The organism is Synechococcus sp. A15-62 (assembly GCF_014280075.1).
Lineage (GTDB): Bacteria > Cyanobacteriota > Cyanobacteriia > PCC-6307 > Cyanobiaceae > Parasynechococcus.
In genome coordinates, this window is the sequence record NZ_CP047950.1 from 2014912 (window position 1) to 2125953 (window position 111042).

Below are 111042 nucleotides of genomic sequence, written 5' to 3' on the forward strand. Positions count from 1 at the left end.
CGGGGCGATGGACCCTGGCCGACTGTCGGTAGCCTGAGCCCGACTGGAGCGCACTGTGTCGTCCACCGCGGAACGTGAAGGACCGACAAGCCACAGCGGCCTGTCCATCGTGCTGCCCACATTCAATGAAGGTGGTTCCATCCGCCAGGTGATCGAATCCCTGCTGCACCTGGGGACGGATCATCCGCTCGAAATCCTGATCGTCGATGACGATTCCCGCGATGGCACCCCCGATCTGGTTCGCGCCCTGGCCCGCCAGGACCCCAGGATCCGGATCATCCAACGCGTGGGACGCTCCGGACTGGCCAGCGCCATCAAAGAAGGCCTGATCGCAGCCCTCTATCCCATCGCCGTGGTGATGGACAGCGACGGTCAGCACGAACCGGCCTCCGTTGGCGAGGCCGTGCAGCTCCTGGATCAAAAAGGACTAGACCTTGTGGCCGGGAGCCGCTTCCTCGATCACTCCGAAATCCGAGGCCTCAGCGATCGACGCACCGACGGTTCCACCCTCGCCAACCGTCTGGCCCGTTGGAGCCTGCCCAGGTCCTACCGGCACCTGAGCGATTGCATGAGCGGCTTCATCGTGCTGCGCCTCGACCGCTGCCTGCCGCTGGTGCGTCAGGTGGACGTGAACGGTTTCAAGTTTTTCTACGAACTCCTTGCCATAAGCCGCGGCCGCTTGCAGGTGGGAGAAATTCCGCTGCGCTTTCAGCCGCGGCTGCATGGCAGCTCCAAGCTCGATCTCGCCGTCCTCTGGGACTTCGTCGTCTCCCTGATTCACACCGCAACCCTGCGGCTGCTGCCGCGCAGGGCCATCAGCTTCGGGCTTGTGGGCGCCTCCGGCGTGGTGGTGCAGTTGCTGTCCACAGCACTGCTGATGGGACTGTTCAACCTGGCGTTTCAACAGGCGCTTCCGGTGGCGGTGATCACCGCCGCAAGCTCGAACTATCTGGTGAACAACGCTCTCACCTTCCGCGACCGACGCCAGAGCGGACGGCAATTGATCCAGGGGTTGCTGAAATTCCTGCTGGTGGCCTCCCTGCCGGCACTTGCCAACGTTGGCCTGGCCACCAGCTTCTACACCCTCATCCAGGCCCATGCGCTCTGGGCCCAACTGGCGGGCATTGTTGTCGTCTACGTCTGGAACTATGCGGCCTCATCCCGCTTTGTCTGGAACAGCCCCTAGGCGGGCCTGGCTGCCCATCGCCCTGGGAAGCCTGCTGCGGCTGGTGCAGATCTGGATGCCGGTGTTGGGTGTTCACAGCTGGCGGCAGGCCGATACCGCTGCCATGGCCAGGCATTTCAGCCTGGCGGGCACACCGATCTGGCTGCCGCAGGTCGACTGGGGGGGTGCGAGTGCCGGTTTTGTGGAATCGGAATTTCCCCTCTACCCCTTTCTGGTGAGCCGCCTCTACGGCCTGGTCGGCCTGCACGAGTGGCTTGGCCGCGGTTTATCGGTGTTCTGCAGCGCCTTGACCATCTGGCTGGTGATGCGTCTGGGCCGGCGTTGGTTCAATCCCGAAGCCGGTTGGTGGGCGGGCCTGGCCTTTGCCATCGCACCGTTGGGGGTGTATTTCGGGCGCGCCTTTCAGGCCGAAGCCCTGTTGCTGCTTTGTGCCGCAGGGGCCCTGGAGAGCCTGAGCCTCTGGCGTGAGCGACGCTTGCCCTGGGCCCTGGCCCTGAGCTGGGTGTGCTTCACCAGTGCTGGCCTGATCAAGGTGATTCCACTGCTCTGGTTGGGGCTGCCCCTGCTGATGGTGCAGCTCAGCTCCAACCCTCAAGGCCAGGCCCCACCCCAGCAGACCCTGCCGAGCCGCGTGCTTCGTCTGCTGGGGCGACCGGGCTTCTGGCTTTACAGCGGCACCAGCCTGATGGCGATCGCCGGCTGGTACTGGCATGCCCATCAACTGGGACAGGCCAGTGGGCTGAGCTTCGGGTTCTGGGGATCGGGCGCCGATCGCAGCAGCATCAGTCTCCTGCTGGACCTCAACGGCTGGATCAACCTGCTGCTGCGGGTGAGTCTGCGGCTCCTGGCCCTGGTGGGACTGCCGTTCCTGCTGATCGGCCTCAGGGCGTGCTGGAGCAGCGGCAGCGGGCAGATTGCGATCAGCGGCTTGGTGGGGGTGCTGCTCTGCACGATCGCCACCATGCGCTCGAGCACGATTCACGAGTACTACCAGCTGCCGCTGCTTCTGTTCAGTTCCCCCTTGATCGGCTTGGGCTGGCAGACCTGGCGCCAGCGGCGGCCCCGCTGGCAGCCTCGGCTGTTGATCGGCCTTGCCCTGGTTGTGAGCCTCACGGTGCTCTCCCTGGATTACTGGGCGGTGGAGCATCGCCAGCGAGAGGCATGGATGCCATTGGCCCTCACCATCCGCAGGGATCTGCCCAGCGATGCTCGGATTGTGAGTGTCACCAGCACCGACCCAACCCTGCTCAACCTGGCCCGCCGTCAGGGCTGGCTGATCTCCAGCAAACAACTGACGCCGGAGCGACTGCAGCGCTGGAAACGGGCTGGAGCCAGCCATCTGGCCGGCAGCTTCCTATGGGACAAGACCTACCGGCCAATGCCGAAGCGGCGGCAACAGCGTCTGCGGGAGATGGTGGAGGAAAGCCCCCGCGCCTGGGTAGACGCTGGCAGCCAGACCTATCTGATTCCGATCGATGACCTCCAGCCCGAGCGCTGACTCCAGGCCATCGCAGCCGCGGAGCTTTCCCCCGCAGCTGCTGGCGCTGTGCGCATGGCTGGGCCTGCTGCTCTGGGGCGTTGCGGCGACACGCCATGGCCTGCTCCAGAGCAATGCCTACGACCTGGGACTGTTCGATCAATGGGCCTGGCTGATCGGTTCGGGAGCGGCACCGATCTCCTCAATGGAACAGGTGCATGTGCTGGCCGACCATGGGGCCTGGATGCTTTATCTGGCCGGTGCGGCCTATCGGATCCTGCCCAGCATCCATTGGCTCCTGGCCAGTCAGGCCCTGGCCCTGAGTTGCACCGCACTGCCGATCTGGTGGCTGGCGGAGCAGGCGGGACTGACCCGACGACGCTGCTGGCTGGTCTGCGCGCTGTGGTGGCTGCAGCCAGTGGTGTTCAACGCCGCACTGTTTGATTTCCACCCTGAAACCTGGGTAATGCCGGCCTTCGCCCTGGCACTCTGGGCCGAGCGCGAAGGCCGCCCCCGGCTCTGGTTTGGCTTGCTGCTGCTGATGCTGGGCTGCCGCGACGGCCTGGTGCTGGCTACAGCAGGCATGGCCATCGATCTTGCGTGCCGGCGACGTTGGCGGTGGAGCCTGGCGGCGGGAGGCCTCAGCATCGGCTGGCTGCTCCTGCTCAGCCGTTGGCTGTACCCGCTGCTCCGGGATGGCGAAGGCCCCAAGGCTGCAGCGCGGATGTTCAGCCACTTAAACGGCGGGCCGATCAGCGTTCTCAGTGGCCTGGATTGGAGCGGCGGTGCTGAGTATCTGCTTCTGCTTTGTCTGCCCTGCATCGCCCTTTGGCGGCGGGCTTCCCTCAGCACGTTGCTGATCGGACTGCCGTTGGTGCTGGTGAATCTGCTCTCGGCATCCGCCAGCTACCGCACCCTGGTGCATCACTACAGCCTGCCTCTAGCGGTGGTGGCCGTTGTGGCCTGCATCGATGGCCTGCGGTGGCAGCCCCAACCCCAGCGGGGCTTTCCCTGGATGCTGTGCTGGGCCATGGCCTGTTGGCTGGCGCTGGCCAAGCCCTGGTTCTTTTCCGGGCCCTACCTGGCTCGAATACCCCAACTCAAAGCCGTCGAGGAGGCCCAGGCTCTGATCCAACCGCAGGATGCCGTGCTCACCACCAGCTATCTGGTGCCGCAACTGAGCCAGCGAACCACCGTTGGTTTCCCCAAGAACAAGCAGAGCACGCTCGTCGATACTGGCTCCTGGAACGTGCTGCTGCTCAATCCCCCGGACCCCGGCTGGGGATCAAGCCGCAAGGTGCAGGAACGGTTGCTCACTCAAGCCAGGGACAGGAATTGGAGCTGCCGGAGCTGGCCAACGGGCCTGGAACTGTGTCGGGCGCCTGCCGCTGCAATACAACAGCCCCGCCCTGGCAATGCAGCAAGCGGTAATCGCCCGCTGCCGTGAGTTTCCGCAGTTCCCGCTGAATGCGCTGCTGTTTGTTGCGCGACCCCTTGAACACTGGAGCCAATGGCGTGTGATAGCCGGGCAGGGCCACTACCCAATCCACGGGTTGGATACGTCCGTCGCGATCGCGGTACTCAACATGCCGAGGGAAACGAATCGCCGCCTCCCGTTGGGCCAACAACGGCAGCAAAGGCGTATCGGCAGCAACGCTGGCATCCGCTGGTATCAGCGCCACGGCCTGTAAAGCGGCCTGGCGGCGGTGCAGCATTTGCTGAGGAGACACGTAAGCCCACGGGGAAAAGCTGTCGGGAATGACAGCCGAAAGGGTGCGGTGAGGGTTCCCCACCAGCGTGAGCACAAGGCCAAGCGACAGGGCCGCGGTCCAACAACGACGCAGCCAGGGCTTCGACCAGGCCTCCGGGTGACGTTGCCACCAGAGCACAGCACCGAGATAAAGGCCGGGCACCAGAGCCAGCACATAGCGCAGGGTCACCGACAAGGCCGATCGCCCCTGGGAGAGCAAAGCAATCAACAGCGGAGCCAGCATCAGCAGAACGGCATCCACCGAAAGCAGGGGCACCAGCACCAGCGGCAAACTCAAGGCCAGCACAAAGCCGAGGGTTGCCCCCGGCGGCGACACCAAGGATTCGAGCAACGCCAAAGGCTGGCGCAGCATGGCCCAAAGCACAGCAACCGTTCCCCCCGACGGGTCATCCACCAGATGGCCGAACTTCTCCTTGAGGAAGCGATCCGACAACGAGGAGTCCACCATCGGCTGAATCCAGCCGGTGACCAACACGACCCAGGCGAAGGACACGAGCATCAATAAGGCTCCGGTGATGCGTTGGTCGGGACGACGCACCAGGGCCCAGAGCCCAAGCGAAAACAACAGCAAGCCACTGTCTTCCCGCACCAACAGCAACAGGGCGCCAAACAGGCACACCCGCCAACGGCAGCCGTCGAGGAGACCTCCCACCACCAGAAAGGCCAACAAGGGCAGCCAAACCAGATCGTGAAAGTTCTCCAAGGCCGGGCCAATCACCGCACCACTGAGGAAGTAGGCGAGGGTGATCCGCTCAGCCAGGGGCCGCGGAAGTCGAGCGTCGGCCAGTCTCCACAGCACCAGACCTGCGCCAGCGAGCAGCCCCACCTGAAGCAACGGCAGCGCCCACATCCCGAACACAGCCACGAGGGGGGCCATCAGCACGGTCAAGACGTTGGCGTGCTGCCCCAGGTGCAAGTAATCGATGGACGGGAGACCATCGCCGACCACCACCGCCCCTGACAAGACCGATGAGAGGCTGCTTTCAAAGGGTCGACCCTGCGCGGTCGCCCAGAGCTCCTGCAGAAACAGGGCTTGGTCATAGGTTGCGCTGAGGCTGAACAGCCGCCAGGCCTGCAGCGCAAAACAGATCAGGGCAAACAGACCCGCCATCGCCAACACCTTGCGTGGCCACCGGGTTGGGGAGGGCGCATCAATGCCGCTGGGTCGACGCATGCAGCCGTCCTTGAAGGATTTTGGGCAGGTTACGGAGCGTCCTGCACGGGGCCAAGCAGCACGCGCGTGCGCAACAACAACAGATAAATCGAGGCATACAGCACCAGCTCACCCCACTCCTGATCCCGATTGAGGATCAGCTCGGAGAAGGTGCGCGTCGCAATACAGAACGCCAGTGCAGAAACCGCCAGAAACAGCGGCCAGCTGTAGACAGCGGGAGTGAGGGCCCGGGTCAAGGCCGCCATCGATTCAGAACAGTGTTTTGTGAGCGCTTGCATCCAGCGCGGCGCCAGAACCACAACAGCCAAAACCCCAAGGGTCGCTAGGAAGGTGCCCAGATCCAATCGATCCTGAAACCAACCGATGTTGTGCAGGGTCGTCTCGTTCTGCGCGTTGATCTCGTTCAACAAGGGCGGGGTCCGCCAACTGAAGATCACCTGCCCCCAGGCGAGCTCCTCCATCAAGACCAGGGCAAGACATGCTGCGCCGAACTGGAACAGCCGCCCGGGACGGCGTTCCTGCAAACGGGCATTTAAGTCGGAGCCAATCAACCAGGCCGCCCGAGTGGCGAGCACCAGCACTAGCACTTGGCTCCACTCCACAAGGCCACCCTCGCCAAACACCAGATTTTTGTAGACGTCGCGGTCCGGCGAGCCGGTCTTCAAGCCCACAACCAGCAGAAGAACAAACAACAGCAGACCCCACACCGCACGGGTACGGCCCTGATGGGCCCATGGATCGGCAACCGACAGCAAACGCAACAGCCCCTGGGAACGGGTCGCCCAGGCCGCCAGTCCCGTGCTCACCCCCGCCACAACACCCCAACCAAGATCAGGGTTGGAACCGCCAGAGGCAGACATCACCAGCTGCACGGCCACCGTCAACAGCGATGCAGCCGCCACCACCAGGAACAATGAAGCGATGGCTGTTTTGAGGGCGCGACCCCGTGTGTAGATCACAGCCACCAACCCGTCCCTTGCGCGAAGCGCAGGTTAAGCAGAGGTTTAGAACCGGAATCTGAGACCGGGGTTCATCCTCCGCACAAGCCAACCGTGATTCAGCAACCCACTGCAGCGAATCCAAGCCAGATCGGAATCATCCCGCTCACGCCACGGTCGATCCGAAAGCTGCTGATGGCCATCACAGCGGGTTTTTTGGTGGCCCACAGCGTCGTGCAAGTGGGCATTTACGGCTTCGGGGCGGAGAAACATTGGCTCGACAGCCTCAACATGGACCGCGAACTCAACCTGCCCACCCTGTTCAGCAGCGCGCTGTTGCTGATGGCGGCCCTGTTGATGAAACGACTGGGGCAGAGCAGCGATCGCATCGCTTCCCAGGACTGGCGTTTGCTGTCGAAGATTTTCATCTTTCTGGCCCTCGACGAAGCCCTCCAGATCCACGAGATCCTGATCATTCCAGGGCTTAGGCGCCAGGTGCACCCTGCTCTGGCATCCACCTGGGTGGTGCCCTACGCCGTTCTCGCCCTCATCCTGCTGTGGCGCTTTCGCCGCTTCCTCGGATCAATCTCCCGACCAACAGCATCACGGTTGCTGCGAGCAGGTGCCGTTTACATCGGCGGTGCCATCGGCATGGAAATGATCGGCAGCTTCGCCGTTCGATCCAGCCTGATCCGCCTGCATAGCCCCTGGTATGGCGCCATCACAGGATTGGAGGAAGCCTTGGAGTTGCTCGGCATCATTTTGCTCATCGATGCACTGTTGCGAGCGCTCCTCGATCAACGCAACAGCATTGATCTCATCCTGCGTCTGGACACGGATTCAGACGACAGCTGAACAAAAAAAAACCGCCCAATTGGGCGGTTGAAGGAAACATCGAACTTTCGATCAGAGGGCGTTACCGCGGGGCAGAACCTCTTCAGGGAAGACGAAGTTTTCGTGCGGCTGGTCAGCCGGTGCCATCCAGGCACGCAGACCTTCATTCAGAAGGATGTTCTTGGTGTAGAAGGTCTCGAATTCGGGATCTTCTGCAGCGCGGATTTCCTGGGACACGAAGTCATAGGCGCGCAGGTTGAGGGCCAGACCGATGATGCCGATGGAGCTGGTCCACAGGCCCATCACAGGCACGAACAGCATGAAGAAGTGCAGCCAGCGCTTGTTGGAGAAGGCGATACCGAAGATCTGGCTCCAGAAGCGGTTGGCGGTGACCATGGAATAGGTCTCTTCTTCCTGAGTGGGCTCGAACGCCTTGAAGGTGTTGGCCTGCTCACCGTCCTCAAACAGGGTGTTTTCCACAGTGGCGCCGTGAATGGCGCAGAGCAGTGCACCGCCGAGGATGCCGGCGACGCCCATCATGTGGAAGGGGTTCAGGGTCCAGTTGTGGAAGCCCTGGAGGAAGAGAAGGAAGCGGAAGATCGCAGCCACACCGAAGGAGGGCGCGAAGAACCAGCTGCTCTGGCCGAGGGGGTACATCAGGAAGACGCTGACGAACACCGCGATCGGACCGGAGAAGGCGATGGCGTTGTAGGGGCGGATGCCGACCAGACGAGCGATCTCGAACTGACGGAGCATGAAGCCAATCAGTGCGAAGGCGCCGTGCAGGGCCACGAAGGCCCAGAGGCCGCCGAGCTGACACCAGCGAACGAAGTCGCCCTGGGCCTCAGGGCCCCAGAGCAGCAGCAGGCTGTGACCCATCGCATCAGCGGGGGTGGACACAGCAGCGGTAAGGAAGTTGCAACCTTCCAGGTACGAGGAGGCAATGCCGTGGGTGTACCAGGAGGTGACAAAGGTGGTGCCTGTCAGCCAGCCACCTATGGCCAGGTAGGCCGTTGGAAGGAGAAGAATGCCGGACCAGCCGACAAAAACGAAGCGGTCGCGCTTGAGCCAGTCATCGAGGACGTCAAACCATCCCCGCTGTGGCGCGCGTCCTACAGCGATCGTCATGAGAGGTGCTTCATGATCCGTTACATGGCCGAGCCTAGGGGGTGATCACCGAAATGGGGCGGCTCCCCGCACCCATTTCGAGGGGATGAGTAGAAATGCGCATTTTTGGACCGACAGGATGCCGGTCCCTCCGCGAAGATGACACATCGCTTCTTTCCAACGCTGTGTACGTCATCGAACTGGCCCTGCGCATGAGTCCTGTCCCGGTGTCTGTTCAGCGCAAGGAGCATGCAGATGCCGATGCGCTTTACCAGCAGATACGCCAAGCCCTCGAGAGCGGCCAGCCGCGTCTTCTCGAGCTCACCTGCGAGAAAGTGGAAGGCAAGAAAGTGACGTTGCTGGTCAGTGAGGTTCTCGCCGTTCAGCTTTATGAAAAGGCTGCGGCGGCGGGTGGCAGCAAGCGTCCCGGCTTTTCCTTTGATTCCTGACACCTCGACCGCCGCATTGAGGGTTAAAGCCGTCAGCCATCGCTGGCCCAACGGCCAACAGGCCCTCAACCGCTGCAACCTGGTCATCCCTGGCCCAGGCCTGTGGATGCTGGTGGGCAGCAATGGAAGCGGCAAAAGCACCCTGTTCCGCCTGATTTCCGGCCTTCTGGAACCCCAGAGCGGACACATCGCCTGCCGCTGCAAAACAGCCCTGGTGTTTCAAAACCCAGACCATCAGCTTTTGCTCCCCAGTTGCGGCAGCGATCTGATGCTGGGCATGGACCCTGAGGGGCCGCAACAGCATCGCCAGAGCACCGTGCGCGAGCTACTGGGCCAGCTCGGCCTCGCCCAGCTGGAGAAGAGGCCGATTCACAGCCTCAGCGGCGGCCAGAAACAACGCCTGGCGATTGCCGGAGCCCTGGCGAGTGACGCCGGGCTCTTGCTGCTCGATGAACCGACCGCCCTGCTGGATCCCAGCAGCCAAACAACGGTGCTGACCACCGTGCAACGGCTTTGCAAAGACCCCGTCAACCCGATCACGGCGCTGTGGATTACCCACAGGCTTGGTGAATTGGCCTTCGCTGATGGCGCCGCCCGCATGCAGGACGGTCGGATTGGTCCATGGACCCGGGGAACAGAACTGCAACGGCGCTTGCAGGGCGGCACATTCGAGGGGTAAGGTCTTCGGGTCTCATTCCTCGGTAGCTCAGCGGTAGAGCGGTCGACTGTTAATCGATTGGTCGCAGGTTCGAATCCCGCCCGGGGAGCTTCAAAGCCACAGTTCACGCTGTGGCTTTTTTATTGACGAAAAAAGGAATTTCGTGACGGGGGATTGCCGGAAGCGGAAGACTTCCTAAACAGCCGCCGGCGAAAGACAAGCAAAAAAACCGCCAGATCGCTGTTCCTGAATGCGATTTGCGACAAGCAAGTCCCTTACGGTCCCTTTGCTGAAAATCTGCAGACAGTTGAAAAGCTTGAGAGAATCCGTTCAGCGTTAATCCCTACAGACAAGCGCTCGTTAATTCTCCAGCCGAATTGCCGCCGAACCGATGAAGCCCTGCATCCTGCTAATCGAAGATGACCAGGACATGCGCGACCTGGTCAGCGGCCATCTGGAGCACAGCGGCTTCGATGTGCAGCGCGCCGACGATGGCATCAAGGGTCAGGCTCTTGCTCTCCAGTACACCCCTGATCTGATCCTGCTGGATCTGATGCTGCCCAAGGTGGACGGCCTCACCCTGTGTCAGCGCCTGCGGCGCGACGATCGCACCGCTGGGATTCCGATCCTGATGCTCACGGCTCTTGGCGGCACCAAGGACAAGGTGAGCGGTTTCAACTCAGGAGCCGACGATTACCTGACCAAACCCTTCGACCTGGAAGAGCTTCAGGCGAGGGTCAAAGCTCTGCTTCGTCGCAGTGACCGGGCGCCCGTTGGATCCACCAACCACAACGAAATCCTCAGCTACGGGCCACTCACCCTGGTGCCCGAGCGCTTTGAAGCCATCTGGTTCGATCAACCTGTACGGCTCACCCACCTGGAGTTCGAGCTGCTCCATTGCCTGCTTCAGCGTCACGGTCAGACCGTTGCCCCCTCGTTGATCCTCAAAGAGGTGTGGGGCTACGAGCCCGATGACGACATCGAGACCATTCGTGTGCACGTGAGGCACCTGCGCACCAAGCTGGAGCCCGATCCCCGCAAGCCGCGCTTCATCAAGACGGTGTATGGAGCGGGCTACTGCTTGGAACTTCCGACCAATGCCCAGATGGACGGCCTGGAGGACGTGGTGGCCATGGCCCGCGAAGAGCGCAAGCAGCAGGGCGATCGAGCCTCGGCTTGATCACCCTTAGGCGCCCTAGGAAACGGATGGTGTGAGGTCGAGCAGCGCCACCTCCCAGGCCAAGCGCGGCTGAACGAACGAAAGCAGCTGAGCCCGGAGTGTGTCCAAGCGCTTCAGCCTCGACGCGGAACTGCCGGAACGCCAGAGCCGGTGCTGCCACCAGCCGATCAACCACAGCTGCTGCTCCCCATCAAGGGCTTCGCAGAGATCTCGCGCCAACGCCAGCGCCTCCATTGGGGTTGCGGGAAGCGAATCGAGGCGCTGAACCAACTCCTCGGGCAGACCATCAAGGCTGCGCCGATGGTCGATCAAAGCCCCTGGAGACCCGGCAGCGAGGGCCAGAAGTTCGGGAGCATCGTGAGCCATGGCACCGGTGCGCTCAAGCACCTGTGCCATGGCCTCTTGGTTGAGCCGGAGGAACCGAATCAACTGACACCGGGATCGAATCGTGCTGAGCAGCCGCTCGGGTGCTGACGTCAACAGAATCAGCACCCCATGGCCGGGTTCCTCCAGCGTTTTCAGCAGGGCATTGGCCGCCGCTTCCGCCATCGCCTCGGCGGCCTCAATCACGACCATGCCGCGCTTCGCCTCCACCGGCTGCCGGGCCAGACAGCGACCGATGTCGCGGATCTGCTCCAATCGCAACTGGGGCGGGGTGCGGCGGCTGAGCCCCGCTTCCTCGGCTTCGGCGCGGGTCAGCAAACGGCCCTGATGCTGATACGTGGGTTCGACCCAAAGCAGGTCAGGGTGATTGCGCTCCAACAGGCGTCGGCGTTCCCGCACCGAGGGCTGACCATCGGCCAGCAGTCCCTCAAGAAAACGCACCGCCGCCAACTGGCGTCCCACCCCTTCAGGGCCGGCAAAGAGGTAGGCCGGGGCCACGCGTCCCTGGGCCAAGGCTGCAGAGAGCAGATCAACGGCAAGGGGCTGGCCGATCAGATCCTCAAAAAGCGCGCTCAAGCCAGATGCTCCTGAAGCTGATGTTCCAAAGCAGCACGCACAGCACTGGCTGACTGATCTGCAGCGATTGCGCACCAGTAGCGCTGCTCAGCCAACTGGGCAAAACCCTGCGCAACCCGCTCCAGGAATGCGGCTCCCTCGGCTTCGATGCGGTCCTCCTTGTCCCCGAGACGACGCTGCAGGCTCTCTTGAACGGAAAGGCGCAGCCACAGGGTGAGATCGGGCTGCAGCCCCGCGGTGGCGATCTGTTCGAGCCGCTGAATCAAGTCCCGATCCAAACCACGGCCATAGCCTTGATAGGCAAGGGTCGATCCAGAAAAACGATCGCTGATCACCCAATCACCACGCTCCAGAGCAGGACGGATCAACGTTTCAACATGCTGCGCCCGATCGGCGGCATACAGCAAAAGTTCAGCGGTGGGAGCTGGTGCCTCCTGGTCTGACGTGTGCAGCAGCAGCTCCCGGATCGAGCGCCCCAGGGGAGTGCCTCCCGGCTCACGGGTGCAGACCACAGCAGCGCTCTTCGGCATCAGACCGCTGTTGGGCAACCACTCAACCAGATGCTGGATCTGCGTGGTCTTGCCGCAGCCGTCGATGCCCTCCAGAACGATGAAGCGACCGGTCATGGCAAGCGAAGAGCCAGTGCGTTGAGCACCACAGTGATCGAACTCAGGGCCATCAGCAGCGCCGCCAGCGGGGGCGACAACAGCACCCCATGGCTGGGGAGCAGAGCACCGGCGGCGACCGGGAGAACAATGAGGTTGTAACCGAAGGCCCAGAACAGGTTCTGCCGCACCTTCACAAGGGTGCGGCGCGCCAGGCTGAGGGCCTCAGGCAGATTGTCGAGGCGATCGCCAAGCAACACCAGGCCAGCCGAGTCCTGAGCGATCTGGGTGCCGGTGCCGATGGCAATCCCAAGATCAGCCGCGGCCAGCGCCGGAGCATCGTTGATGCCGTCGCCCACCATCGCCACCCGCTCCGCCTGCCGCAGCTGCTCGAGGCGTTGCAGCTTCTGCTCCGGCAGCATCTGCCAGCCCAGATCCTGGGCAGCAAAGCCCAGCTGCTGACCAAGGCGCTGAACAGCGGCCTGCCGATCACCACTGAACACCGAAAGCGCCAGACCGTGAGAGCGCAGGCGTTGCAGTGCCGGAGCCACATCCGGACGCAGCTGATCCTCGATCTGCACCAGGCCCATCAGGGCATCTCCCACCGCCACAGCCACCACCGAGCCTTCAGCGGCGGCAAGCCAGTCCTGGGCTGCGGGGACGATGGCAACACCCTTCTCCACCAACCAGTCGGGCTTGCCCACAAGAACCCGAGAGGAGGCACCATCCACGTGGCCCTCCAGACCCTGGCCGGAAACGGTGCGAACGTCGTCGCAGTCCAGCAGAGCCAGCTTCCGGCCCTGGGCCTCCTGCAGCAGGGCATAGGCCAAGGGATGTCGGCTGCTTTGCTCCAGGCTGGCCGCGAGCTGCAACAAATGATCCGGGTCGTCCCCGTAAACATCGGTCACCAGGGGGCGACCCAAGGTGAGGGTGCCGGTCTTGTCGAAGACCACATGCTCCAAAGCGGCGGCGGTTTCGATCACATCTCCACCGCGGAACAGCCAGCCGCGCCGTGCCGCCAGGCCGGTAGCCACGGTGATCACGGTGGGGGTCGCCAGACCGAGGGCACAGGGGCAGGCGACCACCAGAACCGCGATCGACAGTTGCAGGGCCAGACCCATCGGGGTGCTGGCTCCACTGCCCAAGCCACTGTGATGCATGCCATGGCCATGGTCCACTCCATGGGACATCTCATGGGTCATGGGCATCCCAGGTGCTGAAGCCTGCAGAACCTCAGGCCAGTGCTGGGCCCCGAACAACCACCAGAACAGAAAGGTGGCGACGGCCAAGGCGATCACGCCGTAGCAGAAGCGCCCTGCCACACGATCGGCCAGGCCCTGGATGGGCGCCCGACGGGCCTGGGCCTGCTCCACCAGACGAATGATCCGGGCCAGGGCGGTTTCAGCACCGACACGGGTGACCTGCAGCACCAGAGTTGCCTCCAAATTGAGGCTTCCGGAGGACAACTCCGTGCCAGGCTCCGCCTGCATCGGGAGGGGCTCACCGGTGAGGCTGGACACATCAACGGCCGAGGCCCCCTCCAGCACCTCTCCATCCACCGGGATGCGGTCACCGGCCAGGAGCTGGACGGTTTCACCAGGCCTGAGAGCGCCCACGCGCACCTCACGGATCGTCCCGTCGCTCAACAGCAACCGCGCGGTGTCCGGCTGGAGCTGGGCTAGTTGCTGCAGGGCCTGACCGGTCCGAAAACGGGCCCGTTCCTCCAGGAAACGCCCCAGCAGGACGAACCCCAGCAACATCACCGGTTCATTGAAAAAGCAGGGCCAACCCACCTGGGGCCAGACCAAGGCCACGAGGCTGGCCACATAGGCACTGCTTACCCCCAGGCCCACAAGGGAATCCATGCTGGGAGTTCCTACTCGAGCGGCCGCAACTCCACCCACCAGGATTGGACGGCCCGGTCCGAGGAGCGCCACCGTGGCCAGCGTGGCGTGGAAAGGCAGGGTGCCGATCAGAGGCAGCGACAGATGCCCTGCCTCGCTGACATGTCCCAGAACCGACAGCAACAGCAGCACCAAGGCCACCATCAGCTGTCGCCATTGCTGCCACCAGCCCGGCAGCACCTGCCCGGCAGCCATCCCTCCAATCGGCGCATCCAGGGAACGCTCCTTGGCTGGAAAGCCCCTGTCTGCAAGGGCTTTCAAGACACCATCGACATCGCTCTCACCGGCGGTGAGATCGAGCCAGGCCGAGCGGCTGACCAGATTCACATCGGCGCGCTGGACACCGGGCTGATCTAAGAGGGTGGTTTCCACGGCGCGGACGCAACCGCCGCACTTCATCCCTTCCACATCCAGGACGACGGTCTGAACCGCAGGGCTCACAGGTGTTTACGCAACAGGGATCTTTACGAGCAGGCTAGGTCGGGCTCGGGTCCCGTCAGGATGGGTGTCCGTCCGCCGGAGCGCCGTGCCCCGCAGCAACCGCAACGACAACTTCATTGACAAGAGCTTCACGGTGATGGCGGACCTGATCGTCAAGCTGTTGCCGATCAATGCCCGCTCCAAGGAGGCCTACGTCTATTACCGGGATGGCCTCTCGGCCCAGAACGATGGTGACTACGCCGAAGCGCTGGAGAACTACGAGGAAGCCCTGAAGCTTGAGGAGAACTCCACCGACCGGAGCGAAACCCTCAAAAACATGGCCATCATTTACATGTCCAACGGCGAGGAGGAGCGGGCGATCGAGACGTACCGCAAGGCTCTCGAGGAAAACCCGAACCAGCCCTCCTGCCTGAAGAACATGGGGCTGATCTACGAAAAGTGGGGCCGCATCGCCGAGGAGGGCGGTGAGCAGGACTCAGCGGATCGCTGGTTTGACCAGGCCGCTGATGTCTGGACCCAGGCCGTGCGCCTCAATCCCGGCGGTTACCTCGATATCGAGAACTGGCTGAAGTCCACGGGCCGCAGCAACGTCGACGTTTACTTCTGAATCAGTCCTGGTCAGGCTGCACGGCCTGACCGAGTGCCAGCACCAGGGCCTCGGTGACGCTGTCGGCCTCCAGCAGAGCCAGATCCAAACCCGAAGCCAGATCGCTCAGGCCACTGCCCCGGGGAACGACGGCCCGCTGGAACCCCAGCCGGGCCGCTTCCTGGATCCGAAGCTCCAGCTGCCCCACAGGGCGCAACTGCCCCCCCAAACCAAGCTCGCCGATTAACACCGTGCCCGCAGGCAGGGTGAGATCCCTGAAGCTGGCCACCACCGCTGCCGCCACCCCCAGATCCGCCGCAGGTTCCTCCACCTCCAGGCCACCGGCGACGGCGAGGTAGCAGTCGAAGCGGGAGAGCGGCAGCCCCATGTGCTTCTCCAGCACCGCCAGGATCTGGTGCAGACGGTTGGTGCCGATCCCTGTCGCCGTGCGGCGCGGACTGGCATAGCTGGTGACGTTCACCAAGGCCTGCAGATCCACCACCAACGAGCGCGTGCCTTCACAGGCCACGATCGTGGCGACACCGGAGGCGCGGGCATCGCTGAGGAACAGCTCACTAGGGTTGCCCACCTCGGCCAGGCCACCGCTCTGCATCTCAAACAAACCCAACTCATGGGTGGCACCGAAGCGGTTCTTGACGGCCCGCAGCAGACGATGACTGGCGAAGCGATCCCCCTCAAAGGTGAGCACCGCATCCACGAGGTGTTCCAACACCTTCGGGCCGGCCAACATGCCTTCCTTGGTGACATGGCCCACCAACAACAACGAAATGTTCTGGCGTTTCGCCAGCCGTTGCAGAGCAGCCGCACATTCACGCACCTGACCGACCGACCCCGGCGCACTGGTGAGATTGGCGTCATGCAACGCCTGAATGCTGTCGATGATCGCCACAGCGGGGCGCAGGGCCTCCAGCTCCTCCAGCACCAGTTCCAGATCGGTTTCGGCCAGCAACTGCAGCTCCGACGCCCCCCCGGCAAGCCGCTGCCAGCGCAGCTTCACCTGCTGGGCTGATTCCTCAGCACTCACATAGAGCACGGATGCACCGGCCGCCATCGCTGAGGCGCTCTGCAGCAGCAATGTGCTCTTGCCAATGCCCGGATCGCCCCCCACGAGCACCAGCGAACCGGGGACCAGACCACCACCCAGAACGCGGTCAAATTCTGCCGACCCGGTGGCCAGCCGCTGCAGCGGCTGATCCTCCAGCGAAGCCATGGCCGTGGACCGTCGCGGCGCAGCCGCCACCTCCGGATCCGGGGCACTGCGGCGGCGACGGCCATCGTCGGCGGGCTGGGATTGCTCCACCAGCGAATTCCAGCTGCCGCACTCCGGGCAACGGCCGAAAAACTGTCGGGCACGGGCTCCACAGACCTGACAGACGAAAACAGCGGTGGATTTGGGCACTGCGAACTGTGAAGAAAGTTGCCGTTGAATGAACGAAGCAGGGGGCTGCCCTTTTATTTGTGGCGAGAAGTGACTAACGCCTCGGTGCCCATGACGGCCACGGCTCCCACCAAGGAAACGATCCTCGTGGTCGACGACGAGGCATCGATACGCCGGATCCTGGAAACCCGTTTATCCATGATCGGGTACAACGTCGTGACCGCCTGCGACGGCACCGAAGCTCTGGAATTGTTCCCTACCTGCACGCCCGACCTGGTGGTGCTGGACGTGATGATGCCAAAGCTTGACGGCTATGGCGTCTGCCAGGAGCTGCGCAAGGAATCAGATGTTCCCATCGTGATGCTGACGGCCCTCGGCGACGTTGCCGACCGGATCACCGGACTTGAGCTCGGCGCCGATGACTACGTGGTGAAGCCCTTCAGCCCAAAGGAGCTGGAGGCCCGCATCCGCTGCGTGTTGCGCCGGGTCGAGAAGGAGCAGGTGGCGGGCATTCCCAACTCCGGCGTCATCCAGGTCAGCGACCTGCGCATCGACACCAACAAACGCCAGGTGTTCCGTGGCGATGAACGCATCCGCTTAACGGGGATGGAATTCAGCCTGTTGGAACTGCTAGTGAGCCGCTCCGGTGAACCGTTCAACCGCGGCGAGATCCTCAAGGAGGTTTGGGGCTACACCCCGGAACGCCACGTGGACACCCGGGTGGTGGATGTTCATATCTCTCGCCTGCGTTCCAAATTGGAGGATGATCCTGCCAATCCCGAGTTGATCCTCACGGCTCGGGGCACCGGCTATCTGTTCCAGCGCATCGTCGATTCCGTTGCCTCCGAAGGTCCCTGATCCCACCCCGGCACCTCAGCCGCGGCACAAGACCAACCGTCCTCGGGCGATCCGTCGCCTGGTGATTTGGTATCGGCGCAACGCCGCCGTCACAACCATCGTTGATGGTGCTGCCAACTCAGCGACGGCGGCGAGTTCGATGGCGGGAAATGTGGCGGAGACCGTGGTCTCCGGAGCCGGGACGGTGGCCAGCAGCGTGCTCCAACCGCTGGGGTTCGATCCCCTGCGCTGGCTGCAGGGGGGCAGCGATACCGATGAGATCGACGATGCGAAGCGTCTCTGGGTGGCCGTCGATGGCATGGGCGGGGACCATGCGCCGGGGCCGATCCTGGAGGGATGCCTGGACGCCATTGACCGGCTGCCACTGAAGATCCGCTTCGTGGGGGAAATCGACCGGGTGATGGCCGCCGCCAACAGCCTCGGCCTGCGCGAAGCCTTGGAGAGTGCACAGGCCTCCGGACATCTGGACCTGGTGGCCAGTGGCCCCTCCATCGGCATGGATGACGAAGCCACGGCGGTGCGGCGCAAACGGGACGCCAGCATCAACGTGGCCATGGACCTCGTGAAGAAGGGCGAGGCCCTGGCGGTGTACTCCGCCGGCAACTCCGGTGCGGTGATGGCTTCGGCGATTTTTCGGCTAGGACGGCTGAAGGGCATCGATCGACCTGCCATCGGCGCCCTGTTCCCAACCAAAGATCCAGGCAAGCCGGTGTTGGTGCTCGATGTGGGCGCCAACATGGACTGCAAACCCACCTATCTGCACCAGTTCGCCCTGCTGGGGAACATCTACAGCCGGGACGTGCTGCAGGTGAAACGCCCACGCATCGGGCTGCTGAACATTGGTGAGGAGGAGTGCAAAGGGAACGATCTCTCCCTGAAGACCCACGAATTGCTGCAGGACGAATCCAGGCTCCATTTCGCCGGCAACTGCGAGGGCCGGGATGTGCTGTCGGGCGACTTCGATGTAGTGGTCTGCGATGGATTCACCGGCAACGTGCTGCTGAAGTTCCTGGAGTCCGTCGGCAGTGTTCTGCTGGGGGTGCTGCGGGCGGAGTTGCCCCGGGGGCGTCGCGGCAAGGTTGGATCAGCGTTTTTACGCAGCAACCTCAAACGCATCAAAAAGCGGCTCGACCATGCCGAGCACGGTGGTGCTCTGTTGCTGGGCGTGAACGGCATTTCCGTGATCGGTCACGGCAGCAGCAAGGCCCTCTCGGTGGTCAGTGCCCTGCGCATTGCCCACTCCGCAGCCAGCCATGGGGTGATGGAGGATCTCGCCACGCTGCAACAGGGTTGTGATTGACTGACGCGACGTCAATCAACCTCCGTCTTGGTCGAGCCGCTCAGCACAACCAGCGGGGTGTTGTTCCGAGGGTCTGGCAGCGCGACGCCCAGCCGCTCGATCAGCAACGCTGAGCTTGGCCAGCGGGTTGAGACGAGTGACGAATGGATCCGCAGTCGCACCGGTATTGCGGCGCGGCGGGTGGTTAACAGTGACGAATCCCTTGCGGAACTGAGCGGAGTGGCGGCGGAACGGGCTTTGGAGATGGCCGGTTGGTCGCCCGACAGCCTCGATCTGATCCTGTTGGCCACCTCCACCCCAGACGACCTGTTCGGTTCAGCGCCACGGCTGCAGGCTCGCCTCGGCGCCACCAATGCCGCGGCGTTTGATCTCACCGCAGCCTGCAGCGGCTTTCTTTTCGCCGTTGTCACCGCCGCCCAGTACCTGCGCAGTGGAGCGATGCGCCGCATCCTCGTGGTGGGGGCCGATCAACTCAGCCGCTGGGTGAACTGGGACGATCGACGCTCCTGCGTTCTCTTCGGTGATGCGGCCGGTGCCGTGGTGCTGGAAGCGTCAGAGAACGGCCAGGATGATCTCGACGGATTCCTGCTCCGCTCCGATGGCAGTCGCGGCGAGGTGCTCCAGCTCCCCCAGGTGAGCCAGCGCCAGCCCCTGGTGGGAGACGCCAGCCATCAGTGCGGCGGCTTCGATCCCATTCAGATGAACGGGCAGGAGGTTTACAAATTCGCGGTGCGTGAGGTGCCGGCGATTCTCGAGAAGTTGCTTGCGCAGGGTGTTGTTACCGCTGATTCCCTCGATTGGCTGCTGCTGCATCAGGCCAACCAGCGCATCCTTGATGCCGTAGCCGATCGCTTCTCGGTGCCCTCAGAAAAGGTGCTCAGCAACCTGGCCCACTACGGCAACACCTCGGCAGCCACCATTCCTCTAATGCTTGATGAAGCCGTGCGCGATGGACGCATCCAACCCGGCCACCGCATCGCCAGCAGTGGATTCGGCGCAGGATTGAGCTGGGGTGCAGCCCTCTTCCGCTGGAGCGGGCCCGCCTAATCTCCGGCACGGTCTGCAGAACACAGCAATGGCGATCGCCTGGGTCTTTCCCGGTCAGGGCTCTCAAAAAGTGGGCATGGCAGAAGCGCTGCTCAGCATCGATGGCAGCCGCGAGCGTTTCGCCATGGCCTCCGAGCTGCTGGGGCGCGACCTGCTGGCGATCTGCCAGGGGGAAAGCGGCGGTGGTGATGGGCCGGATGACCTCAACGACACCCGCAACACCCAGCCCGCCCTGTTCGTGATCGAATCGTTGCTGGCCGACAACCTTCAGCAGCAGGGGCGCAAGCCTGCGCTGGTGGCCGGCCACAGCCTGGGGGAGCTGGTTGCTCTGCACAGCGCAGGGGTGTTTGAGCTGGAGACCGGTCTGCAGCTGATGAAAACCCGCTCAGAACTGATGGCGAGCGCCGGGGGCGGCGCCATGACGGCCGTGATCGGCTTCGATCGTGCTCAGCTGGACGACCTGGTGGCCGCCACGGACGGCGTCAGCATCGCCAACGACAACAGCGATGTCCAGGTGGTGATCTCGGGCTCTCCAGAGGCCGTAGAACACGTGAGTGGAGCCCTGAAATGCAAGCGCGCCATCCCTCTGGCCGTCTCCGGAGCCTTCCACTCCCCGTTCATGGCGGAGGCGGCTGAGCGCTTCGCCGCCGAACTGGACAACGTGCCCTTCCTCGATGCCCGCGTTCCAGTGCTCAGCAACAGCGCCGCCAGCGCAAGCACCAGTGCAGACGAGCTCAAACAGCGCCTGAAGCAGCAAATGACCACCGGCGTGCGCTGGCGCGAAACCATGGCAGCCATGACCGAAAGCGGCGTGGACACCCTGGTGGAAATCGGTCCGGGCAACGTGCTCAGCGGCCTGGCCAAACGCAGCATGAGCGGGGTCACCACCGCCCAGATCTCCGGGGCGGGAGACCTCGGACAGTGAGTCACTCCAGCCTCGTCCGCACCCCCAAGCCAAGCCTCACCTACCGGCTGGTCAGCAGCCTGCTGGTGTTCCCGGTCTTCCGCTTGCTGTTCCGCGGATCGACCGCCGGCAACAACCGAGTGCCCAGGCAAGGGCCCCTCGTGGTGGTGGCCAACCATGGCTCACACCTGGACCCGCCCCTGCTGGGTCATGCCCTGGGGCGCCCCGTGGCCTTCATGGCCAAGGCGGAATTGTTCAGCATCCCGTTGCTGGGACGCGTGATCCGGGCCTGTGGTGCCTACCCCGTGCGACGGGGTGCCAGCGATCGCGAAGCGATCCGCACAGCCACGGCTCGCCTCGAAGAAGGCTGGGCCACTGGTGTGTTTCTGGACGGCACCCGACAGAACGATGGCCGGATCAACAACCCACTCCCCGGAGCGGCCCTGCTAGCGGCTCGCACGGGAGCCCCGCTACTGCCGGTGGCCATCTGCAACAGCCACCGCGCCTTGGGCAGCGGGCGCAGCTGGCCGCGCCTGGTGCCGATTCAGCTGCGCATCGGCGACCCCATCCCAGCCCCGGCCAGTCGCCGCAGGCCTGATCTGGATGCCACCACCGCTCTGCTGCAGGAACGCATCAACGCCCTGCTGGATCAGAGTCCGCAGCATCCCTGAGGTCGCGACCGGTCATCACCCACGCCACCGCGCGAAGCCAATCACTCCATTGCTTGAGGCGCCCCTCCTGGGCGCAGTCTTCGCGGCAGACCACGGGAACGCCGGTGAGCTGAATTCCGCGGCTGCCGGCCACCACCTGGCCCACCGCCATGGAGCGGGGCAGGTGGTCTTCGCTGGTCACCAGCAGCACGTGGCGAACGCCATCCGCCTGCAGCTCATCCACCACCGACGTGAAGTTGCTGAGGGTGTCACGGGCCCGGTAATCCAGGGTGACGCGGTCGGGATTGAAGCGCTCCTCACTGAGCATCCATTCGGCGTACTCACGGTTGCTGCCGCCGCTCACCAGCAGGGGCAGGTCGAGCTGACGGGCCAACCGGGCACCCAGTCGTTCCCGGTCCACATCCCCACCGAGCACCAGCACCAGCTGCGGCGGGCTGCGATCCAACAGAGCCCGCCGATAGGGCGACAACGGGCCAGGCCCCAACAGCCAGACCATCAGACCAGCTCCCAGTAGCAGCCCGGTACGCACACCCGCCATCAGACCTGTCCAACAGGGGAGGTGGGGTAGATCGGCAGAACCTCAGCCCAGGGCATCGCTGCCCCGGCAGCATGGCTGCACTGCAGCAGCTTCAGCAACTGCGCCACATCCGCCTCCATATCAAGCTGCACCTCAACAGTGGGCTGGGGTGATGCCCCCTGCGGCAGCAGGGTCGGCAGGCTGAGTTCATGCACCTGCCCAGCCGTGATCTGGTATTCGCCACCCACCACCCCCCGCCGGGGCAACTCCTGGGTGATCCAGAACGGTTCCCCCTGCATGGCTTTGGGCAATTGCCCCTCCAGACGTGGGGCCATCAGGGCATAACTGCTCACCCCCAGCAGGGGGCAATCCAGCTGTTGCGCCAGGGTACGGGCCATCACCACCGTGAGGCGGGTGCCGGTGAAGCCACCGGGTCCCGTCGCCACAGCAAGGCCCTGCAAGTGGGGCCAACGCTCAGGCGGGAGGAGCTCCTGAACCCGCGAAATCAAGCTGTTGGACAGGCCCCGGCCATCAGGATGGACCTGCACCAGAGGCTCTGCCCCGGGCTGCTGGGGATCCAGCAGTGCCATGCCGAAGCAGTCAGAACAGCTGTGCAGGGCGAGCAACAGCGGCAGAGCCGTCATCGGGGCAGCTCCTGTCCAGGACGGCAACGCTGCCATCGTCCTGGATCCGCCTTGAAGCTGGAGCAGGACCGCACATCCCACTCAATCCCGGCCTGGCCATTGGGGAGATCCATCACCGAAACGTGAATGCGAGGCGCGTCTGGCTCAAAATCCGGGGTCTGGGCCAGATGCGGAACACCATGCTGACGCTCAACTGCGTGATAGGCCTGACAACGGTCGACCCAACTGCAATCCACGCAGATGCACATGCCTCCCCAGGCCGTTCATTCCCTCCATTCTGATGGCCCAAGGCTCCGGCGACGCGTTGCTTGACCAGCTGCGAGAGCGACTGGCGCCAGCCCAGTGGCCTCTCCCCTTGGCACGGCTGCCGGAGGGCACGGCACTGGTGGGTGGCGCCGTGCGGGATGGCTTGCTGAACCGTCTCCAGGAGCAGCCGGATCTGGACCTGGTGGTCCCATCGGATGCCATCGCCCTGACCAAGGGCTTGGCCAAGGAGCTCAATGGCACTTGTGTGGTGCTGGACGCAGAACGGAGCATTGCTCGGCTGGTGCTTGGGGGCTGGACGGTTGACATCGCCCGACAGGGCGGAGACCACATCGAAGACGACCTCTGGCGGCGCGACTACCGGCTCAATGCCATCGCCGTGTCGCTCCAACCCTGGGGAGAGCTGTGGGATCCCACAGGGGGACTGAATGACCTCCAGCAGGGGTGCCTGACCGCCGTCTCGGAAGCCAACCTCGTGGACGATCCTCTGCGGCTGCTGCGGGGATTGCGGCTAATGGCGGAAATCCCGCTCACCATCTCCAGCCAGACCATGGGCTGGATAGAGCGCCACGCCGCACGGCTTCCGGAAGCAGCACCGGAGCGGATCCTGGCGGAACTGCAGCGCCTGGTGCGGGGCGACCATGCTGACGCCGCGATTGCAGCCCTCAGGAGCCTGCCGTTGCTGCATCCCTGGGCGGCCGCAGGGCAACCTCCCACGCCCGGCAACACCGCAGGCCTGAGCAGCGAGGAAGCCGCAGCAGCAGTGCCCTTGGCGCGGCTGACGGCCCTGGTGAGCGATGAGGGCCTCAACCAACTCCGGGCCAGCCGCGCCCTGCGCCAACGCTGCAAACGGCTGCGGAGCTGGCAGCAACGCACCGGTCAGGCACCGGAGTCGCTATCCGAGAACGATCGACTGCAATTGCACGAGGAGCTGGAGGGGGATCTCCCCGCCTTGGCCCTGCAACTACCCATGCCCGAGAAAGGGATCTGGCTGCGGCGATGGCGCGACGCTGAGGACCCTCTGTTCCACCCCAGAACTCCAATCGACGGCAACGGCCTGCTCACGGCCCTGAAGGTCGAACCCGGGCCCCGTCTCGGACGCCTGCTGCATCATCTGAAGCTTGAACATGCCTTTGGGCGCATCCAAACCCCAAGCGAGGCGCTGAAGGAGGCCCAACATTTCTTGACCCGTGAAAGCGAGGCTCTGTGATTAACTTTCCAGGTGTCAATGATGACGGTCAGACACCGACAGATCGCATTTTCTTTCCTTCATGAGCATCCGCCTGTACATCGGCAACCTGCCGCAGACCTTTGAAGAACAGGAGCTGGTGGCTCTGCTCAAGTCGGTGGGAGAAGGGATCCGGTTCAAGTCGGTTCTCGACCGGGAAACCGGGGCATGCCGCGGTTTCGGCTTCGCCAACGTGGACGATCCGAAGCTGGCTGACGCCGTGATCGAAGCGCTGAATGGCAAGGAGTTCGGCGGCAGCGCTCTGCGCGTCGAGCGCTCCGAGCGTCGCGACAACAATGCTGGTGGCAACCGTCGTGGGGCACCCAACGCAGCCGGTCAGCCTCAAGTGGCCCGCAAGGCGGTGAACAAAGTGGTTCACTCCGATGCGAAGAACGAGGGCGCTCCCGACCCCCGCTGGGCCGGCGAGCTGTCCAAGCTCAAGGATCTCTTGGCCAACCAGAAGACGGCGGTTTGATCCGTCGCCGATCTGATTGAGGGAAACAGCCGATCAACACCAGCCCCTGCCGGTCTGACCGGCGGGGGTTTTTAGCGTGACTGAGCCAACAGGAATGAACGAGGCAGATCAAGCAGCTTGTTGACCTTGGCCACGTAGGCACGGTGATTGAACACGTCGTAATCGACCCGCTCGATTTCATCCAGGATGCCGCGGTAGAGCCGAAGCGACGTCCACACCGGCCAGCGCGCATCGGCAGACAGCCAACGGACTCCTGCTTCGGAGCGAGCAAACCAATCGCGGGCCCGCTCCAGCTGGAAGCGCATCAACGCACGCCAGGCATTGTTGAGGGTTCCAGCCATCAACTCCTCCTCGGAATAGCCGAAACGCTCGAGATCTTCCTGCGGCAGATAGATACGACCACGGCCCCGGTCTTCCCCCACATCCCGGAGGATGTTGGTGAGTTGGTTGGCGATCCCCAGAGCGACGGCGGCATCGGAGGTGTCGGGACAGTCGCTCCAGGGGGCTGAGGTGTAGGCCTGGTCGACACCCATCACCCCCTGGGTCATCAAGCCAACAGTGCCTGCCACGCGATAGCAATAGAGCTTGAGGTCTTCAAAGCGGGGGTAGCGGGTCCAGGTGAGGTCCATCCGCTGGCCCTCAATCATGTCGAGGTAAGGCTGAATGCCCTGGGGAAAGCGCTCCAGGGTGTCCACCATCACCGCATCCAGGTCGTCCTCCACCCGGCCATCAAAGAGAGCACGGGTCTTCTCCTCCCAGCGGTCGAGCCGCTCTGCAAGTTCTTCGACCGGACGCGCCTGGGCCTCCGGGCTGTCCATCAATTCATCGGTGCGCCGGCACCACACATAAATCGCCCAGATGGCACGCCGCTTCTCCGGAGGGAGAAGCAAGGTGCCGATATAGAACGTCTTGGCCCACTCGGCGGTCTCCCGACGGCAGGCCTCAAAGGCTGCGTCGAGATCCGGGGAGGCGAGGGGCATGGCTCAGGCCGTCACAGGCTCACTGGAAGAGGTCGATGATGCCAGCTGGCCTGTCTTGCGGTCCACCGCACCGGCACAGAGCTTGCCACTGAGCACAGCACCCTCCATCGAGGCGAGATAGCGCTGCATGGTGTAGTCGCCCGCAAGGAAAAAGTTCTTGATCGGGGTGGTTTGATCCGGGCGCAGCTCCTGGCAACCGGGAGTCGTCTTGTAAACGGACAACGGCGTCTTCACGACCTTGTATTTGCGCAGGGTGGCGGGGTTATCGCCACTGAAGTGCATTGGGAACAGCTTCTTGAGCTCACCCATGGTGGCCTCGATGATCTCCTCGTCGGGACGGCCGATCCAGTCTTTGGCGGGAGCAAAGACCAGCTCAAGCATCGACTTATCGGGGTCTTCGTACTCCCGGCAGGTGATGCTCATGTCGGCATACACGCTGAGCAGGGGAGAACGGCTGAACAGCAGATGGTCGATGTCGGTGAGCTTGCGATCGAACCAGAGGTGCAAGTTGATCACGGGGACACCCCGGAGGCCATCCAACTTCTGGAACACCTCCATCTGCTTCCAGGGCTCAGGCAGCAGCAGCTTGAAAGGATCCACCGGCAAGGCACTGACATAGGCATCAGCGGTGAGATCGAAGCTCTCCTTGCCCTTCACGCCACCGATGTGGAAGGCCGCCACCGAACCGTCGGCATTGAGCTTGATCTCACGCAGGGGGCTGTCAAGGTGCACTTCACCACCCAGTGACTCGATGTGCTCGACCACCGGCTGGCAGAGGCGCTCCGGCGGTGCGCCATCCAGGAACGCCATCTTGGAGCCGTTCTTCTCCTGCAGGAAGCGATTGAGCGCTGTGAGCACAACCGTGGCAGAAATTTCATCGGGATCGATGAAATTCAGGGCCTTGCTCATGGCCAAGAACACCTCATCGTTCACCCGCTCTGGGATGTTGTGGACCCGCAGCCACTCGGTCCAGGAGTATTTGTCGCACTCCTCGACGTACCCCTGACCCCGGAGCATCGCAGGCACAAGGCCCAGGCCGAAGCTGATTTTCTCAGGCCAGCTCAGCATGTCGTTGTTGCCCAGGATCGCCGCCACACCATTAACCGGTGCCGGCAGATCGGGGAAATCAAAGCGGCTGTAGGTGCCGGGTTCGTCCTGCTGGTTGAAGATCATCGAATGGCTCTTCCACTGCAGCCGGTCTTCGATGTTCAGCTCCTTGAACAGCTGCAGCATGTTCGGGTAGGCCCCGAAGAAGATGTGCAGGCCGGTCTCGTACCAGTCGCCTTCCTCGTCTTTCCAGGCCGCCACCTTGCCGCCCAGCACATCACGGGCTTCAACCACGATGGGGGTGTGGCCGGCATCTGCCAGGTATTTGGCACAGGAGAGTCCAGCAAGACCAGCTCCGGCAATAGCGACGCGCATGCGGCCGTCTCGAAAGTGAAACCAACCTTAAAAGGGCTTGACCCCCGTTCGCTTCTTAAAGTCGTGTCAGCTTTCCCGTGGGCGCGTCTTGGCTGACACCCTTCTCAAGTGCACCACCCGCCACGTGCGCCTGTTCACAGCAGCACTTCAAGAGGAGGATCTGGTTCCTTCGGATGACCAGCTGACCTTGGATCTGGATCCCGACAACGAATTTCTCTGGGATGCCGCCAGCCTCGCCAAGGTGCAGGGACGCTTCAAGGAACTAGTGGATGCCGCAGCCGGCGGCGAACTGAGTGACTACACCCTGCGCCGCATCGGCACAGACCTGGAGGGATTCATCCGGCAACTGCTCCAGGCCGGAGAACTCAGCTACAACCCAGATGGCCGCGTGCAGAACTTCTCCATGGGCCTGCCCCGCACCCCTGAACTGTTGTGACCGACTCGCGCTACGACCGCGGCGGCCGCCGACCGCGGGACGGCCGCTACGACCGCGTTGAGCGTGACCGCTATGACGCTCCGTCCAGGGGCGGATACGGCCGTCCTCCCGGCCCCCCACCAGGGGGTGGAGGCGGCCAGGGAGGCTTTCAATTCAGCACCCTCACCGTGGCCGTCCTGGCAGGGGTTCTCGTGGTGGGGATCGGCATCGGCAGCGCTGTCACCAGCACCACCACGGGCGACCAGGGAAACATTGCCAGCTCCCAGCAACTGGACATGGCCGTTCCCGACCCGGAGTTCTGCCGCCAGTGGGGGGCGAGCGCCTTCGTCATGGACATCGAGATGTACACGACGCTCAACCCCTCCAGCAGCTTTGTGACCCAGCCGACCCTGCAACCGGGTTGCGTGATCCGTCGGGAGAACTGGTCGGTGCTGCGCAAAGAGGGAGCCATCACCGCCGAGCAGGAGCGTGAGTGCAAGCAGCGGATGAACACCTTTGCCTACATCGGCTCCGTTCGGGACAAGCCCGTGGTGCGCTGCGTCTACCAAACCGACATCAGTGAGAACAAATTCCTCACCCGAGGTGTGGCAGATGACGCTGTGGGCGTCACACCAGAGGCCGATCAGTTCTGAACCAGTTGCTCCCCGATCGCTTCAGGCACGACCTTCGCTGCCTGGCGAATCGGGCTGTCAGCACTGGCAAAGACGGGCAGAACGTCATTGCGGAAGGCCACCGAAGCACGTGAGCAGTAGCGGGCGGGGTGGGTGATCAGCTTGAGCTGGCGCCGCACCTGCAGATCAGCCACCTGGGGCCGATGAATCGTGCCCGCCGATAACTCCCGCTCGATCGACACCACGGGAACAAAGGCGGCGCCCAGGCCCGCCTGAACGGCATTTTTGATGGCTTCCAGCGAATTCAGCTCCATATCGATGCGGAGGCGCTGCACATCCAGGCCGGAACGCGCCAGAAGCTGGTCGACCATCTTCCGGGTGGTGGATTGCGCATCGAGGCAGACAAAGCCCAGGCGATAGAGGTCTTCCTTGGTGAGTTCAGCCAGCCGGGCCAGGGGGTGCTTCACCGGCAGCACCAGCGCCAGCTCATCACTGGCGTAGGGCACCACCTGCAGCAGTTCATTGAGTTCCGCTGGCAATTCACCACCGATGATCGCCAGGTCGATCTGACCGTTGGCCACACTCCAGCCCGTGCGGCGGGTGCTGTGGACCTGGAGCTGCACGGAGACGTCTGGATATTTCTGGCGGAACAGGCCGATCATCCGGGGCATCAGATAGGTGCCGGTGGTCTGACTTGCCCCCACGATCAGGGATCCACCTTTGAGGTTGTGGAGATCATCCAGGGCCCGACAGGCTTCGTGGCACTGGCTCAGGATCCGGTCGCAGTAACTCAGCAGCAGATGGCCCGCTTCAGTGAGCTGCGCCTTGCGCCCGCCGCGATCAAACAGCGACACCTCCAGCTGCTTCTCCAGGTTCTGGATCTGAAGGCTGACGGCGGGCTGGGTGACGTAAAGACTGTCGGCAGCTTTCTTGAAGCTGCCCTCACTGACAATCGCGCGAAGGATCCGCAGCTGGTCGAGGGTGAACGGCAGATCGGCCACCGCGAAACACCCGGAGGAACACCAGAAATTTAGGACCGCCACGTCCGCCAGCCAGAATCACGCCCTTCCAACGCAGCCGCCATGGCCTCCACCCACCACAGCAGCGTCGTGATGCTGGTGCTGCTGATCCTGTTTGCGGTGATTCACAGCGGTGGAGCTGCCCTGCGCAGCCGGGCTGAGGACGTGATCGGAGCGAGGGCCTGGCGCCTGATCTTCGCGGCAGCCAGCATTCCCTCGGCCGTGGTGGTGATCGGCTGGTTCCTGGCCCATCGCTACGACGGGGTGCGGCTTTGGAATCTCCAGGGCGTGCCTGGGGTGATTCCGATCGTCTGGATCGGAACCGCCATCAGCTTTCTCTTCCTTTATCCAGCCACCTACAACCTGCTGGAGATCCCGGCGGTGCTGAAACCACAGGTGCGTCTTTATGCCACGGGAATCATCCGCATCAGCCGCCATCCCCAGGCCATCGGGCAAATTCTCTGGTGCCTCACCCACGCCCTCTGGATCGGCAGCAGTTTCATGTTGGTGACCTGCGCGGGCCTGATCGGCCATCACCTCTTCGCCGTCTGGCATGGCGACCGGCGCCTGAAGACCCGCTTCGGTGAGGCCTTTGATGAGCTCAAGGCCAGCACATCGATCGTGCCGTTCGCTGCCGTTCTGGACGGACGCCAGCAGCTGGAGTGGCAGGAATTTGTCCGCCCCGCGCAACTGGGCATCGCCATTGCCGTCGGCGTCTTCTGGTGGGCCCACCGCTTCATTCCGACGGCTGCCGAGTTGATGCGCAATTCAGCACTCCAGAACCTGCTGGGCTGAGCTGCCTACACTCGCTTCAACCTGCTGTTTGCGGATGCCCTCGGCCGAGGAACTCGCCTGGCTCATTCCCGTTCTGCCCCTGTTCGGCGCCGTGCTGACCGGGCTGGGATTGATCAGCTTCAACCGCACGATCAACCGGTTGCGCAAACCCGTTGCGCTGCTGTTGATCTCCTGTGTTGGTGCAGCTGCGGCCCTCAGTTACAGCATCCTCTTCAACCAGCTCAATGGCGCCCCACCGGTCGAGCATCTGTTCGTCTGGGCCAGTGCCGGCAGCTTCGTTCTGCCGATGGGCTACGTGGTGGATCCGCTTGGGGCGGTGATGCTGGCACTGGTCACCACCATCGCCCTGCTGGTGCTGGTGTATTCCCACGGCTACATGGCCCACGACAAGGGCTATGTGCGCTTCTTCACCTACCTAGCGCTGTTCAGCAGCTCCATGCTGGGGCTGATCATCAGCCCAAATCTCCTCGAGATCTACGTCTTCTGGGAGCTGGTGGGCATGTGCTCCTATCTGCTGGTGGGCTTCTGGTACGACCGTGATGGCGCCGCCCACGCTGCCCAGAAAGCCTTTGTGGTGAACCGGGTGGGTGACTTCGGCCTGCTGCTGGGCATCCTTGGTCTGTTCTGGGCCACCGGCAGCTTCGATTTCCAGGGAATCGCTGATGGCTTGCAGAACGGCCTGGCCGCCGGAACCGTGGCGCCATGGGCCGCGCTGCTGCTCTGCCTGCTGGTGTTCATGGGTCCGATGGCCAAGTCGGCCCAGTTCCCTCTCCACGTCTGGCTGCCCGATGCCATGGAGGGCCCGACGCCGATTTCAGCGCTGATTCACGCCGCCACGATGGTGGCCGCAGGGGTGTTCCTGGTCGCCCGCCTCGATCCCCTCTACGCCCAGTTCCCCGTCGTTCAAACAGTGATCGCCGTCGTTGGCACGATCACCTGCTTCCTGGGGGCCTCCATTGCCCTCACCCAGATGGATCTCAAGAAGGGTCTGGCCTACAGCACCGTCTCCCAGCTCGGTTACATGATGCTGGCGATGGGTTGCGGCGCCCCGGTCGCCGGCATCTTCCACCTGGTGACCCATGCCTTCTTCAAGGCGATGTTGTTTCTGGGATCAGGCTCCGTCATTCACGCCATGGAGGAGGTGGTGGGCCACGAGCCCGTTCTCGCCCAGGACATGCGCCTGATGGGAGGCCTACGCAAGAAGATGCCCGTCACCTCGATCACCTTCTTCATCGGCTGCATCGCCATCAGCGGCATTCCACCCCTGGCCGGCTTCTGGAGCAAGGACGAAATTCTTGGTCAGGCCTTCAACAGCTACCCGCTGCTCTGGGTGGTGGGCTTCCTGACAGCAGGGATGACAGCTTTCTATATGTTCCGCCTCTATTTCCTCACCTTTGAAGGGGAGTTCCGCGGCAACGACACCGCCATGCAGGCCCAGCTGCTGAGCGCAGCCGGAAAGGATCCTTCCGAGCACCACGCCCATGGCGGCAGCGTGCATGAATCGGCCTGGCCGATGGCGGCCCCCTTGGCGGTGCTGGCGGTGCCTTCTGTGCTGATCGGCCTGCTTGGCACCCCCTGGAACAGCCGATTCGCAGGCCTTCTCAATCCCGAAGAAGCCCTCGAGATGGCCGAACAGTTCAGCTGGGGCGAGTTTCTACCTCTGGCGGGCGCCTCCGTGGCCATCTCTGTGGCCGGCATCACCCTGGCCGTTCTGGCCTATGCCCTGCGTCGAATTGATCTGGGGCAGCTGGTGGCAGGTCGCTTCCCGGCGGTGAATGCTTTCCTCGCCAACAAGTGGTACCTCGATGTGGTGAACGAGAAGCTGTTCGTTCGCGGCAGCCGCAAACTGGCGCGCGAGGTGCTCGAGGTGGACGCCAAGGTGGTGGATGGCGTGGTCAACCTCACCGGACTGCTCACCCTCGGCAGCGGCGAAGGTCTCAAATATCTCGAGACCGGACGGGCCCAGTTCTACGCCCTGATCGTGTTTGCCGGCGTGATCGGCTTGGTGGTGCTGTTCGGCGTGATCGGCGGACCAATCGCTTAAGGCCTAACGCCCATGTGTGTCATCGCCTATCGAGGTGATGACACAGCGGCCATGATTTCTACGATCCAACCAGTAAGGATCGGATTGACAGCGTGTTCGAATTCGCAGTCGCCGGGGTGAGTGAGCCGGTGCAGGCCACCGTTCCATGGCTGAGCCTGTCGATCCTGGTGCCGATTGTGGGTGCCCTGCTGGTTCCGCTGGTTCCCGACAAAGGCGAGGGCAAGCAGGTCCGCTGGTACGCCCTGATCGTGACGCTGATCACCTTCCTGATCACCGTCGCGGCTTACCTCACCGGCTACGACCCGAGCCTGAGTGGCTTGCAGCTGTCTGAACGGGTGAGCTGGCTGCCGGATCTTGGCCTCACCTGGGCGGTGGGAGCCGACGGCCTCTCGATGCCGTTGATCCTGCTCACCAGCTTCATTACCAGCCTGGCCTGCCTGGCGGCATGGCCGGTGAGTTTCAAACCACGGCTGTTTTATTTCCTGCTGCTGGCCATGGACGGCGGCCAGATCGCGGTGTTCGCCGTGCAGGACATGCTGCTGTTCTTCCTGGCCTGGGAACTGGAACTGATCCCGGTGTATCTGCTGTTGGCCATCTGGGGCGGCAAGAAACGCCAGTACGCCGCAACCAAATTCATCCTCTACACAGCCGGCAGCTCGTTGTTCATCCTGCTGGCCGCCCTGGCCATGGGCTTCTTCGGCGGCGGCACCCCCAGTTTTGAGTACACCGCTCTTGCGGCCAAAGACTTCGGAACGGGCTTTCAACTGCTCTGCTATGCCGGGCTACTGATCGCCTTCGGCGTGAAGCTACCCATCGTGCCCCTGCACACCTGGCTGCCAGATGCCCATGGCGAAGCCACAGCTCCGGTGCATATGTTGTTGGCCGGCATCCTGCTGAAGATGGGCGGGTATGCCCTGCTGCGCTTCAACTGTGAACTGCTGCCAGCAGCCCACTCCCAGTTCGCACCACTGCTGATCGTGCTGGGGGTGGTGAACATCATCTACGCCGCCCTCACCTCCTTCGCCCAGCGCAACCTCAAGCGAAAGATCGCCTACAGCTCGATCAGCCACATGGGCTTCGTGCTGATTGGCGTGGGCAGCTTCAGTGCCCTGGGCACCAGTGGCGCCATGCTGCAGATGATCAGCCACGGCTTGATCGGCGCCAGCCTGTTCTTCCTCGTGGGTGCCACCTACGACCGCACCCACACGCTCCAGCTGGATGAGATGGGAGGCATTGGCCAGAAGATGCGAATCATGTTCGCGCTCTGGACGGTGTGTGCCCTCGCCTCCCTGGCCCTGCCCGGCATGAGCGGATTCGTGAGCGAACTGATGGTGTTTGCCGGTTTCGCCACGGATGAGGCCTACACCCTGCCCTTCCGCGTGGTGATCTGCGGGCTGGCCGCCGTCGGCGTGATCCTCACACCGATCTATCTGCTCTCGATGCTTCGCGAGATCTTTTTCGGCAAGGAGAAAGAGGAGCTGGTGTCCCACACCAACCTGGTGGATGCGGAGCCGCGCGAGGTGTACATCATCGGCTGCCTGCTGGTGCCGATCATCGGAATCGGGCTGTACCCCAAGCTGATGACCGACAGCTACCGCAGCTCGATCGAAGCCCTGGTGAGCCGAAACCTGGGTGCGATGGAACAGGTGATCTCGCCAACGGCCCCCTTGATTCGAGGTCAGGCCCCCGTTCCGGCGATCATCCAAGCCCCCGCCGTGGGCGCGTCATAAATCACGTATCGATTCCGATTCATTCACGGCCAACCGTCCGTAAGTTCCAGGGGAACGCTCCTCTGCCATGCGTCAGATCAACTTCGGCCTGATCTTCAGCTTCGGCCTGATCACGGTGTTCTTCACCCTGGCGAACACCAGCCCCACGACGGTTCATGTGTTGCCGGGTGTCGAGTACACCCTGCCTTTGGCAGGTTTGCTGCTGCTGGCAGCGGGGTTGGGAGCCGTTTCGGCCTGGTTCTTCGCGGCCTGGACCGGGATGCTCAACAACGTTGAACAGTTCAGCAAAGCGAACGAATACGAAGCACAGCAGGTGCGGATCCAGGAACTGGAGACCGACCTCAGCCGCTACCGATCCACCGTTGAAACCCAGCTGGGACTCCTGCCTGCCACCACCGTCAGCGCGACCAGTGCTGGGAGCGACGACAGCGACCAGGCGGAGGTCACCGACGCCAGCAGTGCGGCCTGAGGCAGCACTGGCGACACCGGTTGAGGACCGATACCTTGCCGGAAAAGGGTGAATGACTTGCTCCAGGTGGCCCACAACGACGGCGCTGATGCTGGAGCCCGCCTTGCGATTCGGCTGCTGCAGGACGCAGCGGAGCGGGGGGATCTGGATCCCTGGGATGTGGATGTGATCGCCGTCATCGACGGCTTTCTGGATCAACTCCGGCAACGCATTGAAGTTCCTGGGCAGGTGGCAGCCGCCCTGGCCGGACGGGGCGGCAGCTACGAACGGGACCTGGCCGACAGCAGCGAAGCCTTTCTGGCCGCCTCGGTGTTGGTGGGACTCAAAGCGGAGATGCTCGAAACCAGCATGCTGCCGCCACCGCCCGAAGTCGAAGATCACTTCGACGCCGACTTCGATGAACAAGGTTGGCTTGATCCGGCCTTTGATCTGCCCCGACGGCCGGAACGCCATCTGCAGCGGCGTCCGGTGGCACCACCGCCCTTGCGTCGCCCCGTCACCCTTGGCGAGCTGATCGAACAGCTGGAATCGATTGCCGAGCAGCTGGAATCAGACGAACTCGAGGCACGCCGCCGCAAACGACAGAAGCGCTACAGCAACCGTGAAGCCATCGCCCAGGTGGCAGGGCTGGCCCACCGCGAAAAGCTTCCGGAAACAACCGCAGCACTGGGGGTGTTTCTGAACGGTTGGGAGACAGCCCTGGACTGGGTGGGCTTCGATCAACTAGTGGACCAATGGGAGGTGGCCGCCGCTGCTGATTTGGACCGGGATCGAGTTGGGGTGTTCTGGGCCTTGCTGTTTCTCTCCTCCCAGGGCCGAGTTGAGCTGGAGCAGGAGGGTTGGCTCCACGGGCCACTGCGACTGAAATTCATCCCCGCCAATGGCACTGCAACGCAACTGCCAATTCGCAGCCTTCAGGTGCCAGATCCGTCGCCGACCCGGACGGTCGTGGCGGCCTAAGACCGGGTCTATGGTCACTACCTTGTTTTGACCCGACCAAACGCCAATGAAGGCGATGATTCTGGCGGCTGGTAAGGGGACGCGGGTCCAACCGATCACCCATGTGATCCCCAAGCCAATGATTCCGATCCTGCAGAAGCCGGTGATGGAATTTCTGCTGGAACTGCTCAAGGAGCACGGCTTCACCGAAGTGATGGTGAACGTCTCCCACCTGGCCGAAGAGATTGAAAATTACTTCCGGGATGGCCAGCGTTTCGGCGTTGAAATTGCTTACAGCTTTGAAGGACGAATTGAAGACGGTGAGCTGATCGGTAGTGCCCTGGGATCTGCTGGCGGGCTCAAAAAAATCCAGGATTTCCAGCACTTCTTTGACGACACCTTCGTGGTGCTCTGCGGCGACGCGCTGATCGACCTTGATCTCAGCGAAGCGGTACGCCTGCACAAAGAGAAGGGTGCGATCGCCAGCCTTGTCACCAAACGGGTCCCCAAGGATCAGGTGAGCAGCTATGGCGTTGTGGTCACCGATGACCAGAACAGAATTTCAAGCTTCCAGGAGAAGCCCAGCGTCGACGAAGCCCTCAGCGACACGATCAACACCGGCATCTACATCTTCGAGCCGGAAATCTTTGAACACATCCCTTCGGGTCAGTCCTTCGACATCGGCTCGGATCTGTTCCCGAAACTGGCCGAGCTCGGTGCACCGTTCTATGCCATCCCGATGGATTTCGAATGGGTGGATATCGGCAAGGTTCCCGACTACTGGCAAGCCATCCGCAGCGTGTTATCGGGTGACGTCCGTCAGGTGGGCATCCCCGGCAAGGAGGTGCGCCCAGGGGTTTACACCGGCCTGAATGTGGCCGCCAACTGGGACAAGATCAACGTCAGCGGTCCCGTCTACGTGGGCGGCATGACCAAGATCGAAGACGGCGCAACCATTATTGGACCCACCATGATCGGCCCCAGCTGCCACATCTGTGAGGGCGCCACCGTTGATAACTCGATCATCTTCGACTATTCGCGCATCGGCCCTGGCGTGCAGCTGCTCGAGAAGCTGGTGTTTGGCCGCTACTGCGTGGGCAAGGACGGTGATCACTTCGATCTGCAGGAGGCCTCGCTCGACTGGCTGATCACCGATGCCCGTCGTCAGGACCTTGTGGAGCCTTCCCCACAGCAAAAGGCCATGGCAGAGCTGCTCGGCACCGACCTCACCCAGGCAGCGAGCTGAGACCAGCGCGATCGAGGATCATCGGGATCCGCTCCTCCGCCTTGATCGCCATCAGGTGCACGCCACGAACGATGCCGAGGTAGCGCTTCACCTGTTCTGCGGCGATGGCCACACCCTCCATGGCGGGATGCTCGGCGCACTCCAGCCGATGGATCAACGCATCGGGGATGCAAGCTCCAGGTACAACGCGATTGATGAACCGGGCATTCTTGGCTGACTTCAGCAGAAAGACGCCAGCGAGAACGGGCAGGTCCAGGGGGCCTGCCAGCTCGCGCTGGAAGCGCTCGAGCGCTTCAGGGTCCATCACCATCTGGGTTTGAACGAAACGGGCTCCCGCCGCCTGCTTGCGCTGCAACCGACGCTGGAGACCGCTCCAGCTCCTCGATTGCGGGTCGGCAGCACACCCCGCAAACAGCGTGGTCGCCCCGTCCGGCAGGGTGCCCTGCACGGGATCCATGCCTCGATTAAGAGCGTCCACCTGCTGCAGGAGCTTCACCGACTCGAACTCATTCACCGGCCGCGCATCCGACTGATCACCCGCCCGCACCGGATCGCCAGTGAGACACAACAGGTTGCGGATCCCAAGCGCATGGGCCCCGAGCAGGTCGGCCTGGAGGGCGATGCGGTTGCGATCCCGGCAGGCCATCTGCAACACCGGTTCCAGGCCGGCCTCAAGCAGCAACTTGCAAGAGGCCAGGCTGCTCATCCGCATCACGGCCCGACTGCCATCGGTCACATTCACCGCATGGACACGGCCTTGCAACGATGCGGCCATGGCCAGCATGTGCGAAGGATCGGCTCCGCGGGGAGGCATCACCTCGGCCGTGAGCACCTGATCCCCGGCCTCAATTGCGCGCTGTAGCGCCGTCCTCAAATCTCGTTCCATTTCACCGGCCCACTATGCAGGATCAGACCGGTCGGCCGGACTAGCATGGCTCCAACGGCGGTCAGCCATGTCCTCCCTCGACGGTACGGATCCTCTGGAGATCTCCCTCTCTGCAAGGGAGATCGAGATCATCGAGCTCGTGGCCGAAGGACTGACCAATCAGGAAATCGCTGACCGGCTCACCATCAGCAAACGAACGGTGGACAACCATGTGAGCAACGTGTTCACCAAGACCGGTTCCAAGAACCGGGTGGCACTGCTCAATTGGGCCATGGACAACGGCAAGATCTGCCGGGACGGCTTCAACTGTTGCGTCCTTCCAGAACACGATCCCCCCTCAGCCTGATCGTGGAGCTGACAGGCTCCGGCAGGCTTTGCAGGGAGGTGGGGCCTACAGGAATCTGAAACAGCGAGGCGTATTCCAGGCAGGCCTCCACGCTCGACCCTGCGAAGCGAAGCATTCCAGTTGTGTCGTACAGACCCACCACTGGAAGGAGCCACCAATCAGAACTCCTCAAAGCTAAAGGAAACCTGAAGACAAATCCAGTCCGTCCTTAGGGCCAGCCAAAACGACGACGCTGCTCTTCGGGCCAGGACTGAACCGGGTGCTGCGCCAGCACCGCATTGCTCCAGCGGGATTCCCCTGTGATCTCCTCTCCGCACCAGGGCGGAATCAGCAGATCCGCCTGGGCCGATGCCAGCTCCACCTCCGCCAGCACCAAGGGGGCGTTCTCGCCCTGGAAACAATCCACCACCCAGTCACCACTAGGGCAATCCAAGGCGTAGCGGACTTTGTCCAGGCGGTGCGGCGCCAGATCCCATAAGGCTTCGGCGTCCGCCACGGGAATCGGATATTCGAACTCGTGGCGCACCAGACCAATGGCATCAGCAGCAGCCTTCAGGGTGAGCCAGGCCTGATCCGTGCCACGCAGACGCATCCGCACCGTCACACCTTCAGCACTGGCGGCCAGATATCCCTGACGCAACGGCTGTGCAGGGCCAGCACTGCTGCGCCAGGCATCCGACTGCACCAGAAAGCGCCGTTCAATCTCAAGAGCCATGGCTCAATTCTGCGAGGGCTGCGCCGCGTGCAGGCTTCCCGCCCAGTGCAGCTTGTGGGACAGGGTTCGGTAGTACGACGGGCTTTGATTGAGCAACACCATCAGGGCATGGTGGCGCGCCTGCTGAACAACACAGCACTCGCCAGGCTCGAGCACCGTGCAGCCCACGCCGTCTTTCCAAAGCTTGATCCGGTGATCCCCAGCCCCAAGAGGCCAGATCGCCAACCTGGCCCGGGGCGGCACCACCAGCGTTCGGCTGGAGAGACTCATCGGGCAGATCGGGGCAACGATGATGGCATCGATGCCGGGATGAAGAATCGGCCCCCCTGCCGCCAGGGCGTACCCGGTGGAGCCCGTGGGGGTGGAGAGGATCAGGCCATCACCACGCACCTGATCGATCACTTCCCCATCGATCTCGAGCTCCAGGGTGCAGGTGGGCGAAATTTCATCGCGATAGGCCCGCAAGTAGAAGTCGTTGAAGGCCCAGTGGTGCTCTTCATCGTCTTCAAGATCCGGCTGCTGCAACGGGCCCGGCGAAGCCGCTCGATCTTCAGCAGAACGGCAATCCACCATCGCCTGAAGCATCATGCGCCGTTCAATCGCGAACTGATCGTCCTGAAGGCGTTGCCAGATCTGATCGCCACGCAACACACGGCGGTCATGGGTGAGAAAACCCAGATGGCCTCCCACATTGATGCTGAGGATCGGGATGTCATGCACCGCCAGGTGGCGGGCAGCCCCCAGCACCGTGCCATCTCCCCCCAGCACCACAGCAAGGTCGGGCAACGACTCCTCAACAGCCAGCAGGCCAGGGAAAGGATTCACCCGCGGCCCCGACATCGCCGTGACCACGTGGGAGCCTAGGGCCTTCAGCTCCTTGGCACATTGCCGGGCCTCACGCTGGGCAGGCTGACTGTCGGCCCGATAGATCACCCAGACCCGATCGAGACGCATGACCCAGGTGTGCGGGGGTTACCAGCGCAGCAGGTTGAACTGCTCCATGTCGACGGTAACGCGATTGCGATAAAGCGACAGCAGGATCGCCAGACCGACAGCGGCCTCAGCGGCGGCCACAGTGATCACAAACACAGCGAAGACCTGGCCGCGAATCAAATCACCATCCACGAAGGAGGAAAAGGCCATCAAGTTGATGTTCACGGCATTGAGCATCAGCTCAATGCTCATCAATACGCGCACCGCATTGCGACTGTTGATCAAACCCCAGACGCCGATGCAGAAGAGCATCGCAGCCACCAGGAGGTAGGCCTGCAGGGAGGGAAGTGTGGCAAGTAAGTCGCTCATCAGTCCGCTCGATTCATCAGCAGGGGAGTACGGGCCTTCTCAATCAGGCCTTGATCGGCCACCTCACCGGTGACCACATCGGTGGCCAACACATCACGACGGGCCAGGACAATGGCACCGATCATGGCCATCAGCAACAGCACAGATGCCACCTCAAACGGCAGCAGGTAATCGGTGAACAGGTGCTCACCAATGCGAGCCGTGGCTTCCTCACCCACGGCGGCAGGGCCTGGCAGCGACCAGGGGGTGGTGACCACAACACGAACCAGCAACGCCAGCAGACCGGCGCAGACGCCGGCGGACACCACACGGCGCGTGGTGAGGTTGGCGATGGCCTTGAGGTCTTCCCGCTTGTTCACAAGCATGATCGCGAACAGGATCAACACGTTGATCGCGCCCACGTAAACCAGAATCTGGGCCATGGCCACGAAACTGGCGTTCAGCAGCAAGTAGAGCCCTGCAACGGCGGTGAACACCCCGCCCAGCAGGAAGGCGGAATAGACGATGTTGCTGAGCAACACCACACCCAAGGCGCCGATCACCACAACGGCGGACAGCACCAGGAAACAGATCAGCTCGGTGGTTGTCGCGATGGTCATGCGTCGCCCTCCTTGGCCTCACTGGAGGATTGTCCCTCATTCTTGGCTGTGGGCTTCGCTGGAGGGGTGAGGGTCTCCAACACCTGAGCCGGAAGCTGGCCAGCCCGAGGCCGATCGGCAGCAACGCCGTGAGGATCCATCTCACCTGCCGGCAGATAGGCAAGTTCCCGGAGGGGAACGACTGAGGGATCGGTGGTAACGCTGGTGGGAAGGCGTCCGAGGGCGACGTTGTCGTAGTTGAGGCTGTGACGATCAAAAGCAGCTAGCTCGTACTCCTCCGTCATCGAGAGGCAGTTGGTGGGGCAGTACTCGACGCAGTTGCCACAGAAAATGCAGACGCCGAAGTCGATGGAGTAGTTGCGCAGCTCCTTCTTCTTCGTGGCTTTGTTCATCACCCAATCGACCACCGGAAGGTTGATCGGGCAGACCCGCACGCACACCTCACAGGCGATGCACTTGTCGAACTCGTAGTGAATCCGGCCCCGGTAACGCTCGGATGGAATGAGCTTCTCGTAGGGGTACTGCACCGTGACCGGACGGCGCTGCATGTGGTCGAAGGTGACCGAAAAGCCTTGGGCCAGATTCCGGGCTGCATCGACTGCATCCCGGGTGTAATCACCGACCTGCTTGAGAAAGCCGAACATGGTCTGAAGGGGAGAGAACGAAGCGGAGCCGGGAGAGTGGAGATCCTAAGTAGGAAAACCTAGCCGCCGAATGCAACGGGGAAAGCGAGCTTGAGGGCTGCTGTCACCAGAAGGTTCACCAGGGACAGGGGGAGCAGGAACTTCCAGCCCAGATCGAGCAGCTGGTCAATGCGGACGCGAGGGGTGGTCCAGCGAAGCAGGATCGCCACGAACACCAGCAGATAAGCCTTGAGCACCGTCATCACGATGCCAACGGTGCCTGTGATCACCTGCACCACGGGGGCATCGATGGGCTGGTTCAGCCAGCCGGCCAACCAATCCACAGGGATCGGGAAGCCCCAGCCGCCGAGGTACAGAACGCTGACCAGAACGGCAGAGAGCACCAGGTTGATGTATCCCGCCAGGTAGAAGAGGGCGAACTTCATGCCCGCGTACTCGGTCTGGTAACCCGCAACCAGCTCTTCCTCAGCTTCAGGAAGGTCGAAGGGAAGCCGCTCACACTCGGCCAGAGCACAGATCCAGAAAATCAGGAAGCCCACCGGCTGACGCCAGATGTTCCAGCTCAAGATGCCGGCACCGGTCTGCTGACCGACGATGTCGACCGTGCTCAGCGAGTTGGTCATCATCACGATGGCCAGCACCGCCAGAGCAAGGGGAATTTCGTAACTGATCGATTGAGCTGCTGCCCGCAGTCCCCCGAGCAGCGAGTACTTGTTGTTGGAGGCATAGCCGCTCATCAACAGGCCGATCGGCTGAATGCTGCTGAAGGAGATCCAGAGGAAGATCCCCACGCCCACATTGCTGATCAGCAGGTTCTGGCCGAAGGGAATGATCAGCCAGGAGATGATCACCGGCACTACCACCAGCACCGGGCCAAGGGTGAACAGCAGGCTGTCGGCCCGCGCAGGAATGATGTCTTCCTTGACCAGCAACTTGAGGCCGTCGGCCAGAGGCTGAAGTACACCCAGGGCTCCGGCATATTCCGGACCGATCCGCTGCTGAACGGCGGCAGAAATCTTGCGTTCCAGCCACACCGAAACAAGCACGCCCACCACTGCAGCCACCAGAACAAGCAGCATCGGCAACGGCAGCCACAGCAGCCTCGCCACCTCCGGGGAGAAGCCAAACCCTTGCAGGGCCTGGCTAAAGCTCAATTCCAGGTCCAGTCCCGGACTCACCATGGTGTCGACGGAAGTGGGTGCAACTTAGGCGGCCGGAGCCGAGACGCGCTCCTCAATGGGCATCCAGGAGCGTGGCTGGGATCCGGAGTAGATCTGCGAAGGCCGGAAAATCCGGTTCGCCCCGAGCTGCTCCCGCCAATGGGCCAGCCAGCCGGCGACCCTGGCAATGGCGAAGACCGGCGTGAACAGATCCCTGGGAATGCCGAGCTTTCGGTACACCAGGCCCGAATAAAAATCGACGTTGGGGTAGATGCCTTTGGGGCCGAGGCGGGACGCTGCTTCTGCTTCGATCGCCCGGGCCACGTCGTAGAGGTCGTCATGGCCGAAGCTGGCGAACATCTCCTCTACCAGGGCCTGCAGGATCACGGCACGGGGATCCTTCACCTTGTATTCCCGGTGGCCGAAGCCCATGATTTTGCGCTTGGCGGCGATGGCCTCATCCAGGAAAGCGCCAGCATTCTCGGGACTGCCCACCTGCTCGAGCATGGCGAGGACATCTTCGTTGGCGCCACCGTGGAGTGGGCCCGCCAGGGTGCCGACAGCTGAAGCCACCACGGCGTAGGGGTCGGTGAGGGTGCTGGCGGTGACCCGGGCACTGAAGGTGCTGGCGTTGAGGCTGTGCTCGGCATGGAGCATCAGGCAGCGATCAAAGATCCGCGCTGCCAGGGGATCCGGCTCACGTTCCGTGAGCATGTAAAGGAAATTGGCGGAGTAGGCCAGATCATCCCGCGGCTGGATTGGGTCTTGGCCTTTGCGGATCAACTGAAAGGCCGCCACCATCGTCGGGATCTTGGCGATCAGCCGCACCACCGCGTCATAGATGTACTGCGGGTCGTCGATCGCCCGGCGCGAATAGAACAGCCCAAGGGAAGCGGCACTGGACTGAAGCGCGTCCATGGGATGGCCGCTGGCCGGGAAGCACTTCATCATGTCTCGCACCCGGAAGCTGACCCGCCGGTGCATCTGCACCGCGTGCTCAAACTCCGCCAACTGGTCGCGGCTGGGCAGCTCTCCCCAGATCAGCAGGTAGGCCGTTTCCAGAAAGCTGCTGTTGGCCGCCAGATCCTGCATCGGGTAGCCGCGATAGGTGAGCAGCCCCTTCTCTCCATCGATGTCGCAGATTGCCGACTGGGTCGCCGGCACGCCATCCAGGCCTGGACGCAGTTCGATCCCGGTCCGCGCATGGCGCAGGTCGCCTGTCTGCTGCTGGGCCACCATCTGATTGCCTCTAACAGCAACCTAAATCGTCAATCAACAGTGCTGGCCGAAGCAAAGCCTTCAACTGCCACTGGCCCGCGGAACGACGCAGCTGGATCATTCCGGCTTTCTTCAGCACCAGGGAACCCGGCGCACATCCCAGAAGACCGCAGGCCAGATCTCCAAGACCCGGCTCATGGCCGACCAAGCCAAGCCGTTGATCGAAGGCGGTCACCAGCATGTTGAGGGCGCCTCCTGGCTCGAGGCGTTCATCCACAGCGAGCTCTGGAGCAAGCCCTGCCTCCAACGCCAGTTCCGCCGTTTGCAGAGCCCGACGGTACGGACTCGAGAGCAGGCGATCCAACCGCAGTCCCCGTTGCACGAGGGCCGCCATCACCCGCTGGGTTCGCTGACGGCCAGCGGCGGTTAGGGGTCGATCCGGATGGTCCTGGCCCGCCTGGCGGGGTTCGGCGATGCCATGACGCAACAGGACCAGGTCAGCCAAGTTCGAGCCGGGCATGCAACGGAATCTCGGTACTGCCTTGCTCCTGACGATCAACGTCGATAGCCACCGCAAGGCCGCGGACCTGATCCTGAAGCGGCCGCCCCGCCATCACCTGCAGCAGGGCCCATGGCCGCCATTGCCCCAACAGTGCACGAGCCGGCTCATCCGCCAGCAGGAGGGCCTGCGCCGGTTGGGCGGAGGCTGTGAGCTCCTGCCACTGGTTCAAGCGGGGCTGGAGAGCACGCCCGTTCTGGCGCTGCGCCAACGCCATCAAAGACTCGCCCCACCAGTTCAACGCAGACGAGCGAACCTGAGCCACGGCCAATTGAGCATCCACCCCCGGCTGGCGTCCCCGCTGGCGCACGAGCCGCGTCCACACGTTCAACACCTCGCCATCACCCTCCAGCTCAGAACGGGTCAGGCCCTGCTCCTGCAGACGCGCATCCACCGCATCCCTGGCGGGGTTTTGCGGGCGGGTGGCCAACAGCCAGCCCTCGGGTTGGTCCTGCCAAAGCAGAGGGCCGTCATCGGCCCCCACAACAGCCTCTGCCGCCGGCTGGTCCGCCAGGTGCTTCTCCAGCACCGGACCAAACCATTGGGCCAGCGGATGGCTTTCGCTGGGATCCAACAGACGGGCTGGACTCTGCAGCTGAGCCAGCCAACGGGCATGGCCTCCGGCCGATACCGTCAGATCCGTGAGTCCAGCCCAGGGATCGGTACCAAGGGCTTGCCGGAACCCGAGTCGCCCATCCACCGCGAGGGTTGATCTCTCCGGTCGGAGTGATGCCACGAGTCCGCTCAGATCGTCCCGTTGAGCCACCAGCTCGGGCACCTGCAACCAATGCTCAAGGGCATGGGGAGATGCCGTCAGCAGAGCCACGCCTTCGCCGAGCTCAGCCACCTGACGCTGCAGGCGTTGATCCCCCAGCTGATGCTGATCCGGGAGCTGGGAGACATCGAGGGCCTGCTCCAGCACGCCCCGGCCTGAGGCCACGAGGAGCAGGTCATCGTCAATCAAGGCCGTGGCCAGGGGTTGGGGGTCATGCCCCACCAACGCCCCCTGGCCGCTGATCACACCGATTCCGCGGTAACTGCTGATCTGCAGGTCGGTGCCCGCCAGGCTGCGGGTCTGCCAGAACCGTTGCAAAAAGCGCCGGGCGCCGTCGTCATCCCGACTGGTCAAAGCCAACACCCAGCCAGCATTGGCGTCCCCATCGGTAAGGGTGAGACTGACCTCCTCGCCAAGCCAGGGCTCCAGCTCAAGGCCGAACTGCAGGCCCGCCAAAGCAAAGACGCCTTCGCGCCACTGCCGGGCACCATCACGGGCATCGCGGCGTTGCGAGGCAGGGGCAACGGCCTGGGCATAGGCCGGCAAGCGTCCTGGATCGGCCAGCCAATGGAGCGAGAGATCAGCATCCCGGGGCACAAACCGGGCCGCCCGGGGCAGATGCAACGGCTGCTCCGCCAGCTGCAGAGGGCTCTGGCGGTTCATGGTCCAGAGCAGGCCAACGGCCAGCAGAAGCAGCGACAGCAGCACAGCGCCGGCAGCGCTGAGGAAGGGGCGGGCCTTCATGGGCCGGCGGTCTCGGGTCGCCTCATCTTTGTCCATCACCGCAGAATGGCGCCATGGGCCAATCCCAACAACCACAACCAATCCAAGCCTCTGAACTGCAGCAATGGCTGCAAAGCGAGCGACCTTCACCGCAATTGGTGGATGTGCGAGAAGAAGCTGAGCTTGCGATCGCTGCCTTCCCCGGTGCGGTGCTGCACCGCCCCCTGAGCCAATCCAGTGCATGGCTTGGATCACTGCAGGCCGACCTCAACCCCGATCAACCCGTCGTGGTGGTCTGCCATGCCGGCGTTCGCAGCTACCACTTCGGCCTGTGGCTGCTGGACCAGCCCTGGGGCCTTGAGGTATGGAACCTTGAGGGAGGCATTGATGCCTGGAGCCTTCAGGTGGATCCCAGCGTCCCCCGCTACTGATGAGCAAGCCCCTGTCCCTTCGGCAAGAACAGGTGCTTCAGGCGACGGTGCACCACTACGTCGACACGATGGAGCCGGTGGGCAGCCGCACCCTGGTGCAACGCTTCGGCATCCCCGCCAGCTCCGCCACCGTTCGCTCCGCCATGGGGGCTCTTGAGCGGCGCGGACTGCTGCATCAACCGCACACATCTGCCGGACGCGTTCCTAGTCCGATGGGATACCGGCACTACGTGGATGCGCTGCTGCCTGAACCTGGCGTCGCCGTTCAACACCTGGAACGGGAGCTCACCGGCCTCAGCCTCCGTTGGGCCGGTCTGGACGACCTGCTGATGCATCTGGCTCGGCGCCTGACGGATTACCGGCCTGATGAGCCTGATCACCCAACCGCAGCAGGAGAACCAGCAACTGGAGACGATCCGCCTGGTGCCCAGCGGTGATCGACTGCTGGTGATGCTGGTGGAAGCCAATGGCCGCGCCAGCCACCTCAACCTGCGTCTGCCCCACGGTGCTGAAGCCGAACTCACCGCAATGGAACGCTGGGCGTTAGCCCAGCTCGAGCAGGGCGACCTGAACTGGGACGCACTGCCCAGGCAGCTGCAACGCAGCGGAGCTGTGCTGCGCAACGCCCTGGACCAACCAGCCCCCGCCAACTCCACACAGGTGGTGGTGCATGGCCTCTCAAGGCTGGTGAGCGAACCGGAATTTGAAAGCACCTCCAGCCTTCGGCCGCTGCTGGAACTGATCGATGACCAACCCGCCACCTTGATCAGCCGCGGTGAATCCGCACGGGTGTGGATCGGCGACGAACATCCGCAGCCAGCTCTGGAGGCCTGCGCCGTGGTTCAGGCCCCCTACCGCTGCAACGAGGGGCTGGGCCATGTGGCCCTGGTGGGCCCGATGCGGATGGCCTATGCCACGGCACGGGCCGCCGTGCAGCGGGTGGCCCGCCACCTGGAACTGCTGCTCGCCTGAGGACCGCTCCTCAGAGCTGATCCCCAAGCTTCTCCGCCACGGTGTTGACGTCCTTGTCGCCGCGGCCGGAGCAATTGATCACCACTTCCGTGCCGTCAGCCAGGGTGGGGCAAAGCTGCTCAAGCCAGGCGAAGGCGTGGGCGGTTTCCAGGGCTGGAATGATGCCCTCAAGCTCACTCACCAGGCGCAGGGCATCGAGGGCCTGTTGGTCGGTGACTGCGGCGTACTCAGCACGCCCTATCTCCCGCAGGTAGCTGTGCTCCGGCCCCACTCCGGGGTAATCGAGACCTGCACTGATGGAGTGGGCCTCCATCACCTGACCGTCGCCATCCTGCAGCAGCAGGCTCATGGCTCCGTGCAGCACACCGGCACGACCTTCGGTGATCGTCGCGGCGTGGCGACCGCTGGCCACACCATCACCAGCGGCCTCAACACCGATCAGCCGCACAGTCGTGTCCTGCACAAAGGGATGGAACAGACCCATGGCATTGGAGCCACCGCCAACGCAGGCCATCAGAACGTCGGGCAGCCGGCCGAAGGCCTCCTGACACTGCTGCTTGGACTCCTCACCGATCACGGCATGGAAATCCCGCACCAACATCGGATAAGGGTGCGGACCAGCGACGGATCCGAGGATGTAGTGGGTGGTCTCGACGTTGGTCACCCAGTCGCGGATCGCTTCACTGGTGGCGTCCTTGAGGGTGGCTGTGCCGGCCGTCACCGGTTGCACCGTGGCGCCCAGCAGGCGCATGCGGAAGACGTTGAGGGCCTGACGGCGCATGTCTTCGGCGCCCATATAGATCACGCACTCCAGACCGAAGCGGGCACAGACCGTGGCCGTGGCGACGCCGTGCTGCCCCGCACCGGTCTCGGCAATGATCCGCTTCTTGCCCATGCGCAGTGCCAAGAGGGCCTGGCCCAGGGCGTTGTTGATCTTGTGGGCACCGGTGTGGTTGAGGTCTTCACGCTTCAGCCAGATGCGGGGGCCGCCGTCAGCGCGGCGGTAGTGGGCGGTGAGACGCTCGGCCTCATACAACGGTGTCGCCCGGCCGACGTAGTTCTTGAGCAGACGATTGAGCTCATCGGTGAAGGCGGGATCGTTCCAGGCCTGAGCCGCCGCCTGCTCCAGTTCCGCCAAGGCTGGCATCAGGGTCTCGGGCACGTACTGGCCGCCAAATCGTCCAAAGCGTCCGTGAGCTCCAGGGCGCACCGCTGGCTGAAGGCTGGAGGGATCCGGAGTGCTGGCGTTGGGCAGGGTGCTGGTCACGGATCCACGGCGGAGCGTCGGCTCAGCGTAAGCAGGCGATCACGCCATGGAGCGCCGCATGGGCAGTCATCGACAATGCAACCCGGTTGCGACGGGTGGATGCCGAAGGGTGGCTGGCAGGAATTCAGCAGTGCCGAAAGCCTGCAACGACCGAGCGGGCCTGCAGCAGAGCCCACAGCCAAGGCGCAGCAAATGGTGCGGGTGCAGCCCACCCGCGGTGGCAAAGGTGGCAAAACCGTCACGGTGATCCGGGGCCTGGAGCTGGATGCTGCCGGCTTCAAGGCGCTGCTGAAGAAGCTCAAAACACGCATCGGCAGTGGCGGTACTGCCAAGGACGGCGTGATCGAACTGCAAGGAGATCAGGTGGATCTGGCGCTCGAGCTGCTCAGCAAGGAGGGCTACCGGCCGAAACGGGCCGGGGGTTAAGGGAGAATGGCCGCCACTTCATGCCGTGGCCATGACCGCCAGCCCCACCTACGGAGAACTCACCAACAAAGGTGCGTCCACCAACATCGCCTGGCATGAGGCCTCCGTGGGCCGCGACGAGCGCTTGAAGCAGCGCGGTCACCGCAGCGCCATTCTTTGGTTTACCGGCCTCTCCGGCTCCGGCAAGAGCACCCTGGCCAACGCCGTCAACGCAGCCCTATTTGAGCGGGGACTCGCCACCTATGTGCTGGATGGGGACAACATCCGCCACGGCCTCTGCAAAGACCTGGGCTTCTCCGATGCCGACCGTGAGGAGAACATCCGCCGCATCGGTGAAGTGGCCAAGCTGTTCCTGGATGCGGGCGTGATCGTGCTGACCGCCTTTGTGTCGCCCTTCCGTGCAGACCGGGACAAGGCACGCGGCCTGGTGGAGGACGGCGACTTCCTCGAGGTGTTCTGCGCCGCTGATCTCGAGGTCTGCGAATCCCGCGATCCAAAGGGCCTCTACGCCAAAGCACGGGCGGGGCAGATCAAGGAATTCACCGGCATCTCCAGCCCATATGAAGCACCGGAAACGCCCGAACTCAAAATCGACACCGGCAAGCAGGATCTGACCGACTCCGTCGAGCTGGTGATCAAAGCGCTCCAGGAGCGTGGGGTGATTCCAGCGGCCTGAGTCCGCCGTCGCCAGCCCTGGCGGCATCCGCCAGGGTTTTGATGCAACTGGCCACCGGCACCGCCAACAGCAGTCCCAGCAGATCCCCCACGCCATAGAGCGCGCCCACCCGGGCGCCAATGGGCAAGGCGATCAGCAACCAGGCCGGTTGCAAACCCACAATGCTGCCCATCAGCCGCGGCTGGATCACCTGATCCACGATCTGACCGACGACGATCGCCGCGGCGAGCAGCTCAAGCCCTGTGCGTGGATCTTGAACCGCCAGAACGGCACTGACGGAAACGATCGACACGGCACTTGCATAGGGCACCAGGGTGGTGAAGCCGATCAGCACGGCGAACAAAACGGCGTAGGGAATTTTCAGGACGGTGAACACCAGAAGTTGACCGCCACTGAGAATCAGCGCCAGCACCACCTGGCCGGCGAAATAGCCGCGAAAGGTGCGCTCGAGGGTCGTCTGCACCAGATCCCTCCAACGGTCGGGCAGCCAACGGGCCAGGCCGTCGACGATCGGATCCGCCCCAAGCAGCAGAAAAACCGCCAGCACCAGCACGATCACCACATTGATCGTGGTACCCACCGTTGCCCCCAGCAGCCCCAACAGACGCTGGCTCAACTGCGTGGCCAGACGGCTGAACTGAGCCACCAGATCGCTGCTGAGGTCAGCGAAATCAGCCGGGAGACCATGGTCCAGTGCCCAGAGCTGAGCCCGATCGATCCACTGCTCTGCCGCGGTGAGCAGAGACGGCGAGGCACTGAGCAATTGACTGAGCTGTTCAATCAAGAGCGGCACCAGTGCCACAGCCGCCCAAACCAGAAGCCCCAGGGTCACCAGGACGACACTGACGATGGCCCAGGCGCGGGGAACACCCCGTTGCGCGAGCCAGCGGCAGGGCAGGTCCAACAAAAAGGCGATCAAAGCCGCGGTGAGGAACAGCCCGGGGAATGGGGCGAACTGCACCAGCAAACGCTTCAGCACAAAGGCGTTCAAGCCCAGCACCGGCAGCAGAAGACCAAGCCGCAACCAGGCCGGCCAGGGCGTCATCGAGACGATGACGCGAATCGATCAGTGCTGCTCAAGGGAGGCCGGCTTGGAGGCGGAACTGACGTAATGGCACCAGAAACTGAGCCAGGCGGCAATACCGAGGAACTTGAAACCCTCCTCAAAGATCTGCACCGTCTCGTAGGAATTCGGCCACAGCCCCTGGAGGGCATCGGTCAGAACCGACAGACCCAACAGCACCACGGAGACCAGAAAGGTGTCGCCACCGAAGCGCCGCAGGGGGCCACGGAAGCGGAACAACAGCAGTCCGGTGAAGAAGGCGTAGGTGATGTAGAGGAACGCCTCACCGAGGTAGCGGTCATGCACCAGGAACATGTCGTCGAGGCAGAGCCAGAGCGAGAAACCACCTCCGCAGAAGGCGAATTGACGGTTCAGAACGGAGCCTTGGATCTGCCGAGTGGAGGCCGCAAACAAGGCAATGGCCGCCGCCGCCATCCAGAGCAGATAGCCCACGCTGGAAAGAAAACCTTCCCCGAGAGGGGCCTTGCAGGACTGGGCCAAGTCCTTCAGCACCAGCTTGGCGCTGATGCCTTCAGCGCCACTCCAGACCAAGGCGACCGCATAAAGAATGGCCGCCGGCACCACCGCCCAAAGCAGCGTGGATCGCAGGGTGGAACGAACAGGAACACTCATGAAGTCATCTGGGAGAGGTAATCCGTGCTGCCCAGATCAGCCAGGCGCGCATCCTTGGCCACCACAGCATCGTGGAGGCTGCTGCGGTAGGCCTCAAGTTTCCGGGCCAAGCCAGCGTCGGCCACTGACAGGATCTGGGCTGCCAGCAAGCCGGCATTGAGGCCTCCACCGATGGCGACGGTGGCCACCGGAATCCCCCCCGGCATCTGCACAATCGAGTGGAGGGAATCGACCCCGGACAGCGCCCGGCTCTGCACCGGCACGCCGATCACGGGCAGCGTGGTGAGGGCGGCCACCATGCCGGGGAGATGGGCCGCCCCGCCGGCACCGGCGACGATCACCCCAAAACCCTTATCCCGGGCGGCTTGAGCGAAGTTCACCATCTCCAAAGGGGTTCGGTGGGCCGAGAGCACCCGAACATCCACCTCCACTCCCAGCTCGCGCAGGATGGCGGCGGCGGGTTCCATGGTGGGCAGGTCAGAGTCACTGCCCATCACAACGGCAACACGGGGGAGCACTGGCGGCACAACGCAGAGGGGCAAGACTGCCATCGTCTCCTCCGATGGCTGCCGAGGCCAGTGTTGCGTTGATGCACCGGATCACCAACGTTCGTTTGCCTGGCCCCCTGCCCGGGGACGGAGACCAGCGCTATGCCGTCGACCTCGACGACCAGGGGCTGATCTGCCGCATCGACGTGATGGGCGGCGTGGCTCAACAAGTGGCGCAACAAACCGATGCGGACTGGAAGGGCGACTGGCTCAGCCCCCGGGGTGTTGACCTGCAGATCAACGGCGGGTTGGGGCTGGCCTTCCCGGAACTGAGCGAAGCGGATCTGCCCCGGCTGGAGCAACTCCTCGAGCTGTTATGGCGCGATGGGGTCGAAGCAATCGCCCCGACTCTGGTGACCTGCGGCATCGCGCCGCTGCGCCAGGCCTTGGCCGTGCTGCGGCAGGCGCGTGACCTGCACCGACCAGGCCTTTGTCGGCTGCTGGGGGCCCATCTGGAGGGTCCATTTCTGGCCGAAGCCCGCCGCGGGGCCCATCCCCGTGAACACCTGGCCAGCCCAAGCCTGGAGGCTCTCGAGGAACGAATCGATGGGTTCGAAACGGAGATTGCTCTGGTCACCCTGGCCCCCGAACTGGAGGGGGCCGATGCGGTAATCGGGAGGCTGCAGGAGCTGGGCATCAGCGTGGCCCTGGGCCATAGCGCCGCCACGGCCGCACAGGCCAGCACCGGTTTCGATCAGGGGGTGGCCATGCTCACCCATGCCTTCAATGCCATGCCGGGGTTGCACCACCGGGCACCGGGCCCACTGGGGGAGGCCTGCCGGCGCGGAGGGGTTGCCCTGGGGCTGATCGCCGATGGCGTGCATGTTCACCCCACAATGGCGGTGCTGTTGCAACGGCTGGCGCCGGAGCAGACGGTGCTGGTGAGCGATGCACTGGCCCCCTACGGCCTCGCCGACGGAGAGCACCGCTGGGATGAGCGAGTGCTGCTGGTGGAGAACGGCACCTGCCGCCTCGAGGACGGCACCCTGGCGGGGGTGACCCTGCCGCAACTGGAGGGGGTCAAACGTCTGGCCCACTGGAGTAACGCCCCCAGTGCGGCGATCTGGAGCGCCACGGTGGCACCGAGGCGGGTGATCGGCGATGCAACAGGGTGCATGGACGCCCTGGTGGGACGGCCACTGACGCAGCTGCTGCGCTGGCACCAGAAAGAGGGTGAGCTGCACTGGGCCTGCGCTGCTTAGGATCCCGCCGACGCAAACCCTTCCGCCATGGCCCCCGATCAGCTGCTGGAGCAGAAACAGGCCGAGAAGAAGGAGGTGAAGGGCTACTTCGAAACCACGGGTTTCGACCGCTGGAACCGCATCTACAGCGACAGCGATGACGTGAACAAGGTGCAGCGCAACATCCGCATCGGCCACCAGAAGACCGTGGATGAAGTGCTGGCATGGATCAAGGAGAGCGGTGAACTCAGCCAGGCGAGCTTCTGCGACGCGGGCTGCGGCGTGGGCAGCCTCAGCCTTCCTTTGGCAGGGATGGGTGCCGGCTCGATCAGCGCCAGCGACATTTCCGAAGCCATGGCCCAGGAAGCGGAGCGCCGTGCCCGCGAAGCCGGCCTCGACATGGCCAAGCTGAACTTCTTCGCCAGCGACCTGGAAAGCCTTAGCGGCTCTTTCCACACGGTGTGCTGCCTGGATGTTTTCATCCACTACCCCCAGCAACCGGCCGAGGAGATGGTGAAGCACCTCTGCAGCCTCACCGAAAAGCGCCTGATCGTGAGCTTTGCGCCTTACACGCCGCTGCTGGCGCTGCTGAAGGGCATCGGCCAGTTGTTTCCCGGACCCAGCAAAACAACCCGGGCCTACACCCTCAAAGAAGACGGGATCGTGAAAGCTGCCGAGGCCTGCGGCTTCAAGCTGGTGCGCCGCAGCCTGAACAAGGCCCCCTTCTATTTCTCCCGCTTAATCGAGTTCCGCAAAGCCTGATCTCCCTCACTTGGGGGATTCACCTGGAACATTTTGTCCCCTAAGTGAGGGAGACCCGAAAGCCGCCAGGCATGCAGCCGATAGCCGCCATCACCGGGGGTTGCGCTTGCTGAAATCTCGCGATCCGGGAGGTACAGCGGATCCCCCAGCAAGGGACTGCCCAGCTGCGCCAGATGAATGCGGATCTGATGGGGCCGGCCGGTGGTGATCGTCACCCGCAGGCGATCACCCTCGTCTGTGCGCTCCAACAGCTCCAGCTCGGAGTGGGCGGAAAGCCGTTTGCGGATCGGCGCATCGCTGAGCGGTTCGGGCCCCCAGATCCAACTCAAGAGCGGATGCGGCCGTTCCACCACATCACTGCTCACCGTCAGGCACTGCCCCAACTCCAAGCCGGGCACTCGCTGACTCCAGGCCTGATACACCTTGCGGCAACCGCCGTCGGGGCGGAACTGCTCTGACCAGAGGGCACGCGTTTGCGGCGTGCGGGCACACAGCTGCAGACCGGAGGTGAAGCGCCCCAGGCGGTGCACCGGCCGGGCTCCTGTGGGCTCGAGCAGGGCCGTGAGCGTGTGGCGCAGGAACCCCCCACCGGGCATTACCGGCAAGCCGGAGGGCTTGTTGATCACCAACAGATCGCCGTCGTCGTGGATCGTCTCCCATTGATCCGGGATCGCCTCCTCCAGCCAGGGCGGACGCCGCCAAGAGAGGGCCTCACCGCCCTGCAAGGCTCGATCACTGCAGAGCAGCGCTCCATTCCAATCCAGCTCGCCCGCCGCAATCCGCTGCTGCCACACTGCGGCATCGGAGTGGCGATAGCGATCCGCCAACCAATCGCTCACCAAGGTGCCGGCAGCGGCCCGCGGCACACGATCGTGATAGGTCCAGCCGTCGTTGAGCGCTGCCGGCTTCAAGTCACGAGACGGTGCTCCAGGGCGTAGCGCACCAGTTCCGTGCGGCTGGAGGTGCCCGTCTTGTTGAACAACCGGCTCACGTATTTCTCCACATTGCGGATCGAGGTCTCCAACTGGCGGGCAATCTCCTTATTCATCAATCCTTCCGCCACCAGCTGGAGCACACTCGCCTCCCGCGGCGTGAAGCTGTGCACCACCGGCTCGGTGGAAGGCAGCGCTTCGGCCTGGGCCAGCAGCGAGCGGATCTCAGTGATCTGCTTGGCCATCTGACCCATATCAGTATCGGCAAAGCGCGCAGCTTCCTGCAACAGCCGTTGCTGGCGCTGGGCCACGTTGCGCACCCGCGCCACCAGCTCATCGGGATCGAAGGGCTTGGGGATGTAGTCGTCCACTCCGGCCAGGTAGCCCTGAGTGCGGTCCGCCGTCATCCCCTTGGCGGTGAGGAAGATCACCGGAGTGCCTCCGAGCCGTTCATCGGCGCGCAGCTTCTGCAGCAGGCCATAGCCATCCAGCCGCGGCATCATCACGTCGCTGATCACCACATCCGGCAGCATCTGCTGCGCCTTGGCGAAGCCTTCTTCCCCATCCACGGCAGTGGTCACCTCAAAGCCTTCGTCTTCCAGGTAGGCCTGCACCGCCGTGCGCAGGCCCGGCTCATCGTCCACCAGCAACAGACGCGGAGCGGGCGCCGCGACCTCGGCGGATTCAGCAGTGGGGGTGGGCGCGTCGCTCATGGCTGGAATCGCTCTGGGCGCAATGTATGGAGCGCGCGCTCAACGGGCCAGTGCGGGTAACTGCTCCTGCTGTTCGGGTATCAGGGTGGAAAAGCCCAGATCCAGAGCCTTCTGGCGCAACGTGGCAGGGTCGGTTCCCGCCACCTCCGGCACACAGGCCGCCCACCACACCAGGTGATCCTCACGGTTCACGTCCGTGATCGGACCGCCGGGGTTGAGGGTGCGCACATAAACGGCCGATGGCGTGCGTTTCACCCGCAAGGGCTTCTCTGTGGAGCAATTGACGCTCTCCACATAAACGTTCAGATGCGACGCCGACTCCTCCCACAAGCTGTAGCTGCGGGTGTCGGGATTCGACGGCGCTGGCTTGACTCCATAGATCCCGATCGACAGGGTGCCAACGGGGGCCGGTCGTTCGATCAACACCTTGAGATCAGCCGGCCGCGATTGGCGCATCCGCTCCAGCACCTGCTCACGATCGAAACCACTCACGGGCTGCGCCCAAATCAGCCCCCCCAAACCCAGGAGAGCCATCGGCATCCGCAGACCCATGCCAGCGCTGTTCGCAATGCAGCACCATGATCGCAACATCTGCCTGAATCGTCCTGAGCGGCTCGGCTCTCGCCTTTGATTTCCAGGCCACCACCCCCTGTGCGGCTGAGGTGGTGGAGGCGATGGCACCCTTCTGGAGTACGGACTGGGGCAATCCCTCCAGCCGGCAGCATCGGCTCGGCCTCAGCGCCTCTGCAGCGGTGAAGCTGGCGCGGCGCCAGTTGGCGGAGACCTTGGGGGTGAACCCAGAACGGCTGGTGTTCACCAGTGGCGCCACCGAAGCCAACAACCTGGCGCTGCTGGGCCATGCCCGCGCCCTGGGCAAGGCGCATCTGATCAGCGTGGCCACCGAACACCACGCCGTGCTCGATCCGCTCCAGCAGCTGCAACGGGAGGGGTTCAGCGTCACCCTGCTGACCCCAGGCCCCGATGGACTGATCAGCCCCGAGCAGCTGGAGGCGGCGATCACCCCTGAGACGCGGCTGGTGAGCGTGATGGCAGCCAACAACGAAATCGGCGTGCTTCAGCCGCTCGAGCAGCTGGGAGCTGTCTGCCGCAGCCATGGCATCACCCTGCACAGCGATGGGGCCCAGGCCTTCGGAACCTTGCCACTCAACCCCGATGCCCTGGGGGTTGATCTGCTCAGCCTCAGTGCCCACAAGCTTTACGGACCCAAGGGCATCGGTGCCCTGGTGCTGCGGGAGGGCATCGCGATCGAACCGCTGCAGTGGGGGGGCGGCCAGGAGTCGGGACTCCGGGCCGGCACCCTGCCCACCGCCTTGATCGTGGGCTTTGCCGCCGCCGCCCGCCTGGCTCTGCAGGAGCAAGATCAGCGCAACAGCCGGCTTCAGAAGCTGCGCGATCAGCTCTGGGAGGGCCTGCAGCGGCGCCTCCCGGGGGTGCTGCTCAATGGAGCCCTGCAGCCGCGTCTTCCCCACAACCTCAACATCAGCCTGCCCGGGGTGAACGGCAGCCGCCTGCACCGGGCCCTGCGCCCCCACCTGGCCTGCAGCAGTGGCTCCGCCTGCAGCAACGGCGCCCCATCCCACGTGCTCCAGGCGATCGGCCGCTCGCGCGCTGAAGCCGAAGCCTCGTTGCGGTTGAGCCTGGGGCGCGACACCACAGCCACCGATGTGGATCAGGCCATCGCCGCAATCAGCGACGCCGTTGCTGCCACCAAAGCTTGAGCTCCCTAACGTCCGCGCAGCTGCCTGGACGCCATGGCCACCACCCCCTCCCCGACAGGACTTTCCTTAGGGCAGGCCCTGCAGGACGGTTGGCAGGTGTTCCGGCGCAGCCCTTGGCCATTTGTGGGCTTTGTGCTGCTCAGCTTCGGCTGCAACCTGGCGCTCGACTGGCTGCCCGCCCCCGCCAACAGCCTGACCAGCGGTTTGATCAATCTCTGGGTCTCGATCGGATTGATGCGCGGGGTCTGGCTCGGCTTGCAGGGCAAACAACCGACCTTTGGCGATCTGATCAAACTCAATCCAGGAGCAACTTGGCGCCTGTTCAGCCGTCAGTTTGTTCTGGGGCTGTTGCTGACACTGATCAGCGGCGCAGCGTTCGCCTTGGCGGTGAATGCAGCGCAGGCGAGCCCCTTGGTAGAGGACCTGGTGAGCCTGAGCGTGGGAGCTGATGGGTCAGACCCCAGCCAACTGCCGGTGTTGCTGGCTGCGCTCCAGGCTTTGGGATTGCAGCTGCTGAGCAGCCCCGTCGCGATGCTGCTCCTATTCCTCGGCAGTGTCTTGAGCCTGTACATCCAGGTGAACCAGGCTTTTCTGGGCTACCTGGCCGTGATGAAGGGCCTCGGCCCCATCCAGGCCCTGCAAGCAGGCTTCACCACGGTTCAGTAGCACTGGTGGACGGTGTTTGGCCTGCTGGCACTGCAGCTGGGGGGTTTGGCGCTGGGCTTTGTAGCCTGCGGATTCGGCCTGCTGGCGGCCGTTCCTGTGGTGTCTGGCCTCACTGCTTCCGCCTACCGCCAATTGTTCGGCGATGACGATGCCGCCGGGTTCATGAGCGGCCGCTAAGCAGCCACCAGACGCTGGGCCACGCGCCACTTGGCACTGCGGCTGCGGGGATTGGCCTCCTCCTCCTGCTCGGTGGCCACCACCGGCTTGCGGGTGATCCGTTGCAAGCGCTCATCGCGCAGAAAGGCGGTTTTGACTCGGCGGTCTTCCAAGGAATGGAAGCTGATGATTCCCAGAAGCCCCTCGGGCTCGAGCCAGTCAGGGGCTTGCTGGAGCAGGCGATCGAGCACCCCCAACTCATCGTTCACGGCAATCCGCAGGGCCTGAAAAGTGCGGGTGGCGGGATGAATCCGCCCCCGCCGCGCCTTGGGGGGATAGCAACCGGCCACGGCGTAGGCCAAGGCCGCGGTGCCGTCATAGGAACCCTTGTCTTTGAGATCGGCTTTGATCCGCCGAGCGATGCGGCGGGACAGCCGCTCCTCCCCGTAGCCATAGATCAGATCCGCGAGCTCGTTCTCCTCCAGGCGATCAATCAGCTCAGCCGCAGTCTCCCCTTCACCAGCGGCATTCATCCGCATGTCCAAGGGACCATCCAGGCGAAAACTGAAGCCCCGCTCCGCCACATCCAGCTGCGGGCTGCTCACCCCCAGATCCGCCAGAACCATCACAGCGGGCTCTGGCGGCACGTAATCGGCAAAGTTGGTGGCCACGATCGAGACGCGATCGCCAAAGGAGGCCAGACGCTCCGCGGCCGCGGCCCGGGCCGTGGCGTCCTGGTCCAAACCGATCAATCGCAGGCCGGGATGCTGTTCCAGCAACAGAGCGCTGTGGCCACCGCCACCGAGAGTGGCATCGATCAACAGGCCATCCGGACGGGGAATCTGCCGGGCCGCATCCAGCACCGCATCGGCCAGCACGGGCACATGGCTGAAGGGGGGCACAAGCCACAGGCGAAGACTCCTTAAGATCTACACATCGATCGGACCACCGCTCCCATGACGCAGCTGGAAACGCGCACGGAGCCCATGGTGGTGAACTTCGGGCCCCACCACCCCTCCATGCACGGGGTGCTGCGGCTCGTGGTCACCCTCGATGGAGAGGACGTGGTCGACTGCGAACCGGTGATCGGTTACCTCCATCGCGGCATGGAAAAGATCGCCGAGAACCGCACGAACGTGATGTTCGTGCCCTACGTGAGCCGCATGGACTACGCGGCGGGGATGTTCTACGAGGCGATCGTGGTGAACGCCCCGGAAAAACTGGCGAATATCCCAGTGCCCAAGCGGGCGAGCTACATCCGGGTGCTGATGCTGGAACTCAACCGCATCGCCAATCACCTGCTCTGGCTTGGACCCTTCCTTGCTGACGTGGGTGCCCAGACCCCGTTCTTCTACATCTTCCGCGAGCGGGAGATGATCTACGACCTCTGGGAAGCCGCCACCGGCCAGCGGCTGATCAACAACAACTATTTCCGCATCGGCGGCGTCGCCGCGGACCTGCCCTGGGGCTGGCTTGAAAAGTGCCGCGATTTCTGCGACTGGTTCGGCCCCAAGATCGATGAATACGAAAAGCTGATCACCAACAACCCGATTTTCCGGCGCCGGATTGAAGGCCTGGGAACGATCGAGAAGGAAGACGCCATCAACTGGAGCCTCTCCGGTCCGATGCTGCGCGCTTCCGGTGTGCCCTGGGATCTGCGCAAAGTGGATCACTACGAGTGCTACGACGATTTCGACTGGCAGGTGGCCTGGGAGAAGGAAGGCGACTGCTACGCCCGCTACCGCGTGCGCATCGAAGAAATGCGCCAGTCGCTCAAGATCCTGCGCCAGGCCTGCGACATGATCCCAGGCGGCCCCACCGAAAACCTCGAGGCCAAGCGACTCAACGAAGGCAAGGGCAGCGACGCCGCCGGTTTCGACTTCCAGTACGTAGCCAAGAAGGTGGCGCCCACCTTCAAGATCCCCAACGGCGAGCTGTACACCCGGCTGGAGTCGGGCAAGGGCGAGATCGGCGTGTTCATCCAGGGCAACAACGACGTCACCCCCTGGCGATTCAAGATCCGCGCTGCTGACAGCAACAACTTGCAGATCCTTCCCCACATCCTCAAGGGACACAAGGTTGCCGACATCATGGCCATCCTCGGTTCCATCGACGTGATCATGGGATCGGTGGATCGCTGATCTCTGAATCGTTTTCTGCGGCGGTTGCAACGCGCGGGCTACCTGATACCCGCGACCCTGACCGGCGCGTTGTGGCTCAAGGGCCTTCATCCAGGCCTTCCAGGCCTTGGATGTCCGCTGAGGGCCCTCACCGGCGTGCCCTGCCCCACCTGCTTTCTCACCCGTGCAACTGCGGCAGCCCTCACCGGTGATCTGAGCGGATCACTGCAATGGCATCTCTTCGGCCCAGTTGTTGCCGTTGTGCTGGTGCTCTGGAGTGTGGTGGCCCTCCAGCAACGACGCCTCATCCCCAGGGGCCTGCCCCTCTGGCCCCTTCCGCTTGTTGGTGGAGGGTTGATCAGCTACTGGCTGCTGCGCCTGAGCACCAACGGCTGGCCCAGCGGCTGAGCGCTCAGCGCAACAGGCCGCGCTCATAGGCGACGTTCTGAAGGAAGAAGCTAGCCATGGGAATCACCACAAAGCCGCCCAGACCACAGGTCAGCAGAGCGAGCAGCCCCACAACGATGCCCACCAACACCTCTAGGCCCACAAAGCTCAAGCCGTTCTGCGAGCGGTAGACCACCTGGAACGAGTTGGCAAAGGCTTCACCGATGCTCATCTCGGTAACGAAGATGCGATTGACGAACACCGGCGTGACCAAAGCCACCGCAAGCCCGGGAAGGATGCAGAGCAGAAAACCCATGGTGGTGACCAGCGAAAAGAACAGCCCCGCCAGGACGTAACGCCACCAACGGCCGCTGAGCAACTGAGCAGCCACTGAAATCGTCACCACCTCCCCGCGCTCGTAGTAGAGGGCAGGAACAGCCACCAACAGCACCGATAGAAGGCTGGCGAGGATCGAGAGAGGCAGCTGAACCAGTTGGGCGAGCACCGCCCCGAGCCCCACTGCCGCATCGCTGCTGCCAAGGATCGCGGACACCACAACGAGGGTGAGGCCATAGACCAGAACAGCCAACAGCGACAGCACGATGGAGCCCACCCAGCTCACCAGCACCACGGGAATGTGCTGCAGGAAGGCCTGCCAGGCCTTCTGAATGGACGGGGGCTCATGAGCGATCGGCGCGGCCATGCTTCAGGCGGGATTTCTGTCAGGGTGACAGTCGGCACCGGCTCGAACAACACATCGCCATGACCTCTGCCCCCTGGCTGGAGCTGAGCCGAACCGTGCGCTTCAGCGACACCGACGCCGCCGGCGTGATGCACTTTCAGCAGCTGCTGGGCTGGTGCCACCAGGCCTGGGAGGAAAGCCTGGAACGCTTTGGCTTAACAGCGGGATCGGTTTTTCCCGGCGGCCGCGGAGAGCAACCGAGCGTGGCGTTGCCGATCGTGCACTGCCATGCCGATTACCGCGCCCCGGTGCAGGTGGGCGACAAGCTGCTGATCCGCCTGAAACCGGAACGGCTCGATCCCAGCAGTTTTGTGGTGAACAGCCGGGTGCTGCTGGACGAGCAGCTGGTGGCCTCAGGCTGCCTGCGCCATGTGGCCATCGACGCCAGCACCCGGCGCCGTTGTGCCCTGCCCGATGGGGTGGACCGTTGGCTGGAAGCATCAAGCCTCGGCCGCATCCAACCGCTCTAACCACTCCCGCCAGCGCTGGCGATGCCATTTCCCCAGCGCATTGGGGGCCAGGTCGGGACACAACAACCAGCGCCGCGGCGTTTCCGCCGCTGGCCAGGGCCGCGTCAGCAGCTCAAGGCGCTGCAGCACCGCAGCGTCAGAGCTGCCCACCAGGGCCACCAGCCGCTGCCCCCACTCCGGATCGTCCACACCAAGGAGAAGCACGGCGTTCACCGGGAGCGATGCCGCCTGCAGCGCCGCCATCAAGCGCTCCTCCAGCTGCTCGGGGAACACGGTTTCGCCACCGGAGTGAATGGCGCCATCGATTCGGCCTGCAATCTGGAGACCAGGGGACAACGCGGCCTGATCCCCGGAGCGCCACCAGCCATCGGCATCCCTGAGCGATTCCCACCGATCCGGCTGATCCACCCACCAACGGCCCAGGGCCAAGCGATCGGTGCGCACCTGAAGCGCCCCATCCGTGGCGAGCCGCAGTTCCACATCCATCAGCGGGTCCCCACAGCCAGGCTCGCCAGCCAAAAAACGCTCCGGAGGCAGCGCCGCCACCATCGCCGCCGTCTCCGTTGAGCCATAACAAGGAGCCAGCGGCAGCTGCAACACACGTGCCTGCTCCGCCAACGGAGCCGGGAGAGCAGCGCCACCGATCCAGATCACCTGCAGCTGCTGCAAAAAGGCCACCCCATCGGGATGGGCCAGCAGCCGCGCCAGCTGCGTGGGCACCAAGGACAGCACTGCAGGGTTCTTGCCCCAAGCGGGCAGGCCCTGGCAAAACGCAAGCAATTCGGTGGGGGTTTTCATCAACCCTGCCGGCAGCTGCTGATGCCCCACGCCCCAGCAGCGGGAGCGCCACCAGGGCATCAGACCACTCACATGGGCCAGCGGCAGTGGATTGAGCAGCAGGGTGGAGGCGGGGTCAACGCCAATGCCCGTCAACCAATGGGCGGTGGCGGCGGCCGAACGGTCCAAATGCAGCGACGGCTGGGCGCAGCAACGGCTGCCGCCACTGCTGCCACCACTGCGCACCACCACCCCTGGCCCCGGCGGCAATTGAGCGATGGGGGCCGCTTCCGCCTCCGGCGACAGGGACACCCACTGCCCTGCCGCCAGCCCCTGCTCCAGCCGCTCGAACTCGCTCATGCCGCCGCGGCCCAGACCTGCTCTGGATCGTTGGAGAACATCGGCCCCGTTGGCGTCCAGCCGGGGGCCAGGCCCGGTGCCGCCGGCGTGGGCCCCTGGGCCTGAAGCCCGGCCAGATGCTCCAGCCAGCGCCGACCGATGCCGGTTTCAAACGCCGTGCTCAGCATCCGTTGGGGCAGTCCCTCCTGCAGCTCCTGCAACAACATGCGGGGATCACCCTCCAGCGCAGGCCGCCGCACCTGCCAGCCGCTCCAGCTGCGGCGCAGCTCGGGGTGCTGGTCGAGGGATTCATCGAGGGCCACCGGCCCCAGCGCTGCCAACTGATCCAGGCCGGCTTGATCCTCCACCGGCAGCGGTTGCTCCAACCAGTCCAGGCGCGGGTCATCGCGCAACCGCTGCATCCAGGCCTCAGCCGTGCTGCGATCCCAGCCGCCATTGGCATCCAGACGCAACCGGGCCGTGGGCGGCAGCCGCTGGAGCAGCTGCTCGAGCAGCTGACGCTCCAGAGCATCCGGCAGCGTGGCCACCTTCCACTTGAAGGTGCAGCGCTCCAGGCCACCCATCGATGCCGCAGCAGCCTCCAGGGCCAAAAGCATCGCCTCGCCAGCCGGCAGCAACAGCGCCGGGGCAGGAGCCTTCAGCCAGCCCTGGGGCGAAGCAACGCCCACCACACCCTGCAGCTCCGCCAGTGCCGCACCAACGCCAAAACCCACCGGCCCCGGGGTTTCCCGCAACACACTCTCCAGCTGAGCCTGAGAAAGCACGTCCGGCAGCGCGGCGAGGGCGTGCTCACAGGCCGTGAACTGATGCGGCTGAAGCGGAGCCACTTCGCCCCAGCCCACGGCCCCATGTTCGTCATCAAGCCGCAGCAACCAGCCACAGCGCTCCCGCAGCTCGCCGGATGCCGTGCGCAGGGGCTGCAGCAGGGCAAAGCGAAAGCGGCGACGCTGCAACCGGAGCGTCATCCGCCGGTCCAGACACGAGCCAGCGCCAGGCCCGCACTCAGCCCCAGACCATTCCAACCCTGGAAGCGCAAGGCCAGAAATTTGCTGCCGCTGATCAGCTCCGGCCGGTCGTGATGGCGCTGGAGCAAACGCATCAGCTGCACGCCGGCAGGAAGGCCAAGAGCGCTCAACAACACCGTCGGAGGCCAGTCCCCATGCAGCACGGGCACCCACTCCAGCGCCAGCGTCAGGGCCACAAACCAGGGCACCAAGGCCGCTGCCCGGGCCGTGCCCAGACGCACCACTGGGGACCGTTTGCCGTGGGCGGCATCCTCCTCCACCTGATGGAAGTGGGAGCAGAACAACACCAGGGTGGTCGCCAGGGCGGGACCTGCCCCCAAGATCAAGGCGGTGCCCCAAGGAATTGACGCCGTGCCCCTCGGTTGCAACACCACCAGGGCCGCTGCGGTGGCGAAGGGCCCAAAGGCCAACCAGCACAGGGGCTCACCCAGGCCGCGGTAGCCCAGGCGAAATGGAGGACCCTGGTACATGTAACCCAAACCGCAGCAGACCAGCACCAGGGCCAGCACCGCACCGCTGCTGTTCCAGGCCAACCCGGCCATCACCAGCAACCCGAGCACCAGCGCAGCGGTCGACCCCTGGGTGACACGGTCCCTGCGGCCGGTGAGATTCACCACGGAATGGGGCTTGCCGGTGGCATCCACACCCGTGGCTGCATCAAAAACATCGTTGCTGAGGTTTTCCCAGAGCAGCAGCAGGATGGCCGCCAGCACAAAGCCCCCCAGCTGCAGCCATCGCAGCGAGCCCGCCACCCCGAACTGCCATCCAGCCGCCAGCAGCACGGGCATCACCGCGACGGAATACATCGGCCACTTGATCGCTGCCTTCCACAAACGGCGCCGATCGGCGTAACGGGATGCGACAGCCTGCGGCTCAGACATGGACAGAACCCGTTCCCGCAGGGCGAAGACCCATACATTTGAGCAGTAACCCTGGCCGGAAACGCCGCGGATGTCGGCTGATTGTTGTTTCAGCACCCTCCTCTCCGCTGCCCAGCGGGGTTGGTTGGGCTGTGACGGCGATGAAGCGCTGCTCAGCCTGGCCCTGCCGATCGAAGGGATCGACCCGCTTCTGGCCTTGCCGCAGCTGGCGGAACAGGAAAGCCTGCAGGTGCTGTGGGACAGCGCGCCGGGCCTCTGCCTGGCTGCCGCAGGGCCCTGCCAAGAACTGGAGCTGGCCGGCAGCCGTCGCTTTGAGCAGGCCCAGCGCTTCGCCGACCTCTGCCTCAGCCGCCTGCACGACACAGCACCGGACAGCCCAGCCCATGCGCGGCCTCGGGTGCTGCTGCGCTTCCGCTTCTTCGATCAGGTGAGTGAGCGACGCCGCAGTGAAGCGGTGGTGCCATCGGTGCAGGCGGTGCTGCCCCGTTGGCAGCTCAGCCGTCAGGGACGCCGAGGCTGGCTGCGGCTGAATGGGGTCGTGAGCAGTGCAGCGGACTGCCGCGAGCTGGCGGAACAGCTCTGGCTCAAGCACGAACAGCTGCTCATGACGCCGGCCACGCCAACCCGGCTCACGCCCCAGGCGCTGGTGGCATCAGAACCGGAAACCTGGCGGCAGCGCTATGCAACAGCCCTCACCCGCGGCATTGATCTGGTCAACAGCGGCGACCTGCACAAACTGGTGCTGGCGGTGCGACACCGCATCGTTCTGGCCGATACCTTCGACCCCTTACCGCTGTTGAAACGGCTGCGGCGGCAGCAAGCCGGCAGCTGCCGCTTCCTCTGGCAGCGCCATGCCGGGGATGCCTTCTTCGGTGCCTCACCGGAACGGCTGCTCAGCCTGCGCGCCGGATGGCTGCGCAGTGATGCCCTGGCCGGCACGGCGGGTCAAGGGGATTCCGGGGCGCAGCTGCTGCGCTCCGACAAAGACCGCCGCGAACACGAACTGGTGGTGGAAACCATCACTGACCAACTGCGCCGCAACGGGTTGACCCCCCGCCGCCGCCGCCAACCCCAACTGGCCCGCCACGGCAACCTCACCCACCTGCACACCCCAATCACAGCGGAAACCCATGGTCAGCCCGTGCTGGCGCTGGCCGAACAGCTGCATCCCACCCCCGCCGTTGCCGGGTTGCCACGCCGCGACGCAATGGCCTGGCTGCGAACCCTCGAGCCGTTTGAACGGGGCAGTTATGCGGCGCCGATCGGTTGGATCGACAGCGCCGGTGATGCGGAACTACGGGTGGCGATCCGCTGCGGTCATGCCCGCGGCTGCGAGCTGGACCTGACCGCCGGAGCCGGCCTGGTGCGGGGGTCCGTTGCCGAGCGCGAGCTGCAGGAAGTGGGGCTGAAGCTGGCGGTGCTGGCGGACCAGCTGGAACTTCAGACCAACGCGCGCAACCGCTCGATCGTCTGATCCGCCAGGGGTTGGTTCATCAGCCGCTCCACTTCCCGCACCCCCGTGGGGCTGGTGACGTTGATTTCGCTGAGCATCCCGCCGATCACGTCGATGCCAACGAAGAACAACCCTTCCGCCCGCAGCGCCGGGGCCAGGGCAGCGCAGATCTGACGTTCCCGCTCGGTGAGTTCTGTGGCTTCCGCCTGGCCACCCACGGCCAGATTGCTGCGGAATTCTCCGGCTGAAGGACGCCGGTTAATCGCCCCCAGGGGGTCACCATCCACCAGCAGGATGCGTTTGTCACCTTCGCTCACGGACGGCAGAAAGGCCTGGGCCATCACCGGCAAGCGTTCCTGCTCGGTCACCAGTTCCAGCAGGGCCTTCAAGCCCGGCGACTGGCCGTTGACCCGAATCACCCCCAGGCCTGCACGACCCCCCAGGGGTTTGAGCACGATCTCCTGCTGCTCCTGGGCAAACAACAGCAGCTCAGCCACCCGCCCAGCCACAAGCGTGGGAGCCATCCAACGGCTGAAACGCAAGGCCCCCAGCTTTTCGTTCCAGCTGCGCAGCGCGCTGGGGCGATTGAGCACCCGGACTCCAGCGCGCTCGGCTACCTCCAACAGATGGGTGGCGTACAGATACGCCTCATCCACAGGCGGGTCCTTCCGCATCCAGATCACGTCAAATCCAGCCAGGGCCTGACGCTCCGCCACCCCAAGCGTGATCCAAGGCTCCGGGGTCACCGGCAAGGCAATCGCAAGGGGTTCATCGCCCCGCGCAATCAAATCGGAGGGCGTGCAGGCCCACACCTCATCGCCAGCGCGATGGGCGGCCTGCATCAGTGCAGCGGTGGAATCCTTGGCTGGATTGATCTGCCCCAGCGGATCCAGAACGAACAGCTGGCGCATTGATCAGGCCTTCAGCAGCGCATCAAGCTCACCGGCACGATCCAGAGCGTGGAGGTCATCGCAACCGCCGATGTGGCGGTCATCGATGTACACCTGCGGAACACTGCGGCGACCATCACCCCGGGCCGCCATGGCATCCCGAGCGGGCTCATCGCCATCCACGCTGTGTTCGGTGTAACTCACTCCCTTGCGATCCAAGAGCCCCTTGGCGCGGACGCAGAACGGGCAGGTACGCCAGGTGTAGATCTCAACCTTGGCCATTGCGTTGGTGATGCCAGTGGTCGGATCCTATGCAGCAACTGCGCTGATAGCGTCAGAGGCTGATCAGGACAGAGTCCTTGCTGGATCTCACCGACTTCAAACGCGACCTCTCCGAGCTAACTGACCGCCTGGGCAATGCCCAGGACTGTCTTTGACGTTCCTGCACTGAACGCCAGGCAACAGGATCTCGAACAACTCGCGGCCCAGCCCGATTTCTGGGATGACCAGCAGAACGCCCAGAAGCAGATGCGACGTCTGGATGAGGTGAAGGCCCAGCTATCTCAGCTGGCCGGATGGCGCGGTGCTATCGACGACGCCCAGGCCACCCTTGAGCTTTACGAGCTGGAGCCCGACGAGGACCTGCTGCAGGAGGCTCAGAACGGTCTGAACCAGCTGCGTCAGGGGCTGGACCGTTGGGAGCTGGAGCGTCTGCTCAGCGGCGAATACGACAAGGAGGGTGCCGTCCTCAGCATCAATGCAGGTGCCGGCGGAACGGATGCCCAGGACTGGGCCCAGATGCTGCTGCGCATGTACACCCGCTGGGCGGAAGACCACGGCATGAAGGTAACCGTGGATGAACTCTCCGAAGGGGAGGAAGCCGGCATCAAGAGCTGCACGATCGAGATCGAAGGTCGCTACGCCTACGGCTACCTGCGCAACGAAAAGGGCACCCATCGCCTGGTGCGCATCTCACCGTTCAACGCCAATGACAAGCGCCAGACCAGCTTTGCCGGTGTGGAGGTGATGCCCAAGATCGAGGAGGAGGTCAAGCTCGATATTCCTGAAAAGGACCTGGAGATCACCACCAGCCGCTCGGGCGGCGCGGGTGGCCAGAACGTGAACAAGGTGGAAACCGCCGTGCGCATCCTGCACATCCCAACCGGGCTGTTTGTGCGCTGCACCCAGGAGCGCTCCCAGCTCCAGAACAAGGAGAAAGCAATGGCGTTGCTGATGGCCAAGCTGCTGGTGATCGCCCAGGAGCAACGGGCGGCCGAAATCGCCGACATCCGCGGCGACATCGTTGAAGCGGCCTGGGGCAACCAGATCCGCAACTACGTTTTTCAGCCATACCAAATGGTGAAAGACCTGCGCACCAATGAAGAAACCAACGATGTGCAAGCGGTGATGGATGGGGCCCTCGACCCGTTCATCGACGCCTCTTTGCGCCAGGGTGTCGACAGCCCCGGCGCCGACGCCGATTCCTGATCCCATGGCCAGCGAGAGCACCCCACCGCCGAGTTTCGTCAAACAGGCCATGCGCAACATGGTGCGCAAGGGCAGCAAGAGCCTGTTTCACTTCGGCCTCACCGCCATGGGCTTCCTCGGCTTCATCACCCTTGTGGCTTGGCTGGGGCGTCCGACCCTGCCGGGCTAGGCATGGAGCTCGACCTCGCATTGGATCGGGAGGAAGGGGCTCTGCAAGCCTCGGAAAGCGGCGATTTGCTCGATGAAACGGTCTGGCTTCAGCAGTTGGAGCTTTGGCTGAAGATCGTTTGCGGGGATGAGAGCCTCGACTGCCCAACCCTGGTGCGTTCGGCGGAGGAGTTGAGCCTGGGGCTGCGCTTCACCGATGACGCCACCATCGCGGATTTGAACAGCGCCTGGCGCCAGAAGACAGGCCCCACGGATGTGTTGTCGTTTGCCGCCCTCGACGACGCCGGCGACTGGATGGAGGGCCCCAGCATCGAACTGGGAGACATCGTCGTTTCTCTGGAGACGGCCCGGCGTCAGGCCAAGGAGCAGGGGCACAGCCTCCAACAGGAATTGCGCTGGCTGGTGAGTCATGGCCTGCTGCACCTGCTGGGCTGGGACCATCCCGATGAGAAGAGCCTTGCCACGATGCTTGCCCTGCAGGAGAGGCTTCTAGGGGATGGGTGACCTGAACAATCCGGGTAATCTTCGGGCAGCGGCCATGTGCCCTGCGGAGTTGGAGTTGCGTTCCGATGACCACTGAATCGCCCCGGACAGCCTCCGCAGACGCAGCTTCAGAGGAGGTAGCCATGGTGCCCAACGCCATGCGGCGACGGGGCAGCTGGCGCATCGCCGGCGATCTGCCGGCAAGTTTTCGCTACGCCGCCCAGGGCCTCGGCTACGCCTTCCTCACCCAGCGCAACTTCCGTATCCATGTGGTGACGGGGCTGGTGGTGTTTGGCCTGGCCACCTGGCTGGAACTGGATCTGATCCGCCTGGCCGTGCTGGTGCTTACGGTGGCTGCCGTTCTGGTGTTGGAGCTGCTGAACACAGCGGTGGAAGCGGTGGTGGATCTGGCCATTGGCCGGCGCTATCACCCCTTGGCCCGCATCGCCAAAGACTGTGCTGCTGCCGCCGTGCTGACGGCCGCCATCAGCTCCTTGCTGATCGCTCTGTTTCTCCTGCTTCCGCCGCTCTTGCTCCGCCTGGGGCTCTGACTCCCGATTCTCAGATGCTGCTGGTCATCGACAACTACGACAGCTTCACCTTCAACCTGGTGCAGTACTTCGGTGAGCTCGCCGCCCAGCATCCGTTGGCAGCCGATCTGCAGGTGCATCGCAACGACGCCATCAGCCTGGAGCAGATCCGCGCCCTGAAGCCCGACGCGATCCTGCTCTCTCCAGGCCCTGGCGACCCGGATCAATCGGGCGTCTGCCTCGACATCCTCAAAGAACTTTCCGCAACGGTGCCCACCCTGGGGGTGTGCCTGGGCCATCAGGCCATCGCCCAGGTGTACGGCGGCCGGGTGGTGCGCGCCCAGCAGCAGATGCACGGCAAGACCTCACCCGTCCTGCACAAAGGTGACGGCGTGTTCGCGGGACTGCCCCAACCGCTGACGGCCACCCGCTACCACTCTCTGATCGCCGAACGCGACACCCTGCCGGACTGCCTCGAGGTGACTGCCTGGCTCGAAGACGGCACGATTATGGGCCTGAGGCACCGGGAGCATCCGCACCTGCAGGGGGTGCAGTTCCACCCTGAAAGCGTGCTCACCGATCAAGGCCACCAACTGCTGGCCAACTTTCTGCGGGAAGCGGAAGGCTGATCCAGCCGAGCATCATGAGGCTCATCTTGCACATCGGGATGCACAAAACGGCATCCACAACGATTCAGAGACGGCTAAAAGCCAACAATCCAAAACTCCAGGATTTCGGCTTTCGCTACGCCGCCAAGGAACGGAAGACGCTGCTCAAGGCCGTTCGAAAGAAGAACTTCAAACCTTGGCGAAAGCTGATTCGTCAGGCCCAAACGGAAGGGTTCACCCCGATCGTGTCCCATGAGGCGTTCTCACACATTCTGAGTCGGCCCCGGTCTGCCAAGGACAGCCGCTGCCTCGGTGATTGGCTGCTGAAGAAATTGAACCAAGCCGGCGTCGATGTGACCGTGATCGGCTTTGTGCGGGATCAACCCAGCTACCTCAACTCTCACTACACCCAGCACGTCAAGCGCTTCGCCACGGCGCAATCGCTGGAGGCCTACGCCGCCAAAGCGATGAAGCCATCGATCGGCAAACGCACCTGCGATCCGGAACAGCTGTTCGGCTGGCTCGACAAGCAACCATCCGTCCATACGGTGTTCTTTCCCTATGACCGCTCCATCACCCCACCGCCATCTCTTGGGGAGGGCCCCAAGGAACCCTTCGCTCAGTTGATCCACTGCCTGGGAATTCCGGAAACCGTGCGGTTCAAGCCGGTGGACAACCAGAACTCCCAGCCGGGTGATCTGGCCATCCGCACCGCGTTGCAGCTCAGCCAGGAGCTCAAACGCGAGGGCGTTCGTCTGGGCAAAAAGGCCAAGCGGGCCCGCACCCTGCTCTGCCAGGAAGCCGAGCGCCGCAACTGGATGGAGACGCCCTACATGGGCGTTGATCCAGAGCTCAACCAGCGCATCCGGGCCTGGCTGCGGCAACTGGGCAGTGCCATCGGCAGCAAGAAAGAACGCTGTTAGCGTCCGAAGCACGTTCTTCCCTTCCCATGTCCGTCCTGCGTTCCGCTGTGACCGCCGCTGCAGGCCTGGCAGTCAGCCTCACGTCGCCGGCCATAGCGGGCGGTGGGGTGTCGATCAGCAGCTACGGGCAACGGGCATTGCTGATCCAGGGGGGAGGCCAGTCAGTGTTGCTCAACCCCTACAAAGCAGTTGGTTGTGCTGCAGGGCTGCCTGAGCCCCGACTGACGGCCGGCGTTGTGCTGGCCAACTCCGAACTGGCGGATGAGGGAGCCCGCGAGGTGGCCGGCGGCCGCTTTCTGGCCCAACCCGGGTCGTACCGGATTGGTGGCCTGAGCCTGGAGGGCTTTGCCAATCCCCACGACCGCGTGGGCGGACGCCGCTTTGGCAACGCCACCCTCTGGCGCTGGCAGCAGGGGGGCCTCAACTTTGCCCACCTCGGTGCCACCGCTGGAGAGCTCGCGCCTGCCGACCGGGTGCTGCTGGGCAACCCCGATGTGTTGATCATCGGCGTTGGCGGCGGCAGCAAGATTTACAACGCCGAAGAAGCCGCGGCAGTGGTGAATCAATTGAATCCCAAGCGCGTCATACCGGTGCAGTACGTCAACGGCGACGCGCCGGAAGGCTGCGACCAAGAGGGTGTTCAACCTTTCCTCGATGCCATGGATGGCACCGCCGTGCGCCGGGTGGGGCGGTCGCAAACCCTGCCGGGCCGCCTCGACGACACCACCGTGATCACGGTGATGCAGTGATCAGCGCCTTCAGCTGATTTCTGTCCCAACCCGCCAGCACAGCCAACAGCAACATCACCCTGGCTTTCTGGGGATTGAGGCTGCCTGCTGACAGCAGCCCGAGTCGTTCGTCGTCGGAATCGCTGTGTACGGGCCCTGACCCGCAACGGTTGGCCCGCAGCATCAACGGCCGCTTCCCTGGCCAAGCCTCAAGCGCCGAACGCTCAGCCGCCGACAACTGGCCGGCCCCCGTTCCGGTAAGCACCAGGCCCGCAACACCGGCATTGAGACAGGCGCTGAGCAGGAGCAGCTCGGGCTCCACACAGCCGTAGACGATCGGCACCTGGGGCCATTGCTCAGGCAAATCGAGATCAGCGAAGGGCACCTGCCGAGGTCCACGAGCTGTTGGCAGATGAACGCCAACGTCGTCCACCCAGCCCAAGGGCCCGCTACTGGGGCTGGCAAAGGCCCCCACCCCTTGGGTGGCCAACTTGGTGACCCGCTCGGCGGCATGGATCTGGCCATCCATCACCACCAGAACACCCTGACCGCGCGCTTCTGGGCTTAAGGCCACCTGCACCGCCTGCAACAAATTGAGGGGGCCATCGGCACTGAGGGCCGTGGCCGGCCGCATCGCCCCGACCAGCACCACCGGCCGGGGATCGTCGATCAACAGCTGCAGCAACCAGGCGGTTTCCTCCAGCGTGTTGGTGCCATGGGTGATCACCACCCCACCCAGCTCGGGGTCCGCCGCGAAGGCAGCACGGATGCGCCCCACCAGCGCTCGCCAATGGGCAAACAACAGATCAGCGCTGTCGACGTTGGCGATCTGCTCCACATCAATCGCCGCTAGCTCCTGCAGCTGCGGCACCGCCGCCAGCAGGGCATCACCCCCCAGCACACCCGCGGTGTATTCGTTCAGCGTTGCACTGTCGGCCGCACAGCCGGCAATGGTCCCGCCGGTGGCCAGCAGCAGCAGGCGGTTCATCGCTGCAGGGGGAGGAACGCCTCCATGAAGCGCTGCATCTGGCTTGTGGTGCCGATGCTCACCCGGAAGCAACCATCAATCAGGGGCTTGCCCGCCATCGAACGCACCAGGATTCCAGCCTCGCGCAACGTTGCATCCACCTCCGCCACCGGGCACTGGGGCCAAATCAGCAGATAGTTGCCGCCAGCACAGTGATGCCGTACGCCCGCGTCCCGCAGCGCCTGCAGGGTCCAGTCGCGAGCGCGCAGCACCTCGGCCACATAGGCATCCACGTACGACTGATCCGCCAACGCAGCGAACGCCGCGGCCACAGCCACGCTGTTGACGTCGTAGGGCCCCGTGACGCGGCTCACCCGATCGACCACATCGGCATGGCCGATGGCAAAGCCAATCCGCAACCCCGCCAAACCAGCTGTTTTGGCCAGAGAGCGGAACACCAGCAGGTTCGGTGTGGCCGTGAAATCTGCACTCGGCAGCACGCTGTCTCCGGTGAAGGCCTCGTAGAGCTCATCCACCACCACCAAGGTGCCCGGGGCTGAGGCCGCCAAAGCAATCACCTCTTCTGCCGCCAAGCGCGTGCCGGTGGGATTGTTGGGGTTGCAGATCAACAGCAACCGCGGCGCGCGAGCCGCCAACGCCTCCTGAATGGCCGCCAATGGAAAGTCGAACGTCTCGCCTTCGTAGGGGATCGCTTCGATCGTCATGCCCTGCATGCCAGCGCAGGGGCTGTAGTAACCGAAGGTGGGCGCTGTGGTGAGCAAGGTCTCACCGGCATCGCCATAGGCCTGAAACACCGCATGGATGGCGGCATCCACGCCGTTGAACAGGCCCACCTGATCCGGCTTCAATCCCGGCCGGCAGCCGGTTTCCACCAGGTTCTGGAGCAACGCGTCCCGCAGGCCGTCGTACTCCGGGTACACGGCAATCTCTTCGGTACTGAAGTTGCGCAGCGCCTGGGCCACCAGGGGGCTGGGGCCGATGGTGTTCTCGTTGAAATCCAGCCGCAGCATCTGGCGGCGGCCCTCCAACGGCGCGCTGTAGGCCTTGAGCTGCTCGACGGCAGCTCGAGCCGCCGGAGCACCACCGGGTGTGAACGGTTGAGTGTTGTCGCTCACATGCGGTCCAGGGTGGCGATGCCCAGCAGTCCGAGCCCCAGTCTGAGGGTGTCGGCCGTTAAACGGCAGAGGGCCAGGCGGGATGCCAGCGCTTCAGGATCGGCCTTGAGCACAGGCACCTGGTCGTAGAAGCGGTTGAACACCTGGCTGAGCTCAAACAGATAGCTGCACAACCGGTTGGACAGCAGCTCCTCCTCCACCTCAGCGATCACGGCATCGAATTTGAGCAGCTCCCGCACCAGGGCCCACTCCTGGGGCTCGCTGAACTGCAATTGGGCATTCGTAGCCGCAAGGTCGCCCCCCTTGCGGGCGATGCCGGCGATACGCACCACGGCATAGAGCAGATAGGGCGCCGTGTTGCCCTGCAGCGCCAGCATCCGATCGAAAGAGAACTGGTAGTTGGTGATCCGGTTCTGGCTGAGGTCGGCGTATTTCACCGCCGCCAAACCCACGGTGCCCGCCACATGCTGGATGAACTCCTCCGACTCGCTGCGTTCCTCATCCTTCAGGCGTGAACGGAGATCAGTTTCGGCGCGCTCGACGGCTTCATCGAGCAGATCCCGCAGACGCACGGTGTCGCCCGCGCGTGTCTTGAGCTTCTTGCCGTCCTCCCCCTGCACCAGACCAAAGGGAACATGCTCGAGCCGCGCACCGTCCGGAATCCAACCGGCCCGTTCGGCCACCTGGAATACCCCGGCGAAGTGGTTGGCCTGGCCGGCATCGGTGACGTACACGACGCGGCGGGCGCCATCCCCCTCCGGAGCGGCACCAAAGCGGTAACGGATGGCCGCCAGATCGGTGGTGGCGTAGTTGAAGCCCCCGTCGCTCTTCTGCACGATCACCGGCAGGGGCTTGCCGTCCTTGCCCTGCACACCCTCAAGGAACACGCACTGGGCGCCGTCGTCGGTGACCAGCAGTTCGGCGGCCTTCAAGCCATCAATCACCCCCGGCAGAAAGGGGTTGTAGAACGACTCGCCGCGCTCGCTCAGTCGGATGTCGAGCCGGTCGTAGATCTTCTGGAACTCCCGCCGCGACTGATCACAGAGCAGGCCCCAGGCCTTGAGCGACACCGAATCGCCCCCCTGCAGCTTCACCACCTCATCGCGGGAGGTGGACTGGAAGGCTTCATCGTCATCGAAGCGCTTCTTGGCCTCGCGGTAGAAGGCCACCAGGTCTCCCAGGTCCACCGCATCGGCGGTCTCCAGGGCTTCCGGCGCCACCTGCTTGAGATGGGTAATCAACATGCCGAACTGGGTGCCCCAGTCGCCCACGTGATTGAGCCGCAGCACCTGATGACCGCGGAACTCGAGCACCCGCGCCAGCGAGTCGCCAATGATCGTGGAGCGCAAATGCCCCACATGCATTTCCTTGGCGATGTTGGGGCTCGAGAAGTCCACCACCACCGGCGCCGCGTTGCTGACCGCCGGCACGCCGAGCCGCTCGTCCCCCAGCCGGGCCGACACCTCCGCCGCCAGCCGCTCCGGGCGGATCGTGAGGTTGATGAAGCCCGGCCCGGCGATCTGGGGCTCCAGGCAGAGGTCTGTGAAGGCGGGATCGGCCTGCAGCTGCTCCACGATCGCCGTGGCGATCTGCCGGGGGGCTTGCTTCAAGGGCTTGGCCAGGGGCAGCGCACCGTTGGCCTGGAAGTCGCCGAATTCCGGCTTGCTGGCGGGAGCCAACTGGGGGTCCAGCCCCGCGTCAGCCTCCGGGAAGGCCCGTTGCATCGCCGCCCGCAGCTGGGCATCCAGGGACTGGGACAGGCTGAGCATGGGCAGTGCGTGGCCGGGGGAATCCGGCTCTGATCATCCCTCTTCAGGTGAAACGCATGCTCAGGTCCAACCAGCGGCTGCGGGTGACTGGCGCGCTGGTGGAGATCAGATCGATGCCGGTGGCGGCGTAGGCCTGCAACTGCTCTGGCTGAATGCCGGAGGCCTCCAGCACCACTCCGCGATTGCTGCAGTCCCGCAGGCGCGGCACCAGCTGCGTGAGCTGCTCAGGGCTGAATTCATCCAGGAGCACCCCACTGGCGCCCGCCTGCACCGCCTCCAGCGCCTGGGCCTCCGTCTCCGCTTCCACAATCACGGACGCAGGCCAGGGAGCCTGCTCACGCACCGCCGCGATGGCCGCCGTGATGCCACCGGCCCAGGCGATGTGGTTCTCCTTGAGCATGGCGGCGTCATCCAGCCCCATGCGGTGGTTGATGCCGCCGCCGCAGCGCACCGCGTATTTCTCCAGCAGACGAAGCCCAGGGGTGGTCTTGCGGGTGTCGGCCAGACGCACACCGGTGCCCTCGAGCTGGGCCACCAAGTCAGCCGTAGCGGTGGCGATGCCCGAAAGCCGCATGGCCAGGTTCAAGGCGGTGCGTTCCCCGGCCACCAAAGCCGTGGCCGGCCCCTGCAGCTCCAGCAGGCAGTCCCCGGCCTCAACGGCGTCACCGTCCTGCCGCAGCAACCGAACGCTCACCGCGGGATCTAGCCGCTGAAACAAGCGCTGCACCAATGGCCCACCACAAAACCGACCCGGCTGTTTGGCGACCCAATGGGCCTGACCCTGCTGGCCATGCAAGGCAGCCGCCGTCAGATCGCCGCGGCCGATGTCTTCCGCCAGCCAGGCCTCCAAGGCAGCGGTGAGTGCCGGGGATTGCCAGTCCAAACCGTTCCAGACGTCCGCTGAACCTATTTTCCGATGCAGAAGCGCGAAAACACCCGATCAAGCACCGCTTCGGTGAGTTCTTCCCCGGTGATCTCCCCCAGCGCGCGGATTGCTTCGCGAAGGTCGATGGTCCAGAAGTCCCAGGGCAGCTGCTGGGCCGCCACCTCCTGGCTGCGGGCCAGGGCCTCGGCCGCCCGGGCCGCCAGATCGCGTTGGCGTTGGTTCAGCGCCACCAACATGCCGTCGGTCCCTGCGGCCCCACAACGCTCCAGCAGGGCCTGGACCAGGTCGGCCTCCCCCGTGCCCTCCAACGCCGACAGCTGAACATCCACCGGCTGGGGGAAGGTCCCCGCAGGGAGATCGGCCTTGTTGGCCACCAGGATCCTGGGGATCTGCGCGGGGATGCGCGCCAGCAAGGCGGCGTCTTCAGCGGTCCAGCCCGCATGGCCGTCGAGCACCAACAGCACCACATCCGCCGTGGCCAGCGCCTCCTCGCTGCGGGCAATCCCCAGCCGCTCCACCGCATCGTCGGTGCTGCGGATGCCGGCGGTGTCGAGCAGGGTGATCGGCACCCCCTCCAACACGATCTCGCTCTCCAGCAGATCTCTGGTGGTGCCTGGCAGATCGGTCACGATCGCCCGCTCACGGCGGCTGAGCCGATTGAGCAGGGAACTCTTGCCCACGTTGGGGCGACCCACCAGGGCCACCCGCAGGCCCTGGCGCAGGGCATCGCCCCGCTCGCCATCGCGCACCAACTGCTGCAGCTCCAGTCGCACGGCTTGCAGCTGCAGCAGCAGGGCCTCGCCATCGAGGGGCGGCAGGTCCTCCTCGAAATCCACCCGAGCCTCAAGTTCGGTGAGCTGATCGAGCAGCCGTTCCCGCAGCGCTGTGATCTGGGCCTGAATGCCTCCATCGAGGCCCGCCATGGCCAACTCGGCCGCCCGGCGGCTGCGGGCCGCCACCAGCTCACTCACCGCCTCGGCGCGGGTGAGATCGAGCCGACCGTTGAGCACGGCCCGTTGGCTGAACTCGCCCGGCTGGGCCCGGCGCACCCCCGGCTGCCGCAGCACCTGTTCGAGCACCCGCTGCACAGCGATCACCCCGCCATGGCAGTGGATCTCCACCACGTCTTCACCGGTGAAGCTGCGGGGCCCGCGCATCAGCAGCAGCAGCACCTCATCGAGACGCCGGCCTTCGCCATCCATCACATGGCCGTACACCACCCGGTGCGATCCCCACTCCTGTCGGCCCGGGCAGTGCACCACGCTGCGCCCCGTCGCTTCCGCAGCCGGCCCGGAGAGACGAATCACGGCGATGCCGCCCTGCCCTGGGGCCACGGCAGTGGCCACGGCCGCAATCGTGTCGGTGCTGGGCACAGCAGTCGCCGCTGGTGATCCATACCTAGGATCCGGCCGATTTCTGCTGGGTTCATGCGCCGGTTGCTGCGCCTCAGTCGCATCCGGATGCGCCGCGGGGTCCTCTGGTTGTGGAGACAGGACGGAACTCCAGGCCAGCGGGCCCGCGGCCTGGCCGCTGGCGTGTTCTGCGGCTGCTACCCCTTCTTCGGGCTGCAGATCTTCCTCAGTGTGGGTGTGGCCAGCGTGGTGCGTGGCAACCACCTGCTCGCCGCCGCAGGAACCCTGGTGAGCAATCCCCTCACCTATCTGCCCCTCTACTGGTTCAACTACCTGGTGGGCTGTCGGCTGCTGGGCCCAGGCCAAGGCGAGATCAACCTGTCGGAGCTCAATCGCAGCAGCCTTTGGGCCCAGGGGTGGGAGTTCAGCCAGCGCATCCTGCTCGGCTCCACCGTTGTGGGGATGGTGCTGGCCATGGCCAGCGGCTGGATGGCCTACCGCCTGTTTCTGCGGCGTGAAGCCCGTGCCGTGATGATCCGAGGCAATTAGCTCGTGCCCACCCGGGCAATCCCGATCACATCCGCCATCGAGCGGATCTGGTCCATGGTGCGGCTGAGCTGATCGGAACCCTCCAGCTCAACCCGTAGATCAATGCGGGCCGGCTTGCCAGCGGCGGTGGTGACCCGAGCGTCACTGACGTTGATGGCACCATCGGAGAGACGCAGCAGGATGTCTTTGAGGATGCCGACGCGATCGATCACCTCAATTCGCAGCTGCACCGGGAAACGCTGTTTCTCTTGTTCGGCGTGGGCGGTGTTCCAGCGCACGGGAAGCCGCCGTTCCCGCGGAATCGTCTCCACGTTGGAGCAGTCCTGTCGGTGAATGGTGATGCCATGGTTGCCGAGGGCCACCGTGCCCACGATCAACTCGCCCGGCAACGGACTGCAGCAGCCACCAAGGCGGTAGTCCAAGCCCTCCAGCCCCAGGATCGCCCCTTCGCCTCCGGAACGGTCCGTCGCCACATCCCGCGATGGCACCAACGCCGCGGCCACCTCTTCGTTGCTGGGTGGAGCCTGCTGCTGCTCCGCCAGCAGACGCATCTCCTCGCGCAAACGGTTGAGCGCCTGCTGCAGCGTGACATCTCCGAACCCCAGTGAAGCCAGCAGGTCTTCGGTGGTGGGCACATTGCAGCGCTGGGCCACCCGCTGCATCGCCTCACTGTTCAGCAGGGCATCGAAGCCATCACGCCCCAGCTCCCGCTCCAGCAGATCCTTGCCCCGTTCAATCGTTTCGTCGCGGTGGCTGCGCTTGTACCACTGGCGGATGCGATTGCGGGCCGTCGGCGTGGCGACGAAGTTGAGCCAATCGAGGCTGGGATGGGCCGTTTTGCTGGTGAGCACCTGAACGAAGTCACCGTTCTCCAGCGGCGTTGCCAGCGGACACAGCCGATCGTTGATGCGAACTCCATGGCAGTGATTGCCCACCTCGGAGTGGATGCGATAGGCGAAATCAACGGCGGTTGCGCCCTTGCGCAAACCGAGCACATCACCCTTCGGGGTGAATACAAACACCTCTTCGTCGAAGAGATCTTCCTTGATCGAAGAGAGGTAGTCGTTGTGATCGTCGTTGCCGCCTTCCTGCTGCCAATCCACCAGCTGCCGCAGCCAGTTGAACCGCTCCGCATCACTGCTGCTGCTGGCCGGTGAGCCGCCTTCCTTGTATTTCCAGTGGGCCGCAATCCCGAATTCGGCCACATGGTGCATCTCAAGCGTGCGGATCTGCACTTCGATCGGGCGATGGCGACCGATCACCGCCGTGTGCAGTGATTGGTAGCCGTTGGGCTTCGGCAAGCCGATGTAGTCCTTGAAGCGGCCGGGGATCGGGCGGAAGGTGTCGTGAACCACCGCGAGGGCGCGGTAGCAGCTCTCGACATTGGGGGTGAGGATCCGCAACGCCGCCACGTCGTAGATCTCGTAGAACTCCTTCTGCTGGCGCTGCATCTTGCTCCAGATGCCAAAAAGATGTTTGGGACGACCACTCACCTCGCAGTGGTCTAGGCCGGCCCGTTCCAGCCGCTCATTCAGCAGCCCCACCGTGACGCCGAGCCGCTGCTCCCGCTCACTGCGCTTGGTGGCCACCTCCTCCTGAATCTCCCGGAACGCCTCGGGTTCCAGCAATTTGAAGGCCAGATCCTCCAGCTCCCACTTGAAGCGCCCGATGCCGAGGCGGTTGGCCAGGGGGGCATAGATCTCGCGGGTTTCGCGGGCGATCCGCTGGCGTTTCTCCTCCTTCAACGCACCCAGGGTGCGCATGTTGTGCAACCGGTCGGCCAGCTTCACCAACACCACACGGATGTCGCTGGCCATCGCCAGGAACATCCGGCGCAGGTTCTCTGCCTGAGCTTCCGTGCGGTCGTTGAAGTGGATACCGCCGAGCTTGGTGACCCCCTCCACCAGCTCACGCACCTCGGAGCCGAAGTGCAGTTCGATCTGATCGGGGGTGACGTCGGTGTCTTCAACCACGTCGTGGAGGAAGCCCGCGGCGATCACAGGAGCGCTGGCGCCGATATCCCGCAACAGATCAGCCACCGCCACCGGATGGACGATGTAAGGGTCTCCACTGGCCCTGAACTGGCCCTCGTGGAGCTGGAAGCCAAAATCAAAGGCCGACACCAGCAACGCCTCGGCATCGGTGGGGCAGCTCTGGCCAATGCCGGGCGGCACATTGGCGATGCACTCCTTCAACCACTCAGGCAGAGCGATGCCGTAGTCGTCCGGATGACGGATCGGATGGCGCCTGACTTCGGGCAACGCGCAGCCCACCGTGGCCGAACCCGTGCTGGTTCGGGGCTCTTTGGGTGTGGAGGCAGCGTTGAGCATCCGACCCATCGGGTCAATCCATGGTATTCAGTGCAGGACCCCCTGTCGCTCCAACAGCACTGTTCATGGGCCGGCCTGTTCTGGAACTCGAACAGCTGCGGTTGCGCTACCCCGGCAGCGAGTCGTGGACGCTGGATGGACTCAATCTGAGCCTTGAACCTGGGGAGACCCTCACCTTGGTGGGATCTTCAGGCTGTGGCAAAAGCACCGTGGCGCGGGCTGTGATGCAGCTGCTACCGCAGGGAACGGTCTGTGAAGGACGGCTGGCCTTGACCGGCCAGGATCCACGCCAACTCAGGCGACCGCAGTTGCGGCAGTTGCGGGGCAATGCCGTGGGTCTGGTGTTTCAGGACCCGATGACGCGGATGAATCCGCTGATGAGTGTGGGCGGCCATCTGATCGACACCCTCAGGGCCCACCGACCTCAAACCAGTGCCGCGGCCCACCGGGAACGGGCCCGGGAGCTGCTGGAGCGAGTGGGCATTGGGGCCAACCGCTTTCGCGCCTACCCCCATGAGCTCAGCGGTGGCATGCGACAGCGCCTGGCCATTGCCCTAGCGATTGCCCTGGAACCACCGCTGCTGATCGCCGATGAACCCACCACCAGCCTGGATGTGGCGGTGGCAGGGCAGGTGATGGCCGAGCTCAGCGGCCTCTGCCAGGAACTGGGCAGTGCCCTGCTGCTGATCAGCCACGACCTGGCCATGGCCGCTCGCTGGTGCGACCGCATGGCCATGCTCGATGGCGGACGCAAAGTGGAGGACGGCCCCAGCCACCAGCTGCTCACCCGGCCGCAGTCGCCGGTGGGGCAACGGCTGGTGGCCTCCGCCCAGGCCCGGGAAGGGGGGTGTTCACCGGAACGTCCCAATAACAGCAACGTGCTGCGGGTGGAGGAGATGCGCTGCTGGCATGCCGTGGGTGGCGCGCCTTGGGCACCCCTCTGGCTGAAGGCGGTGGATGGGGTGAGTTTCGAACTAAGGGCCGGGGAAAGCCTGGGGGTGGTGGGGGCCTCCGGCTGCGGCAAAAGCACCCTCTGCCGGGCCCTGATGGGGCTCAATTCCATCCGCGGCGGACGGGTCGACCTGCTCGGGCAGGACCTGCTGAGCCTGCGCGGAGAAGCACTTCGAACGGCCCGCCGAGCTCTCCAGATGGTGTTTCAGGACCCCCTGGCCTGCCTGAATCCGGCCCTGCAGGTGGCGGATGCCATCGCCGATCCGTTGCTGATCCATGGCCTCTGCTCCAAGGCCGCAGCCCGGGAGGAAGCCCGGCGGCTGCTGGAGCGGGTCGGCCTCAGCCCGGCCGAGCAGTTTCAAGATCGCCTCCCGAAGCAGCTTTCCGGCGGCCAGCAGCAGCGGGTGGCCATCGCCCGTGCCCTGGCCTTGAAACCCAAGGTGCTGATCTGCGATGAGAGCGTCAGCATGCTCGATGCAGAAGTGCAGGCGGATGTGCTGGCACTGCTGCGGGAGCTGCAGCAGGAGTTGGGGCTCGCAATCGTGTTCATCACCCACGACCTCTCGGTGGCCAGTGGTTTCTGTCACCGGGTGATGGTGCTGGACAAAGGGAAAGTGGTTGAAGAGGGCCCCGGAGACCGGATTTTCAGCGCGCCTCAGGCTCCGATCAGCCGAACCCTCGTGGAGGCCTGTCCGAGGTTGCCCCGTTAAGCCCTCAGCCCGACGCAGCGCGACGCCTCAACACCCCCAGCAACTTCTCCATTACCGGAGGGAGAGGTGCTTCGAACAGCATCCGCTCTCGGGTGATCGGATGGTCCAGCCCCAGCTGCACGGCATGCAGGGCCTGTCCAGGCAGCTCGATCGGCAATTTGCGGCAGCGGCTGTAGGTGGGGTCCCCCACCACGGGGTGGTTCATGTGGGCGCAGTGAACCCGGATCTGATGGGTCCGTCCGGTGTCGAGCTTGAAGCGCAACAGGGAGTAGTCGCCAAGACGCTCCACCAGGGTCCAGTGGGTGCAGGCATACCGACCGTTTTCGCTGCTCACCACGGCGTACTTCTTGCGATCCGCCGGATGACGGCCAATGGCGCCGACGATCGTGCCGGAATCACCGCCGGGCACGCCATGGACGACGGCGAAGTATTCGCGGGACGCGATCCGTTTCTGGATCTGAACCTGCAGCCGCACCAGGGCCTCCTGGCTCTTGGCAATCACGATGCAGCCGGTGGTGTCCTTATCGAGGCGGTGCACGATCCCCGGCCGCAGCTTGCCGCTGATGCCGGGAAGGTCCGGGCAGTGATGCAGCAGGCCGTTCACCAAAGTGCCGTCCTTGTTGCCCGGCGCCGGATGCACCGTCAGTCCGGCAGGCTTGTTGAGCACGATCAGATGGTCGTCCTCAAACAACACATCCAGATCCATCGGCTCCGGCTTGAGGTAGGGCAGCGGTTCCGGTGGCGGCATCCACAGCTGCACCTCATCGCCCTGGCGCAGGGGTGTTTTGGCCTTGCCAGTCTTGCCGTTGACGCGCACATAGCCCGCGTCGATGAACTTCTGAATCCGGGCGCGGCTCTGCTCGGTGCGCTGGCTCACCAGCCAACGGTCCAGCCGCATCGGCAACGGCTTGGGGTAGGCCAACGTCAGCAACTCTCCCTCCCCTTCGCCAAAGCGATCCGTGAAGGTCTCCTCCGGCAGGGGAGGACGTTTCCACTGCGGGCTCATGCCGGCAGCTCCAGGGCGATGCTGCCGAGGGCGGATTTGCGGAAATCATCCAGCAGCCGCTGGGCCATGCGCGCTGTCTCACCGGAGGTGTGGCGGGCTGCTGCGGCATCCAGCCAAAAGGCGGGGTCCGCCGTTTCACCGCTCAGGGGAATGCCGTAACGCTCCTGCAGCAGCGGAATCGTCACACCAGCTGCGGCCTGGGATTCCACATCCAGCAGCAACTGCAGGAAGGCCTGGGCCACCAGCTCACCGTCGTAGGCGGCCTGGCCGATGTCGTCGCAAAGGGCCAGCCGCAGGGCCGCCTGCTGGTCATCGAGCCGAGGGGGCAGCACGCCAGGGGCATCGAGCAGATCCAGGTCTTGTCCCAGACGAACCCAACGCAGGGTTCGCGTCACCCCGGCTCGCCGGGCACTGGCCACTACCTTCTGCCGCACCAGACGATTGATCAACGCCGACTTGCCGACGTTGGGAAAACCCAGGGTGAGCGCCCGCACCGGCCTGGGCCGCATGCCCCGGTTGCGGCGGCGTTCGTTGAGCTGGTCGCCAGCACGGATCGCGGCCTGCTGCACCTGCTTCACACCCGTTCCAGCCTTGGCATCACACCAAACCGTCCGCTGCCCCTGGGCCTTGAACCAGGCCTCCCAGGCCTCCTTGGCGGCAGCGGTGACCATGTCGCGCCGGTTGATCACCAACAGATGCTGTTTGCCCTTCAACCAGCGATTGAGATGGGGATGCCCCGTGGCAAGAGGGATGCGGGCATCACGCACCTCGATCACCAGATCAACCTTGTCGAGATGGCGTTTGAGCTGCTGCTCCGCCTTGGCGATGTGGCCGGGGTACCACTGGATCGTTGGGGTGCTCACGAACGCAAACGCACAGAACAGACAGCCAGCCGGAACAGATTCACTTTGAACGCGCTGGCGCCATTGCCATTCACACGGGTTAATCTCACCCCGTTTTCTTACCGCACGACACAACCCTATGGCGAAGCGTTCCCTGGCCAGCCTCAACGCCGGCGACCTGAGCGGCAAACGCGTTCTCGTGCGGGTTGACTTCAACGTGCCCCTGAACGACGCCGGTGCCATCACCGACGACACCCGCATCCGCGCTGCCCTGCCCACGATCAACGACCTGATCGGCAAGGGCGCCAAGGTGATCCTTTCGGCTCACTTCGGCCGTCCAAAGGGCCAGGTGAATGACGCCATGCGTCTCACCCCCGTGGCGGCTCGCCTGAGCGAACTGCTGGGCAAGCCTGTCGCCAAGACCGACAGCTGCATCGGCCCCGACGCGGAAGCAAAGGTGGGCGCCATGGCCAACGGCGATGTAGTGCTGCTGGAGAACGTGCGTTTCTTCGCTGAAGAGGAGAAGAACGAAGCCGGTTTTGCTGAGAAACTCGCAGGCCTGGCTGAGGTGTACGTGAACGACGCCTTCGGCGCCGCCCACCGTGCCCATGCCTCCACTGAGGGCGTGACCAAGTTCCTCAAGCCCTCCGTCGCCGGCTTCCTGATGGAGAAGGAACTTCAGTACCTGCAGGGTGCCGTGGATGAGCCCAAGCGCCCCCTGGCTGCCATCGTCGGCGGCTCCAAGGTGAGCTCCAAAATCGGCGTGCTCGACACCCTGATCGACAAGTGCGACAAGGTGCTGATCGGCGGCGGCATGATCTTCACCTTCTACAAGGCCCGCGGCCTCTCGGTGGGCAAGAGCCTGGTGGAAGAGGACAAGCTGGAACTGGCCAAGGAGCTGGAAGCCAAGGCCAAGGCCAAGGGCGTGCAACTGCTGCTGCCCACCGACGTGGTGCTGGCCGACAACTTCGCCCCCGATGCCAACAGCCAGACCGCTGACATCAACGCCATCCCCGATGGCTGGATGGGCCTCGATATCGGCCCCGACTCGATCAAGGTGTTCCAGGACGCCCTGGCCGACTGTCAGACCGTGATCTGGAACGGCCCCATGGGCGTGTTCGAGTTCGACAAGTTCGCCGCTGGCACCAACGCCATCGCCACCACCCTGGCCGACCTGAGCGGCAAAGGCTGTTGCACGATCATCGGCGGCGGCGACTCCGTGGCAGCAGTCGAGAAGGCTGGCCTGGCCGAGAAGATGTCCCACATCTCCACCGGCGGTGGCGCCAGCCTCGAACTGCTGGAAGGCAAGGTTCTGCCTGGTGTGGCTGCCCTAGACGCAGCCTGATCAGCGGTTCAGGCCTCGAGCCTGCGGCCGTTGGCAACGGGTTTACCGGCGCGAGCCGGAAGCCCCAGCTGATTCCGCACCTTGTTCATGTATGCCCGGTAGTCCCGTTTAAGGGACTTCCGGGCTCTTTTCTTGTCCTTGCGGCACGCCTTGAACTCATCCAGGGATGAGGCCGCATCAACGCAGATCTGATGGCTCTGCAGCAGATCAAGTCGACGCTGGTAGTTGTCTTTGAACCAGGTCTTGCGGGCCTGGAACAGCACTTCGGCCTGCGCGGGAGACTCGTCACGACCGGCCGCATCCGATGGAGCGATCGTGATCACCGGGGCCGCCAACAGGGCAGCGAAAGCGAGGGAAGCCGTGGAGATGCGCATCGTTCAGACCATCGGGATGGATCCATTCTGGAGTGATCCGTCAATCAGGATCTGATTGCTTCGCCGTGAGTCATGACCAGATGTGACCTGAGCCTGGGCTTCGTGGGGTTGGGGGCTCTCGGCTTGCCCATGGCGATCAACCTGCACCGCGCAGGGTTTCCACTACGCGTGCACACCCGCAGCCGCAGCGCTGAAACCAGCCCGGAGCTCGAGGGTGCGATTCGGTGTTCCAGCCCAGCCGACACCAGCACTGGCGTGGATGTGCTGCTGCTCTGCGTCAGCGACGATGCAGCCGTTGAAGAGGTGTTGTTCGGCCCCAACGGTGCCGCATCACAACTGAGCGCCGGCAGTGTGGTGCTGGATTGCTCCACCATTGCTCCCGCCACAGCCGAACGCTATGGGGAACGCCTGGCCGACCAGAACGTCCATTACCTGGATGCCCCGGTCACCGGCGGAACGGAAGGCGCCAAACGCGGCAGCCTCACGGTGCTGGTGGGCGGAGCCAGCGAGCCACTGGAACGTGTTCGGGCCATCCTTGAGGTGATTGGCGGATCGATCCACCACTTCGGAGGCGTGGGACGAGGCCAGCAGGTGAAGGCAGTGAATCAGGTGCTGGTGGCCGGCAGTTATGCCGCCGTGGCTGAGGCGGTGGCCCTGGGCCAGCAGCTCGATCTGCCGATGCCACAGGTGATCGATGCCCTCAAAACCGGCGCCGCCGGGTCCTGGGCCCTCGAACATCGCAGCACCGCGATGCTGAACGGCAGCTACCCCCTTGGCTTCCGGCTCAGCCTGCATCGCAAGGATCTCGGCATTGCCCTTGATGCAGCCAAGGCCGTCCAACTGGATCTGCCCGTCACCACGCTGGTGGAACAGCTGGAACTCGATCTGATCAACCATGGCCATGGTGACGAGGACGTGTCCGCCCTGCACCGCTGGAACCAAACGAGGCAGGAGAGCTAGTTGCTGCTGACAACCCGCACCCGCTTGGTGGCCGTCACCACCCCATCGGGATGCACCAACATCACGGCCCAGGACTGCGAACCGGGTTGCTGCGGTGCCTGAACGCTCTTGAACAAGCCACCACCACCCTGGGGCGCCAGCGGCAGGGTGGGGCGCATCTGAGCCAACAGCTGCTCATCGGTGAGGTTGATCAACCCGCCGGCCACCAGGGCCTGGCCCAGCGGCTCTTCAACAATCAAGTCGACGTCGTAGCGACTGCCGGTGAGCACCACATCGGGGATGGCGACCTTGACGGCCAAGGGGCGTTCACCGCTGCGCAGCAACGACTGCTGGGCCAACAGTTCCTGTTCCACCAGCTGACCATTGTCCAAGCGAATCGCGATCTCTTCGCTGGCCTCCAGGGCATAGGTCAGCCCCTCAGATTCAGCGACACCCCGCACCCGCAGGGTCAAGGTCGGGCGGCCATCCGGAGTGGGCGCTGCGGGTTTCACTTGCCAGGTGACCTCGGGGAAATCCTGCTGGAATCGCGCAAGGCGCTGGGCCAGAACCGGCTGCAGGTCAACGCTGGCCAGCGTGTCGAGCGCTGAAGCACTGCCGCTGTTCAAAGCTGTTTGCAGTCGATCGCTGAAACGTTCCACGGCACTGCCCTGGCGAACGGGCTGCGCGACGGAATGAGCCGGCGACAACAGCATCGCCATGGCCGAGACGAGCGTGACTCCCAGGAAACGACGCACGGGCCGGAACGCGACAACCCAATTAAGTTAGGCCTGGTGAGCGGTGACGGCCGACGCAATGACCCGGCTTCTGATCGCCGCCAGCGGCACAGGCGGCCATCTCTTCCCCGCTCTGGCCGTTGCTGAAGCCGTTGAAGAGCGGTGGCTTGTGCGCTGGGTTGGCGTGCCCGATCGCCTCGAAACACAACTGGTGCCTGAACGCTTTGGTTTGGTGTGTGTGAACGCCGGTGGGCTACAGGGCCGCGGGCTCAAAAAGTTGCTGCAACTGCTGCGGCTGCTGCTCGCCAGCGTCAGCGTGCGGCGAATGATTCGCCGGGACGCGATCGACGCGGTATTCACCACGGGCGGTTACATCGCCGCACCAGCGATTCTGGCGGCGCGCTGGTGCGGCATTCCCGTGGTGCTGCATGAATCCAATGCCATCCCGGGGCGGGTCACCCGATTGCTGGGTCGCTTCTGCAGCGCCGTGGCCATCGGCCTCCCCGCGGCCGCCAAGCGCATTCCAGGCAGCCAGCCAGTGCTGACGGGAACGCCGGTGCGTTCAAGCTTTCTGGACCCGCAACCCCTGCCGAGCTGGGTCCCCCATGGCGCCGGGCCGCTCTTGGTGGTGATGGGCGGCAGTCAGGGCGCTGTTGGCCTCAACCGGATGGTGCGTGCAGCGGAGCCAGCCCTGTTGGAGCAGGGCTGCCGCGTGGTGCACCTCACCGGCGACAACGACCCCGACATCGAGCAGCTGCAGCACCCACAACTGGTGGAACGCCGCTTCAGCGATGAAATCCCAGGGTTGCTGCAACATGCCGACCTGGCCATCAGCCGCGCCGGGGCCGGCAGCCTCAGCGAACTGGCGGTTTGCGGTACCCCAGCCGTGCTGGTGCCATTCCCGCAGGCAGCAGACAAGCACCAGGAGGCCAATGCCGCCTGCGCCGCATCCCTTGGTGCAGCGGTGATCGTGCATCAACACGAGCCGGATCAGCCCACATTGCTGAACACCGTTCAACGGCTCCTGAGCGTGAGGTTGGGACAATCCGATTCAGCAGCGGATCCTCTCGCCCAGATGCGTGAAGGCATGCAGGCCCTGGCAGAACGGGATGCCGAACGGCAACTGGCTGCCTTGCTTCAGACGCTGGTGGAGTGAATCAAGCCAAAGGACTGCGCTGCAACTCCATACGCAACGCCCTGACGATGCGGCGGTTGTTGCGGCGCGACTGCAACCCGATCCGCAGCCAGGTCTCACCCAAGCCCTCAAAGGAGCGGCAATCACGCAGAAGAATGCGATGCCGTTGCTCCATTGCTTCCCGCAGCGGCACCAGAGAGCGGTTGGATCGAATCAGCAGGTAATTCACCGCCGACGGCATGGGGGTGATGCCCGGCAGAGCCGCCAGCTGTTGCTGCATCCAGGCTCCTTCTGTGGCCACCCAACGCTGCACTCGCTTGCACCAACGGTGGTAACGCCGCGGCGATGCCAACAACCGTTCGCCAACAGCCAGAGCGATGCCGTTCACGGGCCAAGGATCCCGCCACTTCACCCAACGCTGCAACCGCTGGGGCTGCGCAACGGCATAGCCCAATCGCAACCCGGCGATGCCATAGAGCTTGGTGAGGCTACGAATCACCACCAGGTTCGAATGCTCTTCAACCAAAGGAAGCAACGACTGCTGCTCGCCATTGGGCACCAAGGGCAGAAACGCTTCATCACAGATCACCAGCGCATACCGCTCAAGCAACGGCTCCAAGGAGGCACGACTCCAAAGATGACCGGTGGGGTTGTGGGGATTGCAGATCCACAGCACTGATCCCGTTCCCGGTTCGGGCAACGGTTGCGGAAACGCCCCATCCCAAACCAAAGGCAGTTGTTGCTGATGAGAGGTGGCTTGCCAGCAGCGCAGGGCGCGTCCGTAATCAGCAAAACCCGGCGCTGGCAGCACACTCGTGCCTTGCTCGGCGGCATCACGGGCCGCCCAGGTGAACAGTTCAGCAGCGCCGTTGCCCGGCAACACGAAGGAAGGTTCAACACCATGCAGCACACCGATGCGCTTACGGAGCAGCGCCTGACTGCGGTCGGGGTAGTCGCGCCAGGCACTTAGGCCAATTGGCTGCCAACGGGGAGACCAAGGCACCAGAGAGGCACTGGCATCGAGCAGCTGAGACAGCCGGCAGTTCAACCTTGCGGCGGCTGCTTGGAGATTGCCGCCATGGCGCAGGTCGACGCCCATACCGACTCCCGATACAACGCAGAGACATCACCAGCGTGGCCCACTGCCGATGCCATCCCGAGTGCTGCTGTTCACCACACCTCTGGTGGCCCGGGCAGACGATCTAATCGATTTGCTGCAGCAACGAAATTGCCCGGACTGACGCTTAGCAGATGTGGATCTGGTCCACGCGGACCTGCGGGATTCCGACTTACAGCGAGCCAAATTGCAACGGGCCAACCTCGGACAAGCGCGCCTTGATGGAGCAGCGATCAACTCACCAACGGCTTCCCGTTGCAGCGGCACACCATCACGGCACACGCCATCGGGCCAGGCCACAACGCGTTGCTGCCAACGGCCAGCCTGATTCCAACAACACGCCAAGCTCGAGTTATCTACCGCAATCAACACCGGCTTGACGTCAACCAGGCGTCGCCAAGCCAAGCTCAAAGCTGTGAGTTGAGGCAGCTCACCAAGAGCAGGCAGTGGCACACAACGCTTCCCACTGACTTCATGCTATCGACGATGACTCGCTTGAATCACTCCCTCTCAGAGACATTTAAGGGGGCAACATCGAGCAAGTGAGGTGGCTTTCAAGCAACAGGTTCAGTCCTGCCAGGGCAAGCCAGTTCCTGAAGCCTCAGCGATGTTGCGCAGGCCATGGCGGTCCAACTGCAGCAACAGACCATCCAGGATCCGCGGCACCAGATCCGGCCCCTGAAAGATCCAGCCGGTGTAGAGCTGCACCAGAGAAGCCCCTGCGGTGATGCGCTCCCAGGCGACTTGCGGAGAATCAATCCCGCCCACACCGATCAACGGCAGCGCTGGGCCAGCACTGGCCCGCAAGCGGCGGATCACCTCCTGGGCCCGCTGACGCAGGGGAGCACCGCTGAGGCCACCGGCTTCCTCCGCCAGAGTGCGTCCGGTCTGCGGCAGCCGCCGTTGCTCCAGGCCCAGCCGATTGAGACTGGTGTTGACAGCGATCACACCGGCCAGCCCCTCTTCGAAGGCCAAGCGGGCCACCGCATCAATCGATTCATCGTCCAAATCCGGCGCGATCTTCACCAGCAGAGGCGGGCAAGCCGGCAGCCGCCGCAAGCGCTCCACCAGACGCCGCAACTGGGCTGTGTCCTGCAGATCCCGCAATCCAGGGGTGTTGGGAGAACTGACGTTGATCACCGCATAGTCCGCCAAGGGCGACAACAACTCCAGGGACGCCGCGTAGTCGTCCGGTGCCTGCTCCAGGGCCGTGATCTTGGATTTGCCAACGTTGATCCCAAGCACCGCTGGCCGCCGGCCGGGCGGGTCCAGGCGTTGACGCTCCAGCGTTTTCAACAGTGCCTTGGCGCCGTCGTTGTTGAATCCCATCCGGTTCAACGCGGCCTGCTCCTCCGCCAAACGGAACAGACGTGGTTTGGGGTTGCCCGGCTGGCCATGCCAGGTGACCGTGCCCACTTCAGCGAAGCCAAAGCCGAAGCGATCCCAGATGCCAGCCGCCACTCCGTTCTTGTCGAATCCTGCTGCCAAACCCACCGGGTTGGGGAAGCGGCAGCCAAACAACACCTGCTCCAGGCGTAGATCACGCCGTTGCAGATCCGCCGCAACGCCATCCAGCACCGTGGACACCCCGGGCCAGCGCCGCCGCAGGCTGGCCTGACCCAAAGCCGTGAGGGCAGTGCGCGACAGCTGTTCCGCATCCAGGCCGTCGTCCCGTGCCAGGACCGGGCCAAGCCAACGCTGATAGAAGGCACCGCTGCTGAGCGGTCCAGCCGAAGAGGACGGCGACATGCGCTGGCTCAGGACTGTTCTGATCCTGCCTCGCGACGCTGCAGGGTCCAGCGCCCCTCCGCCTGGGGCTCAACGATCCAATCCCTCCAAATCCAGCTCTCAGCCTTGGTTTCCAGCTGTTTGAGCGGCTTTTCCACCAATTGCGCCAGCTCCAGCAGCGACAGGCTGTAACCACCCTGTGCCAAGCGATCGGCCAGCTCCAAGCGCGACAACAGCTGCAGCAGAGGCTTGGGGGCCACCTCAGATGGAGCATCTGGTGCGGCCTTGGAGGAGGGCAGCTCCGAGGATCCCTGCTTCAGAGCCAAGGGCGGCTGAGCGTTATGAGAGAACGCCACAGCGATGCGATCCACCCGTTCGTTGTCGGGGTCACCGCTGTGGCCTTTGACGTAGCTGAGGGGGACGTCATCCAGACGAGCGGCATCCAGGGCCTTCCAGAGGTCCTGGTTGAGCACGGGCTTACCAGCAGCCGTTTTCCAACCTTTGCGCTTCCAGCCTTTGATCCAGGAGCCCAGGCCATCAATCAGATATTTGCTGTCGGTGCGCAGGGTGAGATCCGGATGACGGGGCAGCTGCTCCAGCCGTTGCAGCACTTCCAAGGCCGCCTGCAGTTCCATGCGGTTGTTGGTGGTGTCGGGCGCATGGCCACCGAATTCCTCAACGCTGCCATCTTCGAAACGCAACAACGCTCCCCAACCCCCCGGACCTGGATTGCCGCTGCAGGCACCATCCGTCGCTGCAGCCACGACCCGTCCCCGTCCTTCCGCCATTGATCGTTCCCAACACTGTTCGGTACAACACGGTTTCTGGCGTCACCGTGGATGAGCCGAACCTACCTGCGGGCTGCCGGACTGACTGCCGTGGGGCTCCTGGCCACAGGCTTGTCGCAGGAGAGCACAGCACGGGCCTTGTTTGACAGCGCTGCTGTGCCAGAGAAGCACTTTGCTGTGCTGGCACAGCCCATCGGCAGGGCCCAGTGGAAACTGCTGGTGCTGGAACAAGTCAAGGCCCAACCGCGCTGCTGGAGGGCACGCCAGGACGGACTGGTGGAGCCCAGCCTGAATCGCTTCAACTTCAGCGGCATCTGCAAGCGCTACCTGGACAGCAATGGCTACTCGCTGCGCAGCGGCGGGCAAGACCTTGGAACCCGATTCCGCTTCCGGCTCAAGCGATCCGGCACATCGCTGAAGCTTGAGGCGCTTGACCCACAGCAACGAGCACCACTGCTGGTCGGTCAGGCCAAGATCTCCAAACGCGATCCAAATGGGTTCGTGGCTCTGCAGCTGGAACCGGGCTGGGCTTTGGAACGCCGGGTTTACCAGGGACGCCCATTGAACCACCTGTATTTCGCCCACCAGGAACCGGTGAACCGACTGCTCGCGCTGGCCAGCAGACGCGGCCACCGCTCAGGCTTCAGCCGACTGGGAGCCCCGATGGCGCCGATCACACCACCGCCGTTGCCCGCTGCAACAGCATCACGCCGACGAACCGCACGCCTCGCCAGCACTGCTCCGATCCGGCTGCAGGTGATTCCTTTCCGCCGCTGAGAACAAACCGTCACAGTGCCAGTTGGGAGAGCGAACAGACAGGGGCTGACAATGGAATCTTCGCTCTTAGGTTGATCTAGTGTGAGGAGTGCTGAACGCCTCTTCAGGGTCGAAACAAGGACAGACTCCTGAACGTGTTCCTCTCGACAAAAGCTCCGCCTTTGGCGGAGCTTTTTTGTTGGCCAGAGAAAATCACAAAAAAACCGACCCTCGAAAGGGCCGGTGAGTAAACGAGAACAGGGGGGAGAGGGACAAGCCCTCTCCCAAGGCGATCACTTGAGGGTGACCTTGCCGCCTGCTTCTTCGATGGCCTTCTTGGCAGCCTCGGCGTCTTCCTTGGAGACACCTTCCTTGACGGCCTTGGGAGCAGCCTCGACCAGAGCCTTGGCGTCGCCCAGACCCAGACCGGTGGCCTCACGGACGGCCTTCAGGACCTTGATCTTGGCGGAGGCGTCGAAGCCTTCGAGGATCACGTCGAATTCGGTCTTCTCTTCAGCGGCATCGCCACCACCACCAGCAGCGCCGGGGGCAGCCATCACAACACCAGCAGATGCTGCGGCGGACACACCGAAGGCCTCTTCGATCTGCTTGACCAGCTCGGAAGCTTCAAGCAGGGAGAGGGATTTCAGCGATTCGAGAATTTCGTCGGTTTTTGCAGACATGGTTTTGAAAGGGGAAGCAACAGATCAATGAACAGTGGTCTCGGCAGGGCCGAATCAGCCTTCGCCGCCTTCGGCGTGCTGCTTGAGTGCCCTGGCCATACCAGAGGGAACCTCGTTGATGCCCACAGCGACCTTCGTGGCCACGGCGTTGATGGCACCGGCGATCTGAGCCATGAGCTGCTCCTTGGAGGGGAGATCAGCAATGGCTTTGATCTCGTCCTGAGACAGGAGCTTGCCTTCGAAAAGGCCGCCCTTGGTCTCGGACTTCTTGAGTTCCTTCTGGAAGGTCTGAACGGCCTTCACACCGGCACCAACATCGCCCTTCACCAGGACGAAGGCGTTGGTTCCGGTCAGCAGGGAATCGAGGCTGGCCCAGTTGCTGTCACCATCAATGGCACGGCGCATCAAGGTGTTTTTGGTCACCTTGCAAACGCTGTCGCTGGCCCGCAGACGATCCCGCAGGTCAGACATTTCCTTGATGGACAGGCCCTTGAAATCAAGGACAAGTGCCAGTTCGGCGTCGGCGAGGAGCTCTTTGAGCTCTCCGACGATCTGCTGCTTGTTCTCCAGCGTGCGGCCCATAGGGATTGGATCGGATCAAAGGAACAAGCTGGGCACACGGCCGATCGAGTCTTCGAAAGGAAGACGAGGCCGCGTGCCGATCCAATCCCGAATGGGAAAAACCGTGTCGCGTCTGCCTCGGCAGGGATTAAATCAACGGGAATGACTGATGTCATTCCCAAGGACATCCTGCTGTCTCTGGCCGGGCGCGTGCCCGATTTGGCTTTCGCCAATCGTTAAGTGTAGAGGAGAGCCGGATCAGCTCCCTTGCTCGATGTCCTGCAGAGCAGAGAAATCGACTTCAACGGAAGGGCCCATGGTGGAGGTCACATACAGGGACTTCCAGTAGCGGCCTTTGGCACCGCTGGGCTTGTTGCGGTCGATGGTTTCCTGCAGGGTCTTGAGGTTCTGCAGCAGGGCATCGGCACTGAAGCTGGCCTTACCGAAGCGAACGTGGACGATGCCGGTGCGGTCGGCACGGAATTCCAGTTTGCCGGCTTTGAATTCCTTGATCGCGGCCTCGAGATCCGTGGTAACGGTGCCTGCCTTGGGGTTGGGCATCAAGCCACGGGGGCCGAGAACCCGACCCAACTTGGCCACCTTTGGCATCATGTCGGGAGTGGCGATCAACAGGTCGAAATCCATTTCGCCCTTGCTGATGCTTTCCACCAGGTCTTCTTCACCGGCGAGTTCGGCACCGGCGACTTTGGCTTCAGCCACCTTCTCACCGCGGGTCACTACAGCGATGCGCACGGTCTGACCGGTGCCGTTGGGCAGAGCCACGGTGGTGCGCAGCTGCTGGTCGGTGTACTTCGGATCGATGCCGAGGCGCACATGGGCCTCCATCGTCTCGTCGAATTTCGCATTGGCGTTGTCCTTGACCAGGGCAATCGCCTCGAGGGGTGCGTAGGCACGGTCCTCGATCTTGCCGGCCAGGCTGGCCAGGCGCTTGGAGATTTTGGGCATGTTCAGAGTTGGGGTTCAGACGACATCAGGGATGCCTCCCCCGTATGGGTTGGAGAAGCGATGCAGCGACGTCAGTCGCTGATGGAAACGCCCATGTTGCGGGCGGTGCCTTCGATGATCCGCATGGCGGACTCAACGCTGGTGCAGTTGAGATCGGGGAGCTTGGTCTTGGCGATCTCCTCGAGCTGAGCCCGACTGATCGATCCAACACTGCCCTTGGCGGACTCACCGGATCCTTTTTGGATCTTTGCGGCCTTGGTGATCAGCACCGACGCCGGAGGCGTCTTGGTGATGAAGGTGAAGCTGCGGTCTTCGAAGACCGAGATCTCCACCGGAATCACATAACCGGCTTTGTCCTGCGTCCGAGCGTTGTACTCCTTGCAGAACATCATGATGTTCACACCGTGCTGACCGAGGGCAGGGCCCACCGGCGGCGCGGGGTTGGCTTTGCCGGCATCTAGGGCCAGCTTGATCACAGCTACGACTTTCTTGGCCATCGGCTGGGGGGTTTGGACAGCTGCGGATCACCAGACCCTCGGGTCGGGTGCGGCGGAATGGTTGCCCACTCCCAAGGCCGCCCTCCGCAGGGAGACGGCCGCCGCCAGGTCAGTTCTGTTTGCTGATCTGAGAGAACTCCAGTTCAACCGGGGTCTCGCGACCGAAGATGGAGAGCAGGGCCTTGAGCTTGCTGCGCTCGCCGGACACCTCGATCACCTCGCCCTGGAAGTCCTTGAACGGTCCAGCGGTCACCAGGATCTGATCGCCCTCGGTGAGATCCACCTTGACGACGGTCTTCTTCTCGGCAGCGCGCTTGAAGATGCGATCCACCTCAGAGCGGCTAAGGGGTCGAGGCTTGATGTGACCTCGGGCCTTACCGGTGGCGCGCCGGTCTTCTGCACCGACGAAATTGATCACGTTCGGGGTGCTCCGCACCGCCATCATCGTGTCCTCATCCAGCACCATCCGAACCAGCACATAACCGGGGAAGACCTTCTCCTCGGTGGACTGACGGGTGCCGTCCTTCTTCAGCTTGACGGCAGGAGTCTGGGGAATCTCGATTTCGAGGATGCGGTTGCTCACCCCGAGGGTGACGGCCCGCTGCTCCAGGGTGGCCTTGACCTTCTTCTCGCAGCTGGAAGCCACCTGAACGGCATACCAACGGGCGATGGCCGTGTTGGCGACAGCCGCCGCAGGCAAGGTGCCGTCTTCCCCCTCGTTCGGGGCCGGCAGATCAAGCACCTCAGGGGCGTCCGGTGTGGTCAGGTCTTCGGGCACGGCGAGAAAGGTGATATCGAGTCAGCGGAACACCTGGGACGAAGCCCACCCAAAAAAGCGACTGACAGCCGCGATGGTGGCGGCCGAAAGGCTGACCATCAGGATCACAGCGATGGATTCGCTGAACAGTTGCTGGCGGCTGGGCCAGACCACGAGTTTCAGCTCATCAACCGTGTCCGCCAAAAAACCACCGGATTTGGTGGAATCGGCAGCGGCCTTGGAGCCGTCAGTTGTGGTGGTGTCCTCAGAGATGGGGCTGGTCACGGGGATGGGACCGGAGGTGACAACGGTGCCGGTAGGCACTTCGCCAAACAGACACCCTACCGGATGCCCTCAAACCCCCACTGGATCGAACACCAGGGCATTCGTGCCAGCCTCCCCCAGACGCACCGTCACGCCACTGGCTCCGACAAAGCGCTCCTCAAGCAGCAGGGTGGAGAGCGGATTTTCCAATTGGCGCCGCAACACCCGACGCAGCGGTCGCGCCCCGTACTCCGGTTCGTGGCCCTGACGGGCCATGGCCTCGGCAACAGCATCGTCCACCTGAAGGGCAAGACCCTGCTCGGCCAACAGGGCAGCGAGATCCTTGAGCTGCAACTGAACAATCCGCACCAGATCGGAGACCTCCAGCGGACGGAAACGAATCACCTCATCGATGCGGTTGAGGAATTCAGGCCGGAACTGGCTGGAGAGCGCTGCATCCACCTGCTGTTGCAGGGCTGAGTCATCAGTGGATCCCGAGCGGGCATGTTCAAGGATCGCCGGGCTGGCCAGATTGCTGGTCATCACAACCACGGTGTGGCGGAAATCGACGGTGCGGCCCTGGGAATCGGTGAGCCGGCCGTCATCCAGCACCTGCAGCAGCAGGTTAAAAACATCGGGATGGGCCTTCTCCACTTCATCAAGGAGAAGCACCGCGTAGGGACGACGGCGCACGGCCTCCGTGAGTTGCCCCCCTTCCTCGTAGCCGACGTAGCCGGGGGGAGCACCGATGAGCCGAGCCACGGCATTCCGCTCCATGAACTCACTCATGTCGAGGCGAACCAGTGCCTCCTCTTCATCGAAAAGCGACCCCGCCAACGCCTTCGCCAGCTCGGTCTTGCCGACGCCGGTCGGCCCCAGGAACAGGAACGATCCCACCGGACGACGGGGATCCTTCATCCCGGCCCGAGCCCGGCGGATGGCAGCGGCAACGGCCGTCACCGCCTCGCCCTGACCAATCACCCGTTCCGCGAGATGGGCGTCGAGATCCAGAAGTTTGCGCCGCTCGCCCGCCAACAGACGCTGCACGGGGATCCCGGTCCAACGGGCCACCAGATCCGCGATATCACCAGCCTCCACCTGCTCACGCAACAGAGCCGTTCCGGCCGACTGTGCCTCCGCCTGGGACGCTTCCAGTTCATCCCGGCGCTGCTGCACCCGGTGTAGCTGGTCGTACTGCAGGCGGGCCGCTTCCTCAAGGTCACCATCCCGCTCGGCCTCAGCGATGGCATGGCGCAGGTCTTCATCCTGCTGGAGCAGCTGGCCGAGCTCCTCGAGCTGACCGCGCTCCTCCTGCCAGCGCCGCCGCAGATCATCCAGTCGCGTGGACACTTCAAGCCGGGTGCGTTGGAGCTGAATCCGCTCCGCTTCAGGGGCCTGCTCAGCGGCGAGCAAGGCCAGTTCAACGCGGCGCAGATCCGCCTCGGCCTCCTCCACCACCTGGGGCTTGGAGGTGACCTCCATCTTCAGTTGCGCCGCCGCCTCATCGATCAGATCAATGGCTTTGTCCGGCAGGCAGCGATCGCTGATGTAACGGTCGGCGAGACGGTTGGCGGTCTGAATGGCCTCATCGGTGATGCTGACGCCGTGGTGTAGCTCGTAGCGCTCCTTCAGGCCACGCAGAATTTCGAGGCTCAGCTCCAGATCCGGCTCCCGAATCACAACCTGCTGGAAGCGGCGGTTGAGGGCCGGATCCTTTTCCACCGTGAGCCGGTAATCCTCGGGCGTGGTGGCACCGATGCAGCGCAGATCGCCACGGGCGAGGGCTGGTTTCAACAGGCTGCCGGCATCGGTGCTGCTGCGATCACTGCCGACAACGGTGTGCAGCTCATCGATGAACAACACCACCCCGGAATCGGAACCACTTACCTCCTCGAGCACCGAGCGCAAGCGTTCCTCGAACTGACCTCGGAACTTGGCACCGGCGATCAAAGCCCCGAGATCCAGCGCCACCAGCCGCAGACCCTGCAGCGACTCCGGCACTTCACCCGCCACGATCCGCTGCGCCAGCAGCTCCGCAATCGCTGTTTTGCCAACACCGGGTTCACCGATGAGCACCGGATTGTTCTTGCTCCGGCGCGAGAGCACCTTGATCAGGTTGCGAATTTCAGAATCGCGACCGATCACCGGATCGAGGCTGCCTGCTTCCGCCTCTTCGGTGAGATCCCGCCCATAGGACTCCAAGGCGGTGGGGGGCTCCGGCAAAGGGGCCTCAGGGACAGGCGACTGGGGAGCGACAGGCTCTGGCCCGCGCACCGCACGGGAGGAGGACGGAACGCGCGCCACCCGTTCACGACGGGGCGCTTCCTGCTGCACCTCTGGCTGAGACCGCGGCATCGACCGCTCCTGGGGCGGAACGGTCACGCCAGGAACCCGGTCATCCATACCCAGTTGGATCAACTGCTCCAGGGCATCGGCCGACAAACCAAAGCCGGCGAACAGATCAGCGCCGATGCGCGGATCGGCACCAATGGCCATCAACACTTCCGGCAGATCGATGACGTCACTATTCCAGCGCCGTCGGATGGCATCAGCCGAATCGAGCAGCTGTTCCAGGTCATCACCGATGAAGAGCTCAGCGCCTCGCCCCGAGGGCTGATCGGCCAGCTCATCCTCCAAGCGGTCCAAAAGCGCATCGATGGGGAGGGGCAAACGCTCCACCAGACGACGGCAGGCGGGATCGGTGAACAGCACCTGGATCAGATGCTCCACATCCAACTGCTCATGGCGCCAGCGACGAGCGACGTCCTGACCACTCAGCAGCAGATCCCAGGCCGCGTCGCTGAAGCGATCCGGCTCATGGGTGAGGCTGCCGTTCAACGCTGGCGATGAAGTCATCCGGTTCTTCAGGCGTGGGCTTTGGAGGACATCTCGATCAATTCCACCTTGTAGCCATCCGGATCTTCAACAAAGGCGATGACCGTGGTGCCGTGCATCATCGGACCAGGCTCCCGAACCACACGACCGCCCTTGTCGGCAATGCCGGCGCAGGTGCTGTGAATGTCCTCCACCCCCAGCGCGATGTGGCCATAGGCATCACCCAAGGTGTAGCTGTCGGTGTCCCAGTTGTGGGTGAGTTCCAGGACCGTGTGGTCTTTCTCCGACCCGTAACCGACAAACGCCAGGGTGAAGCGGCCGCTGGGGTAATCCTTTCGACGCAAAAGCTGCATGCCCAGGACCTCGGTGTAGAAGCCCAGAGACCGCTCCAGATCAGCGACCCGGAGCATGGTGTGAAGCATCCGCATGGGTGAACGTCTGGAGCATGAACCTGCCGTCATTCTGGCCAGGTATGACCCGTCACAACACGAGAGAGAGGGGCGACCCATAAGATCCCCGGGTTAAGCGTCCGTCCCAACGTGATCGATTCCCTCGACCTCGTCATCGACACCATCGTGGCCCGAGAGGTGCTCGATTCCCGCGGCAACCCCACGGTTGAAGCCGAGGTGCTGCTCGAAGGAGGTGCCATGGGACGGGCCATCGTTCCCAGTGGTGCCAGCACCGGCGCCCACGAAGCCCACGAACTGCGTGACGGCGGCGACCGCTACATGGGCAAGGGTGTGGGCCAGGCCGTGAACCACATCGAAGAGCGGATCGCACCGGCCCTCTGCGGCCTTTCCGCCCTTGATCAGGCGGCTGTGGACGCCGCCATGCTGGAGCTGGACGGAAGCGACAACAAATCCAACCTGGGAGCCAACGCGATCCTGGCGGTGAGCATGGCCACCGCCCGCGCTGCTGCCAACGGGCTGGGCATCCCCCTCTACCGCTACCTCGGTGGCCCAATGGCCAACCTGCTGCCGGTGCCGTTGATGAACGTGATCAACGGTGGCGCCCATGCCGCCAACAGCCTGGACTTCCAGGAATTCATGCTGGTGCCCCACGGGGCTCCGAGCTTCCGCGAAGCCCTACGGATGGGCACCGAGGTGTTCCACACGCTCAAGAAACTGCTCAGCGACAAGGGCATGAGCACCGCCGTGGGCGATGAAGGCGGCTTTGCACCGGATCTGGGCAACGTGGAAGCCGGCGAAATCCTGGTGGAAGCGATCAGCAAGGCGGGCTACAAGCCTGGCGCGCAGATCTCCCTGGCCCTGGACGTGGCCAGTACCGAATTCTTCGAGAACGGCCGCTATGCCTTCGATGGCGGCAGCTACACCAGCGCCGAGATGGTGGGCCAACTCGAGCAACTGGTGGAGAAATTCCCGATCGTTTCGATCGAGGACGGTCTGGCTGAAGACGACTGGGATGGCTGGAAGCTGCTGACCGAACGCCTCGGCGGCAAGGTGCAGCTGGTGGGTGACGACCTGTTCGTGACCAACACCAAGCGTCTTCAACAGGGCATCGACAGCGCCACGGCCAACTCGATCCTGATCAAGGTGAACCAGATCGGTTCGCTCACCGAAACCCTCCAGGCCATCGACCTGGCAGGCCGCTCCGGCTACACCAGCGTGATCAGCCACCGCAGTGGCGAAACCGAAGACACCACGATCGCCGACCTCTCCGTCGCCACCCGCGCCGGACAGATCAAGACCGGTTCCCTCAGCCGCAGCGAGCGGGTCGCCAAGTACAACCAGCTGCTTCGCATCGAAGACGAGCTGGGCAGCCAGGCCGTGTACGCCGGTGCTGTTGGCCAGGGCCCCCGCGGTAAGGCCTGATCTCAGGCCCCCGACGAATGTTCAACGGTTGGAGCCGGGCAACTGCTCCAACCGCTGATCACGACGGATCTTGACCTGCATTCGGAACCAGCCCAAGCCCACCGGCAAGGCAGCAGCCGCCGGAACAATGGACCAGAGCGGGCGGGCACTGGCACCCACAATCGCGGTGGCCAAAGCCAGGCATCCGAGCAACACCGATTGGCCGATGGATTGCTGGGCCAGGGCCATCCGGCGGAACTGACGATCCGATTCGCCCAACCGCACTTGGAGCTGAAGATCTCCCTGCTCCAGGCGTTCCAGGCTTTCGTCCAGGCGTCGGGGGAAGGCCGCAGCACGGCTGCTGAGGGCCCCGACCTGACGGCCGAGTTCGTTGAACAGATCGTTGCTGCCGGAGCCGCTGGAGGTCATGAGTGGAAGGAGATAAGGCTTGGCGATCGCCACCAAGCTAAAAGCGGGATCAAGGCTGCGACCAACACCCTCAAACGTGGACAAGGCCCGCATCACAAAGATCAGCTCAACCGGCAGACGAAAGGGCTGGCCATAGACCAGGTCGTAGAGATCGCCGGAGAGTTTGTCGATCACGTTGGCCGTGAAGGGTGGGGTGAGGGCCTCCTGCAGCATCAGCCGCACGAGACGGCGCACCGGACCCACATCAATGCCGCCGGAGATCACACCGGCCGCCTGCATTTCCTCCACCAACGCCGCTGAATCCCTTGCAGCAGCGGCGCGGACCATGGCTCCCAGACGTCGACGCAAGCCATCTGACAACAGCCCCATCATCCCGAAGTCGTAGTAAATGAGCGCTCCATCACTTGCCACGGCGAGGTTGCCGGGATGGGGGTCGGCATGGAAGAAGCCAAACCGCACCAGCTGCTTGAGATAACTGGCTGCACCCACTTCAGCCACCGCGGCCGGATCAACACCGGCTTCGATCAACGCCTGACGGTCGTTGACCTTGATGCCGGGCAGGTAGTCGAGGCACAGCACACGGCGCGTGCTCAACTCCCAAATCACACCAGGAATCCTGATGCGTTCGTCATCCAGAAATTGCTGACGAAAACGAGCGGCGTATTGCGCCTCAACGCGGAAATCGAGCTCACGCAGCAGCACACGGCGACATTCCCGTGCCATCGCCGGCCAATCACGACCACGCCCCCAACTGGGATTGCGTTGCAGCACAGCTGCCACCTGCTGCATCACCTCCAGATCAAGGCGAAACAGGCGATCGAGCCCAGGACGCTGCACCTTGAGCACCACCTGCCGGCCACTGCGCAGGCTGGCGCGATGCACCTGGGCCAGCGAGGCAGCACCCAAAGGCTCGGGGTCGAGGTCGATCACCTCGGCACAGCGCGGACCCAGCTCTCGCTCAAGCACAGTCTGCACCTGATCAAAACTGAAGGCCGGAACGCTGTCCTGCAGCGCTGCCAGTTCGGCTACCCAGCCCGCGGGGAGGATGTCTGGGCGGGCGGAGAGCAGTTGCCCCAGCTTGATGAAGGCGGAGCCCAGAGACAGCAGCTCAGCCGTCAACCAACGGGCTCGCTGTTGCTGACGGCGGACACGACGCTCGGCGGTGACACCACCCCGGTAGGTCCAGGACTGGCCATCCCACCACAGCAGCAGCAGCAGCGTCAGGACAGCGCGCCAGATGCGGAGCGCTCGCAGCAGTCCGAGCATCAGGGGCGTGCCTCGATCGCTTGGCTCAGATCAGCCACCTTTGCCCGCAGACGATCGATCACCGCCTGTGGGTTTTCCGACGGTTCCGACGACGACGCCACATCTGTATTAACCGTGGCCTGATCACCCCGTTCAATCCGTTCCGCTTCGGCGCGCACCTCGTCCTGAAACAGATCCCATTCCTGGCGCAGCCGTTGTGGGGCGTCTTGCGCCAGCACCGCCAACTCCGCTGCCGCGTCCGCAACGCCGTGACCAAGGCGCGCACTGATGCGGTTCACCGTGGCGCGAATCAAGGCCTCCGACGAGCCCATGGACCGATTGCAGACAGCTTCAACTGTGGCAGATCCAACCGGAGATCAGGGCTGGGGCGGGGTCACGGGCTCAATGACTTCGAAAAAGGCTTCCGCGCCAGGAGGCAGCACAACAGGTTCCGGCTCAGCCACCAAGACCGGTGACTCACCGTCTGGAACAACCACAGCAGGCATCACCTCGATGGACTCCTCAGGAAGGACCAGGGAATCGAAGTTGCTGTCATCGAGCTCGAGTGCAGGCTCCTCGGCGGATGACGGGGCAGGTCCGTCGTCTTCCTCAAGTTCGGGGGCAATGGTTTGGGGGTCCGACCAGGCGGGGGCTGTCCACACGGGGGGTTCGGGGGTCTGCAGCGCCAGATCGGGTTTCGGCGTCTCCTTGACCGGTCGGCTTGCAGCTTCGACGGCCTCTAGGGCTGTGACATCCGCTTGAAGGGATGAGTCGTCGTCACTGAACCGGGCCCGAATCTCCTGCAAGGAATCACCTGGAAACGCGAGCGGTGTGAAGTCCTCAGGGGCAGGGTCCTGAGCGTTGGTCTGCAGTGTCAACACCCGCTCGGCGATGCCGTAACCGAGGGCGAAACAGCAACCAGCTACAAGGGGGGCCACCCAGAAACGGGACTTGGTTTCTGAAGGGGCGTCAGGAGAGCTGGTCTTGTCCACGCATGGTTCTAACAGAGACTCGATTGTGACAGGGATCTAAGGACAAGGAAATCTGTGCAATCGCATCCGTCTTACAGACCCTGACCCTATTCGCATGGCCATGCATCAACGACCCAACCGCCGATGCAATAGGGCAGCTCTAACTCAACAAAGCCTCTCGCTAACTAAATTCGTCAAAGGGAAGAGGTGACAAAAAATTTACGGCGCTTACTCGGCAGCAGGAGCCTCAAAGACGGGCAGAATGCGACATCAAAAAAATATCAACGGCAAAAATCAGCAGCAGTCATAACGAATATTTAGCAACAAACAACAGAAAGCAAGAGTACATTAAATAAGTGAAAGTATTATGCAAATTCTTGCTCAAAACTATACCTACACTTTGACATCTGCAGGTTCAGTAAATATAGAGTTTTACAATTTTCGCAATCATTTTTTGCCAGTACTCAGATCCCGCGTGCCACACAGTTCCCTCGGAATAGATCGAGCGTGTAGTTAATTTCAGGCCACACAAAAGCTCGTCAGATGGCAAAACCACATCACATACATTCCGTGAATCTGTTTGATAGCGACTACACAAAAAACGAATAGACTCAACATTCTGAAAATGAACGTCTTTTAAAACACTGTCACTATTTAAAATCTCTCGCAAGGGTTCAAAATATTCCGGCTCTAAATGCTCCAACGGCAAAGGAGCGCCAATAAAAACTACCTTATCAGGACAACTCCGAGTGAGTTGTCGAACAACAGGAGAGACTCGAAATTGCCAGGCATTAATAGACTCGAATTGTCTATCGATCTGCCATGAATCTAAACACGACTCGATAACAGATGGAGAGAGCAAAAAAGGAGGGCTATTCTTTGGGTAATAAAATGGCGCAAAATATTTACACGGAGAAGCCACGATAAAAATTTTCTGGTAATCATGAATACAAGGCACTTTCACTTTGCGCTTGTTACCACAAGAATCCTTTATACGCCATACATCTTGGAGATTACATTCATATCGGTTATTAACTTTCGGCACAAGATCGGGAGCACGGATAAAACCGTCTGACTCTAAATTCAAGTATCCAAAACCTGTTTCCCACAAAGCCGCAAAGTCAAAAGTTTCAGCCAACTTCTTGTCGAAGAGACGAAATCCCTTGAGAAAACCAGCTAGTTGCGAAGATCCTATAGCAAGAAAATTGCTCACCGCCCAAATACCTCCAACAATTCCTCCTCACACTCAACACCATCATCTTGAGCTTTATCAAGATTCATTGTTTCAAAAAATGACTTTTTTGAGGATTTAATAATTGAATGGCTGGCAAAGAAATGCCTCATAACCACTTCAACAGTTTCACTCCTCACTGATCTCAAATTATCGGAGAATCCAGTTGAGTGGTTTCTTGGATTTGTCACTATCTCATAGGAAGGGAAGTAGTCAACAAAATCTTTTTCTGCCCAATACCCCGCTATCGCTCTTAAAACCGATTTCGAATAGACAGTAGATGAGAGCACATGATTACCACTCGCGGTAGCAGTCAACGGCACGGGAGAAACTGTCAAAATCATCTTAAAATCTTTGTTTTTTCTAATACGCATCATGACTTTCACGAACTCACGCATATCACGATTAATCGATCGAAAATTGGGATTTTGAAACTCAAAACTATCTTCATCGAATTGACCAGCAACAACCCCAGGAGCTGTTGGGTATACAGTCCCATACTTTTTATCCACCCACATCTCAGTGAGGCCAAGAGTAAAGATCAACACATCCAATTTTTTAAAAAGCTCTTTGACTCTTGAGATATGAAAGTGACGATGATACTGAACGTCATTTAAAGACCTAAGACCCTGAGGCTCCACAGCGGGTCGCAGTGCATCGAAAAATCTGCCATCCTTTTCCCATATATAGTTCTGTGGAGACCATTCACCTGCAACCTCTTGCGCAAGCTGCATTAATTGGCGGACTGTATAAATATTACCGTACCTCGCAGAATACATTGAGTATCCAAACTTTTGACGCAAATCCTTTGGAAGACTTGGTGGGGGAGGCTCAACATCTAAAACGTTATATCCATTCTTCTTTAGGTGACGCGAAATATGCTGAGCAAAACAGGAACCCGCAGTTGCGATCTTCGCCTTAGGAGATATGTCGAACTTTTTTTTGTAAATACCTTCGATAGCATTAGGATTTTCCTGAGCTACCCCAGTTTTCCAAAATGCACTTTGAGGCAAATCAATATAAGGATTTTTCGCCAAAAATAACAATTAATTAATATTCTCCAATACTAACACGTTTCTTTTTCAACTCCGCGGAAGAGTACTAAGGCCTGTTGCACATCTTGGAGATAGTTGCTGTAACTTGAGTGACTTTCAACAGAACCTGGCTCTCAAGGCTTTGCAAGATGCTCTCATCGACCAATCAAGCAACGCATTTACTTTAATCTCGTTGGTCGAGAAAATAGCAGAATTTGAGATTCAATGGCAGACAAAATCTCAATGCATTTAAGTAATACACTAGCATGCTTTTTTAGATGAGTACTATCTAGCTTACTGAAGCCAACTGAAGATAGAAATACATTACGAACCAAAGACTCTTACGAATTGAAATCGCAAACCGATAAAACAACTTCTCGAGACAAGAGATGAATCAAAGGCATTCACTCCAGCAATCAAAAAAACTAAATCAGGAATATCTCAGCGCAGCAATAGAAGGGATTGCAATGCTACTGAAATGGCAAGCCAGACGCGCCAATCTCCTTATCGTCGAGAAGGAGATCTACCGAACATCCGATTATCGTCAAATCAAATAAAACAAACAGAATTTACAAGTTTAACACTTAAATAATCCTAATCAGCACGAACATAAAACATAACCCAAGTTTTACCAAAGGAACTTAAAAAATCAAGCAGATCCAGGGAAGATTCTCTCAAATTCATGACGATCCATGAGGTTCATAGGTTATGTCGTGTAGTCGGCGTTTACACACACCTTTCAACGCTTTACTACACACCTTTTCTAAAGTCCTTCTTCTGACTGCCATTTGGCGAGCAAAAATCGCCCAGTCATTGTCACAGGGTTATCACAGCACGGTTTCGGAGTTATCACAGTCGTCAGCAGAGAAGGACTGGAGTTCACCAAACGCCCTGCAATTACTGGGATATGGCACGTGTGTATCAATGCACCCGTCACAAAGTTGTTTCATCCATGCAGAGGTGGGTATCCAGCAGCAAGACCATAGGTGCATCGAATCTTTTGACTTCAGATCCAGCACCACCACCAACGGCACCACTGGCATCTGCCTGTATCAAAACTGTGGATCAAAAAGCAGCGCCTCTGTGGAGGTGTCCCAATGACCATCTATGGATATTGGAGGTGCAGCACGAACGAACAAGACCAGCAACGGCAGGTGCTCTCCCTGAAGCAAGCAGGTTGCGACCAGATCCTTGGGGACAAAATCACTGGCACCAGTGACTGGAGCAGCAGACCCCAACTGCTGAAGTGCCTCAACCTCATAGAGGCAGGGGACACCTTGGTCATCTCTGAACTGTCACGGTTATCCCGCTCCTTCATGGGAATGGTCAACCAGGTGTCAGACCTCCTAGAAAGAGGGATCCACATCAAAACTCTGGATGGGAGGTTGGATACCACTGCAATGCCAGCAGAGATAACGATGCTGATTGTTTCAATCCTGGGATACGCAGCGTCTCAAGAACTCGATCAAATCAAGACCAGAACCGCAGAGGGAAGAGTGGTTGCAAAAGCAAGAGGCGTCAAATTCGGAAGGAAGAGAACTTACACGTCATATCAAGCAGACGAAGTTGTGAGAAAGCACAATGATGGGAATGGAATGGGCACCATCGCTAAATCAGTGGGAATGAGCAGATCAATGGTTCAAAGGATTCTCCGAGAACACAAGCAAAATCAATTACTCACTGCCTGAACGCCTCTGTTCATGCATTATTCATGCAAAACCAACCCTTGACCATGCTCTCTTTTGCACTTCCGCTGCTACTAGCAGCAACCACGTCTGCAGCGCCCAGAATAGACAATTCTCCAGTTGTGACGCGACCTCCCAAGGAGGCATACATGACAAATTGCATGGCATATGGACTTTCACTTCAACCAGAGGACCCACGATTTGGGAAACAATGGGGATCTGGTGCAGACAAAGTTTTTCACAGATCATTATGCCTATGCTGGTACTCTCATATAGGGAACAAAGACACTTATACTCATAACGAGTTCAGATCTTCCCAGAAGAAATGCGCCGATGAATACGAAGAGGATCACATCAGGGCAATGATCAAATACCTCAAGATTAAAGAGCTGAGAGAGAAACTAGATTCAGGAAAGGACATCTGAAATTCGACACATTTAAATGGTGTATTAAATCACCTTAAGAGGACAATGCTCACCATAAGTCACCCTAGATTGCACACACTCAAGACCGCAATCACTTATTGACAAATGGTGCAACTTCTGGTATAATAAATAGGATGAATTTGAAGTCGATTTCATATTCAGAACGAGACAATACTTGCTCTAAGTGCTGGCACCACTTGGATAGTTAAAAAAGGAATGGACTACTAAAAAACAGTATCTAGAAGATCGCACCTTCCATATCGGTTGAAACTGCCTAGTCAGTGACTTAAACGATATAGCAACATTTCTTGGGTTAGAACATAGAGCACTTACACAATTGAATACATCTCTGAAAATCTAGGTGAAATACTAGTTAGGAGGAGGTGTATCCAGAAATAATCACTAATTAATCAAACAATGAAAAACAGATTACAGGACGAATTAATCAAATGGTGCTTCAAGCAGATTAATGATGGGTTTGATCCTTTCTATCTAGTAACAATACATCTTGAGAACCCTAATGACTGGATACGAACCAAAAGAGAAACGTACAACAACCCACTGGGTTACCAGGATAGGTATGGACTGAACACCAAAGTAGATGGCATACATTTTAGCGCTATAAACTTCATTGAAAGAATGTCATTGAAGTATTGGAGTTTCAGACGTGGTAACGACAACCTAGTTAGCAAGGATCTTCAAAAAGCAATCAACGTCATCCTCTACAGATACTATGGAATCAAGAGGTTAGACAAATACGGGGACTCCATCAACAGGTTGGCATTCCTTGAACTCGGAAAGCAAAGGTCGGAGAAGCAACTCCATGCCCACATACTGCTACCAAAACGTCTGGAAGGGGATTCTCCAGAAGAATTGGACCTTGTGCTTGCTCAGTTGAGCAATAAGGTCAAATCGGTGTCAAAGGTACGCACTCCGCACATGAAGATGATAGACACACTGATCGTTGATGATAAATACAAGATGTACAACACTGCCCAAAAACGGGTTTGTGCATACTGCTGTAAACAAACCAATGACGATCACATCTCATTGGACATCTGGAACTCAAAACCAATTATGATGCGAATATAACATCAAACACAAAACCATATCAACAGTTTTGCAAAATAGTAAACATGAATTATCTAGGCAGGTTGGACACAAGAAAATGCAAACACAAATAACGCTTCAAGCAGGAAAATTACACATGAATTTAGGGGTGATGACGAATTACGCATAAGCATAAATTTGTTCAATTGTTGGTATAAATGAAATGAGTATAAATTTGTCTTTGGCAACAAATTTATTTCAGCGGACACTCAATTTATTTTCAAATACAAATGTTATTAGGTCGTCACTCACAAACTCCTTGACGGCGTGCACGGACAGATGACCAGAATTATCTCTATACAATCTAATTCCATTGATATGACTCGGACACCTCAATTCACCGCACAGGATGTCTTCAATATGATAAACATGAAAATAAGGATTGCTATTCTCGATCTTACTTAGTTGATCAAGGGCATATTGGGCATTATTCATGTATTCTACACGGTCAATCGTGGAAAATCGAGAACAATTAAAATTCATTTGGAACCATTGGGGTTGATAACATGCATCATTAATTGCACTATCCAATCGCTGCCATGTCGGTATTGGCGAAAAATAGACGACATTCATCTTTTTGGTACGACCAATTTCGGCAATTGCATTTACTGAACTTTCATCAATCTTATTGCCCGTCACACCCACAAACAAGATGTCACCATCTTTCCCTTCTTTGATGAGATGTTTTGCTCTGACAATATTGCTTTCCTTGCATGTCCCTTGAGGATTTGTCTTTTTGAATAAAGGGTCAAAATCACAACCCGTAACGACTGACATCACAATTCCCATCCCAAATTCTTTGTGGAGTTTTTCAAACGAGGGCGAAAGGTGGTGAATATAACTACTGCCTATTACAAAAATAGTCGGTGAACTATTTGATTTTGGCAGTATTTTGCACTCTTCAATTACCGACTCGCTAATTACCCCCTTATATAGAAAGCACTTATCTCTTTGAATGGGACTATTTGTGATAAAAGGAGTAGTAGCAGCGTGCGGGGAGTCAACTCCCGTACATGTGTTGTACTGGAAAGGTTTGCAATTAATGTTTCCAAGATAGAGGTTTTTGTTTAAGAGTTTGCCAAGAGAGATAATTCCTCCAGAAACCGTTATAAGAACTCCGCCGCCAACAACTAGGGTTTTCCAACGTTTCCCAAACCAGTTGCCCTTACGTAGTGGTGTTTCGATCCATTTATAAGAAGCAACCGCTAGACCAAGCATCAGGGCAACCTGGAAGGGCACTGACCACCAGTGGATGCCAATAGTCCAACGACTGATCGATAGCACCCCCCAGTGCCATAGATAGAGCGAATACGAGATCAAACCGATATAGACCACTCTGGGGTGAGTGAAAATATTGAATACTGCCGTCTGTTTCTTCAATGATGCAATCAGGATGGATGACAATGCAACAACTGCAATTGTGGATGCTGCTGCTAGTGACATCGGCAGATACATCACCCCAACAATTAATGCCAGGACTAGTAGAGGTGGCACTCTCTCTAGGTATTGTTCAATTGATGCTCGCTTCTGAAAACCAATAAAGATCAGACAACCTGCTGCCATTTCCCAAAACCTGGATGGCATTAAGAAATATGCTGCTGGTTGGTTCGTTGGGTAGAGATGTAAAAACCCTACTAACGATGCGATCGTCAGCATTCCAACGATCAGGAATAAATTACGAGCACCATGCTTAGTTTGTCGTCCAAATCCAGAAAACCAAATCAGAAATGG

General features: G+C 62.4%; 117 protein-coding genes, 1 tRNA gene and 2 pseudogenes (2 of these 120 cut by a window edge). 56 read left to right on the forward strand and 64 right to left on the reverse strand.

The window, feature by feature from the left end; translation table 11 throughout:
• The 4 genes in view from SynA1562_RS11500 to SynA1562_RS11515 are tightly spaced (at most 23 nt apart) and all read left to right on the forward strand, a layout consistent with a single transcriptional unit that may run on beyond the window.
• Positions 1-32, forward strand: the 3' portion of a protein-coding gene (locus SynA1562_RS11500) for a glycosyltransferase family 39 protein (RefSeq protein ID WP_186493961.1). The gene continues 1564 nt to the left of window position 1, outside the view; the window shows 32 of its 1596 coding nt (coding positions 1565-1596); its start codon lies beyond the left edge, outside the window; the stop codon is at positions 30-32.
• Positions 33-55: 23 nt separating this feature from the next.
• On the forward strand, positions 56-1186 hold the full coding sequence (locus SynA1562_RS11505) for a glycosyltransferase family 2 protein (RefSeq protein WP_186493962.1): 1131 nt from the start codon (positions 56-58) through the stop codon (positions 1184-1186).
• Positions 1149-2684 (forward strand): glycosyltransferase family 39 protein, encoded by a 1536-nt coding sequence (locus tag SynA1562_RS11510; RefSeq protein ID WP_255445663.1) that lies wholly within the window; start codon positions 1149-1151, stop codon positions 2682-2684. The genes SynA1562_RS11505 and SynA1562_RS11510 overlap by 38 nt, the downstream gene beginning before the upstream one ends.
• Positions 2662-4110: a DUF2079 domain-containing protein gene (locus SynA1562_RS11515; RefSeq protein ID WP_186493963.1), complete on the forward strand. Its 1449-nt coding sequence runs from the start codon at positions 2662-2664 to the stop codon at positions 4108-4110. Before SynA1562_RS11510 ends, SynA1562_RS11515 begins: the two co-directional genes overlap by 23 nt.
• Before the next feature lie 7 nt (positions 4111-4117).
• Here the strand turns inward: SynA1562_RS11515 and SynA1562_RS11520 are convergent.
• Positions 4118-5608, reverse strand: a pseudogene (locus tag SynA1562_RS11520) (DUF2079 domain-containing protein); the annotation flags it as partial.
• Positions 5609-5637: 29 nt separating this feature from the next.
• Positions 5638-6573, reverse strand: a complete 936-nt coding sequence (locus SynA1562_RS11525; RefSeq protein WP_186493964.1) for a pectate lyase — start codon at positions 6571-6573, stop codon at positions 5638-5640.
• Positions 6574-6660: 87 nt separating this feature from the next.
• Between SynA1562_RS11525 and SynA1562_RS11530 the strand changes: the two genes are divergently transcribed.
• The gene (locus tag SynA1562_RS11530) at positions 6661-7401 is read left to right on the forward strand and encodes a hypothetical protein (protein ID WP_255445664.1); all 741 of its coding nucleotides are present in this window, start codon (positions 6661-6663) and stop codon (positions 7399-7401) included.
• Positions 7402-7452: 51 nt separating this feature from the next.
• Here the strand turns inward: SynA1562_RS11530 and psbD are convergent, their stop codons facing one another.
• On the reverse strand, positions 7453-8508 hold the full coding sequence (psbD, locus tag SynA1562_RS11535) for a photosystem II D2 protein (photosystem q(a) protein) (protein WP_006851499.1): 1056 nt from the start codon (positions 8506-8508) through the stop codon (positions 7453-7455).
• A 164-nt stretch (positions 8509-8672) separates the two neighbouring features.
• Here psbD and SynA1562_RS11540 point away from each other — a divergent pair, with 164 nt between their 5' ends.
• The 4 genes from SynA1562_RS11540 (at position 8673) to SynA1562_RS11555 (ending at position 10774) form a co-directional block, all read left to right on the forward strand.
• A complete protein-coding gene (locus SynA1562_RS11540) occupies positions 8673-8936 on the forward strand; it encodes a hypothetical protein (RefSeq protein ID WP_186493965.1) in 264 nt (87 codons plus the stop codon).
• Positions 8878-9615 (forward strand): ABC transporter ATP-binding protein, encoded by a 738-nt coding sequence (locus tag SynA1562_RS11545; protein ID WP_370593208.1) that lies wholly within the window; start codon positions 8878-8880, stop codon positions 9613-9615. Before SynA1562_RS11540 ends, SynA1562_RS11545 begins: the two co-directional genes overlap by 59 nt.
• Positions 9616-9631: 16 nt before the next feature.
• Positions 9632-9703: transfer RNA gene (locus SynA1562_RS11550), tRNA-Asn, on the forward strand.
• 282 nt (positions 9704-9985) lie between these two features.
• Positions 9986-10774, forward strand: a complete 789-nt coding sequence (locus SynA1562_RS11555) for a response regulator transcription factor (RefSeq protein WP_186493966.1) — start codon at positions 9986-9988, stop codon at positions 10772-10774.
• 15 nt (positions 10775-10789) lie between these two features.
• Here SynA1562_RS11555 and holB read toward each other — a convergent pair whose 3' ends face one another.
• The 3 genes from holB to SynA1562_RS11570 are packed head-to-tail and all read right to left on the reverse strand — an operon-like array spanning position 10790 to position 14684.
• Positions 10790-11734 carry a DNA polymerase III subunit delta' gene (gene holB / locus SynA1562_RS11560; RefSeq protein WP_186493967.1) on the reverse strand — a complete coding sequence of 315 codons (945 nt, stop codon included), beginning with the start codon at positions 11732-11734 and terminating at the stop codon, positions 10790-10792.
• Entirely contained in the window at positions 11731-12360 is a 630-nt protein-coding gene (gene tmk / locus SynA1562_RS11565) for a dTMP kinase (protein ID WP_186493968.1), read from the reverse strand. The genes holB and tmk overlap by 4 nt, the downstream gene beginning before the upstream one ends.
• The gene (locus SynA1562_RS11570; RefSeq protein ID WP_186493969.1) at positions 12357-14684 is read right to left on the reverse strand and encodes a cation-translocating P-type ATPase; all 2328 of its coding nucleotides are present in this window, start codon (positions 14682-14684) and stop codon (positions 12357-12359) included. Before SynA1562_RS11570 ends, tmk begins: the two co-directional genes overlap by 4 nt.
• An 85-nt stretch (positions 14685-14769) precedes the next feature.
• Here SynA1562_RS11570 and SynA1562_RS11575 point away from each other — a divergent pair, with 85 nt between their 5' ends.
• Entirely contained in the window at positions 14770-15291 is a 522-nt protein-coding gene (locus SynA1562_RS11575) for a photosystem I assembly protein Ycf3 (protein ID WP_011365311.1), read from the forward strand.
• Position 15292: 1 nt separating this feature from the next.
• Here the strand turns inward: SynA1562_RS11575 and radA are convergent, their stop codons facing one another.
• Positions 15293-16690, reverse strand: coding sequence for a DNA repair protein RadA (gene radA / locus SynA1562_RS11580; RefSeq protein ID WP_186493970.1), 1398 nt, complete (start codon positions 16688-16690; stop codon positions 15293-15295).
• 90 nt (positions 16691-16780) lie between these two features.
• On the opposite strand from radA, the gene rpaB reads away from it, so the two are divergent.
• From rpaB to SynA1562_RS11605, 5 genes are read left to right on the forward strand one after another with little or no spacing between them, the layout of a single operon-like run.
• Positions 16781-17527 (forward strand): response regulator transcription factor RpaB, encoded by a 747-nt coding sequence (rpaB, locus tag SynA1562_RS11585; RefSeq protein WP_025362545.1) that lies wholly within the window; start codon positions 16781-16783, stop codon positions 17525-17527.
• The gene (gene plsX / locus SynA1562_RS11590) at positions 17508-18827 is read left to right on the forward strand and encodes a phosphate acyltransferase PlsX (protein ID WP_186493971.1); all 1320 of its coding nucleotides are present in this window, start codon (positions 17508-17510) and stop codon (positions 18825-18827) included. The genes rpaB and plsX overlap by 20 nt, the downstream gene beginning before the upstream one ends.
• Before the next feature lie 27 nt (positions 18828-18854).
• On the forward strand, positions 18855-19874 hold the full coding sequence (locus SynA1562_RS11595) for a beta-ketoacyl-ACP synthase III (RefSeq protein ID WP_186493972.1): 1020 nt from the start codon (positions 18855-18857) through the stop codon (positions 19872-19874).
• Positions 19875-19902: 28 nt separating this feature from the next.
• Complete coding sequence (fabD, locus tag SynA1562_RS11600; protein WP_186493973.1) at positions 19903-20799, forward strand: ACP S-malonyltransferase; 897 nt, start codon at positions 19903-19905, stop codon at positions 20797-20799.
• On the forward strand, positions 20796-21449 hold the full coding sequence (locus SynA1562_RS11605) for a 1-acyl-sn-glycerol-3-phosphate acyltransferase (RefSeq protein ID WP_186493974.1): 654 nt from the start codon (positions 20796-20798) through the stop codon (positions 21447-21449). Before fabD ends, SynA1562_RS11605 begins: the two co-directional genes overlap by 4 nt.
• On the opposite strand, the gene SynA1562_RS11610 is transcribed toward SynA1562_RS11605, so the two are convergent.
• From SynA1562_RS11610 to SynA1562_RS11620, 3 genes are read right to left on the reverse strand one after another with little or no spacing between them, the layout of a single operon-like run.
• Entirely contained in the window at positions 21412-21987 is a 576-nt protein-coding gene (locus tag SynA1562_RS11610) for a YdcF family protein (protein ID WP_186493975.1), read from the reverse strand. The two genes, SynA1562_RS11605 and SynA1562_RS11610, sit on opposite strands and share 38 nt — an antisense overlap.
• Positions 21987-22610 (reverse strand): tRNA (adenosine(37)-N6)-threonylcarbamoyltransferase complex dimerization subunit type 1 TsaB, encoded by a 624-nt coding sequence (gene tsaB, locus SynA1562_RS11615; protein ID WP_186493976.1) that lies wholly within the window; start codon positions 22608-22610, stop codon positions 21987-21989. Before tsaB ends, SynA1562_RS11610 begins: the two co-directional genes overlap by 1 nt.
• A complete protein-coding gene (locus SynA1562_RS11620; RefSeq protein WP_186493977.1) occupies positions 22607-22858 on the reverse strand; it encodes a Ycf34 family protein in 252 nt (83 codons plus the stop codon). Before SynA1562_RS11620 ends, tsaB begins: the two co-directional genes overlap by 4 nt.
• 32 nt (positions 22859-22890) lie before the next feature.
• Between SynA1562_RS11620 and SynA1562_RS11625 the strand changes: the two genes are divergently transcribed.
• The gene (locus SynA1562_RS11625; RefSeq protein ID WP_186493978.1) at positions 22891-24084 is read left to right on the forward strand and encodes a CCA tRNA nucleotidyltransferase; all 1194 of its coding nucleotides are present in this window, start codon (positions 22891-22893) and stop codon (positions 24082-24084) included.
• A 61-nt stretch (positions 24085-24145) separates the two neighbouring features.
• Complete coding sequence (locus SynA1562_RS11630) at positions 24146-24577, forward strand: RNA-binding protein (protein ID WP_186493979.1); 432 nt, start codon at positions 24146-24148, stop codon at positions 24575-24577.
• Positions 24578-24648: 71 nt separating this feature from the next.
• On the opposite strand, the gene SynA1562_RS11635 is transcribed toward SynA1562_RS11630, so the two are convergent.
• Positions 24649-25557: a phytoene synthase gene (locus SynA1562_RS11635; RefSeq protein ID WP_186493980.1), complete on the reverse strand. Its 909-nt coding sequence runs from the start codon at positions 25555-25557 to the stop codon at positions 24649-24651.
• 3 nt (positions 25558-25560) lie between these two features.
• A complete protein-coding gene (gene pds, locus SynA1562_RS11640) occupies positions 25561-26979 on the reverse strand; it encodes a 15-cis-phytoene desaturase (protein ID WP_186493981.1) in 1419 nt (472 codons plus the stop codon).
• Positions 26980-27067: 88 nt separating this feature from the next.
• Between pds and SynA1562_RS11645 the strand changes: the two genes are divergently transcribed.
• Together SynA1562_RS11645 and SynA1562_RS11650 are read left to right on the forward strand one after the other, a co-directional pair.
• Positions 27068-27415: an NAD(P)H-quinone oxidoreductase subunit M gene (locus SynA1562_RS11645; protein ID WP_025362552.1), complete on the forward strand. Its 348-nt coding sequence runs from the start codon at positions 27068-27070 to the stop codon at positions 27413-27415.
• Positions 27412-28047: a DUF3172 domain-containing protein gene (locus SynA1562_RS11650; RefSeq protein WP_186493982.1), complete on the forward strand. Its 636-nt coding sequence runs from the start codon at positions 27412-27414 to the stop codon at positions 28045-28047. The genes SynA1562_RS11645 and SynA1562_RS11650 overlap by 4 nt, the downstream gene beginning before the upstream one ends.
• On the opposite strand, the gene SynA1562_RS11655 is transcribed toward SynA1562_RS11650, so the two are convergent.
• Complete coding sequence (locus tag SynA1562_RS11655) at positions 28038-29027, reverse strand: LysR family transcriptional regulator (RefSeq protein ID WP_114987555.1); 990 nt, start codon at positions 29025-29027, stop codon at positions 28038-28040. The two genes, SynA1562_RS11650 and SynA1562_RS11655, sit on opposite strands and share 10 nt — an antisense overlap.
• A gap of 81 nt (positions 29028-29108) precedes the next feature.
• Between SynA1562_RS11655 and SynA1562_RS11660 the strand changes: the two genes are divergently transcribed.
• The 6 genes from SynA1562_RS11660 to SynA1562_RS11685 all read left to right on the forward strand — a co-directional run bounded on the left by SynA1562_RS11660 (position 29109) and on the right by SynA1562_RS11685 (position 36268).
• Complete coding sequence (locus SynA1562_RS11660; RefSeq protein ID WP_186493983.1) at positions 29109-29840, forward strand: NnrU family protein; 732 nt, start codon at positions 29109-29111, stop codon at positions 29838-29840.
• A 34-nt stretch (positions 29841-29874) separates the two neighbouring features.
• Positions 29875-31884 carry an NAD(P)H-quinone oxidoreductase subunit 5 gene (locus SynA1562_RS11665; RefSeq protein WP_186493984.1) on the forward strand — a complete coding sequence of 670 codons (2010 nt, stop codon included), beginning with the start codon at positions 29875-29877 and terminating at the stop codon, positions 31882-31884.
• Positions 31885-31976: 92 nt separating this feature from the next.
• Positions 31977-33614: an NAD(P)H-quinone oxidoreductase subunit 4 gene (locus SynA1562_RS11670; RefSeq protein ID WP_186493985.1), complete on the forward strand. Its 1638-nt coding sequence runs from the start codon at positions 31977-31979 to the stop codon at positions 33612-33614.
• A gap of 67 nt (positions 33615-33681) precedes the next feature.
• Positions 33682-34083 (forward strand): lipopolysaccharide assembly protein LapA domain-containing protein, encoded by a 402-nt coding sequence (locus tag SynA1562_RS11675; RefSeq protein WP_006849942.1) that lies wholly within the window; start codon positions 33682-33684, stop codon positions 34081-34083.
• Positions 34084-34140: 57 nt separating this feature from the next.
• Entirely contained in the window at positions 34141-35043 is a 903-nt protein-coding gene (locus tag SynA1562_RS11680) for a segregation/condensation protein A (RefSeq protein ID WP_186495428.1), read from the forward strand.
• A gap of 46 nt (positions 35044-35089) precedes the next feature.
• Complete coding sequence (locus SynA1562_RS11685; protein ID WP_186493986.1) at positions 35090-36268, forward strand: NDP-sugar synthase; 1179 nt, start codon at positions 35090-35092, stop codon at positions 36266-36268.
• On the opposite strand, the gene SynA1562_RS11690 is transcribed toward SynA1562_RS11685, so the two are convergent.
• On the reverse strand, positions 36249-37154 hold the full coding sequence (locus tag SynA1562_RS11690) for a methylenetetrahydrofolate reductase (protein ID WP_186493987.1): 906 nt from the start codon (positions 37152-37154) through the stop codon (positions 36249-36251). The genes SynA1562_RS11685 and SynA1562_RS11690 overlap by 20 nt on opposite strands.
• A 67-nt stretch (positions 37155-37221) precedes the next feature.
• Between SynA1562_RS11690 and SynA1562_RS11695 the strand changes: the two genes are divergently transcribed.
• Positions 37222-37500: a helix-turn-helix transcriptional regulator gene (locus SynA1562_RS11695; protein WP_011365335.1), complete on the forward strand. Its 279-nt coding sequence runs from the start codon at positions 37222-37224 to the stop codon at positions 37498-37500.
• Positions 37501-37708: 208 nt separating this feature from the next.
• Here the strand turns inward: SynA1562_RS11695 and SynA1562_RS11700 are convergent, their stop codons facing one another.
• The 9 genes from SynA1562_RS11700 to SynA1562_RS11740 are packed head-to-tail and all read right to left on the reverse strand — an operon-like array spanning position 37709 to position 45252.
• Entirely contained in the window at positions 37709-38215 is a 507-nt protein-coding gene (locus SynA1562_RS11700; protein ID WP_186493988.1) for a CYTH domain-containing protein, read from the reverse strand.
• A 3-nt stretch (positions 38216-38218) separates the two neighbouring features.
• The gene (locus SynA1562_RS11705; RefSeq protein ID WP_186493989.1) at positions 38219-39169 is read right to left on the reverse strand and encodes an NAD(+) kinase; all 951 of its coding nucleotides are present in this window, start codon (positions 39167-39169) and stop codon (positions 38219-38221) included.
• A gap of 18 nt (positions 39170-39187) precedes the next feature.
• On the reverse strand, positions 39188-39517 hold the full coding sequence (gene nuoK, locus SynA1562_RS11710; RefSeq protein ID WP_006851948.1) for an NADH-quinone oxidoreductase subunit NuoK: 330 nt from the start codon (positions 39515-39517) through the stop codon (positions 39188-39190).
• Entirely contained in the window at positions 39517-40116 is a 600-nt protein-coding gene (locus tag SynA1562_RS11715) for an NADH-quinone oxidoreductase subunit J (protein ID WP_038552703.1), read from the reverse strand. Before SynA1562_RS11715 ends, nuoK begins: the two co-directional genes overlap by 1 nt.
• Positions 40113-40760 carry an NAD(P)H-quinone oxidoreductase subunit I gene (ndhI, locus tag SynA1562_RS11720; RefSeq protein WP_186493990.1) on the reverse strand — a complete coding sequence of 216 codons (648 nt, stop codon included), beginning with the start codon at positions 40758-40760 and terminating at the stop codon, positions 40113-40115. The genes SynA1562_RS11715 and ndhI overlap by 4 nt, the downstream gene beginning before the upstream one ends.
• Positions 40761-40819: 59 nt before the next feature.
• Entirely contained in the window at positions 40820-41938 is a 1119-nt protein-coding gene (gene nuoH, locus SynA1562_RS11725) for an NADH-quinone oxidoreductase subunit NuoH (RefSeq protein ID WP_186495429.1), read from the reverse strand.
• A 27-nt stretch (positions 41939-41965) separates the two neighbouring features.
• Positions 41966-43159, reverse strand: coding sequence for a citrate synthase (locus SynA1562_RS11730; protein WP_186493991.1), 1194 nt, complete (start codon positions 43157-43159; stop codon positions 41966-41968).
• 10 nt (positions 43160-43169) lie between these two features.
• Complete coding sequence (gene sixA, locus SynA1562_RS11735) at positions 43170-43658, reverse strand: phosphohistidine phosphatase SixA (protein ID WP_186493992.1); 489 nt, start codon at positions 43656-43658, stop codon at positions 43170-43172.
• Positions 43636-45252 (reverse strand): DUF3352 domain-containing protein, encoded by a 1617-nt coding sequence (locus SynA1562_RS11740; RefSeq protein ID WP_186493993.1) that lies wholly within the window; start codon positions 45250-45252, stop codon positions 43636-43638. Before SynA1562_RS11740 ends, sixA begins: the two co-directional genes overlap by 23 nt.
• 17 nt (positions 45253-45269) lie before the next feature.
• Between SynA1562_RS11740 and SynA1562_RS11745 the strand changes: the two genes are divergently transcribed.
• Both SynA1562_RS11745 and SynA1562_RS11750 read left to right on the forward strand, forming a co-directional pair.
• On the forward strand, positions 45270-45626 hold the full coding sequence (locus SynA1562_RS11745; RefSeq protein ID WP_186493994.1) for a rhodanese-like domain-containing protein: 357 nt from the start codon (positions 45270-45272) through the stop codon (positions 45624-45626).
• Positions 45626-46598, forward strand: a pseudogene (locus SynA1562_RS11750) (heat-inducible transcriptional repressor HrcA). The gene SynA1562_RS11745 and the pseudogene SynA1562_RS11750 overlap by 1 nt, the downstream one beginning before the upstream one ends.
• Before the next feature lie 10 nt (positions 46599-46608).
• Here SynA1562_RS11750 and trpB read toward each other — a convergent pair.
• Positions 46609-47865, reverse strand: a complete 1257-nt coding sequence (gene trpB, locus SynA1562_RS11755; RefSeq protein ID WP_186493995.1) for a tryptophan synthase subunit beta — start codon at positions 47863-47865, stop codon at positions 46609-46611.
• A 99-nt stretch (positions 47866-47964) separates the two neighbouring features.
• Here trpB and SynA1562_RS11760 point away from each other — a divergent pair, with 99 nt between their 5' ends.
• Positions 47965-48291, forward strand: coding sequence for a translation initiation factor (locus SynA1562_RS11760; RefSeq protein WP_115081594.1), 327 nt, complete (start codon positions 47965-47967; stop codon positions 48289-48291).
• Positions 48292-48322: 31 nt separating this feature from the next.
• A complete protein-coding gene (gene cysC / locus SynA1562_RS11765; protein ID WP_186493996.1) occupies positions 48323-48967 on the forward strand; it encodes an adenylyl-sulfate kinase in 645 nt (214 codons plus the stop codon).
• Here the strand turns inward: cysC and SynA1562_RS11770 are convergent.
• Genes SynA1562_RS11770 through purE form a run of 3 tightly spaced genes read right to left on the reverse strand, consistent with a single transcriptional unit; the run spans position 48927 to position 51214 of the window.
• Positions 48927-50012 (reverse strand): AI-2E family transporter, encoded by a 1086-nt coding sequence (locus tag SynA1562_RS11770; protein WP_186493997.1) that lies wholly within the window; start codon positions 50010-50012, stop codon positions 48927-48929. The two genes, cysC and SynA1562_RS11770, sit on opposite strands and share 41 nt — an antisense overlap.
• Before the next feature lie 21 nt (positions 50013-50033).
• On the reverse strand, positions 50034-50663 hold the full coding sequence (locus SynA1562_RS11775) for an oxidoreductase (RefSeq protein WP_186493998.1): 630 nt from the start codon (positions 50661-50663) through the stop codon (positions 50034-50036).
• Positions 50660-51214 carry a 5-(carboxyamino)imidazole ribonucleotide mutase gene (purE, locus tag SynA1562_RS11780; RefSeq protein WP_186493999.1) on the reverse strand — a complete coding sequence of 185 codons (555 nt, stop codon included), beginning with the start codon at positions 51212-51214 and terminating at the stop codon, positions 50660-50662. Before purE ends, SynA1562_RS11775 begins: the two co-directional genes overlap by 4 nt.
• An 11-nt stretch (positions 51215-51225) precedes the next feature.
• On the opposite strand from purE, the gene SynA1562_RS11785 reads away from it, so the two are divergent.
• Both SynA1562_RS11785 and bchM read left to right on the forward strand, forming a co-directional pair.
• Entirely contained in the window at positions 51226-52413 is a 1188-nt protein-coding gene (locus SynA1562_RS11785) for an N-acetylglucosamine-6-phosphate deacetylase (RefSeq protein WP_255445666.1), read from the forward strand.
• A gap of 27 nt (positions 52414-52440) precedes the next feature.
• Positions 52441-53154, forward strand: coding sequence for a magnesium protoporphyrin IX methyltransferase (gene bchM / locus SynA1562_RS11790; protein WP_186494000.1), 714 nt, complete (start codon positions 52441-52443; stop codon positions 53152-53154).
• Here the strand turns inward: bchM and SynA1562_RS11795 are convergent.
• Genes SynA1562_RS11795 through SynA1562_RS11805 form a run of 3 tightly spaced genes read right to left on the reverse strand, consistent with a single transcriptional unit; the run spans position 53118 to position 55390 of the window.
• The gene (locus SynA1562_RS11795) at positions 53118-54065 is read right to left on the reverse strand and encodes an RNA pseudouridine synthase (RefSeq protein ID WP_186494001.1); all 948 of its coding nucleotides are present in this window, start codon (positions 54063-54065) and stop codon (positions 53118-53120) included. The genes bchM and SynA1562_RS11795 overlap by 37 nt on opposite strands.
• Entirely contained in the window at positions 54062-54799 is a 738-nt protein-coding gene (locus SynA1562_RS11800; protein WP_186494002.1) for a response regulator transcription factor, read from the reverse strand. Before SynA1562_RS11800 ends, SynA1562_RS11795 begins: the two co-directional genes overlap by 4 nt.
• Positions 54800-54838: 39 nt before the next feature.
• A complete protein-coding gene (locus SynA1562_RS11805) occupies positions 54839-55390 on the reverse strand; it encodes a hypothetical protein (protein ID WP_186494003.1) in 552 nt (183 codons plus the stop codon).
• A gap of 83 nt (positions 55391-55473) precedes the next feature.
• Between SynA1562_RS11805 and SynA1562_RS11810 the strand changes: the two genes are divergently transcribed.
• From SynA1562_RS11810 to SynA1562_RS11820, 3 genes are read left to right on the forward strand one after another with little or no spacing between them, the layout of a single operon-like run.
• The gene (locus SynA1562_RS11810) at positions 55474-56538 is read left to right on the forward strand and encodes a cysteine desulfurase family protein (RefSeq protein ID WP_370593210.1); all 1065 of its coding nucleotides are present in this window, start codon (positions 55474-55476) and stop codon (positions 56536-56538) included.
• Between the two features lie 33 nt (positions 56539-56571).
• A complete protein-coding gene (locus tag SynA1562_RS11815; RefSeq protein ID WP_186494004.1) occupies positions 56572-57204 on the forward strand; it encodes a hypothetical protein in 633 nt (210 codons plus the stop codon).
• 12 nt (positions 57205-57216) lie between these two features.
• On the forward strand, positions 57217-57381 hold the full coding sequence (locus SynA1562_RS11820; protein WP_186494005.1) for a hypothetical protein: 165 nt from the start codon (positions 57217-57219) through the stop codon (positions 57379-57381).
• On the opposite strand, the gene rsmH is transcribed toward SynA1562_RS11820, so the two are convergent.
• On the reverse strand, positions 57378-58262 hold the full coding sequence (rsmH, locus tag SynA1562_RS11825; RefSeq protein ID WP_186494006.1) for a 16S rRNA (cytosine(1402)-N(4))-methyltransferase RsmH: 885 nt from the start codon (positions 58260-58262) through the stop codon (positions 57378-57380). The two genes, SynA1562_RS11820 and rsmH, sit on opposite strands and share 4 nt — an antisense overlap.
• A 54-nt stretch (positions 58263-58316) precedes the next feature.
• Between rsmH and SynA1562_RS11830 the strand changes: the two genes are divergently transcribed.
• Complete coding sequence (locus tag SynA1562_RS11830; protein WP_115009907.1) at positions 58317-59501, forward strand: NAD(P)H-quinone oxidoreductase subunit H; 1185 nt, start codon at positions 58317-58319, stop codon at positions 59499-59501.
• Positions 59502-59525: 24 nt separating this feature from the next.
• Positions 59526-59888, forward strand: a complete 363-nt coding sequence (locus SynA1562_RS11835; protein WP_186494007.1) for a DUF2752 domain-containing protein — start codon at positions 59526-59528, stop codon at positions 59886-59888.
• A gap of 4 nt (positions 59889-59892) precedes the next feature.
• Here SynA1562_RS11835 and SynA1562_RS11840 read toward each other — a convergent pair whose 3' ends face one another.
• Positions 59893-60570, reverse strand: coding sequence for a hypothetical protein (locus tag SynA1562_RS11840; protein ID WP_186494008.1), 678 nt, complete (start codon positions 60568-60570; stop codon positions 59893-59895).
• Positions 60571-60629: 59 nt separating this feature from the next.
• On the opposite strand from SynA1562_RS11840, the gene SynA1562_RS11845 reads away from it, so the two are divergent.
• Positions 60630-61079 (forward strand): thioesterase family protein, encoded by a 450-nt coding sequence (locus SynA1562_RS11845; protein ID WP_186494009.1) that lies wholly within the window; start codon positions 60630-60632, stop codon positions 61077-61079.
• Here the strand turns inward: SynA1562_RS11845 and SynA1562_RS11850 are convergent.
• Genes SynA1562_RS11850 through menA form a run of 3 tightly spaced genes read right to left on the reverse strand, consistent with a single transcriptional unit; the run spans position 61050 to position 64122 of the window.
• Positions 61050-62216 carry an AMP-binding protein gene (locus tag SynA1562_RS11850; RefSeq protein WP_186494010.1) on the reverse strand — a complete coding sequence of 389 codons (1167 nt, stop codon included), beginning with the start codon at positions 62214-62216 and terminating at the stop codon, positions 61050-61052. The two genes, SynA1562_RS11845 and SynA1562_RS11850, sit on opposite strands and share 30 nt — an antisense overlap.
• Positions 62213-63181, reverse strand: a complete 969-nt coding sequence (gene menC, locus SynA1562_RS11855; protein ID WP_186494011.1) for an o-succinylbenzoate synthase — start codon at positions 63179-63181, stop codon at positions 62213-62215. The genes SynA1562_RS11850 and menC overlap by 4 nt, the downstream gene beginning before the upstream one ends.
• On the reverse strand, positions 63178-64122 hold the full coding sequence (gene menA / locus SynA1562_RS11860) for a 2-carboxy-1,4-naphthoquinone phytyltransferase (RefSeq protein ID WP_186495432.1): 945 nt from the start codon (positions 64120-64122) through the stop codon (positions 63178-63180). Before menA ends, menC begins: the two co-directional genes overlap by 4 nt.
• A 70-nt stretch (positions 64123-64192) precedes the next feature.
• Here menA and SynA1562_RS11865 point away from each other — a divergent pair, with 70 nt between their 5' ends.
• A complete protein-coding gene (locus tag SynA1562_RS11865) occupies positions 64193-65596 on the forward strand; it encodes an isochorismate synthase MenF (RefSeq protein ID WP_186494012.1) in 1404 nt (467 codons plus the stop codon).
• On the opposite strand, the gene gshB is transcribed toward SynA1562_RS11865, so the two are convergent.
• Together gshB and grxC are read right to left on the reverse strand one after the other, a co-directional pair.
• Positions 65563-66486, reverse strand: coding sequence for a glutathione synthase (gene gshB / locus SynA1562_RS11870; protein WP_186494013.1), 924 nt, complete (start codon positions 66484-66486; stop codon positions 65563-65565). The two genes, SynA1562_RS11865 and gshB, sit on opposite strands and share 34 nt — an antisense overlap.
• Before the next feature lie 3 nt (positions 66487-66489).
• Positions 66490-66747, reverse strand: a complete 258-nt coding sequence (gene grxC / locus SynA1562_RS11875) for a glutaredoxin 3 (protein ID WP_038552616.1) — start codon at positions 66745-66747, stop codon at positions 66490-66492.
• A gap of 77 nt (positions 66748-66824) precedes the next feature.
• Here grxC and prfB point away from each other — a divergent pair.
• The 7 genes from prfB (at position 66825) to SynA1562_RS11910 (ending at position 71414) form a co-directional block, all read left to right on the forward strand.
• A protein-coding gene (gene prfB / locus SynA1562_RS11880; protein WP_222929798.1) for a peptide chain release factor 2 occupies positions 66825-67953 on the forward strand; the annotation gives its coding sequence in 2 pieces (ribosomal slippage) (positions 66825-66899 and positions 66901-67953; 1128 coding nt in all).
• A 4-nt stretch (positions 67954-67957) separates the two neighbouring features.
• Positions 67958-68122 carry a DUF3285 domain-containing protein gene (locus SynA1562_RS11885; RefSeq protein ID WP_071840165.1) on the forward strand — a complete coding sequence of 55 codons (165 nt, stop codon included), beginning with the start codon at positions 67958-67960 and terminating at the stop codon, positions 68120-68122.
• A 2-nt stretch (positions 68123-68124) separates the two neighbouring features.
• Positions 68125-68625, forward strand: a complete 501-nt coding sequence (gene ybeY / locus SynA1562_RS11890) for an rRNA maturation RNase YbeY (protein WP_186494014.1) — start codon at positions 68125-68127, stop codon at positions 68623-68625.
• Positions 68626-68747: 122 nt separating this feature from the next.
• Complete coding sequence (locus SynA1562_RS11895; protein ID WP_255445795.1) at positions 68748-69155, forward strand: diacylglycerol kinase family protein; 408 nt, start codon at positions 68748-68750, stop codon at positions 69153-69155.
• Positions 69156-69169: 14 nt separating this feature from the next.
• Positions 69170-69763, forward strand: coding sequence for an aminodeoxychorismate/anthranilate synthase component II (locus tag SynA1562_RS11900; protein WP_186494016.1), 594 nt, complete (start codon positions 69170-69172; stop codon positions 69761-69763).
• A 14-nt stretch (positions 69764-69777) separates the two neighbouring features.
• On the forward strand, positions 69778-70665 hold the full coding sequence (locus tag SynA1562_RS11905) for a hypothetical protein (protein WP_186494017.1): 888 nt from the start codon (positions 69778-69780) through the stop codon (positions 70663-70665).
• A gap of 26 nt (positions 70666-70691) precedes the next feature.
• Positions 70692-71414, forward strand: coding sequence for an MBL fold metallo-hydrolase (locus SynA1562_RS11910; protein ID WP_186494018.1), 723 nt, complete (start codon positions 70692-70694; stop codon positions 71412-71414).
• Here the strand turns inward: SynA1562_RS11910 and SynA1562_RS11915 are convergent.
• From SynA1562_RS11915 to mnmE, 5 genes are read right to left on the reverse strand one after another with little or no spacing between them, the layout of a single operon-like run.
• Positions 71398-72381: an asparaginase gene (locus SynA1562_RS11915; RefSeq protein ID WP_186494019.1), complete on the reverse strand. Its 984-nt coding sequence runs from the start codon at positions 72379-72381 to the stop codon at positions 71398-71400. The genes SynA1562_RS11910 and SynA1562_RS11915 overlap by 17 nt on opposite strands.
• On the reverse strand, positions 72378-73496 hold the full coding sequence (locus tag SynA1562_RS11920) for a histidinol-phosphate transaminase (protein WP_186494020.1): 1119 nt from the start codon (positions 73494-73496) through the stop codon (positions 72378-72380). The genes SynA1562_RS11915 and SynA1562_RS11920 overlap by 4 nt, the downstream gene beginning before the upstream one ends.
• Positions 73493-75265, reverse strand: a complete 1773-nt coding sequence (argS, locus tag SynA1562_RS11925; protein ID WP_186494021.1) for an arginine--tRNA ligase — start codon at positions 75263-75265, stop codon at positions 73493-73495. The genes SynA1562_RS11920 and argS overlap by 4 nt, the downstream gene beginning before the upstream one ends.
• Positions 75266-75308: 43 nt before the next feature.
• Positions 75309-76148 carry a carboxylating nicotinate-nucleotide diphosphorylase gene (nadC, locus tag SynA1562_RS11930; RefSeq protein ID WP_186494022.1) on the reverse strand — a complete coding sequence of 280 codons (840 nt, stop codon included), beginning with the start codon at positions 76146-76148 and terminating at the stop codon, positions 75309-75311.
• A gap of 23 nt (positions 76149-76171) precedes the next feature.
• Positions 76172-77524: a tRNA uridine-5-carboxymethylaminomethyl(34) synthesis GTPase MnmE gene (gene mnmE, locus SynA1562_RS11935; RefSeq protein ID WP_186494023.1), complete on the reverse strand. Its 1353-nt coding sequence runs from the start codon at positions 77522-77524 to the stop codon at positions 76172-76174.
• 54 nt (positions 77525-77578) lie between these two features.
• On the opposite strand from mnmE, the gene SynA1562_RS11940 reads away from it, so the two are divergent.
• Positions 77579-78052, forward strand: coding sequence for a DUF2062 domain-containing protein (locus tag SynA1562_RS11940; protein WP_186494024.1), 474 nt, complete (start codon positions 77579-77581; stop codon positions 78050-78052).
• On the opposite strand, the gene SynA1562_RS11945 is transcribed toward SynA1562_RS11940, so the two are convergent.
• Positions 78049-80382, reverse strand: coding sequence for a bifunctional (p)ppGpp synthetase/guanosine-3',5'-bis(diphosphate) 3'-pyrophosphohydrolase (locus SynA1562_RS11945; RefSeq protein ID WP_186495434.1), 2334 nt, complete (start codon positions 80380-80382; stop codon positions 78049-78051). The genes SynA1562_RS11940 and SynA1562_RS11945 overlap by 4 nt on opposite strands.
• A gap of 20 nt (positions 80383-80402) precedes the next feature.
• Between SynA1562_RS11945 and SynA1562_RS11950 the strand changes: the two genes are divergently transcribed.
• Positions 80403-82043 carry an ABC transporter ATP-binding protein gene (locus SynA1562_RS11950; protein WP_186494025.1) on the forward strand — a complete coding sequence of 547 codons (1641 nt, stop codon included), beginning with the start codon at positions 80403-80405 and terminating at the stop codon, positions 82041-82043.
• 4 nt (positions 82044-82047) lie between these two features.
• Here SynA1562_RS11950 and SynA1562_RS11955 read toward each other — a convergent pair whose 3' ends face one another.
• Both SynA1562_RS11955 and ylqF read right to left on the reverse strand, forming a co-directional pair.
• Entirely contained in the window at positions 82048-83049 is a 1002-nt protein-coding gene (locus SynA1562_RS11955) for an RluA family pseudouridine synthase (RefSeq protein ID WP_186494026.1), read from the reverse strand.
• Positions 83046-83912, reverse strand: coding sequence for a ribosome biogenesis GTPase YlqF (ylqF, locus tag SynA1562_RS11960; protein WP_186494027.1), 867 nt, complete (start codon positions 83910-83912; stop codon positions 83046-83048). The genes SynA1562_RS11955 and ylqF overlap by 4 nt, the downstream gene beginning before the upstream one ends.
• A gap of 118 nt (positions 83913-84030) precedes the next feature.
• Between ylqF and pgk the strand changes: the two genes are divergently transcribed.
• On the forward strand, positions 84031-85236 hold the full coding sequence (gene pgk, locus SynA1562_RS11965; protein WP_186494028.1) for a phosphoglycerate kinase: 1206 nt from the start codon (positions 84031-84033) through the stop codon (positions 85234-85236).
• A gap of 8 nt (positions 85237-85244) precedes the next feature.
• Here pgk and SynA1562_RS11970 read toward each other — a convergent pair whose 3' ends face one another.
• Positions 85245-85610: a hypothetical protein gene (locus tag SynA1562_RS11970; RefSeq protein ID WP_186494029.1), complete on the reverse strand. Its 366-nt coding sequence runs from the start codon at positions 85608-85610 to the stop codon at positions 85245-85247.
• Positions 85611-85682: 72 nt separating this feature from the next.
• On the opposite strand from SynA1562_RS11970, the gene SynA1562_RS11975 reads away from it, so the two are divergent.
• Positions 85683-86570 carry an NAD(P)-dependent oxidoreductase gene (locus SynA1562_RS11975; RefSeq protein ID WP_186494030.1) on the forward strand — a complete coding sequence of 296 codons (888 nt, stop codon included), beginning with the start codon at positions 85683-85685 and terminating at the stop codon, positions 86568-86570.
• Here the strand turns inward: SynA1562_RS11975 and SynA1562_RS11980 are convergent.
• Complete coding sequence (locus SynA1562_RS11980) at positions 86567-87304, reverse strand: hypothetical protein (RefSeq protein ID WP_255445667.1); 738 nt, start codon at positions 87302-87304, stop codon at positions 86567-86569. The genes SynA1562_RS11975 and SynA1562_RS11980 overlap by 4 nt on opposite strands.
• A gap of 58 nt (positions 87305-87362) precedes the next feature.
• Here SynA1562_RS11980 and murG point away from each other — a divergent pair, with 58 nt between their 5' ends.
• Positions 87363-88439, forward strand: coding sequence for an undecaprenyldiphospho-muramoylpentapeptide beta-N-acetylglucosaminyltransferase (murG, locus tag SynA1562_RS11985; protein WP_186495436.1), 1077 nt, complete (start codon positions 87363-87365; stop codon positions 88437-88439).
• A gap of 1 nt (position 88440) precedes the next feature.
• On the opposite strand, the gene SynA1562_RS11990 is transcribed toward murG, so the two are convergent.
• The gene (locus SynA1562_RS11990; protein WP_186494031.1) at positions 88441-89517 is read right to left on the reverse strand and encodes a threonine-phosphate decarboxylase; all 1077 of its coding nucleotides are present in this window, start codon (positions 89515-89517) and stop codon (positions 88441-88443) included.
• 154 nt (positions 89518-89671) lie between these two features.
• Between SynA1562_RS11990 and SynA1562_RS13170 the strand changes: the two genes are divergently transcribed.
• The gene (locus tag SynA1562_RS13170) at positions 89672-89863 is read left to right on the forward strand and encodes a pentapeptide repeat-containing protein (protein WP_370593213.1); all 192 of its coding nucleotides are present in this window, start codon (positions 89672-89674) and stop codon (positions 89861-89863) included.
• A 239-nt stretch (positions 89864-90102) separates the two neighbouring features.
• Here the strand turns inward: SynA1562_RS13170 and SynA1562_RS12000 are convergent, their stop codons facing one another.
• The gene (locus SynA1562_RS12000; protein ID WP_186494032.1) at positions 90103-91284 is read right to left on the reverse strand and encodes a quinone-dependent dihydroorotate dehydrogenase; all 1182 of its coding nucleotides are present in this window, start codon (positions 91282-91284) and stop codon (positions 90103-90105) included.
• Between the two features lie 8 nt (positions 91285-91292).
• On the reverse strand, positions 91293-92051 hold the full coding sequence (gene rnhA / locus SynA1562_RS12005; protein WP_186494033.1) for a ribonuclease HI: 759 nt from the start codon (positions 92049-92051) through the stop codon (positions 91293-91295).
• A 51-nt stretch (positions 92052-92102) separates the two neighbouring features.
• Between rnhA and SynA1562_RS12010 the strand changes: the two genes are divergently transcribed.
• On the forward strand, positions 92103-92828 hold the full coding sequence (locus tag SynA1562_RS12010; protein ID WP_186494034.1) for a DUF3747 domain-containing protein: 726 nt from the start codon (positions 92103-92105) through the stop codon (positions 92826-92828).
• Between the two features lie 272 nt (positions 92829-93100).
• Here SynA1562_RS12010 and rplL read toward each other — a convergent pair whose 3' ends face one another.
• The 8 genes from rplL to gloA form a co-directional block, all read right to left on the reverse strand.
• Positions 93101-93490 (reverse strand): 50S ribosomal protein L7/L12, encoded by a 390-nt coding sequence (gene rplL, locus SynA1562_RS12015; RefSeq protein ID WP_114987674.1) that lies wholly within the window; start codon positions 93488-93490, stop codon positions 93101-93103.
• 54 nt (positions 93491-93544) lie between these two features.
• Positions 93545-94072, reverse strand: coding sequence for a 50S ribosomal protein L10 (rplJ, locus tag SynA1562_RS12020; RefSeq protein WP_006851480.1), 528 nt, complete (start codon positions 94070-94072; stop codon positions 93545-93547).
• 237 nt (positions 94073-94309) lie between these two features.
• Complete coding sequence (gene rplA, locus SynA1562_RS12025) at positions 94310-95017, reverse strand: 50S ribosomal protein L1 (protein WP_186494035.1); 708 nt, start codon at positions 95015-95017, stop codon at positions 94310-94312.
• Positions 95018-95088: 71 nt separating this feature from the next.
• Positions 95089-95514, reverse strand: coding sequence for a 50S ribosomal protein L11 (gene rplK, locus SynA1562_RS12030; protein WP_006851160.1), 426 nt, complete (start codon positions 95512-95514; stop codon positions 95089-95091).
• Positions 95515-95623: 109 nt separating this feature from the next.
• Positions 95624-96292: a transcription termination/antitermination protein NusG gene (gene nusG, locus SynA1562_RS12035; protein WP_186494036.1), complete on the reverse strand. Its 669-nt coding sequence runs from the start codon at positions 96290-96292 to the stop codon at positions 95624-95626.
• A gap of 21 nt (positions 96293-96313) precedes the next feature.
• On the reverse strand, positions 96314-96556 hold the full coding sequence (gene secE, locus SynA1562_RS12040) for a preprotein translocase subunit SecE (RefSeq protein ID WP_186494037.1): 243 nt from the start codon (positions 96554-96556) through the stop codon (positions 96314-96316).
• 69 nt (positions 96557-96625) lie between these two features.
• Positions 96626-99391, reverse strand: a complete 2766-nt coding sequence (locus SynA1562_RS12045; RefSeq protein WP_186494038.1) for an ATP-dependent Clp protease ATP-binding subunit — start codon at positions 99389-99391, stop codon at positions 96626-96628.
• 8 nt (positions 99392-99399) lie between these two features.
• Complete coding sequence (gene gloA / locus SynA1562_RS12050) at positions 99400-99798, reverse strand: lactoylglutathione lyase (RefSeq protein ID WP_186494039.1); 399 nt, start codon at positions 99796-99798, stop codon at positions 99400-99402.
• Between the two features lie 111 nt (positions 99799-99909).
• Between gloA and eno the strand changes: the two genes are divergently transcribed.
• Positions 99910-101202 (forward strand): phosphopyruvate hydratase, encoded by a 1293-nt coding sequence (gene eno, locus SynA1562_RS12055; RefSeq protein WP_186494040.1) that lies wholly within the window; start codon positions 99910-99912, stop codon positions 101200-101202.
• Positions 101203-101223: 21 nt separating this feature from the next.
• Here the strand turns inward: eno and SynA1562_RS12060 are convergent, their stop codons facing one another.
• From SynA1562_RS12060 to SynA1562_RS12080, 5 genes are all read right to left on the reverse strand, one after another.
• The gene (locus tag SynA1562_RS12060) at positions 101224-102876 is read right to left on the reverse strand and encodes an AarF/ABC1/UbiB kinase family protein (RefSeq protein ID WP_186494041.1); all 1653 of its coding nucleotides are present in this window, start codon (positions 102874-102876) and stop codon (positions 101224-101226) included.
• Positions 102876-103187 (reverse strand): DUF6825 family protein, encoded by a 312-nt coding sequence (locus SynA1562_RS12065; RefSeq protein ID WP_186494042.1) that lies wholly within the window; start codon positions 103185-103187, stop codon positions 102876-102878. Before SynA1562_RS12065 ends, SynA1562_RS12060 begins: the two co-directional genes overlap by 1 nt.
• Positions 103188-103232: 45 nt before the next feature.
• Positions 103233-103847: a hypothetical protein gene (locus SynA1562_RS12070; RefSeq protein WP_186494043.1), complete on the reverse strand. Its 615-nt coding sequence runs from the start codon at positions 103845-103847 to the stop codon at positions 103233-103235.
• 394 nt (positions 103848-104241) lie between these two features.
• Positions 104242-105039, reverse strand: coding sequence for a hypothetical protein (locus SynA1562_RS12075; RefSeq protein ID WP_186494044.1), 798 nt, complete (start codon positions 105037-105039; stop codon positions 104242-104244).
• On the reverse strand, positions 105036-106094 hold the full coding sequence (locus SynA1562_RS12080) for a GSCFA domain-containing protein (protein WP_186494045.1): 1059 nt from the start codon (positions 106092-106094) through the stop codon (positions 105036-105038). The genes SynA1562_RS12075 and SynA1562_RS12080 overlap by 4 nt, the downstream gene beginning before the upstream one ends.
• A gap of 1094 nt (positions 106095-107188) precedes the next feature.
• On the opposite strand from SynA1562_RS12080, the gene SynA1562_RS12085 reads away from it, so the two are divergent.
• Positions 107189-107779, forward strand: coding sequence for a recombinase family protein (locus tag SynA1562_RS12085; RefSeq protein WP_186494046.1), 591 nt, complete (start codon positions 107189-107191; stop codon positions 107777-107779).
• A gap of 839 nt (positions 107780-108618) precedes the next feature.
• Positions 108619-109293, forward strand: a complete 675-nt coding sequence (locus SynA1562_RS12090) for a hypothetical protein (RefSeq protein ID WP_186494047.1) — start codon at positions 108619-108621, stop codon at positions 109291-109293.
• 216 nt (positions 109294-109509) lie between these two features.
• Here the strand turns inward: SynA1562_RS12090 and SynA1562_RS12935 are convergent, their stop codons facing one another.
• Positions 109510-111042, reverse strand: partial view of an acyltransferase family protein gene (locus SynA1562_RS12935; protein ID WP_222929799.1) — the 3' portion only. 501 nt of this gene lie beyond the right edge of the window; the window shows 1533 of its 2034 coding nt (coding positions 502-2034); the start codon falls outside the window, past its right edge; the stop codon is at positions 109510-109512.

What these genes read in the sequence shown, in the direction of transcription:
- murG (WP_186495436.1), top strand. Translation starts at nt 87,363, where the DNA reads ATGACCCGGCTTCTGATCGCCGCCAGCGGCACAGGCGGCCATCTCTTC.
- SynA1562_RS11510 (WP_255445663.1), top strand. Translation starts at nt 1,149, where the DNA reads ATGCGGCCTCATCCCGCTTTGTCTGGAACAGCCCCTAGGCGGGCCTGG.
- SynA1562_RS11775 (WP_186493998.1), bottom strand. Translation starts at nt 50,663, where the DNA reads ATGAGTGTTCCTGTTCGTTCCACCCTGCGATCCACGCTGCTTTGGGCG.
- grxC (WP_038552616.1), bottom strand. Translation starts at nt 66,747, where the DNA reads ATGGCCAAGGTTGAGATCTACACCTGGCGTACCTGCCCGTTCTGCGTC.
- SynA1562_RS11705 (WP_186493989.1), bottom strand. Translation starts at nt 39,169, where the DNA reads ATGCGTCTCGATCGGGTCTGGGTGATCTATCGGGCCGACAGTCAGCCT.
- SynA1562_RS11990 (WP_186494031.1), bottom strand. Translation starts at nt 89,517, where the DNA reads ATGGGCGTCGACCTGCGCCATGGCGGCAATCTCCAAGCAGCCGCCGCA.
- SynA1562_RS12000 (WP_186494032.1), bottom strand. Translation starts at nt 91,284, where the DNA reads ATGTCGCCGTCCTCTTCGGCTGGACCGCTCAGCAGCGGTGCCTTCTAT.
- SynA1562_RS12090 (WP_186494047.1), top strand. Translation starts at nt 108,619, where the DNA reads ATGAAAAACAGATTACAGGACGAATTAATCAAATGGTGCTTCAAGCAG.
- SynA1562_RS11845 (WP_186494009.1), top strand. Translation starts at nt 60,630, where the DNA reads ATGACCTCTGCCCCCTGGCTGGAGCTGAGCCGAACCGTGCGCTTCAGC.
- SynA1562_RS11810 (WP_370593210.1), top strand. Translation starts at nt 55,474, where the DNA reads ATGGCACCCTTCTGGAGTACGGACTGGGGCAATCCCTCCAGCCGGCAG.
- SynA1562_RS11910 (WP_186494018.1), top strand. Translation starts at nt 70,692, where the DNA reads ATGTCCGTCCTGCGTTCCGCTGTGACCGCCGCTGCAGGCCTGGCAGTC.
- SynA1562_RS11760 (WP_115081594.1), top strand. Translation starts at nt 47,965, where the DNA reads ATGCCGAAGGGTGGCTGGCAGGAATTCAGCAGTGCCGAAAGCCTGCAA.
- SynA1562_RS11555 (WP_186493966.1), top strand. Translation starts at nt 9,986, where the DNA reads ATGAAGCCCTGCATCCTGCTAATCGAAGATGACCAGGACATGCGCGAC.
- SynA1562_RS11545 (WP_370593208.1), top strand. Translation starts at nt 8,878, where the DNA reads ATGAAAAGGCTGCGGCGGCGGGTGGCAGCAAGCGTCCCGGCTTTTCCT.
- SynA1562_RS12010 (WP_186494034.1), top strand. Translation starts at nt 92,103, where the DNA reads ATGAGCCGAACCTACCTGCGGGCTGCCGGACTGACTGCCGTGGGGCTC.
- menA (WP_186495432.1), bottom strand. Translation starts at nt 64,122, where the DNA reads ATGTCTGAGCCGCAGGCTGTCGCATCCCGTTACGCCGATCGGCGCCGT.
- SynA1562_RS11975 (WP_186494030.1), top strand. Translation starts at nt 85,683, where the DNA reads ATGACCAGATGTGACCTGAGCCTGGGCTTCGTGGGGTTGGGGGCTCTC.
- SynA1562_RS11970 (WP_186494029.1), bottom strand. Translation starts at nt 85,610, where the DNA reads ATGCGCATCTCCACGGCTTCCCTCGCTTTCGCTGCCCTGTTGGCGGCC.
- cysC (WP_186493996.1), top strand. Translation starts at nt 48,323, where the DNA reads ATGACCGCCAGCCCCACCTACGGAGAACTCACCAACAAAGGTGCGTCC.
- SynA1562_RS11805 (WP_186494003.1), bottom strand. Translation starts at nt 55,390, where the DNA reads ATGTTGCGATCATGGTGCTGCATTGCGAACAGCGCTGGCATGGGTCTG.
- SynA1562_RS11515 (WP_186493963.1), top strand. Translation starts at nt 2,662, where the DNA reads ATGACCTCCAGCCCGAGCGCTGACTCCAGGCCATCGCAGCCGCGGAGC.
- SynA1562_RS11885 (WP_071840165.1), top strand. Translation starts at nt 67,958, where the DNA reads ATGGCCAGCGAGAGCACCCCACCGCCGAGTTTCGTCAAACAGGCCATG.
- ndhI (WP_186493990.1), bottom strand. Translation starts at nt 40,760, where the DNA reads ATGTTCGGCTTTCTCAAGCAGGTCGGTGATTACACCCGGGATGCAGTC.
- sixA (WP_186493992.1), bottom strand. Translation starts at nt 43,658, where the DNA reads ATGCCCGGCTCGAACTTGGCTGACCTGGTCCTGTTGCGTCATGGCATC.
- psbD (WP_006851499.1), bottom strand. Translation starts at nt 8,508, where the DNA reads ATGACGATCGCTGTAGGACGCGCGCCACAGCGGGGATGGTTTGACGTC.
- SynA1562_RS11730 (WP_186493991.1), bottom strand. Translation starts at nt 43,159, where the DNA reads ATGGTGGCCCAGCAGCAGACAGGCGACCTGCGCCATGCGCGGACCGGG.
- tsaB (WP_186493976.1), bottom strand. Translation starts at nt 22,610, where the DNA reads ATGACGGCTCTGCCGCTGTTGCTCGCCCTGCACAGCTGTTCTGACTGC.
- SynA1562_RS11840 (WP_186494008.1), bottom strand. Translation starts at nt 60,570, where the DNA reads ATGGCCGCGCCGATCGCTCATGAGCCCCCGTCCATTCAGAAGGCCTGG.
- SynA1562_RS11695 (WP_011365335.1), top strand. Translation starts at nt 37,222, where the DNA reads ATGTCCTCCCTCGACGGTACGGATCCTCTGGAGATCTCCCTCTCTGCA.
- SynA1562_RS11945 (WP_186495434.1), bottom strand. Translation starts at nt 80,382, where the DNA reads ATGCTCAACGCTGCCTCCACACCCAAAGAGCCCCGAACCAGCACGGGT.
- SynA1562_RS12045 (WP_186494038.1), bottom strand. Translation starts at nt 99,391, where the DNA reads ATGACTTCATCGCCAGCGTTGAACGGCAGCCTCACCCATGAGCCGGAT.
- rpaB (WP_025362545.1), top strand. Translation starts at nt 16,781, where the DNA reads ATGACGGCCACGGCTCCCACCAAGGAAACGATCCTCGTGGTCGACGAC.
- SynA1562_RS12085 (WP_186494046.1), top strand. Translation starts at nt 107,189, where the DNA reads ATGACCATCTATGGATATTGGAGGTGCAGCACGAACGAACAAGACCAG.
- purE (WP_186493999.1), bottom strand. Translation starts at nt 51,214, where the DNA reads ATGGCAGTCTTGCCCCTCTGCGTTGTGCCGCCAGTGCTCCCCCGTGTT.
- rplA (WP_186494035.1), bottom strand. Translation starts at nt 95,017, where the DNA reads ATGCCCAAAATCTCCAAGCGCCTGGCCAGCCTGGCCGGCAAGATCGAG.
- SynA1562_RS11800 (WP_186494002.1), bottom strand. Translation starts at nt 54,799, where the DNA reads ATGAGCGACGCGCCCACCCCCACTGCTGAATCCGCCGAGGTCGCGGCG.
- SynA1562_RS11660 (WP_186493983.1), top strand. Translation starts at nt 29,109, where the DNA reads ATGGCCTCCACCCACCACAGCAGCGTCGTGATGCTGGTGCTGCTGATC.
- SynA1562_RS11620 (WP_186493977.1), bottom strand. Translation starts at nt 22,858, where the DNA reads ATGTGCATCTGCGTGGATTGCAGTTGGGTCGACCGTTGTCAGGCCTAT.
- SynA1562_RS11675 (WP_006849942.1), top strand. Translation starts at nt 33,682, where the DNA reads ATGCGTCAGATCAACTTCGGCCTGATCTTCAGCTTCGGCCTGATCACG.
- bchM (WP_186494000.1), top strand. Translation starts at nt 52,441, where the DNA reads ATGGCCCCCGATCAGCTGCTGGAGCAGAAACAGGCCGAGAAGAAGGAG.
- SynA1562_RS11745 (WP_186493994.1), top strand. Translation starts at nt 45,270, where the DNA reads ATGGGCCAATCCCAACAACCACAACCAATCCAAGCCTCTGAACTGCAG.
- SynA1562_RS11850 (WP_186494010.1), bottom strand. Translation starts at nt 62,216, where the DNA reads ATGAGCGAGTTCGAGCGGCTGGAGCAGGGGCTGGCGGCAGGGCAGTGG.
- SynA1562_RS11665 (WP_186493984.1), top strand. Translation starts at nt 29,875, where the DNA reads ATGCCCTCGGCCGAGGAACTCGCCTGGCTCATTCCCGTTCTGCCCCTG.
- SynA1562_RS11770 (WP_186493997.1), bottom strand. Translation starts at nt 50,012, where the DNA reads ATGACGCCCTGGCCGGCCTGGTTGCGGCTTGGTCTTCTGCTGCCGGTG.
- SynA1562_RS11700 (WP_186493988.1), bottom strand. Translation starts at nt 38,215, where the DNA reads ATGGCTCTTGAGATTGAACGGCGCTTTCTGGTGCAGTCGGATGCCTGG.
- SynA1562_RS11740 (WP_186493993.1), bottom strand. Translation starts at nt 45,252, where the DNA reads ATGGACAAAGATGAGGCGACCCGAGACCGCCGGCCCATGAAGGCCCGC.
- SynA1562_RS11955 (WP_186494026.1), bottom strand. Translation starts at nt 83,049, where the DNA reads ATGAGCCCGCAGTGGAAACGTCCTCCCCTGCCGGAGGAGACCTTCACG.
- ybeY (WP_186494014.1), top strand. Translation starts at nt 68,125, where the DNA reads ATGGAGCTCGACCTCGCATTGGATCGGGAGGAAGGGGCTCTGCAAGCC.
- menC (WP_186494011.1), bottom strand. Translation starts at nt 63,181, where the DNA reads ATGACGCTCCGGTTGCAGCGTCGCCGCTTTCGCTTTGCCCTGCTGCAG.
- SynA1562_RS11630 (WP_186493979.1), top strand. Translation starts at nt 24,146, where the DNA reads ATGAGCATCCGCCTGTACATCGGCAACCTGCCGCAGACCTTTGAAGAA.
- SynA1562_RS11940 (WP_186494024.1), top strand. Translation starts at nt 77,579, where the DNA reads ATGCGCCGGTTGCTGCGCCTCAGTCGCATCCGGATGCGCCGCGGGGTC.
- SynA1562_RS11830 (WP_115009907.1), top strand. Translation starts at nt 58,317, where the DNA reads ATGACGCAGCTGGAAACGCGCACGGAGCCCATGGTGGTGAACTTCGGG.
- SynA1562_RS11690 (WP_186493987.1), bottom strand. Translation starts at nt 37,154, where the DNA reads ATGGAACGAGATTTGAGGACGGCGCTACAGCGCGCAATTGAGGCCGGG.
- rplK (WP_006851160.1), bottom strand. Translation starts at nt 95,514, where the DNA reads ATGGCCAAGAAAGTCGTAGCTGTGATCAAGCTGGCCCTAGATGCCGGC.
- SynA1562_RS11950 (WP_186494025.1), top strand. Translation starts at nt 80,403, where the DNA reads ATGGTATTCAGTGCAGGACCCCCTGTCGCTCCAACAGCACTGTTCATG.
- SynA1562_RS11610 (WP_186493975.1), bottom strand. Translation starts at nt 21,987, where the DNA reads ATGGCGGGTGTGCGTACCGGGCTGCTACTGGGAGCTGGTCTGATGGTC.
- rnhA (WP_186494033.1), bottom strand. Translation starts at nt 92,051, where the DNA reads ATGGCGGAAGGACGGGGACGGGTCGTGGCTGCAGCGACGGATGGTGCC.
- SynA1562_RS11625 (WP_186493978.1), top strand. Translation starts at nt 22,891, where the DNA reads ATGGCCCAAGGCTCCGGCGACGCGTTGCTTGACCAGCTGCGAGAGCGA.
- pds (WP_186493981.1), bottom strand. Translation starts at nt 26,979, where the DNA reads ATGCGCGTCGCTATTGCCGGAGCTGGTCTTGCTGGACTCTCCTGTGCC.
- fabD (WP_186493973.1), top strand. Translation starts at nt 19,903, where the DNA reads ATGGCGATCGCCTGGGTCTTTCCCGGTCAGGGCTCTCAAAAAGTGGGC.
- SynA1562_RS11905 (WP_186494017.1), top strand. Translation starts at nt 69,778, where the DNA reads ATGAGGCTCATCTTGCACATCGGGATGCACAAAACGGCATCCACAACG.
- rplL (WP_114987674.1), bottom strand. Translation starts at nt 93,490, where the DNA reads ATGTCTGCAAAAACCGACGAAATTCTCGAATCGCTGAAATCCCTCTCC.
- SynA1562_RS11865 (WP_186494012.1), top strand. Translation starts at nt 64,193, where the DNA reads ATGTCGGCTGATTGTTGTTTCAGCACCCTCCTCTCCGCTGCCCAGCGG.
- SynA1562_RS11895 (WP_255445795.1), top strand. Translation starts at nt 68,748, where the DNA reads ATGGTGCCCAACGCCATGCGGCGACGGGGCAGCTGGCGCATCGCCGGC.
- SynA1562_RS11715 (WP_038552703.1), bottom strand. Translation starts at nt 40,116, where the DNA reads ATGACCATCGCGACAACCACCGAGCTGATCTGTTTCCTGGTGCTGTCC.
- gloA (WP_186494039.1), bottom strand. Translation starts at nt 99,798, where the DNA reads ATGCGGATGCTTCACACCATGCTCCGGGTCGCTGATCTGGAGCGGTCT.
- rplJ (WP_006851480.1), bottom strand. Translation starts at nt 94,072, where the DNA reads ATGGGCCGCACGCTGGAGAACAAGCAGCAGATCGTCGGAGAGCTCAAA.
- SynA1562_RS11815 (WP_186494004.1), top strand. Translation starts at nt 56,572, where the DNA reads ATGGCCACCACCCCCTCCCCGACAGGACTTTCCTTAGGGCAGGCCCTG.
- SynA1562_RS11635 (WP_186493980.1), bottom strand. Translation starts at nt 25,557, where the DNA reads ATGCCCCTCGCCTCCCCGGATCTCGACGCAGCCTTTGAGGCCTGCCGT.
- argS (WP_186494021.1), bottom strand. Translation starts at nt 75,265, where the DNA reads ATGCTCAGCCTGTCCCAGTCCCTGGATGCCCAGCTGCGGGCGGCGATG.
- SynA1562_RS11900 (WP_186494016.1), top strand. Translation starts at nt 69,170, where the DNA reads ATGCTGCTGGTCATCGACAACTACGACAGCTTCACCTTCAACCTGGTG.
- SynA1562_RS11785 (WP_255445666.1), top strand. Translation starts at nt 51,226, where the DNA reads ATGGCTGCCGAGGCCAGTGTTGCGTTGATGCACCGGATCACCAACGTT.
- SynA1562_RS11915 (WP_186494019.1), bottom strand. Translation starts at nt 72,381, where the DNA reads ATGAACCGCCTGCTGCTGCTGGCCACCGGCGGGACCATTGCCGGCTGT.
- gshB (WP_186494013.1), bottom strand. Translation starts at nt 66,486, where the DNA reads ATGCGCCAGCTGTTCGTTCTGGATCCGCTGGGGCAGATCAATCCAGCC.
- tmk (WP_186493968.1), bottom strand. Translation starts at nt 12,360, where the DNA reads ATGACCGGTCGCTTCATCGTTCTGGAGGGCATCGACGGCTGCGGCAAG.
- SynA1562_RS12060 (WP_186494041.1), bottom strand. Translation starts at nt 102,876, where the DNA reads ATGCTCGGACTGCTGCGAGCGCTCCGCATCTGGCGCGCTGTCCTGACG.
- pgk (WP_186494028.1), top strand. Translation starts at nt 84,031, where the DNA reads ATGGCGAAGCGTTCCCTGGCCAGCCTCAACGCCGGCGACCTGAGCGGC.
- SynA1562_RS11685 (WP_186493986.1), top strand. Translation starts at nt 35,090, where the DNA reads ATGAAGGCGATGATTCTGGCGGCTGGTAAGGGGACGCGGGTCCAACCG.
- SynA1562_RS12065 (WP_186494042.1), bottom strand. Translation starts at nt 103,187, where the DNA reads ATGGGCTCGTCGGAGGCCTTGATTCGCGCCACGGTGAACCGCATCAGT.
- nuoK (WP_006851948.1), bottom strand. Translation starts at nt 39,517, where the DNA reads ATGAGCGACTTACTTGCCACACTTCCCTCCCTGCAGGCCTACCTCCTG.